Genomic DNA, 109673 nt, shown 5'->3' on the forward strand with positions numbered 1-109673 from the left:
GTGATGCCGGTGCTGGTGGTGGAGGACGCGGCCCACGCCCGTCCCCTGGCCGAAGCGCTGGTGGCGGGCGGCCTGCCTGCTTTGGAAGTCACCCTGCGCACCGGCGCGGCGCTCGACGTGATCCGCGAAATGGCGCAGGTCAAGGGCGGCGTGGTCGGGGCCGGCACGCTGATCACCCCAAGGGACGCCGAGGCCGCCAAGGCGGCCGGCGCCCGGTTCGGCGTCTCGCCGGGCGCCACGGATGCGCTGCTGGAGGCCTGCGAAGCCATCGGCCTGCCGCTCCTGCCCGGGGCCGCCACCGCCAGCGAGGCGATGCGGCTGCTGGCCCGCGGCTACGGCATGCAGAAGTTCTTCCCGGCCGAAGCCTCCGGCGGCGCCCCGGCGCTGAAAGCGATCGGCGCGCCCTTGCCGCAGATCTCCTTCTGCCCCACCGGCGGCATCACCCCGCAAAACGCCGAAAGCTACCTCAGCCTGCCCAACGTGGTCTGCGCAGGCGGCAGCTGGACCGCACCCAAGAACCTCGTCCAATCCCGAAACTGGAACGCAATCAAAAATCTGGCAAGCGAGGCAGCCAGGCTTGGCAAGACCTGAATACTTTGGCACCGGCAGCAGTTATGCGGCGCGGAGTCAGCTTGCGCCGCCGCCGTGGCCGAATCCCAGCTCGGCCTGGTAGGCAAACAACGCCGGCAGCCCGCCTGTGTGAAGTAGCAACACTTTCTGGCCTTTGCAGATAGATCCCGCGTCCAGCAAGCCCAGAAGCCCTGCTAACGTCTTAGCGGAATAAACCGGGTCCAGCAGGATCCCCTCCGTCCTTGCCATGCGCTGCAGCGCGGCGCGTGTCGTTGGTCCTGCCCGGCCGTACCCGGGGGCCAGCGCACCGTCCCAGGTATGGATATCTCCGCTGGCGAATGGGCGCGGAATGTTGATCAGATCCGCCAGATCGTCCGTTACCTGTTCGAGCCTGTCCTTTTGCAGCTGCGCATTTCTGCGGACGCAGATTCCGAAAACAGGTGCGGTGATGCCAGCACGGCGTACCCCAGTCAGGAAACCGGCATGAGTTGCTCCGCTGCCCGACGGCACCACCGCCGCATCAAAGCCGCCAATCTGTGCCGCAACCTCCGCCCCTCCCAGAACATACCCCAACGCACCCAGCGGCGGATGCCCCAGGCCAAGCGGTATGATGTAAGGCTCGCGGCCTGCCTTTCGCAATTCTTCTGCCCGCGCTTTCAGGGCTGCGTCAGCTCCGGCTTCATCCTCGCCCTCCGGGTAGCCGGCGCTTTCTGCTCCCAGAATATCCGACAGGAAGATATTGCCTGAGCTGTAATAGAGCGTGCCCATTCCCGGCACCCGCTCTTCACGCTGAAGAATGGCGTGCAGCCCAAGCTTCGAAGCAGCGGCAGCAGCGGTGCGGGTAAAATTCGACTGCACAGCACCGGTGATCAGGATGGTGTCCGCTCCTGCCGCAAGCGCAGCCCCCAGGTAGAACTCCAGCTGACGTGTTTTATTGCCGCCGAAACTGAGCCCTGTCAGATCGTCGCGCTTGATCCAAAGATCGATATCCAATTCCTGCGACAACCGGTCCAGCCGTTCCAGCGGGGTCGGCTGTGCCAGCAGGGACGCACGGGGAAATGCAGAGAGGCAATCCGCGGTCATGGTCATTCGAGAACCTCTATTTGGCTCCAAAAGTAGCTTCTTCCAACAGTGAAGCCATCACCGGCCTCGTCAATGAAAAACGTCAGGCAAACGATTGTGGCGGGCTAAGCCTGCCCTGCTTTCTTTGAAGGTTAAAGCGGTTGCTTTACCTACTTGCGGTTCCCATTTGTTTACAAAGCACTGCACCGCCAAGGACCAGCCGAATGCCAGCAACAGAACCCCATCCAGCCCTTCGGGTTGATATCATCTCAGACGTTGTCTGCCCGTGGTGTGCGGTCGGTTACAACCAGTTGGCTTTTGCCGCCCGCCGCGCCGGGGTGGCGTTGGACATCCACTGGCAGCCGTTTGAGCTGAACCCGGATATGGCGTTCGAAGGCGAGGATCTGCGCGAGCATCTGGCCGCGAAATACGGCAGCACCGAAGAGCAGTCCACCCAGGTGCGGGCGCAGCTGACAGAAATTGGTGAAGCGCTAGGGTTCTCCTTCCGCTTCTTTGAAGGCATGCGGATCTACAACACCTTTCAGGCGCATCAGCTGATCGAATGGGCAGAAGAGCACGGCAAGTGCCACGAAATGAAACAGGCACTACTGAGCGCGTATTTCACCAATGGCAAGAATGTCTCGGATCCGGAGGTGCTGGTAGAGACCGCCGAAAGCCTCGGCCTGGACGGCGCCGGCGCGCGTGCGGCCCTGGAGAGCGGCAAACACGCGGACAACGTGCGCCGGCGCGAGGCGTTCTGGATGCAGCAAGGCATCCGCGGCGTGCCTGCCATGGTGTTCAATGGCCGCCACCTGGTGACCGGCGCGCAAGGGGTTGAGAACTACGCCAGCATTCTGGAGCAGCTTAGCCTTACCGGCAGCGAATTCCGCTGAGGGCAGAGCCCGGCGTGCAGCCGGGCGGTGAGTCGTTTCTTCAAACAGCTTATGCCTGCGGCAAGCACTGGGTGATCGCGGTTTCCAGCTTGTCCACCACCTCGGTGATCTGCTCATCGGTTATGATGAAGGGCGGTGCCAGCAGGATGTGGTCGCCGTTCTGGCCGTCGCGAGTGCCCGACATCGGGTAGCAGATCAGCCCGGCCTGGAAGGCTGCCTTCTTGATCCGCCCGGCAAGCCCAAGCGCCGGATCAAACGGTTCCTTGGTGTCGCGGTCAGCCACCAGCTCCACCCCGCGGAACAGCCCGCGGCCGCGGATATCGCCCACATTGGGATGCTGGCCGAAACGGTCCTCCAGCGCCGCCTGCAGCTTCTCCCCCATCTGAGCGCAGCGCTGCACCAGGCCGCGTTCCAGCATCGCCTTGACCACGGCCAGGCCGGCAGCGGTCGCCACCGGGTGGCCGATGTAGGTGTGGCCATGCTGGAAAAAGCCGGAGCCGTGCTCGATCGCCTCATAGATCTGCCGGGTGCAGAGCATTGCGCCGATTGGCTGGTAGCCGGCGCCCAATCCCTTGGCGATGCAGAGGATATCCGGCGCGATACCGTCCGCCTCGCAGGCAAACAGATGCCCGGTGCGGCCCATGCCGCACATCACCTCGTCCAAGATCAGCAGCACACCGTATTGGTCGCAGATCTCGCGGATGCGTTTGAAATAACCCTCAACCGCCGGAACCGCGCCGGAGGTGGCGCCGACCACAGGCTCCGCCATGAAAGCCATCACGGTCTCGGGGCCGAGGCGGAGGATTTCCGCCTCCAGCTCATTTGCCACCCGCTGGCCGTAGTCATAGGTGCTCTCGCCCTCTGCCCGGCCGATGTATTCGTAGCAGGGCGAGATATGGGAGATGTCGATCAGCAACGGTGCGAACTGGGTGCGGCGCCATTCATTGCCGCCTGCCGCCAGCGCGCCAAGGGTGTTGCCGTGGTAGCTCTGCTTGCGGGCGATGATATGGCGGCGCTGCGGCTCGCCGCGCTCCAGGTGGTACTGGCGGGCGAGCTTGATCGCGGCCTCGGTGGCCTCCGACCCGCCGGAAACGAAATAGACCCGGTCAATATCCCCCGGCGCGTTGGCCACCAGCAAGTCCGCCAGTTCTTCCGCCGGTTCCGAGGTGAGGAAACCGGTATGGGCAAAGGCCAGCTTGCCGACCTGCTCCTGCACCGCCTTGATCACATCGGCGTCGGAATGGCCCAGGCAGGAGACCGCCGCACCGCCGGAGCCGTCGAAATAGCGCTTGCCGTCCGCATCGATCAAGTAGCAGCCGTCACCGGCAACAGCGGTGGGCAGGCTGGCTTTGGTGTGGCGGGGAAAGACATGACTCATGATCAGCACTCCTTGAGCGTATGGCCCTGGGCCTTTGCGGCCTGAACGAAGGCGGCAACCGAAGCTGCATTATCTGCCAGCAGCCCGCCTTCCGGTGTTTCGATGTTATTCTCAAATCCGATTCGCGCATCCCCTCCGGCGGCAACCGCCGCCAGCAGGCAGGCCTGTTCATGCCGCCCGAAAGCGCAGACGGCCCAGTTGAGGTGCAGATCCGCCGCGGCGTCCCGGAAGACGGTGAGTCCCTCGGGCCGGGCCAGAACCGGCGGATTGTACTTGCCCAGAACAATGATCGCATCGCGCATGGCGCCCGGAACGGTGCCGTCCTGATACCAGGCGCGCAGTTGGGCAATGCAGTCCGGACCGTACAGGATATGCTGCACCTGCGTGCCTGCTTCCGCGCACAGGGCATAGGCGCGCGCGGCCAGGTCCGCGTCCCGTGCCATTTCCCGCACCGAGACAGAGGCCGCCGCCGGGCGCAGCGCCTCCAGACAGGCGAACTGGGCGGCCACATCGTAGAGGCCCGCGCTTTCCGTGGTGATCTGCACTGCCATCGCCGGCGCGCTTTCCCGCACCGCATCAAGGGCTTCGCAGTAGCGGCCCGCATCCAGCGAATGCCGCCCCTCATCATCGCGCACATGCAGGTGCAGCGCATGGGCCCCTGCAGCAAAACAGGCCGCTGCGGTTTCCGCCGTCTGCCGCGACGTCACCGGCAGCTGCGGGTGATCCCCGCGCCCCCGCCGAGCCCCATTGGGTGCCACCATCAAACTGTACTCTGCCACCGGTCTCCTCCTATGCCGCTTGCGCTGCCGCGACTCGTGCTTGGAACACCTGAGCAGCTTGCCCTCACGGGACATACGCTCTCAAGCCGCCAATCTCAGAACATTTGTTTTACCTCGACCCGGCCTGGCAGCGCTCTGCCCACGGACCCGGGCATCCAGCTTCTGGACCTAAGCAAGCACATACTTTGGCCCTAACGAATTCCCCGAAACTGACGTTTCTGGTACATAATACGCCTCAGAAGCCCTGTAGGGTTCCGGGCAGCCCGATTCACTTCTAACGCCGAAAGGACATGTCATGGACGGCACGTTCAACGAAAACGATCTCTCCCGAGTGGTGGAGGCCGACAAGGCCCACATGTGGCACCACCTGTTCCAGCACAAGGCGCTGGAATCCTCCGACCCGCGCATCATTGTCGAGGGCAAGGGTATGCGCGTCTGGGATCAGAACGGCAAGGAGTTCCTGGATGCTGTTTCCGGCGGGGTCTGGACCGTCAACGTCGGCTATGGCCGCGAAAACATCTGCAAGGCCGTTTACGACCAGCTGATGAAGGTCTGCTATTTCGCCAACTCCGCGGGCTCCATTCCGGGCGCGCTGTTCGCCGAGAAGCTGATCTCCAAGATGCCGGGCATGACCCGCGTTTACTACACCAACTCCGGATCGGAGGCCAACGAGAAGGCCTTCAAGATGATCCGGCAGATCGCCCACAAGAAATACGGCGGGAAGAAAACCAAGATCCTGTACCGCGACCGCGACTACCACGGCTCCACCCTGGCAACCATGTCGGCCGGCGGCCAGGACGAACGCAACGCGCAGTACGGCCCGTTTGCGCCGGACTTTGTCCGCGTTCCGCACTGCATGGAATACCGCAAGCATGAGCTGGGCCTGGAACATCTGTCCGGCCGCGAGTTCGGCATCGCAGCCGCAGACAAGATCGAGGAAGTGATCCTGCGCGAAGGTCCGGAAACCGTGGGCGCGCTGTGCCTGGAGCCGGTGACCGCAGGCGGCGGCGTGATCGAAGCGCCGGAAGGCTACTGGGAGCGGGTGCAGGAAATCTGCAAGAAGTACGACGTGCTGCTGCACATCGACGAAGTAGTCTGCGGCGTCGGCCGCACCGGCAAGTGGTTCGGCTACCAGCAGTACGGCATCAAGCCGGACTTCGTGACCATGGCCAAAGGCGTTGCCTCCGGTTACGCGGCGATTGCCTGCATGGTCACCACCGAGGAAGTCTTTGAAATGTTCAAGGACGACACCTCCGACCCGCTGAACTACTTCCGCGACATCTCCACCTTCGGCGGCTGCACCGCTGGTCCCGCTGCGGCACTGGTCAACATGCAGATCATCGAGGACGAGAACCTGCTGGACAACTGCATTGCCATGGGTGAGCGGATGCTGAACAACCTGCGCGCGCTGCAGGAAAAGCACGCCGTGATCGGCGACGTGCGCGGCAAGGGCCTGTTCCTGGGCGCCGAGCTGGTGCAGGACCGCGAGACCAAGGAGCCAGTGGACGAGAAACTGGCGCAGCAGGTTGTCGCGGAATGCGGCGCGCAGGGCGTGATCATCGGCGTCACAAACCGCTCGCTGCCCGGCCGCAACAACACCCTGTGCTTCAGCCCGGCGCTGATCGCCACTGCGGACGACATCGACCTGATCTGCGATGCGGTCGACAAGGCCCTGACCAAGGTTTTCGGCTGACATCTCTCCCTGTTGGACGAACAAACTGCGCCCCGGAAATTCCGGGGCGTTTTTCTTTACGGACGGATCCGCCTGCCCGGACCGGAACGGAAGGGTTTGACCGGGTTGGACATGATCCTCATCCGTGTCTAACCTGAAAGCATTCACTGCGGGAAAGGGGGAACCCATGACTGACAGTAGCCTGGAAAGCCGTACCAGCGTGATTGCCTTTGCAGATGTGGCCGGTTTCAGCCGCCTCATGGGCCAGCACCAATCCGAGACAGTTCAAAGGCTGTAGGAATGCCGCTTTGCCCTGATCGATCCGCTGACAGGCCAGTTTCAGGGCCGGATGCTGAACACGCTCGGCGACGGGTATCTGATCGAGTTCGCAAGCGCTGCCAAGGCACTGGAATGGGCTGTCAGGTTGCAGGAAGGTCTGATCAAACGCAATCAAGGTTTGCCCGAAGACCAGCGCATCCAGATGCGGATCAGTCTGAACCTTGGCGAGATCCTTATTGGTGACAGCGAAGCATTCGGCGACGGGATCAATATTGCGGCCCGGATGCTTGGCGTCACGGAGCCGGGCGGCATCGCAGTCTCGCAAGTCATCAAGGATCTGTTGCCGGACCCGCCCCCTGTTTCCCTTGCCGATCTCGGCGCGCATAAGTTCAAGAACATCTCTCGCGGGGTTCATATCTGGCACACAAGTGTGCCAGGCGGATCTGCTCCCGCAAATGTCCAGTTCCGGCCGTTTGTCGACATGCCAAGCGAGCCGCGGACAGAGGCAACCGGCGGCTGCATGTGCGGCGCGGTGCGGTACCGGGTGACCGAAAAGGAGCTCGGATCCATGCTCTGCCATTGCCGGATGTGCCAGAAATTCTCGGGGGCACCGGTTCTCGGCGGCACGACCTATCCCGCAAGCGCCGTGGAATTCACCAAGGGACAACCGAAATTCTACCAGCCCTCCAAGATTGCACAGCGCGGGTTCTGCGAAAACTGCGGAACCGCGCTGCTTTATCAGGGGCTTGTCGGACAATGGACAGAATGGACGATGATTTTCACAGCCTCCCTGGACAACCCGCAGGATTTTCCACCCACCTACCACCTCGGCGTCGAAAGCAGGATGCCTTGGCTGGATATCCATGATGACCTGCCCCGAACCGAATGCAAAGATTCGCCAAGCCTCATTCAGGCCTACCATGCCGTGGGCGAGGAGGTCCCCTGAACGGTACCCCGGAATCATAATACGGGGCCGGATATGCGGCCCCGCTTGAGATGCGCTTGGCTTGCGCTTCAGATCAGCTGGAACAGGATGCCCGACAGGACCGCGCCGCTCACCCCAAGTCCCAGGTAAGCCGCAAAGACTTTTGGCTTCACCAAAGACCAGACCGCCGCCATTGCAGGAACCGAGCTGACCGCGCCAGCCACCATGAAGGCCATGGCCGCACCTGCACTCATCCCCTGCTCCATCAACCCCGCCAGCAGCGGCGGCGCGACATAGGAGTTGAGGTAAGCTGGCATCCCGACCAGCGCCGCTGTGGCAATCGGCAGCACACCCTCGCCGCCCACCAGACCGGCGATCACATCGGCCGGTACGTAATGGACCAGAAGCGATTCCAGCACATAGGCCAGTGCCAGCCATTTCAGCAGGAACAAGCCGTTGGAGACAAACTCCTCGCGGAACTTCTGGCGGCGTTCGGATTCGGTCCAGAAGCGCCAGTTCGGCTTGGCGTCCAGCTTCGGCCCGCCGCAGCCGCAGCAGCTTTTGTTTTCGTGCTTGCGCAGCGGATTGGCAAACACGCCCTGCCCCCGCAGCAGTTTGATGGCAAAGCCGCCGAACAGCCCCAGCGCCACCGCAGTCACCGCCTTCCCGATGGCAAAGGGCCAGCCCAGCGCGCCCGCGGTGATCAAAAGCGTCGGCGGGTCGATCAGCGGCGAGGACAGCCAGAAGGCCATCACCGCCGACAGCGGCGCGCCAAGCGCCAGGAGGCCGGCAATGAACGGAATCACCTCGCAGGAGCAGAACGGCGCCAGCCCGCCGAACAGCGCTGCCAGCAAAATCATCCGCGTCTCGCGCCCCTCGAAGGCACGCGCCACCATTGTCTCGGCCCCTGTCGCTTTCAGATAGGCCAGCAGCAGGACCGCAAACAATATGTAGCGCGCGGTACTGCCCAGCGCTGACAGGGTGAATTCCACGACAGCGCGGAAATTGCCCGGGTCAAGAACGGCAGCGCCCGTCAGAAGGGCAAGGCTCAGCGCCCAGGGTGTCTTCAGCCAGCTGCCAAGCGTTCTTGCCTTGCCGGGGTCTTGTGTCAATTCAGCCATCGTTTGCCGCCTTCTTGCCTGCATCCGCGCAGCATTCCTGAAGAATGAAGCCGGCCAATGCCTCCAACCGGGTGAATTCGGCGCGGCTGATCGTCGAACGCCCCACGCGTTCCTGCGCCACCACACCGGCGCCGGTGAGGAATTTCAAATGATGCGCCAGGGTCGAGGGCGCGATGCCGGTGCGCTCCTGGATGTCCCCAACCGTCAGCCCGGCCTCACCCGCCCGGATCAGGCAGCGCAGCACCTGCAGCCGTGCCTCCGATCCCATCGCGGCAAAGCCCTGTGCGGCTTCTTCCCATTGCATGATGTCAGCTCCAATTGATTCGATAAAACTAGTTTTATAGTTTTTTTAGCGTTTTTCAAGAGCGTGGCTCTCGGGACGAGGTCTAGAGCTGCAAGTGGATGTGATCGTCGTGTCGCGCTGCCCTGCAGCCTTGAAACCTCAACTTGCTCGGGCGCAGCCCCAGCCGGCTCTGCAGATGCGGCTCCAAAAAGATCTTCCCAACCCGGCTGTCTGCTTCCAGAAACTGCAGCAAATGGCGGGTACGGTCCGCATCAACTTCCAAGTCCCGCCACAAGGGCTGCAACACCTGCAAATCCCAGCGGAGTGTCAGCCAGTTGTCATGGCATACCGTCGGCCCCTGCTCAAAGGCAAAATAGCCGATGGGAGATCGGGTTGCCTTGGGGCTATAACCCTTTGCACCTGCATAGTAAAACGCAAGATCCGCCTTTCGGCCATCATGGTGAGACAGGTGAGGCAGCAGCGGGAAAGTTGCAAGGAACGGGAAATTGGCGTCGAGCACCTGCGTGACGGTGCCGGGATATGCCGTGTCCACGGCACCCGCCGTTTCCTGCAAGACATTTGCGAGTTCCGGCGTCACGTAGTTCCGGTTCAACGCGCAATAGAACCAAGATTGCATCTGCAGCGGCCCGCGTTCCCAGCAACTGAGGGCAACCCGCCCGGAATGCGGCGCAACCCAAATCGCAGCCAGGCTGAGACCCGCATAGAGAATCAGAAACGCCAGCAGCCTGCGCCAGAACATGAGCGATGCAAGCCAGGCTATGCCGCCCAGCTGCGTAAAAAGAGTCAAGAATACAACGAGGGCCAGATGACCAACGACTTTAAACATGGCGGCACGCTTGCACCACGCGCTGGCCAAAGCAAGATGCAGATTCCTCCAAACTGGCCCTAAGTCCAGATTGCACCCCATTTAAGTCCACCTTAAGGTGTCCCGCATGGCCATCTCCGTTGACACCTTCTTCCTCAACCCCGACGCTCAGGGCACCCTGCAGGCGCAAATCCAGGAAATGATCGCAGAGGGCATTCTTTCGGGCCGCTTCCGGGTCGGGGAGAAGCTACCGTCCTCTCGCAAGCTGGCCGCGCATCTGGGCATCAGCCGGATCACCGTGACGCTGGCCTACACAGAGCTGCTGGCAAACGACTATCTCACCTCGCGCGGGCGGTCGGGGTATTTTGTCTCTGACAACGCACCGGTGCCACCTTCCTATACTCCGCAGCAGAAATCCGGCGATACGGTGGACTGGGGCAAGGTTATGGCGCGCAGCTTTACCGGCGGCGACACCCCGCGCAAACCGCAGGACTGGCGCGACTACCGCTATCCGTTCATCTACGGCCAGGCCGATGCCTCGCTGTTCGACCATGCCAACTGGCGGCTGTGCGCGCTGCGTGCGCTGGGGCAGAAGGATTTCTCCGCCCTGGCCAATGACTACTTCGACCAGGACGACCCTCTCCTGATCGAATACATTGCCCGCCACACTCTGCCGCGGCGCGGTATTACGGCGCGGCCAGAAGAAATTCTTATCACGCTCGGCGCCCAGAACGCACTGTGGATCACGTGCCAGTTGCTGCTGAACCGCGGGCGAAGGGCGGCAGTGGAAGACCCGGCGTACTACACCCTGCGCGATCAGGTTGTGCAGACCCGCTGCCAAATTGACTGCATCCCTGTGGATGAGCGCGGCCTGCCGCCCGGAGATATTCCCGACGATACAAACGTCATCTTCTGCACCCCCAGCCACCAGAGCCCCACCACCTTCACAATGCCGATGGAGCGGCGCAAGGAACTGCTGCGGCGCGCCAGCGACATCGACGCCGTGATTGTCGAGGACGACTACGAGTTCGAGATGTCATTCCTTGGCGCGCCCTCGCCTTCCCTCAAGTCCCTCGATACAGAAGGGCGGGTAATCTATGCTGGAAGCTTCTCCAAGTCGCTGTTTCCAGGGCTGCGTCTTGGCTATCTGGTCGGCTCGGAACCCTTCATCCGGCAGGCCCGCGCTTTGCGCGCCAGCGTGCTTCGGCACCCCCCAGGCCATGTTCAGCGCACCGTCGCCTATTTCCTCTCGCTCGGCCATTACGATGCCCAGATCCGCCGCATCGCCAAGGTTCTGCACGACCGCCGCGCCGTGATCGAGGATGCTATCCGCAAACACGACCTGACCATTGCCGGGGTCGGCAGCTTTGGCGGTTCAGCTCTGTGGATGCAGGCGCCCGAGAACGTCGATGCAACAGCGGTGGCCGAGCAGCTGCGGGAGAAAAGCGTGATCATCGAACCAGGTGCGCCCTTCTTTGCCGCCGAACACCGGAAGCTGAATTTCTACCGGCTTGGATATTCCTCGATTCCCGCAACCCGAATCGAGCCCGGTTTGGCCTTGCTGGCCCAAGCGCTTAAACAGCGCTGACAAATTCTCCTGGTTCAAAGGCCCATCAACCGGAAAATTGATACGATTTGTATCAGCAAGCGGAACGTGATCATTTTGGGTTCCCACCCGGCATGACCGGCTGAACCCTATATGAAAAACCCGTCCGGCTATTTTCATGAGTCCAGTTTTGGACTTACCCCAGCGAAACAACTGGCCCTAACCCAGCCCCCCGCTGCCCCCTAAACCAGAGTCAATTCCCGGCATTCTGGCCCGGGCGGAATATGCGTCTCACTCAGGAGCAAACCCATGAAAATGACCACCGAAGAAGCCTTTGTGAAAGTGCTTCAGATGCACGGCATCGAGCATGCCTTTGGTATTATCGGCTCGGCGATGATGCCGATCTCCGACATCTTCGAGCCGGCGGGCATCACCTTCTGGGATTGCGCCCACGAAGGCTCCGGCGGCATGATGGCGGACGGCTACACCCGCGCAACCGGCAAGATGTCGATGATGATCGCGCAGAACGGCCCCGGCATCACCAATTTCGTTACCGCAGTGAAAACCGCCTACTGGAACCACACCCCGCTGCTGCTGGTCACCCCGCAGGCGGCAAACAAGACCATGGGTCAGGGCGGCTTCCAGGAAATGGAACAGATGCGCATGTTCGCAGACTGCGTGTGCTACCAGGAAGAAGTGCGTGACCCGTCCCGCATGGCGGAAGTGCTGAACCGCGTGATCATGCAGGCAAAGCGCAACTCCGCTCCGGCCCAGATTAACGTGCCGCGTGACTACTTCACCCAAGTGGTCGACATTGATCTGCCCGCCGTGGTTGACTTCGAGCGCCCCGCGGGCGGTACCGACGCGGTGAACGAAGCAGCAGAACTGCTGTCGAACGCCAAATTCCCGGTCATCCTGAACGGTGCAGGCGTTGTCATCGGCGGCGCGATCCCGTCCTCAATCGCTCTGGCCGAGCGGCTGGACGCTCCGGTTTGCGTTGGCTATCAGCACAACGACGCCTTCCCCGGCTCGCACCCGCTGTTTGCAGGCCCGCTGGGCTACAACGGCTCCAAGGCCGGCATGGAACTGATCTCCAAAGCAGACGTCGTTCTGGCCCTGGGCACCCGCCTGAACCCGTTCTCCACCCTGCCGGGCTACGGCATCGACTACTGGCCGACCGACGCGAAGATCATCCAAGTTGACATCAACCCGGACCGCATCGGCCTGACCAAGAAAGTCACCGTCGGCATCGTCGGCGACGCCAAGCAGGTTGCTGACACCATCCTGGAGAAACTCTCCGCCACCGCGGGCGACGAGGGCCGCGACGAGCGTAAGGCTCTGATCGCGCACACCAAGTCCTCCTGGGCGCAGGAATTGTCGTCGATGGATCACGAGCAGGACGATCCCGGCACCACCTGGAACGAACGCGCCCGCGCCGCCAAGCCTGACTGGCTCAGCCCGCGCCGCGCATGGCGTGCGATCCAGGCCGGCCTGCCGAAGGATGCGATCATCTCCTCCGACATCGGCAACAACTGCGCCATCGGCAACGCCTATCCGTCCTTCGAGGAAGGCCGCAAGTATCTGGCTCCCGGCCTGTTCGGCCCCTGCGGCTACGGCCTGCCAGCGGTTGTCGGCGCGAAAATCGGCTGCCCGGACGTTCCGGTTGTCGGCTTCTCAGGCGACGGCGCATTTGGTATTGCGGTGACCGAACTGACCGCGATCGGTCGCGAGGAATGGCCGGCGATCACCCAAGTTGTCTTCCGCAACTACCAGTGGGGCGCAGAAAAGCGGAACTCCACCCTGTGGTTCGACGACAACTTTGTCGGCACCGAGCTGGACACCCAGGTGTCTTATGCCGGCATCGCTCAGGCTTGCGGCCTGAAAGGTGTTGTGGCCCGCAACCAGGACGAGCTGACCGAGGCGCTGCGCCAGGCCTGCGAAGACCAGAAGAAAGGCATCACCACCCTGATCGAAGCCATGATCAACCAGGAACTGGGTGAGCCCTTCCGCCGCGACGCGATGAAGAAACCGGTTCAGGTTGCAGGCATCAGCAAGGACGACATGCGTCCGCAGAAAGTCTGAACCTGATGCCCCTGCCCTTTGACCTCTCTATGGGCCAGGGGCTCTATCTGGCCGCCGCGTTATTCGCGGCGGCCGTTATCCGGGGCTTTTCCGGCTTCGGGTTTTCCGCGATCTTTATCATTCTGGCAGCACTCACTACCAATCCGCTGCCGCTGATACCCGTGGTGTTTTCCTGCGAAATCGCCATGACCGCCTTTCAGGCGCGAGACATCCGCCCGCATATCGACTGGCGCCGGGCAATTGCCCTGCTGGCAGGCGCCGCCATTGCCACTGTTCCCGCCATTGCCATCATGGCGCGGCTGGGCGAACAGGAGGCGCGGCTGGCGATCTCGAGTCTGATCCTGGTTTTGAGCCTGGTTCTGCTCAGCGGCTGGCAGCTGGAACGCCCTGTCGGGCGCAACGGGAATGTGGGTGTGGGTGCCATTGCAGGCATCGCCAACAGCGCCGGTGTCGGCGGCCTGCCGGTGGCGGCCTTCCTGACTGCGCAGCCGGTGCCGCCTGCAGTGTTCCGCGCCACGATGATCGTATTCCTGACCGGCATCGACGTGATGGCGCTTCCGGTTATGGCGGCAAACGGGCTGGTCGGTCCGGAAACCCTGACCGGCATCCTGCTGGCCTTTCCCATTCTGGGCCTCGGCATCTGGGCCGGGTCCCATAGTTTCCAGGCGGTCTCGCAAGCGCTGTTCCGCCGCGCGGTGGTTCTGATGCTGACCGCGCTGTCGCTGATCAATATCGCAAGGCTGGCGCTCTGACCGCCCGGCCCTGCCCCGAAACCGCTGCTACAGGACGCACACCCGTGACCCAGACCTTGTCCCCGCTCGAACTGCTGAAGGCCGAAGCCCCGGCCGCTCGCCCCGTTGTTGCGCTGAGCGAGGGCACCGACCCCCGCGTGGTGGCAGGCGCCCTGGCCGCGCATCAAGCGGGCATCGCCGATGTGATCCTGGTCGGCCCGCAGGGTGAGGTCGAAGCCGCGCTGCAGGCCGAAGGCGCCAGCGCTGGTGACGGCGTGGCAATCCACGATCCGTCCACCTCAGAACTGACTACTTTCTTCGCCGCCGAATATTATGAACTCCGCAAGCACAAGGGCGTTGATGAAGCAAAGGCTCGCACCGCTGCCGAAACTCCGCTGGTCTATGCCGCCATGCTGGTGCGCCTGGGCCATGCCACCGGCACCGTCGGCGGCGCCGTGCATACCACAGGCGACGTGGTGCGCAGCGCCATCCAAGTGATCGGCATGGCGCCGGACGCGGGCATGGTCTCTTCCTTCTTCCTGATGTACCCGCCGGAAGGCGCGCCTGAGGGCGCCCGGGCCATGCTCTATTCCGATTGCGGGCTGGTCATCGATCCCAACCCTGCCGAGATGGTCTCGATCGCCGCCGCCTCGGCCCAATCGGCCCGTGCACTACTGCGGGTGGACCCGAGACTCGCCTTTCTCAGCTTCTCCACCGCCGGCAGCGCCAAGCATCCCGCGGTGGACAAGGTGACCGAGGCCCTGAGCCTGTTCCGTAAAGCGCATCCTGACCTGCCGGCGGACGGTGAACTGCAATTTGACGCAGCCTTTGTCCCCTCGGTCGGGGAACGCAAGTCACCCGGCTCCAGCGTCGCGGGCCAGGCCAACGTAATGATCTTCCCCAACTTGGATGCGGGCAACATCGGCTACAAGATCACCCAGCGGCTGGGCGGCTATTCCGCCATCGGACCGGTGCTGCAGGGGCTGGCAAAACCCGCCAACGATCTGTCACGCGGCTGCAGCGCCGAGGATGTGACCCAGATCATCGCCGTCACCATTCTGCAGGCCAAAGGCAGTTAAGGACCGGAAAATTGAACAATGGTTCCAAAAATCAGAACCCAACAAGAACACTATTCCCATTTTGAGGCGTTCCGTCTTACGGTCGCCGAAGCCACCCAACAGGACCCGCCAATGCACGTTAGCAGCCAATCCTAAAGAAAGCATCCAAGGTTTCCTGTCATGTCCATCTCATCCGCTGTCATATCGCTGCAATCAGGCACCCTTAAGGAGAAGCTCCGCCTGCTTCTGCCAGGAGTGGCGGTCTCGGTAATTGTGGCCATCACCGCGCAGTTCCTGGCCGAGCATTATGCAACACCCGCAATGCTGCTTGCGCTGCTCTTGGGGATTGCCGTCAGCTTCCTGGGCGAAGAGGGCAAGACCGTTCCCGGCATCGCCTTCTCAGCCCGCTCGCTGCTGCGGTTTGGAGTGGCGCTGCTGGGCGTGCGGGTTTCCATGGTGCTGATGATGGGCCTGGGCTGGGACCTGATTGCCCTGGTGGTGGGCGGCGTGATTGCCACCATCTTCTTCGGCCTCGCCGTAGCACGGTTCTTTGGCCACAAGTGGCGCTTCGCCTTTCTGACCGCCGGCTCGGTCGCCATCTGCGGTGCTTCTGCAGCGATGGCGATCAGCGCCATCCTGCCTCGTGACGAACGCTCCGAGGAGCGGCTGATCTTTACCGTGATGGGCGTCACCGTGCTGTCCACCGTGGCGATGATCGCCTATCCGATCCTGGTGAACCTGCTGGAGCTGAACTCAATCCAGGCCGGCGTTTTCCTGGGCGGCACCATTCATGACGTGGCACAGGTTGTTGGCGCGGGCTTTTCGATATCTGAGCAGACCGGCGACACCGCCACATTGGTCAAGCTGATGCGGGTGGCCATGCTGGCGCCGATCGTGCTGGTGGCCTCGCTGATGATCCGCTCCTTTGCCGAACTGCCCAAGGACGGCCAGCGCCCGCCGGTCCTGCCGGGCTTTGTCATCGCATTCCTCGTGCTGGCCGGGATCAACTCCTTCGGGGTGATCCCGCCGGCCGTCACCGAGTTCCTCAGCCAGTCGTCGCGCTGGCTGCTGCTCACTGCCATTGCGGCGGTGGGAATGAAAACAAATTTGAAACAGGTTCTGGCCGTCGGAGGCGCGGCCATTGCCCTGATCATCGTCGAAACTTTGTTCATTGCCGGGCTAATCCTGGCGGGGATCGAACTATTGACCTGATCAGGGGAACCAGAAGGGAGGCCAGATGACATTCCAGCAACCCCGGGTGGAGACTTCACCCCCCGTATCCGACGAGGTGCGGAAAACCACTTGCTACATGTGCGCCTGCCGCTGCGGCATCAATGTTCACATGAAGGACGGCAAGGTCGCCTATATCGAGGGCAACCGCGACCATCCGGTGAACAAGGGCGTGCTCTGCGCCAAGGGGTCAGCCGGGATCATGCAGGTCAACGCCCCCTCGCGGTTGAAAGCGCCTATGATGCGTACCGGGCCGCGTGGGTCGGGTCAGTTCAAGGAAATCACCTGGGACGAGGCGCTGGCAATTGCGGTAGGCTGGATGGAGCCGATCCGCCACGAGGCACCGGAGCAGCTGGCCTTCTTCACCGGCCGCGACCAAAGCCAGAGCTTCACCAGCTTCTGGGCGCAAAGCTTCGGCACCCCGAACTATGCGGCGCATGGCGGCTTCTGCTCGGTCAACATGGCAACCGCAGGCATCTACACCATGGGCGGCGCGTTTTGGGAGTTCGGCCAGCCCGACTGGGACCACACCAAGCTGTTCCTGCTGTTCGGCGTGGCGGAGGACCATGACTCCAACCCGATCAAGATGGGCATCGGTAAAATCAAGAAGCGCGGCGCGCGGGTTATCGGTGTGAACCCGATCCGCTCCGGCTACAACGCGGTTGCGGATGACTGGGTCGGCATCACCCCTGGCACCGACGGCCTGTTCATCCTGTCGCTGATCCACGTGCTGATGAAGGCTGGCAAGATCGACCTCGACTACCTCAGCCGCTATACCAACGCACCGGTGCTGATCAACGCCACCGAAGGCCCCGACAAGGGCCTGTTCCTGCGTGATGATGATGGCAAGATGCTGGTGATTGACCGCAAATCCGGCAAGCTGACCCCCTTCGACCAGCCCGGCGTCCGCCCGGACTTGACCGCCGTCCACGAGAAAGACGGCGTCACCCACCGCCCGGTCTTCCACCTGATGGCCGAACGCTATCTCTCCGCGGAATACGCGCCTGAAGCCATCGCCGAGAAATGCGGCATCCCGGCCAAGCGTATCCGCGCAATTGCCGGTGAGCTGGCCCGCGTCGCCTTTGACGAGGCGTTTGAGCTGGATGTCGAATGGACCGACTTCCGCGGCGAAAAACACACCAAGATGGTGGGCCGCCCGGTGGCCATGCACTCGATGCGCGGTGTCTCGGCGCATGCCAACGGCTTCCAGACCTGCCGGGCGCTGCATGTGCTGCAGATCCTGCTGGGCACGGTCGAGGTCCCCGGCGGCTTCCGCTTCAAACCGCCCTATCCCAAGCCGGTCGAGGCACACCCGACCCCGCACTGCAAGGCAACGCCCGACACCCCGCTTGACGGCCCGCACCTGGGCTTTGTCCGCGGACCCGAGCACCTGGCCCTGAAGGAAGACGGCAGCCCGGCCCGGATCGACAAGGCCTTCACCTGGGAAAACCCGATGTCGGCCCATGGCTTGATGCATATGGTGATTTCCAACGCGCACGCGGGCGATCCCTACAAGATCGACACGCTGTTCATGTATATGGCCAACATGTCGTGGAACTCCTCCATGAACACCAAGGGTGTGATGGAGATGCTGACCGACAAGGATGAGAACGGCGACTACAAGATCCCGCATATCATCTACTCGGATGCCTACTCGTCGGAGATGGTGGCCTTTGCGGACCTGATCCTGCCCGACACCACCTATCTGGAGCGCCACGACTGCATCTCGCTGCTGGACCGCCCGATCTGCGAGGCAGATGCGGCGGCAGATGCCATCCGCTGGCCAGTGATCGAGCCGGACCGCAACGTGCGCGGTTTCCAGACGGTCCTGATCCAACTCGCCAACCGGATGAAGCTGCCGAACTTCACCAATGAGGACCGGACGCCCAAGTGGAAGGACTACGCCGACTACATCGTCAACCACGAGCGCAAGCCAGGTATCGGCCCTCTGGCAGGTTTCCGCGGCGAGAACGGAGACAAGGAAGGCCGCGGCGAAGTAAACCCCGAACAGCTGGACAAATACATCGAAAACGGCGGCTTCTACGTCGCCCACATCCCGGACGGCGCGGACTATTACAAACCCTGGAACGCGGCCTATCAGGACTGGGCGGTGGGCATGGGCATCTACGACAGCCCGCAACCCTATTTGTTCCAGCTCTATGTGGAGCCAATGCGAAAGTTCCAACTGGCTGCCGAAGGCAACGGTGAGCGCCAGCCGCCGGAGCATTTGCGCCAGCGCGTCAAGGACGTGATGGACCCGCTGCCGATCTGGTACGAAACCGATCAGCAAGGCAACGAGGGTTTCACCGTCAACGCGCTGACCCAGCGTCCGATGGCGATGTACCACTCCTGGGGCACCCAGAATGCCTGGCTGCGGCAGCTGCACGGCCGCAATCCCCTGTATGTGCCAACCAAGCTGATGCGCGAGCACGGGCTGCAGGACGGCGACTGGGCCAAGGTCACCTCACCGCACGGGGAAATTACCGTGCCGGTGATGGAAATGGCGGCGCTCAATGACAACACCGTCTGGACCTGGAACGCCATCGGCAAGCGCAAGGGCGCCTGGGCGCTGGAAGAGGATGCGCCGGAGGCCACCAAGGGTTTCCTGCTGAACCACCTGATCCACGAGCTGCTGCCTGCCAAGGGCGACGGTATGCGGTGGGCCAACTCGGATCCGATCACCGGCCAGGCGGCCTGGTTCGACTTGAAAGTCAGAATTGAAAAGGCCGCACCGCCGGAAGATCTGCAGGAAAGCCAGCCAGCTTTCCCGGCGCAGGAATCTCCGGTTGGCACCGGCCCGAAAGAACTGAAGTGGAAAGTAGGCAAATGACCGAGCTCCCCAACTCCACAGATCGCAAGATGGGTCTGGTCATCGACCTGGACACCTGCGTCGGCTGCCATGCCTGCGTGATCTCCTGCAAGGGCTGGAACACGGAGAACTACGGCGCTCCCCTGTCAGACCAGAACCCCTATGGCGGCGACCCGTCGGGCACCTTCCTGAACCGCGTGCACTCCTACGAGGTGCAGCCCGCGAATGGCCACGCGCAACTGATCCATTTCCCCAAATCCTGTCTGCACTGCGAGGACGCCCCCTGTGTCACCGTCTGCCCCACCGGCGCCAGTTACAAGCGCGCCGAGGACGGCATTGTGCTGGTGAACGAGGACCACTGCATCGGCTGCGGCCTCTGCGCCTGGTCCTGCCCTTACGGGGCGCGGGAACTGGACCTGGCAGAAGGCGTGATGAAGAAATGCACCCTCTGCGTTGACCGGATCTACAACGAGAACTTGCCGGAAGTGGACCGCATCCCTTCCTGCGTGCGCACCTGCCCTGCCGGTGCGCGCCATTTCGGCGATCTGGGCGATCCCGGCAGCGATGTCTCCAAACTGGTGGCAGAGCGCGGCGGAATGGATCTGATGCCGGAAATGGGCACCAAACCGGTGAACAAGTACCTGCCGCCCCGTCCCAAAGACCAGATCGAGGAGCAGATCGACATCCTCGCCCCGCTGCTGGCACCGGTCGCTGAGGAGCCGCAAGGCTTCATGGGATGGCTGGACAAGGCCCTCGACAAACTTCCGGGAGGAGCAAACTGATGCATCCCGCACCATCCGTCATCATATTCACCACCCTGTCGGGGCTTGGCTTTGGCCTCTTGTTCTTCCTCGGCCTCGGTCAGCCCGCTGTGACCGGCACCGTGGCTTTCGTGTTCTATGCCATCGCCTTTGGCCTTGCCTGCGGCGGCCTTCTGGCCTCTACGTTTCACCTCGGCCACCCGGAGCGCGCCTGGCGCGCCTTCACCCAGTGGAAGACAAGCTGGCTCAGCCGAGAGGGCGTCTGTGCCGTCGGTGCTCTAATCGTGATGGGGCTCTACGCGCTTGGCGCAGTGTTCATGGACAGTTATTGGACCTTGCTGGGCTGGATTGGCGCCGCTCTCAGCCTCGCTACTGTCTTCACCACCTCGATGATCTACACCCAACTGAAGACCATCCCGCGCTGGAACATGGAACTGACACCGGCGATATTCCTCTCCTTCAGCCTTGCAGGCGGAGCGCTGTTGGCCGGTGCCGAGTCTGTGGCGCCCTGGCTGCTGGCCATCGCCGGCGCGGTGCAGCTGGCCTATTGGGCCAAGGGTGACAAGGCGCTGGAGACTTCCGGCACCAACCTGGGCACTGCCACAGGCCTTGGGGATCGCGGAGCAGTGCGCGCGTTCGAGCCTCCCCACACCGGTTCCAACTACCTCCTGCGCGAGTTCGTGCATGTGGTCGGCCGAAAGCACGCACAGAAGCTGCGGATGGTTGCCTTCATCCTTGGTTTTGCGCTGCCGCTGCTGCTGATCCTGACCCCTGTTCAGGGCTTCGTGATCAAGCATGTGTTTGCCGCTCTCGCAGTGCTTTCGCACCTTGCTGGCGTTGCCACCTCGCGCTGGCTGTTCTTTGCCCAGGCCGAACATGTCGTTGGCCTCTACTACGGCAAACGCTGATATCTACCGGGGCGCCGATGGGGCGCCCCAATTTTTTTGAAGTATTTTTTACCGTAGGTGTCACAAACGCCCTGGCTGCCTCGTCCTGTTCCTGAAGCGATTAGAAAGGAACAGAACTATGACCCAACGCCTAGACTACTTCGCCATTGCTCCCGAACTGTTCCAGCCGATGCTGGAGCAGGAGAAGCTGTTCAAGGACAGCACGCTGGAGCACAGCCTGGTGGAACTGGTGAAACTGCGGGCGTCGCAGATCAACGGCTGTGCCTTCTGCATCCACATGCACAGCCACGACCTGCGCGCTCATGGCGAAAGCGAGGACCGGATGCAGCTGCTGAACGCTTGGCGCGAGTCCTCGCTGTACTCAAACCGGGAACGCGCGGCGCTGGCCTGGACCGAGGCGCTGACGCGGGTGGAAATAACCGGTGCGCCGGATGCCGACTATGAGGCAGTCACCCGGCTGTTCTCCCCGCGCGAACAGGTGATGCTGACACTTCTGATCAGCGCCATTAACGCCTGGAACCGCATTGCAATCGGTTTCCGCACCCCGCATCCTGCCGCTGAGGAGGCCAATGCCGCGTGACAGCTCAGCAGCTCAGTGACGGAACCGACGCGTTCCTGACAGCGCGGCCGCGATTATTTGCGGCCGCCTACCGCATGCTGGGCACCGTCAGCGACGCCGAGGACATCCTGCAAGATGCGTTCCTGCGCTGGCAGGCGGCCCCTCGGGCGGAGGTACAAGACCCAACAGGCTATCTGATGCGGATCACCACCCGGCTGTGCCTGGACCAGTTGAAGTCCGCCCGCGTCCGGCGCGAAACCTACCCTGGCGAATGGCTGCCGGAGCCGCTTCTGACCGAAGACGCAACCGGGCAGTTGGACCATGACGTCTCGGTCGCCCTGCTGCTCGCTCTGGAAACCCTGTCGCCGCTGGAGCGTGCCGCCTTCCTGCTGCATGACATTTTCGACAGTTCTTACGACGACATTTCCGCAGCTCTGAACCGTTCACCCGCGGCATGCCGCCAGCTGGCTGCCCGGGCGCGGCGCAAAGTGCAAAGGCTGCGGCCCCAGCCCCCTGCCGACCCGGATCGGTGCCGGGACCTGACCGAAGCCTTCTTCCGCGCTTCCAGAACCGGCGACACCGCTGCGCTGACGCAGCTTCTGGCGCAGGATGTGCAGCTGATTTCGGACGGCGGCGGCAAAGCAATGGCGGCTCTCAACCCGATCTACGGGCGGCAAAAGGTCCTGCGGCTTCTGGAAGGCGTCGCCCGCAAGTTCGGCAACACCATTCCAACCCGGTGGCGGTTTTGCCGCCTGAACGGCCTGCCAGCAGTCATAAACCTGGCCGAGGACGGGATCCTGCAGGCAACGTCGCTGGAGATGGCAGATGGCCGGATCACGCGGATCTATGTCACACGCAATCCCGACAAGACCCGGCATCTGGCAGAGGCGCTGAAGTAAGCTGGCGCACATAATGCCTATACGACGCGACAAGGGCGGCCCCGCATTGGAGCCGCCCTCGCCGCTTTGATGCTGCGGGTATTGATTACAGCAGGCCTGCGTGGAGCATAGCTGCGTCAATCGCTGCCTTGGTGCTGTCTTCGAGTGTGGTCAGCGGAGAGCGTACCTCTTCACTGCACATGCCGAGCTTCGACAGGCCGTATTTTGCGCCTGCAAGGCCGGGCTCGATGAAGATCGCCTCATGCAGCGGCATCAGCCTGTCCTGATACTCCAGCGCCTTGGCGTAATCACCTGCCAGGGTCGCGGTCTGGAACTCGGCGCAAAGCTTCGGTGCGACGTTGGCGGTCACAGAGATGCAACCGACACCGCCGTGCGCGTTGAAGCCCAGCGCGGTTGCATCCTCTCCGGACAGCTGCAAGAAATCCTTGCCGCAGGATGCGCGCTGCTGGCTGACCCGGGCCAGATCGCCGGTGGCGTCCTTCACCCCGATAATACGTGGCAGCTTGGCCAGCTCGCCCATGGTCTCAGGTGTCATATCGACAACCGAACGGCCGGGAATGTTGTAGATGATGATCGGGATCTCGGCACAGTCATGAGCAGCCTGGAAGTGCTGCACCATGCCGCGCTGGGTCGGCTTGTTGTAATAGGGGGTCACAACCAGCGCCGCATCGGCCCCGGCTTTCTTAGCAAACTCGACGAATCGAATCATCTCGACGGTGTTGTTGGAGCCTGCGCCCGCGATCACCGGCACCCGGCCGGCTGCTGCTTTGACCGTTTCCGCGATGACCAGTTCATGTTCTTCGTGGGTCAGGGTCGGGCTTTCACCGGTGGTGCCGACCGGCACCAGACCGGTCGAGCCTTCGGCAATCTGCCATTCCACCAGACGTTTGAGCGCATCCAGATCCAGCTCGCCGTTCGAAAACGGGGTAACGAGTGCTGGCATAGAGCCTTTGAACATGGGCACGCTCCCTTCGCTGCAGGTGCAGGCGGCAATCCGCCGCCGTCAAGATACGGAATGCCGGTGATTTGAGTTGATACCGGCACGCCAATGAGTAACGTTCAAGCCTCTATCCCCGGACCGTTGGAAAATGCAAGAGATGACACGCATCCTGGCCCTTATTCTGCTGATTGCGGCGGCTCTGCCCGGGACGCCCGCCCACGCCCGTGATCTGGGCAAGGCGCTGGAACTGATGCGGGCCGAAAAGTGGGACGATGCCGCTCGCGAGGCGGGCAAGCAGCAAAGCGTGGCGCGCGATATCATTGAATGGCACCGTTTGCGGGCCGGACTGGGCTCTGCCGGTGATGTGATGACCTTTCTGCAGCGGCGCCCGGACTGGCCAGGGCTGGGCTATCTGCGCCGCCAGAACGAGGACGTCATTGCCGCCACTGGACGCGAGACAATTCTCGCGTTTTACAGCAAAGACCGTCCTCAAACGGCCGAAGGCGCGTTGAGCCTGGGCAAAGCGCTGATTGCTGACGGACGGCGCGGCGATGGCGAAGCAGAGATCGTTTTGGCCTGGCGCACCATGGCAATGGGCAGCGCCATTCAGGACGCCTACATGCGCGATTTCGCCAAACTCCTGAAACCGCACCACACCGCCCGGCTGGACCGGCTGTTGTGGGAGGACCACCTGGTCAGTTCCAAGCGGATGCTGCCGCTAGTGCCCGAAGGCGAGCGCAAGGTGGCCGAGGCGCGTATCGCCCTGCAGGAGCGCGCGCCGGGGGTGGATGCGCGTATCGAGGCGGTTCCGGACCGGCTGAAGGACTCCGCCGGCCTTGCCTATGACCGGTTTGCCTGGCGCGACCGCAAGAAGCTTCAGGACAGTGCCATCGAGATGATGATGGACCGCAGTACCAGCGCCGACAAACTGGGCGAGCCCGGAAGATGGCTGCGCCGCCGCCTCGATCTGGCCCGCCAAGTGATGCGCGACGGCGATCATGAGCGCGCTTACCAGCTGGCGGCCTATCACTTCTCCTCTCCCGAGGACGGCTACGGCTACTCCGACTGCGAATGGCTGGCAGGGTACATCGCGCTGCAGAAACTGCGCGATCCGGAACTGGCCGTAGTGCATTTCCAGCGTTTCCTGGCCTCGGTCGAAACCCCGATCTCGATCGGCCGCGGCGGTTACTGGCTGGGCCGGGCTTATGCCGCGATGGGCGAGGCAGACAAGGCGCACGAGGCCTACGCCAAGGGTGCGGAATACCAGACCTCCTTTTACGGGCTGCTGGCCGCCGAAAAACTGGGGCGACCCTTTGATCCGGCACTGGTAAAACCCGCCCCTCTGCCGGACTGGCGCGAAGCGGCCTTCATGGAGTCCTCTGTGACGGAGGCAGGGCTGATGCTGCTGGAAGCCGGCGATCTGGCGCTGGCCGAGCGTTTCCTCACCCATCTGGTGGAAACCCTGCCGCCGGTGCAGGCGCGCCAGCTCGGGCAAATGGCGGTGGAATTGGACCAGCCGCATCTGGCAGTGATGATCGCCAAACGCGCAGCCCGCGGAGGGGTGGAGCTGGAAGGCGCCTACTACCCGCTGCACGCGGTTGCCAAGCACCAGCTGCCGATGGCCGAGGAAATGACCCTGGCCATTGCCCGGCGCGAAAGCGAGTTTGATCCTGCGGTCATCAGCCACGCAGGTGCGCGCGGGTTGATGCAGGTAATGCCGGCAACAGCTAAGCTGGTGGCAACGGAACTGGGCATCCTGGCAAACCACAAGACGTCCCGCCTGACGGCGGAATGGGACTACAACGCCAAGCTGGGCGCCAATTATTTGGCTGGCCTAGCCGGCAAGTTCCGCGGCAACGTGGTAATGATGGCGGCAGGCTACAACGCCGGCCCGCACCGCCCTGCATCCTGGATGGAACGTTATGGCGACCCGCGGGATGGCAATCCAGACATCGTCGATTGGATCGAGCACATTCCGTTTAACGAGACCCGCAACTACGTAATGCGCGTCACCGAAAGCCTGCCGGTTTACCGCGCCCGGCTTGGAAAGGCGCCGCTGCCGGTCCCGTTCTCAAAGGAGCTGATGGGCTCAACGCTTCACGCGTTCGCGCCATAGTGTGAACAAGCCTGCCGCGATGATGATGCCCGCACCGATGGCGACATTGGTGCGGATCACCTCGCCGAACACCGCCATGCCCAGCATCGCTGCCCAGATCAGGTGGAAATAAGCAAAGGGCTGAACTGCGCTGGCCTCGGCCATCTCGTAGCATTTGATCAGCAGCCAGTGGCCGGTCACACCCGAGACGCACAGAAGGGCCATCCAGAACCAGTCCCGCTGGCTCATCGGCTCCCAGAACCAGATGCCGATGGCGGTCATGAAGACCATGCCGGCAACCCCGGTCCAGAAGAAGCTGGTGGCGGTGCTGTCCTTGCGCGCGGCGTAGCGCGTCACCAGCCCGTAGACGGCAAACATCAGCGCCGAGATGAACGGGATCACTGCCGCCGGATTGAACACGCCCATACCTGGCTGCAGGATAATCAGCACACCGATCAGGCCGACGCCAATCGCCGCCCAGCGCCGCCAGCCGACGCTTTCGCCCAGCACCGGGCCGCTTAGCGCTGCTACCAGCAGAGGATAGCAGATGAACACCGCCTGGCTTTCAATGAGACCCAGAATGGTAAAGCCATAGACTGCCACGCAGATTTCCCCGACCAGTAGAACACCGCGGAAAATTTGCAACCACAGCTGATCGGTACGGGCAGCCTCCCTGATCCCGCCCGGCGCCCGCGCCGCCAGGAACACCACAAAGGCGGCAAAGAACCAGTAACGCACCATCACCACCATGTAGGTGTTGTAGGTGCCTGCCAGATGGCGCGAGATACCGTCCTGCAAGGCGAAAACGACGGTCGCCCCGATCATCAGCAGGATGCCCAGCGGCACATTGTTCTGCTGCACCCGGGGCGGGGGCAGGCTTTTGGCCTGTGGAACCATGCTCATCGCAGTACCGCCTTTGTCATATGCCGCTTGCGCCCGTAACCGGGGATGCGGGTCACTTCAAATCCTGCTGTCTCCAGCCCGCGGCGCACGAAGCCCGCCGCAGTGTAGGTCGCAGCCGTTCCGCCCGGCGCTGTGTGCGCGGCCACCTGGGCCATCAGGGCCTCCTCCCACAGTTCGGGATTCTTGGCCGGCGAAAACCCGTCCAGAAACCAGGCATCCGTCTGCCCTGTCCACTCCGGCAGCGACATCCGCGCGTCGCCCTGGATCACCTCCAGTTGCAGGCTGCCCAGATCGCAAGCCCCGGTACCCTGCCATTTGGCCAGAAACCGCTCCGCCCAGGGCGCAACGGCCGGAAAGGCCTCCAGCGCCTTGGCCATGTCTGCGGGCGCCATCGGAAAGGCCTCGAAACTGGTGAAGCGCAGCGCCCCCGACTGCCCCGCCGCCTCCCAGGCGCGCCAGACGGCCAGCATATTGAGGCCGGTGCCAAAGCCCAGTTCGGCAATCCGGAACCCCGGCGCAAACCGGTCCGGCAGGCCGTTGCCCGCCAGGAACACATGCTCCGTTTCCGCCAGCCCGTCCTGGATCGAGAAATAGGGATCATCGAACTGATCCGACACCGGAACGGTGCCATCGCGCCAGCTGAGGCGGGCCTGCTGGTCTGCCATGCTATAATCCCCTAAGTGGTTGTCCGGAACGGCGCGACACTGGCGAAAGGAATACCAAATGGCAATGGCAGATGTAACGGTGCGCGGGGCGGGTATTTTTGGCCTCTCGATCGCTTGGCTCTGCGCCCGGCACGGTGCAAATGTGCAGGTGGTCGACCCGTTCGGCGCAGGTGCAGGCTCCAGCGGCGGCCTGGTCGGCGCCCTGGCCCCGCATGTGCCGGAGAACTGGAACTCCAAGAAGCAGTTCCAGCTGGATAGCCTGCTGATGGCCGAAAGCTTCTGGGAGGATGTCGAGACGACCGGCGGCGTCTCCCCCGGTTACGGCCGCACCGGACGGCTGCAGCCGATTAACGACGAGCGCACACTGCAGCTCGCCCGCCTGCGCGAGCAAACCGCCCGCGAGTTCTGGAAGGGCGAGGCCGAATGGCGCGTCTGCGAAGCTGCCTCCTTGGGTCCCTGGGTGCCACCCAGCGCCACCGGCTATGTCATCCACGACACCCTCAGCGCCCGTATGCATCCCCGCCAGGCCTGCGCGGCGCTGGTTTCCGCCCTCGCTGTGATGGGGGTCGAGGTGCAGTCAGAGGCGGCCGATCAGGGCAAGGTGGTCCACGCCAAGGGTTACGCGGGTTTGCTGGAGCTGAACGAAGCTTTCGGCAAGTCCGTAGGTGGCGGCGTCAAGGGTCAGGCTGCGCTCCTGCGCTTTCATGAGGGCGAGGTGCCGCAGCTTTACGCCGACGGCCTGCACATCATCCCGCACGCAGACGGCACCCTTGCCATCGGCTCCACCTCCGAGCGCGAGTTCGACGACGGCAAGGCCACCGACGCTCAGCTTGACGATGTGATCGAGCGCGCCCGCGCCGCGGTGCCGGTGCTGCACGGGGCTGAGGTAATCGAACGCTGGGCCGGCGTGCGCCCCCGCGCCAAGTCCCGCGCCCCGATGCTGGGCGCATGGCCCGGCCGCGACGGCCACTACATCGCAAATGGCGGCTTCAAGATCGGCTTTGGCATGGCCCCCAAAGCGGCCCATGTGATGGCGGACCTGCTTCTCGAAGACAACGATACCATCCCGCAAGGCTTCCGCGTAGAGGACAACCTCTGACCCGGCCCCCTTCCGCCCTTTGACGGGTCAAGGGGGGCGCAGCCGCCGCGCGGCACGCGCGGTATTCACTTGAGGCGTCAAAGGGCGCCTTGCAATCGAACTTGCGCTTTAAAGGGCAAACCTGCTCTTCAAACGCTTCTCAGCCGCCGCCCCGCGCAGCGGCGCCCCACCCAAGCCCCTAATCTGCCCTTTCAGGGCAGCTTGCGGCGCGGGAGCCCCTCGTTTCAGCCTTTGGAAACCGCCGCCGCGCTCATGCATTGCCGCCCGTCCGGCCCGCGAACCCATAGGTCCTGGCCCTTGCGGCACAGCGTTGCGCTTTCGAAATGCATCAGCGGCGAGGATGCCTGGAAAGAGAACTCAGCCAGCGGCCCCATCAGTTCCTCTGCCAGCAGCATCAGATGCTGCGCCAGCAGCGGGCCATGCACCACCAGCCCTTCGTACCCCTCAACATCGCGCGCGTAGTCCAGGTCATAATGGATCCGGTGCCCGTTGAAGGTCAGCGCCGAGTAGCGGAACAGCAGGGTCGAGCTGAACTGCTCCTCCCGCGCTTCCGTCTCATCGGTCCGCGCCACCGGCGGCACCGGTTTCGGTGCGGCGGGGTCAGGGTCTTCGCGGTAGACCAGGTCATGCCATTCGGTGAGGCAGAGCCTCCCCTCCTGGCGGATCTCATGGCGCAGCGTCACCAGCCCCAAGGGTCCGGTCCTGCCGGTCTTCTGCTCCGCCTTTTCCAGCACCGAAGACTTCTCTGCAGTAATCCCGGCCCGCAAGGGCGCCTCGAACCGCAGCCGCCCGCCGGCCCACATCCGGCGCGGCAGGCCCATATCCGGGATCAATCCGGCACCGCCCACCCTGGGGTGGCCATCGCGGCCCAGCCCCTCCGGCGGCAGCGGGGTCCAGAAGTAGAGCTGGTGAAAAAACGGCGGCAGCACGCTGCCCGCCTTAATGTCCGGAACCCGCCCCAGCGCCGCCTGAAAGGCAGCCGCCCTGGCCGGGTCCATCATGTCGGTCAGATGCTGTGCGGGGGCGGCGGTGTCGCTGGTCATGCCGCCACCTTAGCCGCGTCACGCCGCGAGGCAAGTTCAGCGGCCGATTTCGGCGCGCAGTTTCTGCATCAGCTTTGACAGAGTGGCCTCATAATGGTCACTGGTCAGCCGTCCGCGTTCGTCGAACTCCTTGCTGGAGCCAGCCAGATGCACTTCCGGCCCGGTGATCAGCCGCGGCTGGAACGGCACCAGGAAACCCCGAAGGATCATCTGCGCCCGCTCCCCTCCGGCGCGGCCAGCCGCGGCTGACATCACTGCCACAGGCTTGTCCGCCCAGGGGCTCCCTTCGGTACGGCTCACCCAATCAAACGCGTTCTTCAACACCCCCGACGGCCCCTTGTTGTATTCCGGGGTGGAGATCGCGATGGCATCCGCTGCCGCAATCTGATCCGCCAGCGCCTGGACAGCAGGCGGAATGCCCTCTGCCGCCTCGACATCACCATCGTAAAGCGGCAGGTTCAGATCCGCCTCAACCACCAACGCGGGCCCGAACACCCGGACCGCCTCGGCCAGAAGCTTGCGGTTGGTGGCCTCACGGCGCAGCGAGCCAGAGATTGTCAGCAGGACAGGGTCAGCCATGGGAAGTTCCTTCTGTTCGCGTCGGTTTTGCACCCATCATGTAGGAGGCTGCACCCAGCATGAAACAGCCATGCCCGCGCAGTCCATGTGCAGCGTTGCGTAAAGCTGCTGCAACCGTCATGGAAACAGCCCGCCCCCTTTAGGGACGGGCTGCACATTCTGCCGTAAGGTACCGGATCAGGCCGCCTGCGGAATCACCACTACCTCGACGCGGCGGTTGCGGGCCTTGCCCTCCGGCGTCAGGTTGGAGGCCACCGGCTGGTTCTCGCCGCGGCCAATGATGCGCATACGGTGGTAAGGCACACCGCCGGCTGCGATTTCGCTGGCTACGGCATTGGCGCGGCGCTCTGACAGGCCCTGGTTGTAACCCGCATCACCGTCGCTGTCGGTATGGCCGATCACCTGGATCGTGCTGTTGGGGTAGCGCACCAGGCTGTCCGCCACCCGGCGCAGATCGCCCTGCACTGCCGGCGAAACCGCTGCGCTGTCGGTGGCAAAGGTCAGGTCGTTCGGGAAGGACAGGATCAGCCGGTCGCCGGTGTTGACGATGGTGATATCGTCATTTGACAGGTTCTGGCGCAGCTCGCGCTCCTGCGCATCCAGCTGGTTGCCAATCACGCTGCCTGCAGTCGCACCGACCAGCGCGCCGGTCACGGCGCCCAGGCCACGGTCCGAGTCATTTGCGATTGCGCCAACACCCGCACCGATGATGCCGCCCAGAACCGCGCCCTTTTGCGTATTGCTGCCCGGTGTGCCGATGGTTGCAGGATCGGTACAGGCGCCAAGAGCCAGGGTTGCGGCGACAATACCAGCCGTGGTGAGTTTCATCTGCATCATAAAATTGCCTTCTGCTTTCTAAGCTCCGGGCGGCGCCCGGCAGTCCGCTCGAATATCGGGATGCCGCACCGCGTTCTCAAGGCAAGAGATTCCCGTTTCGGCGGAATACCGCGCAAAATCCACTCAAAGCAGGGGGTTTAGGGGGCAAAAGCAAAGTCCCAGCCTTCCTGTTCCATCCACAGCTTTCGCAAGGCCCCGGCCTCGGCGGCAAAATCCGTCTCTAACAAATCCGCCGCCAGCATCCGGTCGGTACGGAAATGGCGGAACCCGCCGCGCAGCTCGCACCAGGCAGCCAGCATGGTGCACTCGATGTGATAAATCAGGGCCAGCGGCCGCAAAGTGCGGCAGCTTTCGCCGCGCTCAGGACTGAAGTAGGTCAGATGCAGTTTCCGGCTTTCCCTCACTGCCTGGCGCAACAGCGCCTTGGACACGCAGCCCTGCTCCGGATCATCCAGCGGCGCCCCCCAAGGGGCAACCTGCAACCAATCGGCAGTGGCATGCACATCCTTGATCTTGTGGCTCACCCGCTCCGCAGCCTTCTGCAAAGCGCCGTCACCGGTGCGCATCAGCATCGCCAGGCCTACATGCAGCGCTTCCAGCTCCTCCTCGTCGAAATTCAGCGGCGGCAGGTCGTAACCCTTCCGCAGCATGTAGCCGATTCCGGCCTCACCCTCCACCGGCGTACGCATCGCCTGCAATGCAGCAATGTCCCGGTAGATGGTGCGTTTGGAAACTTCGAGTTTTTTCGCGAGATCCTCTGCCCGCACCGGAGCCGAAGCTGATCGCAGGATCTGGATGATTTCAAACAAGCGGCCGGTGCGGGGCATGAGCAGGCTCCAGTGACAGTCTGCTGACACCCTAACACATGCCACTGACAACAGCCTGTCAGCAGTGCTCTGTATTTTGTTCTCCGGAAAGAAGGAGAACACAGATGCTGAGTTATGACTGGTTTGTGCTGATCACATTGGGGCTGGACCGCTGGGAAGGCCAGCGCCGCCCCCTGGCCCCGCATGAAGTCGAGCGCGAGGAAGCGCGCAGGCGGCACGACGCGCAACAGGCGGCCAAGCCTGCCCGCCCCGGCCTGCTGCAGCGCCTGTTCAGCCAGCGGCGCGCACTTCATGCATCGCGTGGTCATCGTCCCGCGCGGCCTCATAGGCAAGCATCGCGCGTTTGACCGGCAGGCCCCAGTGGTAACCGCCCAGGGCGCCGGACTTGCGCAGGGCACGGTGGCAGGGGATCAGCCAGCTGACCGGGTTGCGCCCGACCGCTGTGCCCACCGCCCGCACGGCCTTGGGCACGCCGATCGCCTGGGCCAGCTCGGAATATGTTGTGACATGGCCCGAAGGGATGCGCAGCAGCGCCTCCCAAACCTTGATCTGCAGCGGGGCGCCGATCATGTGCAGCGCGGTTTCGCCCTTCTGAGCAAAAGCCGCCTCCGCCAAAGGACGGAGTACTTCGGCGTCTTCAACGAATTCCGCTTGCGGCCAGCGTGAACGCATGTCTTCCATGGCGGCCTCTGCACCGGTTTCGGCAGCAAAGCCAAGCCCGCATATGCCTTTCTCCGTCCCCATCACCAAGGCCAGTCCAAACGGGCTGTCGAACCAGCCCCAGAAAATCCGCAGGCCATCACCCCTGCGGGCATATTCTCCGGGGCTCATCGCCTCCCACCGAAGAAACAGGTCGTGCAGCCGGCCGGAACCGGACAGTCCCACCGCATGCGAAGCCTCCAGCGTGGTGAACCGTTCGCGCAGCAACGCTTTGGCATGGCCCAGCCGCAGATACTGCTGGTATCGCTTCGGCGACACCCCGACCCACGCCGAGAACAGCCGCTGGAAATGCGCCGGGCTCATGTCCATACGGGCGGCCAGTTGCTCCAGCGTCAGATCCTCGCCGCCATCGTCGATCAGCTCAATCGCCCGCCGCATGACGCCGTAGTGATAAGAATTTTCCCGCGCTTCGATATTCATCGTCTTGTCCTTCGAATGTCTTGATCGCCAAGCTAGCGCGCAGCGGCCGACCAATCGACCCGGAACTTGCGAAATCCTTTTTGGCGCGCAATAGCTTGGGAAACGGAGGCCAGGCCATGATCATAGCAGTGCTGGACCACGCGGGAAATCTCTTGCGGGATGATGCCTCCAAGGCCATCTTTCCCTGGTGGAGCTTTACCAAGCCGGTCATTGCTGCGCTTGTCTTACGGGCCGCTGAAAAGGGATTGCTGGATCTTGATGCCAGGCTGCCGGACTGGCCTTTCACCACACGGCAATTGCTGCAACACCGTGCGGGATTGCGGGACTACGGCCCTTTGCCTGCCTACAAAACTGCTGTTGCCCAGGGCATACCGCCCTGGCCTCCCAGCCGCATGCTGGCCGAAGCGAAAGCCAAGGAACTTGCCTATCCACCCGGCCAGGGCTGGCTCTATTCCAACATTGGCTTCCTGCTGCTTAGGCTTGAGCTGGAAAAACTGCATGGCTGCGGGCTTGGACAAATCCTGCGGCGGGATATCCTGCAACCGCTTGGCCTGAGCGCGCGGCTGGCAGAAACGCCCGAAGATTTCGACGCCTTGCATTGGGATGCAAAGGGCTATCACCCCGGCTGGGTCTATCACGGCTGCCTGATGGGAACCGCCGCTGATGCCGCCCGCCTTCTGCATGGGCTTCTGACCGGATCCATTCTCACTCACGCGGCCCGATCGTCCATGCTGTCCCAGCAGATGCAGGCAGGCCCGATACCGGGTCGGGTTTGGAAGGAAACCGGATACGGGCTTGGAATAATGAACGGAACGGCAGAGGGTGCGGGCCGGCTTATCGGCCACACCGGCTGCGGCCCGTTCTGCGCCAATCTGGTTGCCCGGTTCCCGGATCTGCCGGGGCAGCCCATTGCGGCAGCCTTCGTGCACGGCGGCAATGAAACGCCCGCCGAGTTCGCTGCTGTCCGGGCAGCGCTGGAGGCCGCTGGATCTTCTTCGGAAAACACCGGTTATCCGGGTTCTGAAATATAAAACAAATTGCGCTTTAGGGTCCGCTCTGTACATATGGCGCGCGATGGCAAAGCAACTCGATTATCATACGCTCCGCGAAATCTTCACGCGGTTCCAGGCAGCTGAGCCCGAACCCAAGGGCGAGCTGGAACATGTCAACGCCTACACGCTGGTGGTGGCGGTCGCGCTATCGGCGCAGGCAACCGATGCCGGTGTCAACAAGGCGACCCGTGAACTGTTCAAGATCGCCGACACCCCGCAGAAGATGCTGGACTTGGGCGAGGAACGCCTGATCGAGCACATCAAGACCATCGGCCTCTACCGGAACAAGGCCAAGAACGTGATCAAGCTGTCGAAGATCCTGGTCGAGGACTACGCCGGCGAGGTCCCGAATTCCCGCGCTGCGCTGCAATCCCTGCCCGGCGTCGGCCGCAAGACCGCCAACGTGGTGCTGAACATGTGGTGGAAACAACCCGCACAGGCAGTGGACACTCACATCTTCCGCGTCGGCAACCGCTCAGGCATCGCACCGGGCAAGGACGTGGACGCGGTAGAGCGCGCGATCGAGGACAACATCCCCGCGGATTTCCAGCAGCACGCCCATCACTGGCTGATCTTGCACGGGCGCTACCACTGCAAGGCGCGCAAGCCGATGTGCGGCAGCTGCCTGATCCGCGACCTCTGCATGTTCGAAGACAAGAACCTGTAAACTTTGGGCCGACATAGTCGGCAAAACTGAAATCGCTTCGGATTTCCCGAGGAGGGACAATGACCAAAACCTACCAGCTCGTCGGTATCGGCAACGCCGTCGTTGATGTGATCGCGCAATGCGAGGACAGCTTTCTGGCCGAACAGGGCATCGAAAAAGGCATCATGCAGCTGATTGAGCGCGACCGCTGCGAGGATCTCTATGCGGCGATGGGAAACCGGGTGATGACACCGGGCGGCTCGGTCGCCAACACCATCGCCGGCGCTGGTGCGCTGGGGCTGGAGGCCGCCTTCATCGGCCGGGTCCATGACGACGACTTGGGGAGGTTTTACGCGGACGCAATGAACAACGAGGGCGTCGGTTTCGTGAATCCGCCGGTTGCGGATGGCGAGTTGCCCACCTCGCGGTCGATGATCTTTGTCTCGCCGGACGGCGAACGGTCGATGAACACCTACTTGGGCATTTCCTCCGAGCTGAGCTCTGATGACGTTCCGCAAGACGTTGCAGGCAACGCGCAGATCATGTTCCTGGAAGGCTATCTGTTCGACAAGGACAAGGGCAAGACCGCTTTTCTGGAGGCCGCCCGCGACTGCCGCGAGGGCGGCGGCAAGGTCGGCATCTCGATCTCCGACCCGTTCTGCGTCGAGCGCCACCGCGCCGACTTCCTGACATTGATCGGCGAAGAGCTGGATTTCGTGATCGGCAACCAGGATGAAATCCGTGCTCTTTTCGAGACTGATGACCTGGAAGAGGCCATGGCCAAGACCGCTGCGATCTGCCCGCTGGTGGTCTGCACCCGCTCCGGCGACGGGGTCACGGTGCTGAACGACGGCGTGCGCGTCGACGTTCCGGTCGAAACGATTACTCCTGTCGACGCCACCGGGGCTGGCGACCAGTTCGCGGCCGGCTTCCTGTTCGGCCTGGCCACCGGCCGCAGCATGGAAATCTGCGCCCGCATAGGCTGCATCTGCGCAGGCGAGGTGATCCGCCACATCGGCCCGCGCCCGGAAACAAACGTGCGTCACCTGCTGGAAGAGGCCGGGCTGGTCTAAGTCAGCGGCGCTCTCCAGCCCGCCGGAGCCGCTCCTGACGGTGCGTTTCCGCCCGTTGGGAGTGGTGTGGAGCGGCTTTGCCGCCCCGCGCAATCCAGCCCCTGGCCTCAGCTGTCAGCCGCCCTCAGAGCTTTGCCTAGAAGCGCCGTAAACGTTTCCACGTCCTGCGGGCTCATGGCCTCCAGCAGCCGCGCCTGGGTCTGCACATGCGCAGTCACAGCCCGGTCGATCAGCGCAAACCCCTCCTCCGTCAGCCCCACCAGGAAACTGCGGCTGTCTTCCGGGTTCACCGTGCGCTTGACGAGCCCGTCCGCCTCCAGCCGGTCGATGCGGTTGGTCATGGTGCCGGAGGCCACCATTGTCGCCTTCAGCAGATCTCCTGGCGACAGCGTGTAAGGTGGCCCGGACCGGCGCAAGGTTGCCAGCACATCAAACTTGGCCGCATTCAGCCCGAACTCCGCAAATGTCTTATGCATTTCGCGCTGATAGGCCAGATACAGCCGTGCCACCCGGCCGATCACGCCCATAGCCGTCACATCCAGGTCCGGCCGCTCCTGCCCCCATTGCTGGGTGATAAAATCCACATGGTCCATGCAACCGGTTTAGGCATTTACATCTTGACGTCAAGATAAAATCCATTATCTCGACATCAAGATAAGGAGAAACGCATGCCGATCCGGACCCTTCTGCTGACCGCGCTGGCCCCTGCCATCTGGGGCAGCAGCTACATCGTCACGACAACTTTCCTGCCCGGCCACTCGCCGCTGGTGGTGGCCTTGCTCAGGGCACTGCCTGCAGGACTTCTGCTGCTGGTGCTGGTGCGCCAGCTGCCGCCGCTCAACTGGCTGCCGCGGTTGATGGTGCTTGGAGCGCTGAATTTCTCGCTGTTCTGGGTGCTCTTGTTCCTGTCCGCCTACCGCCTGCCGGGCGGAGTCGCCGCAACGCTGGGCGCCGTGCAGCCGCTGATCGTGGTGTTCTTGTCGGCCGTGCTGCTGCAAACCAAGATCCGCGCCGCGGCTGTTGCCGCCGCGCTTCTGAGCATGGCAGGTGTTGCCTTGCTGGTGCTGACCCCGGCCGCCAAGCTGGACACGCTGGGTGTCCTGGCGGGACTTGGCGGCGCCTTGTCGATGGCCGCGGGCGTTGTTCTGACCCGCAAATGGCAGCCGCCCGTGCCGCCCCTCACCTTCACCGCCTGGCAATTGACCGCAGGTGGGCTGCTGCTGGTTCCTGTAGCGCTGTGGATGGTGCCTGAGATGCCGGTCTTCACGACTGCCAACCTTCTGGGCCTTGCCTACATGAGCCTTATCGGCGGTGCGCTGACCTATATCCTGTGGTTCCGCGGCCTCGCCCGGATCGACCCGTCGCAAGTCTCGCTGCTCGGCGTTCTCAGCCCGTTGTCTGCCGTGATCCTCGGCTGGCTGCTGCTGGGGGAAACCCTCACGCCCAACCAGATGCTGGGCGCCACTCTGGCCCTGTTCAGCCTTTGGCTCGGCCAAGCGCGGCTGCGGCCCCGGCGCCCCGCAACTGCGGCTGAATAACCTGCATCACCGCGGCGCGGCCGGCTCACAAGCCTTGCCGCGGTGGCAATCCAGCACCTGCTGCCGCACTTTGGAGGTGTCGTCAAACGCAAACCCGCCGCAGGCGTTGGCCCGGATCACCAGCTCCTGCCCGCGCTGCTCGGCAAAGACCACATAGTCTGCACCGGACTTCATCCCGCCGCACCAGGGCCCGAGGCACTCCACCTCCAGCACAGCGGGCACAGCGACCCGGCCTGAGAAATATTTCCCGTCCAGCATCTTGCCCGACAACTGCGCCGGAATGCGGGTCAGCGGCGGAGTGTCATTGGGATTGTCCGAATGAGACTGCGGCAGCAGGCTTTCGTCAAACCGAAGCTCACCCGCGATGACGTTGTAGACGCTGTCCGAGTTCGCGGCATGCAAGTAGGCGTCCGCAGGCCCCCAAGGGACGCAGCTGAGGGCCGCGGCGGGACCGGCTGCAACAGCGAGAATACACGCAGTCAGGGCAGCACCGGTTCCGGCAGGTCGAAAACAGGCTCGCAAATTCATCTCACAAATACTCCCTGAACTCTGCCACCACCCGCGCATAAACCTCGCGCTTGAACGGCACGATCTTCTCCACCAGGCTTTCAACCGGCTGCCAGCACCAAGCCGAGAACTCCGGGTCATCCGTATCGATATTGACCTGATCATCCGTGCCGAGGAACCGCATCAGATACCACTTCTGCTCCTGCCCACGGTACTTGCCGCCCCAGAAGCTGGGAACCACGTCATGCGGCAGGTCATAAGGTAGCCAGCCGTCGCTCTCGGCAATGATCTCTACCAGATCAGGCGCCACACCGGTTTCTTCCTCCAGCTCGCGCAGCGCCGCGATCCGCGGATCCTCGCCCGCGTCAATCCCGCCCTGCGGCATCTGCCAGGCGTCCTTGTAGCGGTCCTTGCGCTGACCGACGAAGACCGCGCCCTCGGCATTGATCAGCATCACCCCGACGTTGGGGCGGTAGGGCAGCTTGGCAATCTCTTCCGGTGTCATCAGCCTCTCCTCGGCATGGGGTTTCACAAACTTAGATCGCTTGCCGCCGGGGCACGCAAGGGGGTGACGCGGCGTTTGCCCGTGACAAGCCGCCCGCGCCCCGTGATCCTAGGCGGCAACTGCCAGGGAGAGTTTTAGATGACTGCGTACCCCAACCTGCTTGCCCCGCTGGATCTGGGCTTTACCACGCTGAAGAACCGGGTGCTGATGGGTTCGATGCACACTGGCCTGGAGGAAACCGGCGACTGGAACCGGGTGGCGGAATTCTATGCCGCCCGAGCCCGCGGTGGCGTCGCGCTGATGGTGACCGGCGGGATCGGCCCTAACCTGGAAGGCTCGGTGCTGCCCGGCGCCTCGATGATGACCAAGGCCAAGGACGTGGAAAACCACCGCGTGGTGACGAATCGGGTGCATGAGGCCGGCGGCAGGATCGCCATGCAGATCCTGCATGCGGGCCGATACGCCTACGGCCCGAAATGCGTCGCCCCCAGCCCGGTGAAGTCGCCGATCTCCCCTTTCCCGCCGCATGAGCTGGACGAGGATGGCATCGAAAAGCAGATCGCCGACATCGTGAACGCCGCCCGGCTGGCGCAGGAGGCAGGCTATGACGGTGTCGAGATCATGGGATCGGAGGGCTACTTTCTCAACCAGTTCCTGGTCACCCACACCAACAAGCGCACCGACCGCTGGGGAGGCTCCTATGAAAACCGGATGCGTCTGCCGATTGAAGTCGTGCGCCGCACCCGCGAGGCCGTGGGCCGCGATTTCATCATCATCTACCGATTGTCGATGATCGACCTGGTGCCGGAGGGCTCCACCCACGAAGAGGTCGTGCAGCTGGCGCAGGAGATCGAGAGGGCCGGAGCCACCATCCTCAACACCGGCATCGGCTGGCACGAGGCCCGCATTCCGACCATCGCCACTTCGGTTCCGCGCGCGGCCTTTGCCTGGGTGACGAAAAAGCTGATGGGCAAGGTCGGCATCCCGGTGATCACCTCCAACCGCATCAATACGCCGGAAGTGGCCGAAGAGGTGCTGGCGGACGGTTGCGCCGATATGGTGTCGATGGCGCGGCCGATGCTGGCGGATGCCGATTTCGTCGCCAAGGCCGAAGCGGGTCAGGCGGACCAGATCGCCCCCTGCATCGCCTGCAACCAGGCCTGCCTTGACCACACCTTCAGCGGCAAGCTGACGTCCTGCCTGGTCAACCCGCGCGCCTGCCACGAGACCGAGCTGGTGATCGAGCCCGCGGATACATCCAAAGACGTGGCCATTGTCGGCGCTGGCCCTGCGGGCCTTGCCACCGCGCTCACCGCCGCCCAGCGCGGCCATCGGGTGACGCTGTTTGACCGTGCAGACGAGATCGGCGGCCAGCTGAACATGGCCAAGCAGGTGCCGGGCAAGGAAGAATTCTGGGGCCTTGTGGACTGGTACCGGGTGATGGTGGCCGATGCCGGCATCACACTGGAACTAGGCCGTGAGGTTTCCGCGGACGATTTGACCGGCTTCGACGAGGTGGTGATTGCCACCGGCGTGCTGCCGCGCGACCCTGAAATCCCCGGTCAGGACCGGGGCAACGTGCTGAGCTACATCGACGTGCTGCGCCACAAGAAACCAGTTGGCCGAAAGGTCGCCGTGGTCGGCGCTGGCGGTATCGGCTTTGACGTCTCTGAGTTTTTGCTGGAAGAAGGCCATAGCCCGGCCACCGACCTGCCCGTCTGGATGAAGGAATGGGGTGTGGCCGACCCGGCAGAGCACCGCGCGGGCCTGGCGCCCGAGGGGCCCCAGCCCGCAGCCCCTGCCCGCCAGGTGACTCTGCTGCAGCGCAAGGCCGAACGCCACGGCAAGCGGCTGGGCAAGACCACCGGCTGGATCCACCGGGCAACGCTCAAGATGAAGGAGGTGGAATTCGTCGGCGGCGTCAACTACGAGCGGATCGACGAAGAGGGCCTGCATGTGAGCATTGGGGAAGCCCGCGAAAACCCGCGGGTGATTCCGGCGGACACCATCGTGCTGTGCGCAGGCCAGGTTTCCGAGCGGTCCTTGGCCGACCAGCTGGCCGAGCGCGGCATCACTGCCCATGTGATCGGCGGCGCCGATGTGGCCGCAGAACTGGACGCCAAGCGCGCCATCAACCAGGGCACCCGCCTCGCCGCCAGCCTGTAACACCAAAGAAGACCTCCCACCTGCAGCCGCCCATAAGGGACGAGGCCTGTGCGGCCTCAGCCATGTATTGCCACGCTGTCCGCCGGGGCCTCCTCCCGCGCCTCCATCCCGTAATCGCGGATCACCCCCGCAACCCTCAGACGGTAGTCCGCGAAGTATCCGCCGCGCCCCTTGGCTTGCGCCGCCCGGTGCGCCGGAAGCTGGCGCCAGGCGGCCAAGGCCGCCTCACTTTGCCAGAACGACAGCGACAGCAGCTTGCCCGGCGTTGTCAGGCTTTGGAAGCGTTCGACAGAGATGAACCCTTCGATCCCCTCAAACAGCGGCCGCAGCCTGGCGGCATGTTCCAGATAGGTGTCCTTCATGCCCTCAGTAGGCTCCACTTCAAAGATGACAGCAATCATGCAGGTCTTCTCCTATCTCACACCATGCGGCGCCGAAGCCAGCTTCAGCCAGGTTCGGTCCTCGCGCAGCAAAAACCGTTCCTTTTGCGCGAACTCGTAATTCTCGCGCCCCAATGGGTCGGCCGCCAGCCGCGCCCGGTAGGCTTCGTACTCCTCCAGGCTGTTCACGTTATAGATGCCGTACGCCAGCGTAGAGGACCCCTCGTGCGGCGCAAAATAGCCGATCAGGTCCGCGCCGCAGCGCGGGATCGCCTGGCCCCAGTTGCGGGCGTATTGTTCGAACTGCGCCTTCTTGGCGGGGTCGATGCGGTAGCGGATTATGCAGGTCAGCATGGCAGGTCCTTCGAATGTTCAGGACCTCCTGCCTAGCCTGCATGATCCGGCGGATGCTTCGCCGCGCGCCGAAGTATCACTCCACGTTGATGGTGATCACCTCAGACACTACCGGTGAGTCATGCGGCACATGGCTGGCGTCGCCAAGTACCAGCTGCAGCGTGTGGCGGCCCGGCGACAGTTCGATGGTGGCCTCTGTCTGACCGCCGCCGAAATGCACATGGTGCTCATCCGCAGGCAAGCCGTACAGCAATTCGTCAGCACCGTCCTCGCCCTCCCCGATGGCCGGGCGGTCAATCAGCAGGTGGTGATGGCCGGTATGCTCTTTTTCTGTGCCCGCTGGCGCGACCCCCATGCCCGAGAGGCCGAAGATAACTGTCACTGGCGAGGTGACGGTTGCGCCATCCTTCAGGTTAACGAAATACACCTTCGCATCCGGGTGCGACGGTGTCCGCTCCTGCGCCCCAAGCGGTGCGGCCAGGCACAGGGCGGCGGTAGCAGCCAACAGAATCTTCATACCGGATCCTCCAAAAAATTGTTCAACAAACAGAATAAAGCTAGGAGCAGCGCCAGCGGCGGCAATCCCTGCGGTGACGGCACATGCACAATTTTGCGGCACCTTCACCGAAAGCCAGGACCCAGTTCCGCGTTCCGCTTGCCTGCGGCGTCATGCGGCGGCAGTGTCGCACCCGAACCGCAAGGCGAGGGCAATCGTGGTATTTGCAGTTATTCTGATGGGCCTGACTCCCAGCTTCCTGATGGTTGCTCTTGGCGGCCTGGTGCGCGGACGGCTGTCGCCGCAGGCATGGCAAGGCCTCGACAGGCTGAATTTCGAAGTGCTGTTTCCCGCGCTGCTGTTCTTTGCCGCCAGCGGCCGCCCGATCGCCATTGCCGACCTCGGCCGTATTGGCCCCGCGGTCTGGAGCATCCTGGCCCTGGCGCTTGGCCTGGGCTTTCTGGCGCGCAGGTTCGGACCAGAAAAATTCCTGGACTTCGCCGGCGCCTGGCAGACCGCCTGGCGCTTCAATACCGCCATTGCCTTTGTCGCCCTGCCCTCGACCGGCCAGGAGCTGACCGGCCAGATGGCGGTTGCCATCGGCATGGCCGTGCCGGTAGCCAATGTCATGGCCGTCACCGCGCTGTCACGCGGCGGCAGCCTTTCGCTGCGTGAAACAGCGGTGAAGATCGCACTCAATCCTTTCCTGCTGGCCTCGGTCGCAGGTGTTGCAGTGGGGCTTTCGGGCTACAAGATACCTGCGCCGATCCTGGCACCTGCCGAGATGCTGGCCCATGCAGCGATCCCAATTGCGCTTCTCTCCATCGGCGCCACCATGAACTGGCGGGCGCTGGCGCGGCTCGACCTGTTTAACGGCTATCTCTGCCTGGTCCGGCTTGTTCTGGTGCCTGCCATCATACTGGCCGCCTGCCTGCTGCTGGAAAGCGATCCCGGCTTTGCCGCGGTGCTGGTGCTGTTTGCCGCCCTGCCCACAGCCTCCGCGGCGCATGTGCTCGCCTCTGCCTTTGGCGCCGACCGCACGCTGGCTGCCACACTTATAGCGCAATCCACCCTGCTCAGCGCGGCGACCCTGCCCCTGTGGATCCTGACGATCAGGCTTGTGATTTGAGAAATCATTAACCTTCCCGCATTCGGCAGCCCTCTTCAGCTCCAGCCGTTTCCACAGCGCAAACGATCCCGGCGAAACCTCGCAATTATCTCACCTCTGCCCCGTTCTTGCCCGATTTCCCCGGCAGCTTCAGGGCAACACGGCTTTACTAGGATGGGTGAATATGGACCGACTGATGGAAATGGAGGCCTTTGCCAATGTGGTGGACCAGGGCGGCTTCACCGATGCGGCACGCAAGATGGGGATTTCCAAATCGGCCGTCTCCAAACATGTCTCCAGCCTGGAGGCCCGCCTGGGCGCAAGACTGCTGAACCGCACCACCCGCCGGGTTTCCCCGACCGAGATCGGCCTCGCCTATTACGACCGCGCCCGCCGGGTGCTGAATGACGCAGGCGAGGCGGACGCGCTGGTCACCTCGATGCAGTCAGCACCTTCGGGTCTGTTGCGGATCTCTGTCGCCACCGATTTCGGCGTGAACCACCTGTCGCCAGTGCTGTCGGATTTTCTGCGCGATTTCCCGGATATCACAGTCAACATGGTGCTGAACAACCGCTATGTGGAACTGATCTCCGAGGGCTTCGACATGGCCGTGCGGATCGGCGAGCTGGAAGACAGCTCCCTGCGCGCCCGCAAGCTGACCGAGACCACCAAACGGATGATCGCCTCACCGGAATACCTGGAGAAATACGGCCGTCCGCAGAAGATCGACGAGCTGAACAGCCACAAGCTGCTGCACTACTCCAGCCAGTCCAGCGGCAACGTCTGGAAGATCACCGCGCCGTCAGGCGAAAAACGCCAGGTGCGCACCTCCGGCTGGCTGTCGGTCAATGACGGCCAGTCTCTGCTGAATGCGGCCATCTCCGGTCTCGGCATCGCCTACCTGCCTAGCTACCTTTATGCCGAAGCCATGGAGGAAGGACTGGTCGAGGATGTGATGCCCAGCCTGCCGGTGGAAACCCAGGGCATCTATGCCGTCTACCCACCTGGCAAGTTCACACAGCCCAAGGTGCGGGCCTTCATCGATTTCCTGGTGGCGGCCTTTGCCGACCGCGACCCGTCCGAATGGAAAACCTGAACCGGTTCAACGGAAAACCGGGCCAAGACATCCCTCGAAGACCTGCCCCCGCGTCACTCGCGGGGGCTTTTTTGAAACCTGCAACGGCGGGTGCCACAAGCGGATAGGAAGGCTCCCGCCCGTCCCGAGCCAATCACAGATTGACCCGGACCCGTTGGGCTAGGCGCCGCTACGCGGCGCACGCCGTGCGCAGGCACGGCGCCGGGCCCAAGACTTTCGGCGGCATCTGTGATGCCGCGGCCAAGGCGCGGGAGCCCCCCGGACGGCTGCTAACCCCAGGTTCAGTTTTTGTAATGCGGCGCTTCGGCATCCAGACGGCGGCGGATGGCATGCCACTCCAGCTCGCCTTCATAGCCGTACCAATCACTTGCCGCCATGTCGCGCAAGTGCCGCTGCTGCTCTCTCTCCGGGATGGTACGGACCTCGACGCCCGGACAGGCTGCCGCCTTCTGCACCTCCAGCTGCACCGCGCAGGCCTGATCCAGGTAAAAGGAGCGGAAGAATGCCTCCCCCGCTGTCGCCCCGAACACAAAGGCACCATGCCATGCCTCGACCACCGCCTTCTTGCCGCGGCCTGCATCCAGCAGCCCGGTCAGGAAATCATCGGTGCATTCGAACTCATAGTCGGTGTAGCCCAGCACATCGCCGCCGCCGATCATCAGATAGGCCTGGCTGTAAGGCCCCACCCCGCCGGCCTGGGCCGACACCCCCATGATTGCCTTGGTATGGATATGCATGATGCAGTTTTTCTCCGCCTCCGCCTCGAAGAACAGCTTGCCGATCTCGGTGGCTGAGGGATTCGGCTCGCCGTTTTCCGGATTGTGGTTCACCCGGTCGAAGCCAACCTTGATCAGGTTCGACGCGGTCACTTCCTCATGCATCCAGCCATAGTGATGAGTGATCAGAGCATCCTCTCCGGGCACCCGGATCGCGTGCCACTGGTTGGTCTGATCGGTCAGCCGGTATTTCACCAGCGCGTTGTAGATCGCGGCCAGCTCGCAGCGGGCCTCCCATTCGGCGTCCGAGCAATTCGCCGGGCGGCCCTGCAGCGGGGTCGGGGTCATGACGGTCATTGGCGTTTCCTTTCCTGTGACTGGAAAAACCCTAGCTGCTGGAAACCTGCGTCATTTGCATGGAAACGCCCGATTCTTGTATATAACTTCCTGCCATGCCGAAGGTGAGCTTCATCCTGTTTCCTGAGTTCCAGATGCTGGCCTATGTGCTGGCCGCTGAAACCCTGCGCATTGCCAACAAGAATGCCGGGCGCCCGCTGTACACATGGGAGACGCTCAGCGTCACTCAGGCGCCGGTGCCTGCCTCCAGCGGACGGCTGGCCGCGCCGGACCGCAGCGGCTGGGACCTCGGCGAACCGCCCGATCTGGTGCTGCTTTGCGCCGGCTACGATCCCTTGCGACACCTGCCGCAGGGGCTACGCGCCTATCTTGCACGGGCCGGGAGCGCTGGCGCCACGCTGGGCGGCATTGACACCGGCACCGTGGTGCTGGCCCAGCTGGGCTATCTGGACGGGCATGAAGCGGTGCTGCACCACGAAGCCGAGGCGGGCTTTCGCGAGCGCTGGCCCGATATTGCCGTCAGCGACCGGATCTACTGTTTCGGCCGCCGCAGGCTGACCGCCGTGGGCGGCACCGCCACGGGCGACGCAATGCTGGCCTGGGTTTCCGCCACCGGCCCGGACGGGCTGGCGGCCGCCACCTCGGAGGACATGGCGCATGGCTCCATCCGTCCGCCGGAGGTGCACCAGCGGCTGCAGCCCTCAGCCGACCCGGTGCTGGGGAAGATGCAGCAGCTGATGCTGGACAACTTGCAAGACCCCCTGGCACTGCCAAACATTGCCAAGCGGCTCGGCCTCAGCCTGAAAGCGCTGCGCCTGCGCTGCAAACGCGGGCTGGGCATGACACCCCAGGAGACTTATCTGCAGATACGCCTTCAGCGGGCCCGCGAACTGCTTCTCAGCACCGTCATGCCGGTCACTGAGGTGGCACTGGCCACCGGATTTGCCTCGCTGCCGGGGTTCTCCCGCCAGTTCAAAGCTATGTACCAGCGCAGCCCGCGCGATATGCGCCGTGGCTGAGAGCCTGCCGGGCGAATCCTCACCGAAAGCCTCCCCCTCCTCACCCGCACAGGGAAACTCCACCACGCCCGTTAGGTCAGGAGGTTTGGCAGCACAAAGGCACCAGCAGGGGCGGGAAGGTTCGACTGTATCTTCTTGCCCGCTGTCAGTTGGCGAGCAGCACCGCCTCGACCCGCCGGTTGGCCTCACGGCCTTCCGGGTTCAGATTGCTGGCAATCGGCGCCAGAAACCCGGCACCCGCAGTATCGATGCGCGCCTCGTCGGCCGCGTAGGCCTCTACCAGCCGTTCCTTAACCGATTGCGCCCGGCGTTGGGAAATATCCGCGTTCTGCGCCTGTGACCCCACCATGTCGGTGTGCCCCACCAGCAGCAGCCGGTACTGCGGATTGGCGGCCAGATACGCTGCCAGCTCCGCCAGGCTGCCGTAACGCCCTTCACGAAGCCGGGTGGAGCCGCTGTCAAAAACCAGATCAGTCAGCACTGCATGGCCGCGCACTTCCAGCACCTTGGCCAGTTCCACCGGCCGCCCCGGGTCCGTCGTCTCCTGCACCGGGTCTGCCTGCGCCTGAACAACAGGTTTTACCACGGCCGGCGCAGTATCCGGCGGCCGAACGCTTATCACCTGTATAAAGGCCGCCCCGCCTGCCCGCGACACCAGGACAGAGACCGCCTCTCCCCCCCTGATTGCAGACAGGAAGTGATAGCGGGAGATATCCACCATCATGTCCGGCGTGGGCACCACCTCGATCCCGAACCGGAAACCGAAACCGCCGCAATCGCGCGCCGCGCAGTCCAGCCGCACCTCATAGCCCTGCTCCACCAGCTGGTCCCGCAGGGGCGCCAGGATTTGCAGCACCGTGCTCTGCCCGTCCGCCCGCCAGGTGCGGCGGGTGATCTGCCCCTCGAACCGCTCTGACGGAACCTTGTCCGCGTCTTCCGGGCCAATGGGCAGCTGATACACGCCGAGCGCTGTCGCCCGCTCGGAAATCCCAGTTGCATTGGCCGGCAGGGTGAGCTCCGCTGCACTCAGCATCCCAGACAGGAACACCGCCGCAGCCGCTGCAATCAGAGGTCTTAACGGCACTGGCTGTGATATTCCGGGTTGGGCACCATGGCGGTGGCGCTGGCCACCCGGTTCGACATGTTGAAGAAACCGGCGACATTGGCGATGTCCCAGATGTCCCGGTCGCTGAAACCTGCATCACGCAAAGCTTGCCGGTCGGCCTCCTCAATCTCCGCGCTCGCCGTGGTCATCCTGGCCGCAAAATCCAGCATCGCCCGCTGCCGCGCATCCAGCGGCGCCACCCGGTAGTTCATCACCAGCATCTCGCCCAGCTGCGGATCGCCGGACAGCTGCCGCACCGCGGCGCCATGGGCCACCAGGCAATAAAAACAACGGTTGATCGAGGAAACCACCACCGCGATCATCTCCCGCTCCAGCTTGCTGAGACCGCTGTCCGCCAGCATGAGGTCATTGTACATCGCCGTGAAGGCATTGAGCTTGTCGATGTCAAAGGCATTTGCCTTCAGCACATTCGGCACAAAGCCCAGTTTCTCGACACAGATATCGAAGTACTTCTGCGTTTCCGGCGGCAGCGGGTCCACCATCGGCAGGTCGAGGGCTGTGGGCTGGGTCTGGTCACTCATCGCGGTCAATCGCCTTGTTGCATAATCCGGTAGTGGTACTGTCCAACACAGTCCATGCCGAGGGAAGCGTAAAGCCCGTTTGCGCCCTCGTTACGTTTCGTGCAAAGCACCGCCAGTTCGCCGGCGCCGTTCTCCAGCGCCCAGAACGCCGCTTGGCGCATCATCCAGGCGCCCATGCCGGCGCGGCGCTGATGCGGCAGGATTTCCAGTGCGTGGACCATCGCCACCCCGTCGTGAATGGCCACGAAACCGGCACCGGCCGGTTTGTCCCTGTGGCGCCCCAGCAGCCCGGTCTTGGGCCCCTGCACCCGCTGCATAACAGCCAGCCGCTCCGGCCCGATGCCCCCTTGCGCCCAGATCTCGCGCTGGATTGCCAGCGGCTCCCAGACGCAGAAAGCAGTGACACGGGGCACCGGAATATCTGTCAGCCGCTCCGCCGGGCAGGTCCACAGGTTGACCGGGTCCTTCACCGCGTAACCCCGCGCCTCCAGCTGCGCGTCCAGCTCCGCCTCGCCGTCGCGGATCATGAACAGGCAGTCCTGCCCCATGGCGCGCATCGCTTCTTCCGCGGCCGTGATCTCCGCGTCTGCAACCGGGCCGGAAACCGTTGCCGCCGACACCCGGCTGCCGCCGCCTTTCCCTTCGCGCAGGGTAACGGGACCAAGCTCGCGCAGGGACGCAGGCGGCCAGGTCGCTTCGGTCACGGCGTAATAACGGGGATCGGTGGTCACTGCTCCAGCTCCTTTGCCAGCTCGGTCATCGCCGCGTCGATCCGCACGCCATCTGTGCCGCGGATCACGATATTGGCGCCGAACGCGCCGTCCTTCTGGAACGGGTAGCAGCCCACCGACAGATCGCCATAGGCCTCAGCCAAGGCGCGCAGCGGTCCGGCAATCTCACCCTCGCCGCGCAGCACCCGCAGGGTCTGCGACAGCACCGGCCTGCCGCCGGTCAGGGTCGGCATCACGCTCGCCACCATCGCCTGGAAAATCATCGGCACCCCCGCCATCACATGCACATTGCCGATGGTGAACCCCGGCGCCGCCGAGACCGGGTTGTCGATCAGCACCGCGCCATTCGGAATGCGGGCCATCCGCAGCCGCGCCTCGTTCATCACCAGCCCCTGGGTATCGTAATGCGCCTGCAGGATCGCCCGGGCGTCGTCGCGCACATCCAGATGCGCGTCAAACGCCAGGGCGATGCAATCGGCAGTGATGTCATCATGTGTCGGCCCGATGCCGCCGCTGGTGAACACATGGTCATAAGCACCCGAGAGCGCCTGCACGGCGGCGATGATCGCCGCCTCATCGTCGCTGACAACGCGGGCTTCCTTCAAATCGATGCCGTGTTTGGTCAGCTCCCCCGCCAGAAAATGCATATTGGCATCGCGGGTGCGGCCCGAAAGGATTTCATCCCCGATGACCAGCATGGCGGCAGTAGGGTTAGGCGTTGCGGACATAAGCATCTCCCTTGGCTGAGCGTGAAAATACCCTGCCGGCGGGGCGGCACAAGGGCCAAAGCGACTAGGAAAGCCTCGCAACCGCAGCGTCGAACAGCGCCGCATCCCCCATCGCGCGGGCCAGTATCATCGCGCCTTCCAGGGCCGCAATCATATGCGCGGCAGCCTTTTCGGCTTGCTCCGGCGCCATCCCCTGACGGCAATGAACCTGCCGCAGCCAGTCCAGGTTGCGCTCAAAAAAAGCCCGCGTTGCCCTGGCCACCGGTGGCGGCAAATCGGCAATCTCGGCTCCGAAGACGCCGCACAGGCACATCAGCCCGTCCTGTTTCAGAGCCGCGCCATAAGCTGCAACATAGCGCTTGAGCAATTCCGCAGGCTCCGCTCCTTGGGGATCACCCAAGACTTTGAAAAAGTTGCCAGAATACCGCTCCGCCAAAGCTTCCCCCAAGGCTTCCTTGGTCGGGAAATGGTAGTGGACAGAGGCTGATTTGATACCGATTTCCGCAGCAATTTCACGGAAGCTGAAGGCGTTGTAGCCACCTGTGCGCGCGGCCTTCTCCGCAATGTCCAGAATGCGTTCCGCGGTGTCCGGCTTTGCCATGTTCACCCCCTCATCTGTCTACCTACCTACCGATAGGTCTTGACGGCAGGCGGCACAATCCACATTTATCTACCTACTGATAGATAGGAGAATCGCTATGACGACTGAAACCGCACTGATCATCGGCGGATCCTCGGGAATGGGTCTGGAAACCGCCCGCCAGCTGGTGAAATCGGGACAACATGTCACCCTGCTGGGCTCGTCTGCCGCCAAGCTTGAGGCCGCCAAGGCTGAGCTCGGGACCCTCGCCGACGCCCGGCAGATCGACCTGATGGATTTCGCAGCTGTTGAAGCTCTGGCGGCAATACTGAAGGCAGACAGCCGCTACATCAGCAAGCTGGTCAATGCTGCCGGCGTTTTTGCTCCCAAACCTTTCCTTGAACACGGGCTCGAAGACTACGACCGTTACATGGGGCTGAACCGCGCCACGTTCTTCCTGACTCAGGCCGTTGCAACCAACATGCAGCGCAACGGCGGCGGTGCCATCGTCAACATCGGCTCCATGTGGGCCAAGCAAGCCATCAAAGCGACCCCCAGTTCAGCTTACTCCATGGCCAAGGCCGGCTTGCACGCCCTGACGCAGCACCTGGCAATGGAGTTGGCCGATCACGGCATCCGGGTGAACGCGGTTGCCCCCGCGGTGGTGGTCACCCCGATCTACGGCGCCTTCATCGATCCGGCGCAGATCGAGGATACGCTGACCAGCGGCTTCGACGCCTTCCACCCGATTGGCCGCGTCGGCCGCCCGGCTGACATTGCCGCCACCGTGCTCCACCTGCTGTCGGATCAGGCCGCCTGGGTGACCGGCGCCATTTGGGATGTAGACGGCGGTGTCATGGCCGGGCGCAACTAAGGCTTTGCCGCCGGGCTGGGCTGGGATAGTCATCTCGCCATGAACTTTGCCCAGCCCCTGATCCCCGCTACCCTGATCCGCCGCTACAAACGCTTCCTGGCCGATTGCCGGCTGGAGGACGGCCGGGAAATCACCGCCCATTGTGCCAACCCCGGCAGCATGATGGGGCTGGCCGAGCCGGGCATGAAGGTCTGGCTGGAACCCAATGACGACCCCAAGAAGAAGCTGAAATTCGGCTGGCGGCTGGTGGAGCACGCGGACGGCCATTTCACCGGCGTAGACACTTCGGTGCCGAACCGCGCCTTGCGTGCCGCGCTGGAAGCGGGGGAAGTTCCGGAACTCGCCGCCTACAAGACCGTGCGCCCCGAAGTGAAATACGGTGAGAAAAGCCGCATCGACTTCCTGCTGCAGCAGGTCGGCCTGGCCGATTGCTATGTTGAAGTGAAGAGCGTGACCCTGTCGCGCGAACCGGGGCTGGCAGAGTTTCCCGACAGTGTCACAGCCCGCGGCACCAAGCACCTGGGGGAACTGGCCAGAATGGTGGCGCAAGGCCACCGCGCAATCATGCTCTACCTGGTTCAGCGCACCGACTGCGACCGCTTCCAGCTGGCCTCCGATATCGACCCGGCCTACGCAGATGCCTTTGCCAGCGCCCAGGCCGCCGGGGTGGAGAAGCTGGTGCTGGGCACACGGATCACCCCACAGGGGGTCGAGGTCGCCGGACCGCTCAAGCCAGACTAACGGCCCGGGCCGGGCAGCGGCTCAGGCTGCCTGATCCACCTGTTTCTCCGAGGCCCCCTCCTCGTGCTCCGGCTTGGCCTGGATCAGCGTGCGGGTCGGGAACGGAATATCGACTCCAGCCTCATCCAGCGCTTCCTTCACCTTGCGCTTCATGTCGGCCTGATACTGGAAGTACTCCCCCGCATCGACCCAGACACGCACCAGGAAGTCGACAGAGCTGCTGTTCAGCTCATTGACCTGGATGAACGGCTCCGGGTCGTTGTGCGACCGGCTGTCGCCCATGATCGTATCGCGGATCACCCGCTCGGCGGTAGCCAGGTTGGCACCATAGCCGACACCAAAAGTCCACTCGGCCCGGCGCGTATCGAAGGAAGAGTAGTTTTTGATCGTATTGCCCCAGACTTCCGAATTCGGGATGATCACCTTCAGGTTCGAAAGGCTGGCAATCACCGTGTTGTTCAGGGTGATTTCATGCACCGTGCCCATCTCATCATTCACTTCGATGAAGTCGCCCAGCTTGAACGGGCGGAACAGGATGATCATCACGCCTGCCGCCACATTCGACAGCGCCCCCTGCATCGCCAGGCCGATTGCCAGGCCGGCCGCACCGATCGCTGCCACGATGGAGGTGGTCTTGACGCCAAAAGTGTTGAGCACAAACAAGGCCGCAAAGGCGAGGATGACATAGCGGGCCAGGTTGCCGAGGAAATGAAACAGGGTCACATCCAGCCTGGCATTGGTGTCACCCAGCTGCACGATCCGCCGCTTGACCCAGCCTGCAACGATGAAGCCCGCCAGCAAAATGACCACCGCGGCCAGCACACTGCCCAACGCCTGCGCCAGGAATTCCAGCGTGACCAGATCCGCCAGCGATCTTCCGTCGTAGATTTCGGTTTGCATCAGGCTGTTGAAGCTTTCCATGCCGCTGTGATCCCCTTGCTGCCAATTCAATTCTGCTGCCAGGGAAACGCACCGGAGCGGGAAAAGTTCCCGCAACCCCGCTCTGGCCCTTTTCGGCGGAACCCCTTACATAGCTACGCAAAGAACGTGATGGAGCTCTGCGTGATGAGATCGAAAGACGGCCGCACTACCAAGGACGGCATCCGCATTCATGAAGCCGGCGACTATGCCGGCATGCACAAGGCGGGTGCGCTTGCCGCGCGCATTCTGGACGATATCGCAGCCCATGTGTTCCCCGGTCAGTCCACCGGCGAAATAGACCGCATCATCACCCAAATGGTTGAGGACGCGGGCGCAAAATCCGCCACCATCGGCTACAAGGGCTATCAGCACGCCAGCTGCATCTCGGTGAACCATGTGGTCTGCCACGGCATCCCCGGCGACAAGAAGCTCAAGGACGGCGATATCCTCAATATTGACGTGACAGTGATCGTCGACGGCTGGTTCGGCGATACCTCGCGGATGTTCGTCGCAGGCAAGCTCAGCCGCAAGGCGGAGCGGCTCATTCAGGTCACCCATGATTCGCTGATGAAGGGGATCGAGGCGGTGAAGCCCGGCAACACCTTCGGCGACATCGGCCATGCCATCCAGACCTATGCCGAGGCCCAGCGGATGAGCGTCGTGCGCGACTTCTGCGGCCACGGACTGGGCACCGTGTTCCACGCGCCGCCGAACGTGCTGCACTACGGGCGCCCCGGCACCGGCCCGGTGCTGGAGGAAGGCATGTTCTTCACCATCGAGCCGATGATCAACCTGGGCCGCCCCGAGACCAAGATCCTAGCCGATGAGTGGACCGCGGTCACCCGCGACAAGTCGCTGTCAGCGCAGTTCGAGCATTCGATCGGGGTAACCGCAGACGGGGCCGACATTTTCACCCTGTCCCCGGCTGGAAAATTCCACCCAACCTACGGGTAAATCCCCAAGGCTGAAGCCGGGACAGCCCGCCGCCATCTGGGCATGAGCCTTTGGCGCCCCAGCTCACAGCCCAAGGGGTGCTTTCAGCCGGTATGATGGACCGATCCTGTCAGGAGCCGGAGCCGTCCTGCCGCTCAGCTTCCTGTATGCGCCACAAGGCCAGAAGCAGGGTGCCGCCCCCCCACGGTGTCACCGCATCCTGAATGAATAGCGGTGTCCGGGCTGGTTTCGGCTTGGGTTTTGTCCCGGCTTCGGCCTTGGTCACAGGTGGCAGGAACGGGCTGTGCATTGTCTGTTCCATGCCTTGAAAGATAGCACAGAGGCCTCAGATCGACAAAAGCGCCGGCACCTCTGCCATGTCGCTGAACACTTCCGCTCCGAGCGCGGCAAGTGCCCTGCCGCCGCCTTTCGGCGCATAACCAAGGCAGCGCATTCCGGCACGCACGGCGGCGGTGACACCGCTGCCGCTGTCCTCGATCACAAGGGAGTCGCGCGCCTGTACCCCGAAATGGCTGGCAGCGGCCAAAAACAGTCCCGGCTCCGGCTTGGCCACTCCCAGCGCATGGGCCGAGAACATTGCATGCGGGTGGAAGCGCTCCCAAAGACCGTTCTGGCCTAGGGTGATCCGCATCTTCTCTTCGCTGCCATTGGACGCCACGCAAACCGGGATGCCATGGGCATCCAGCCGCGCCAGCAACGCGGGAATGCCCTGCATCAGAGGAACCCCTTGTCTCAGCCTCGCAAAAATTTCGGCGTAGATTTCTTCGATCCAATTGTCCGGCAGATCGGCGCCCATGCTGCGGGCCTGCTGCATCACGCCGGCCATTGTGCAGCCGACAAAATGCGCCATCGACTGCTCCGCAGTCAGCGGCAGTCCGCGGAGTGTCAGGTTTTTCGCCATCGCCTGGTTCGAAACCGGCTCACTGTCCACCAGCACGCCGTCGCAGTCTAAGATCACCAGTTTCGGGGTCGGGAACGTTTTGGGCATAAATCCCTCTCCATCGCGGAAAAGACAGCGCCTGCGCCGCGCAGGCGAGCGGCTTGTCCTTGTTTAGAACAGCACTGGCAGCGCGGCAAACCGGCAACGAGAAATCCCTTGCCTGGTCTGATTCAGCTGGAAACATCCCGCCACATCAGGGCGATATGGGTATCGCCGTACTTGCGGCTGTCTTGCAGCTCAAACCCGTCCGGCGCGGCCATCGGCGCGCTTTCCTCCCAGACCACCAGGGCATCATCCGCAACCCAGCCGCCGGCCACCGCCGCCGCCAGCGCCTTCTCCCCCAGCCCCTTGCCATAAGGCGGATCGAGGAAGATCAGATCATACGGCGCATCCGGGTTCTGTCCCAGCTTCAGCGCGTCACGGCGCGCAAGGGTGCAGCGGTCTTCCGCCCGGCAGATGGCGATGTTCTTGCGGATCAGGCCGCCGGACACACGCCCGTCATCGACGAACAGAACTTCCGCCGCGCCGCGCGACAGCGCTTCCAGACCCAGCGCGCCGGTGCCTGCAAACAGGTCCAGCACCCGGGCGCCGGGAACGGCACCGGTGTGCATCAGCACATTGAACAGGCTTTCGCGCACCCTGTCGGTGGTGGGACGCAGATGGGCGCCCGCGTCCCCCTTGCCCACCGCGGCCAAGGCCCGGCCGCGGTAGTCTCCTGCAATGATCCTCACGCCTTAAGCAGCGGTTTCAGATCCGCGGCAGGATCGCCGGCAACCGCCTTGTCAGCGGTCTTGCCCGCATCGATCAGCCGCTTGGCCACCATATAGGCGCGCGGGTCGTTCATCGCGTCCACCGCCACCAGCTGGTCGCCCTTGTAGTACCAGAAAGAGACCTGGCTCCCCTCGCCCTGACGGGTGACCACATTGTCGTAACCCGTGTTCAGGCCCGCAATCTGCAGTTTGACATCGTATTGATCCGACCAGAACCAGGGCGTTGCGATATAGTCTTTGTCCGCACCCAGCATGTTCTGTGCCACGACTTCCGCCTGATCGATGGCATTGGGCACGCTTTCCAGCCGGATCCGGTTGCCCTGGAACGGGAAGGAGGCGCAATCTCCCGCCGCCCAGATAGACGGATCGGAGGTGCAGCCCTTGGCGTCCACCTTGATACCGTTTTCCAGTTCCAGACCGGCGATCTCCGCCAGCTGCGACGAGGGCGTGATGCCAACGCCAACCACGACAAAATCCACGTCCAGAACTTCACCGCCGCTCAGAATGGCGCGGGTGACCTTGCCGCCCTCGCCGTCCAGCCGCTCCAGGCCGACGCCCTCGCGGATGTCCACACCATGGCTGGAATGCAGCTTCCGGAAGAAGTCAGAGGTCTCCGGCGCCGCAACACGCTGCAGGATCCGGTCTGCCATTTCCACCAGGGTGACCTGCACGCCGCGCTTGGCGCAGACGGCTGCCGCCTCCAGGCCGATGTAACCGCCGCCGACAATCAGCGCGCGCTTGCCTTCGGTCACGCTGGGCGCCATCGCGTCCACGTCGGTCAGCCCGCGCACCACATAAACACCGTCCAGATCGCCGCCAATCGCGGCCGGCAGGCGGCGCGGGTCGGACCCGGTGGTCAGTGCCAGCTGGTCGTAGGAGACCACCTCATCGCCCAGCGACACCGTCTTGGCCGCCGGATCGATCCCGGTGACGCGCTGGCCCAGCTTCAGGGTGATGTTGTTCTCGGCATAGAAGCTCTCCGGCCGCAGGAACAGCCGTTCCACTTCCATCTCGCCTAGCAGATACGCCTTGGACAGCGGCGGCCGCTGATAGGGCAGCGCCTCCTCCGCGCCGATCAGGGTGATCTCCCCGTCAAACCCGTCCTTGCGCAGTTTTGCTACTAGCGAGGACCCCGCCTGCCCCGCTCCAATCACGACGATGTGGGACATATTCCCTTGCCTCCCGCAATAGTTCCCGTCACGCTTTCAACGGACCCTATATACGCGGGGCCCCAAAACGCAATCAGGAGAAAGAGGAACGTGCGATGATTTCTGTTGGAGACCAACTGCCGGACGCCGTGCTGACGCGGATCGGGGACAACGGGCCGGAGCAGGTTCAGCTGTCGAGCAAGCTGAAGGGGCGCAAAGTCGTGATCTTCGCGGTTCCGGGCGCCTTTACCAGCACCTGCCATTCCGCCCATGTGCCCAGCTTTATCCGCACCAAGGACCAGTTCGCCGCCAAAGGCGTCGATGAAATCATGTGCCTGGCTGGCAATGATCCTTTCGTGATGTCGATCTGGGGCGACAACACCGGTGCCACTGAAGCCGGAATCACCATGCTGTCGGATGCCGAATGCACCTTTACCGAAGCGATCGAGATGCGCCTGGACGTGCCCTCCGCCGGCCTGATCGGCCGCTCGCTTCGCTATGCAATGCTGGTGGAGGACGGCGAGGTGAAGATCCTCAACAAGGAAGAAAACCCCGGCCAGTGCGAGCTCTCGGCCGGCGAAGGCCTGCTGGAAGCCATGGGCTGAGCCTGAAATTGCAGTGGCCGCCTGTTCAAGCGGCCACCTCCACAAACCCTTAATATTTCGCGAAAAACAAGGTCAGCACTGCTGCCGGAATGTTTCGCGCGCGAAACATTTAGACAGAAAAGATGACCTATTTTCAGGCAGCCCGGATCACTCCTGCGGCTCGCCGAACAGCCCGTCCATCTTGCGCGCCAGCTTTGCGTCCTGGGCGCTGATCCCGTCCACGTCATGGGTGGTCAGCACCACCGTCACCCGGTTGTAGACATTGCTCCATTCCGGGTGATGGTTCCACTTCTCGGCCCAGATCGCGGCACGGGTCATCCAGCCGAAGGCGTCAGCGAAGTTGTTGAATTTGAAAGTCTTGGTGATGGCATCGCGGCCTTCCACCATCTCCCAGCCGGTGGCGAACAGCGGCTCCAGCAGCGGGCCGCGGGTGGCGTCGGACAGTTTTTCCGTCATTCTTGCTCCTCCACATGGGCTTTGCGGAACGGGCCGTAGTCGGTCAGGATTTCAATTTCTTCCTCGGTGGCGGCCCGCTCAGCCTCGAGGTAGCGTCCGACGGCCCCGGCAAACCCGGGATCGCCGATCCAGTGCAAGCTGTGTGTCTGGCACGGCATGTAGCCGCGCGCAAGCTTGTGTTCACCCTGTGCGCCGGCTTCTGCCCGGTCAAGGCCCAAGGCAATCGCCAGCTCAATAGCCTGATAATAGCACAGCTCGAAATGCAGGCAGGGGTGCTGTTCGACGCAGCCCCAGTAGCGGCCGTAAAGCGTTTTGCTGCCTAAGAAATTCAGCGCGCCCGCCACATAGCGCCCGTTGCGTTTGGCCAGAATCAGAGCGATATCATCCGCCATCGTGCGGTGCGCAATGTCAAAGAACTGCCGGGTCAGGTAGGGCGAGCCCCATTTGCGCGCGCCGGTGTCCTGGTAGAACTCCCAGAAGGCATCCCAGTGCTCGGGGCGCAGACCGTCACCCTGATAGACGCGGATATCGCCGCCAAAGCACTGCGCCTGCATCCGCTCCTTGCGGATGTTCTTGCGCTTGCGGGAGGACAGCGCCCGCATGAACGCCTCAAAATCGGAGTAACCATCGTTCTGCCAATGGAACTGCTGCGTGGTCCGCAGCATCAGCCCCATCTCCTCGCCCAGCCGTGCCTCGTCCTGGGTGCAGAAGGTCACATGCAGGGAGGACAGGTTGTTGTCCGCCGCCAGCTGCACCGCCCCCTGCAACAGCGCCGAATGGCCGATGCCGTCAAAACCCGGGCGCACCAGGAACCGCCGTCCGGTGGCCGGGGTAAAGGGCACCGCGATCTGCAGCTTGGGGTAATAATGGCCGCCGGCCTGCTCATAGGCATGCGCCCAGTTGTGGTCGAAGATGTATTCGCCCTGGCTGTGCCCCTTGGCATAGAGCGGCGCGCAGGCGATCAGGCGGCCCTCCTGATAGGCGGTCAGATACTGCGGCTGCCAGCCGGTGCCTGGACCGACCGAACCGCTCTCTTCCAGCGCGCTAAGGAACCTGTAGGTGGTGAAGGGGTCCAGCGGCCGCCCGCCGCCTGCCGCCTCCGGACAGGCGCAGGCGTCCCAGTCCTCTGCCGCGATCTGCGACAGCGACGCCAGCACCCGGATTTCGATCTGCGCCTGAGACATGCATTTCCTCCGCACCGTTTCAAAGATGTGGGGTGCGGCCCAGCGCGATCAAGATGTTAGCGGTGAAAGGTACTGTTCAAATGTCACATTGTCGGCAAAGGCACGCGCCGCGGCTTCCTCGGCGGGCGATCTGACGGTCCAGCACAGCACCGGTACCCCGCTGTTGCGAAGCGCCTGCACCCGCGGCCGGGCAAGGTCGCCTGCCTCGTGGCTGATGAAGCTGGACCCGCTGCGGTCAAAATCAGGAATGCCGCGCAGGTCATCGCAGACCGCCTTGGGCAGTTCCTGCCAGTCCGCCGGATCGTAGGCGCTGGTGGTGATTCCGCGGGCTGTGTCTGGTGCCAGACTGGCCAGCTCCGCCACGGAATTGGGGTTGAAGGACATCAGCGCCACGGGGCCTGCGTATCTTTGCAGAGCTTCAGCCGCGGCCTGCTCAAGCACGCCATCGGTGATCCCCATTTCGCCATGCTGGTCCTTCAGCTCGATCAGCAGCGGCACCCGGCCTGCAACCAGCTCCAGCACCTCCGCAAGATCCGGGATGCCCTCGCCATCGCCGCCCTTCAGCGGGATGGCGCGCAGCTCGTCGCGGCTGCGGGCCCTGACCGGACCGGTGCCGTCGGCCAGCCGGTCCAGATCATAGTCATGAAAGACCATGGCGCAGCCGTCGCGGGACAGCTGCAAATCGATCTCGATCCCATAGCCTGCCGCGATTGCTGCACGGATCGCAGCACGGCTGTTTTCCGGGCGCCCGTCCGCAGCATCATGCAGCGCACGGTGGGCCAGCGGGACAGTCAGGAAGGCGGCAGGCAGGGACGGCGTCATTTGATCTGGAACACGCCGTCAATTTCCACCGCAACGCCCAGCGGCAGTGAGGGGGAGCTGACGGCAGAGCGCGCGTGGCGGCCGATGTCGCCCAGCGCTTCGACCAGGAAGTCGGAGGCGCCGTTCACCACCTGCGGCTGCTGGGTGAAATCCGCCGTCGAATTGACAAATGCGCCCAGTTTCACGACGCGGACCAGACGCTCTAGGTCGCCGCCGCAGGCCGCCTTCAGCTGTGCCAGCAGCGCAATGGCGCAGCGCTTGGCCGCCGCCTGGCCTGCGTCGACATCCATGTCCGCGCCCAGGGTGCCGGTGATCAGCCCGTTTTCGTCCGCCGAAATCTGGCCGGAGATATAGACCATGTCGCCTGCAACCACATAGGGCACATAGTTGGCCGCCGGTGCCGGCGCGTCAGGCAGGGTCACACCCAGCTCTTTCAGTTTTGCTTCGATGCTCATGGCGCATTCCTTCCGAGTCTTTGCTGGCCGGGACGCTACCCGCAGCTGCGGATTTCGGAAAGGGAAAATGCGAAGCCCGGCCGAGGCTTTCCGCCGCTGAGAGCAATAGCTCGCGCCAAACTGTTTCCCTGCGAGGGAAATAGCCATGAAAAATCGATTGTCATGGCCAAAATTCGCACCGAATTCCAGCTGTGCGCTCAGCTTTCACGGAAGGCCTTATTGAAATAATCCGCCAGCGGCTTGACCAGATAGGCCAGCGGCGAGCGGTCGGCGGTGCGGATGTAGCTTTCCACCGGCATCCCCGGAATCAGCACCGTGCCCGCTGGCAGGCGGCCCTGTTCGCCGGGGTTGAGCTCAATCTCGGCCCGGTAATAGGAAATGCCGCTGCCCTGATCCTCAAACGCGTCCGCGGACACCTGGGTTACATGGCCGAACAGTTCCGGCGTCGAGCGCTGATCCAGGGCCGAGAAGCGCAGGGTCACTTCCTGCCCGGTGAACAGCTGGTCGATATCGGTCGGCGCCACCTGCGCCGCGATCACCAGCGGCCGGTCCTGCGGCACCAGGTAGAGCACCGGATCGGCCGGACGGATCACTGAGCGCGGGGTCTGCACCTGCAGCCCGTAGACAACGCCCGAGACCGGGGCGGTGATGTCCAGCCGAGCCAGCCGCTGCTGCAGCGAGCGGCGGGTCTCGGCCAGCTCCAGCTCCTGATAGCGCAGGTCGCGCAGACGGGTGATCGCTTCCTCGCGCTGGCCGCTGCCCAGTTTCAGGATTTCAATGTCGATCTCTGTTATCCGCCCCTCGGCCTGCGCCTCCGCGGCCACCAGCTCGCCCAGCTGCCCGTCCAGGCTGGCCTGGGTACGGCGCAGGTTCAGCACCGTCGCCGCCTGTGCCAGGCCGCGGTCCAACAGCGACTGCTGGTTGCCCAGTTCCTCGCCGATCAGGTCCAGCTGCACCTTCAGCGAGGTCTGCTGCGCCTTGATACCGCGGATCTGCTCCTCGATCTGCGACCGGCGCTTCTCCAGTTGCTCGATCTCGCGCGCGGTGGTGTCCCTGCGGGCCTGGAACAGACGCCGCTGGCCTTCCACCAGGTCCTCGACTTGCGGCTGGGTCTCGGCTGCCTTCAGCACTTCCGGATCAAAGGTTATCTCGTCAGCTTCATCGCGCTCCGCCTCCAGCCGGCCGCGCCGCGCCATCAGCTCGAACAGCTGGCCTTCTGTGATCACCAGCTGAGAGGTCAGCTCATTGGCGTCCAGCCGGATCAGCGTTTCGCCCTCGGCCACGGTGTCGCCCTCGTCCACCAGGATCTCGGCAACGATGCCGCCGTCCAGATGCTGCACCACCTGGCGGTTGCGGTCGACCTCGATGCGGCCGGAGGCCACCACTGCGCCGGAAATCGACGACAGCACCGACCAGGAGCCGAAACCGCCCACCAGCACCAGAAGCGCAATCAGGCCGATGATCAGCGGGCGCCGCGCGGGCCAGTTGTTCTCCACGCTCATCGAACCCCTCCCGTGCCAGTCGCCTGGCGGATGTTCTGATGGTTGGCGACCATTTCCTGCAGCACCTTGTCCTTGGGGCCAAAGGCGGTCTGGGTCCCTTTGTCGATCACCAGCAGCATATCGCATTCCTGAATCGCCGCCGGGCGGTGCGCCATGATCAGCACCGACCGCCCCTCAGCCTTGATCTGCTTGATCGCCTGGTTCAATGCAATCGAACCTTCGTTGTCGAGGTTGGAGTTCGGCTCGTCCAGGATCACGATCACCGGATCGTCGAACAGCGCGCGGGCCAGCCCGACCCGCTGCATCTGCCCGCCCGACAGCCGCCCGCCGGTGGCGTTGACGCGGGTGTCATAACCTTCGGGAAGTTTCAGGATCATCTCATGCGCGGCGGCTTTGCGGGCGGCTTCCACCACTTTCTCGGCGTCGGGCTGCTGATTGAGGCGGGCGATGTTCTGGGCGATGGTGCCGTCAAACACCTGCACCCGCTGCGGCAGGTAGCCGATATGGCCGCCCAGCACATCGGGCGCATACTGGTCCAGCGAGGCGCCGTCCAGCCGGACAGAACCGGCTGCGGGCCGCCACACACCGGTCAAGGCGCGGGCCAGTGTCGACTTCCCCGACCCCGACGGCCCGATCACCCCGATTGCCTGGCCCGGCTGCACCTGGAAATGAACGTTGCGCAGCAGCGGCGTATTGCTGCCCGGCGGCACCACTGCCAGCCCCTGCACTTCCAGCAGGGCCTTCGGCTTGGGCAGCGCAGTGCGCGCGTCTTCCTCCGGCACCTTGTCCAGCAGCTCCGCCAGATTGTGCCAGCCCTTCAGCGCCCGCTGCACCAGCACCCATTGGCCCAGCCCCAGCTCAATCGGCGCCAGCGCCCGGCCCATCAGGATGGAGCCTGCGATCATCGCGCCCGGCGTCACCTCGTTCTGCAGCACCAGATAGGCGCCCAGACCCAGCATCGCCGACTGCAGGAACAGGCGCAGAGTCTTGGTCAGCGTGGTAAAGCCGCCGCCTGTGTCATTGGCCGTCACACTGTCGGTCAGCGCCGCATCGCGGGCCTGTTTCCAGCGCTCGAACGATGCCCCGCGCATGCCCATCGACTGGATCATCTCCGCCTCGTTGCGGATCTCCTCGGACATCAGATTGGCCTTGTGGCCGGTCATGCTCGCCTTCTGCTGCGGCAGCCGGGTGAACATCTGGTTCAACAGCGCAATCACCACCAGCACCGCACCGCCCGCCAGCGCCAGCAGGCCCAGCCAGGGGTGGAACAGCGCAATGCCCGCGAGGAACACCGGCGTCCAGGGCAGGTCGAAGGCCGCGGTCAGTACAGGCGAGGCGATCAGCCGCTGCACCGCTTCCAGATCGCTGAGGCCGGTCTGCGCCACCGGGTCCTGCGCCACCGCCGAGCGGCGGATCATCGCGTCGAACACCCGCTTGTCCAGCGCCGCCTGGAACCGCGCGCCCACCCGCGCCATGATCCGGCCGCGGGCATAGTCCAGCAGCCCCATCATGCCGTAAAGGAACACCACCAGAAGCGAAAGCGCCAGCAGCGTCGCCTCCGAACGGCTGCCCAGCACCCGGTCATAAACCTGCATCATGTAAAGCGGGCCGGTCAGCATCAGAAGATTCACGAAGAAACTGAAAATCCCGGTGAACCAGTACAGGCCGCGGCTCTGCCGCCGCACCTGGCGCAGTTCATCATACCCGTTTTTGTAAAGGCTTTTATTCATACTCAGACTGCAATAGTGGTTCGTTGGCTTCAGGTCCGGACTGGAATTGTACCAGTTGTGGCACAAGCCGGTGAAAAAATGTAATCAGACTGGAAAACGGCAAGAGAACCCTTATCTGCCCCCCGACGCGCCTATTCCAGTACCAATTGGACACTTATCCGAATGCCCTTGATGTTGCGACCGATTAAATTTGTATCTGCGCTGATTTTGGCCGCTTTTGCCGCTGGCTGCGCCACTCAGGACCCGGTCGCGCGCGCCTCCGGCGAAGTGTTCGATCCCTATGAGCGGACCAACCGCACCATTCACGCCTTCAACCGCGGCGTCGACCGGCTGGCCTTCCGCCCCGCTTCCAAAGGCTATGTGAAGATCGTTCCGGCGCCGATGGTGACCAGCTTCTCGTATTTTGCCGAGAACCTGTCGATGCCGGGGCAGATGGTCAACGCGCTGCTGCAGGGCGATTTGAGGACTGCTGGCAACGCCTTCTCGCGCTTTGTCATCAACTCGACCGTCGGCTTTGCCGGCCTCGCCGACCCGGCCACCGAATTCCAGGTACCGCAGGTGGATACCGATTTCGGCGAGACCCTGCACAAATGGGGCGTTGGCGAAGGCGCCTATGTGGAGCTGCCGCTGCTCGGCCCGTCCACCAGCCGCGATGCAGTGGGGGTTGCCGTCGACTTCTTCACCAATCCGCTGGGCTACGCCGAGCAGAATACTGCCGACAATATCACCATCTACGCCGAGATCGTGCGTCGCATGGGCGATCGTGGCAACTATTCCGACACGATCGACTCGATTCTTTACGAGAGCGCCGACAGCTATGCGCAGTCACGCCTGATCTACCTGCAGAACCGCCGGTTCGAGCTGGGGGATGGCGAGGAGATCCAGGAAATCGACCCGTTCGAACTGAACACTGAAGGATTTTGAATATGGACCGCCGCAAATTCCTGACTGGCCTCGGCGCCGGCGCTACAGCCCTGGTTGCAGCTCCGCAGGCCCTGTGGGCACTGACCGAGAACAGCGCCAGCAAGCTGATCAACAGCCTTGTTACCGACATCAACCGGGTGATCGACTCCGGCAAGGGCGAAAACGCCATGTTCCGCGACTTCGAGCGGATCTTTCAGCGCTACAGCGACACCTCTTATATTGCGGCCTACGCGCTGGGAGTGGATGGGCGCCGGGCAACCTCTGCCCAGAAGAAGGCTTTCTCCAAGGCTTTCCAGGGCTACATCTCACGAAAATACGGCAAGCGCTTCCGCGAGTTCATCGGCGGCAAGCTGGAGGTGAAGGGCGTCAAGAAGGTGAAGAAATGGTATGAGGTGAGCACCATTGCCTACCTTAAAGGCCAGTCACCTTTTGAAGTGACCTTCCTGGTGTCGGACCGCTCCGGCCGCGACCTGTTCTTCAACATGTTCATCGAGGGTGTGAACCTGCTGCTGACCGAACGCACCGAGATCGGCGCGATCCTGGACAGCAAGAAGGGCGACATTGACGCGCTGATCGCCGAACTTCAGCGCCTGAGCTGAACCGGCACCATTCCGGACATTGAGACAGGCTCCCTCCGGGGGGCCTTTTCTTTTGGACAGTGTGCCTGCTGCTCCAGGTGCTGCGCGGCACTCCCGCCCTTCGCTGCGGCATTAAAGATGCCTTGCTCATGTTGGGTCCGGCACCCGGCCCGTCGGGCCGGGCGCACGCCGCACCCAGGTGCGGCGCCGGGCCCAACTGGCGATGCCCCCGCGAGGGGGCCTGAGCCAGGCGGGAGCGCCCCGAGCCGGTGACCCCGTCAGTTGCCCAGGATGTCGCGCAGGATATTGTCGACCGCGCGGCCCAGCTCCTGGCCAAGGTTCGGCCCCTGGCGGCGGCGGCGCTCGCGGCGGGTCTCCTGCGGCGGCGGTGCGATCGCGGCGGGCTCCAGCATCGGCAGCGGCTTCGGCTCCAGCCCTTCATGCACCCGCACCATGGTCTCGCGCCAGATCTCGGCCGGCAGGCCGCCGCCGGTCACCCCCGACAGCGGCGTGTTGTCGTCATAGCCCATCCAGACACCAGCCACGTAATCGGCGGTGAAGCCGATGAACCAAGCGTCCTTGGCGGCCGAAGTGGTGCCGGATTTGCCCGCAGCCTGCCAGCCCGGGATCTGCGCCCGCTGGCCGGTGCCGCCGGCAATCACCTTCTCCATCATCCAGACCAGCTGCTGCGCTGCCTCGGGGCGGATCACCCGTTCGCCAATGCCGCCGCTGGCCCCCATCAGCGCCTCATTGTCCTCGACCAGCTTCAGCTCTGTCATGCCATAAGGCGTCACCGAGGAGCCGCCGTTAAGAATGCCAGCATAGGCCCCGGTCATTTCCAAGAGCGAGCTTTCGGACGCCCCCAGCGCCAGCGACGGCCCGGCGGCCAGGTCGCTGTCGATGCCGAAGTCCTTGGCCACCCGGCTCACCTTGTCGCGGCCCACCGCCTCCGAAATCTTCACTGCCGGAACGTTCAACGAGTCGCGGAGCGCCCGCGCCAGCGTCACTTCGCCATAGAACTTGCGGGTATAGTTGTCGGGGCACCACTGGCCGGAGCCGGGAATGTTCAGGCAGTATTTTGCATCCAGCACCCGGTCATACGGCGAATAGCCAAGCTCAAGCGCGGTGGCATAGACAAAGGGCTTGAACGCCGACCCGGTCTGCCGCTTCGCCTGGGTGGCCCGGTTGAACACACCCGACACGCGGGTCTTGCGCCCGCCCACCATGGCGCGCACCGCGCCATCGGCGCTCATCACCACAATCGCCGCCTGCGCCTTGGAGCCTTCGCGGACCTTGTTCTCGAAAACGTATTTCAGCGCCTCTTCTGCAGCAGCCTGCAGACGCTGGTCCATGGTGGAGCGGATCACCACATCCTCGGTGGTCTGATCGCCCAGGAAGTCCGGAATGCTGTCCATCACCCAGTCGGCAAAATAGCCGCCTGCCCGCGCCGCCGCGGCTTCGCTCAGCTCTGCCGGATTGTCCTGGTACTTCTGCATTTCAGCGGTCGTCAGGTAGCCCTGCTCCTGCATCAGCCGCAGCACGGTGGCGGCCCTGTCCTGCGAGCGCTGCAGGTTGTTTGTCGGCGCCAGCGTCGAGGGCGCGGTCAGCAGGCCCGCTAGCATCGCGCCTTCGGCCGGGTTCAGCTGATTTGCCGATTTGCCGAAATAGCGCTGCGCGGCGGCCTCCGCCCCGTATGCGCCGCCGCCCATGTAGGCGCGGTTCATGTAGATCGAGAGGATCTCGTCCTTGGTGTATTTGGCTTCCATCGCCAGGGCAAAGATCGCCTCTGTCCCCTTGCGCCACAGCGAGCCCTTGCGGCAGTCGGCCTCATAAGCGCTTTCGCTCTTCCATTCAGCCGGATCATAGATCTTGCCGAGGCACAGGAGTTTCGCAGCCTGCTGGGTGATGGTGGAGCCGCCATGGCCCGACAGCGGCCCGCGGCCTTCGCTCAGATTGATGCGCACAGCGCCGGCAATGCCGCGCGGAGAAAGGCCGAGGTGGCGGTAGAACCGCTTGTCCTCAGTCGCGACGATCGCGTTCTTCAGATGCGGCGAGACCGTGTCCGCCGTCACCACGCCGCCGAACTGATCGCCGCGCCAGGCAAAAACCTCGCCCTCGCGGTCCAGAATGGTGACGGAACCGCGGGCGCGGCCGTCCAGATAGGCCGAAACCTCGGGCAGGCGGGCATACTGAAAGGCCACCGCCAGCCCGACCAGCCCGCAGACCACCATGCCGACACGCCAGGTAAAGCCCCAGACCAGCCGGAAGGCGAAGGCAAAGGGCGCCAGCAGCCAGCCGATTACACCGCGTTTCTTGCGCACCGGCCTCGCGCGGGTCTTCTTGCGGCCGAACAGCCGCGCCAGCAGCCCCGGCTTCTTGGCCTTGGACGCGGGCTTCCTGCGCGCAGGTTTCTTAGCGGGTGGTTTGCCCTTGCCGCCCGCGGAATAGCGTTTCTCTGCCACCAGAGGCTTGCGCCCGGATCCTTGTGCCATCGTCTGTTCCTGCCCGGTTTGCCCGTTGTCCGGCGACAATACCCTGCCTGTGCCGGATTGTAGAGGGGGCAGAATCCGGACCTTTCCCCCTTTGCCAGATGGCCGGTTTTTAAGCGAACCGGTCAAAAGGCGCAAAATTATTGTGCGCCCGCAGAAAGACGCGCGGAAATTTGCTGGCGTTCGCTTTGCACGACTCGGGGCGGCGGTTTTGCTGCAGGTGCACAATGCATCGGCATGGGGCCGGGGCAGCGCGAAACAAAGGGATGCAGAGATGAAAATGATCGTTGCCGCCATCAAGCCCTTCAAGCTGGACGAGGTCCGCGAGGCGCTGACCGGTCTTGGCGTGAGCGGGCTGATGGTCACCGAAATCAAGGGCTTTGGCGCCCAGGCGGGCCATACAGAGATTTACCGCGGCGCCGAGTACGAAGTGAATTTCGTGCCGAAACTGAAGCTGGAACTGGTTGTGCCTGCCGATCAGGCCGAACAGGCCGTCAGCGCAATTTCCGAGACCGCCCGCACCGGCAAGATCGGCGACGGTAAGATTTTTGTTCTGGATGTGGAACAGGCCCTGCGGGTGCGCACCGGCGAAACCAATCTCGAGGCGCTGTAAGCGCGCCCGGCATGGAGGAAAGACTTATGAAGACCCTGAAACTCCCCCTTGCGGCTCTGGCGCTGAGCGCGCTGCCGGGCCTGGCGCTGGCCCAGGACGGCCCGGCCCCGGGCGTGAACCCCGCAACCGACACCGTGTTCATCCTGAACTCGCTGCTGTTCCTGATCGGCGGCTGCCTGGTGTTCTGGATGGCAGCGGGTTTTGCCATGCTCGAGGCGGGCCTGGTACGCTCCAAAAACGTTACTATGCAGCTGACCAAGAACATGGCGCTGTTCTCATTGGCAGCCGTGTTCTACTGGCTGATCGGCTACAACCTGATGTATCCGCTGGGCAACTGGGCCGTCGACGGCGTCCTGTCCGGCGTCTTTGGCCCCGGCGTGCTGGAGGCGGTTGGGATCACCGCCGAAGGCGCGGATGATTATTCCTATGCCGCCACCGGCTCGGACTTCTTCTTTCAGCTGATGTTCTGCGCCGCCACCGCCTCGATCGTGTCGGGCACCCTGGCGGAACGCATCAAGCTGTGGCCGTTCCTGATCTTCACCATCATTCTAACTGCCGTGATCTACCCGTTCCAGGCCAGCTGGAAATGGGGTGGCGGCTTCCTGGAGGAGATGGGCTTCCTGGACTTCGCCGGCTCCACCGTGGTGCACTCCGTGGGCGGCTGGGCCGCACTGACCGGCGCGCTGATCCTTGGGCCCCGCATCGGCAAGTATAAGGACGGCAAGACCATTCCGATGCCCGGCTCCAACCTGGCACTGGCAACACTCGGCACTTTCATCCTGTGGATGGGCTGGTTCGGCTTCAACGGCGGCTCGCAGCTGGCGATGGGCTCGATCGGCGACGTAGCTGATATCAGCCGCATCTTCTCCAACACCAATGCTGCCGCGGCTGGCGGCGCGGTGGCAGCTCTGATCCTGACGCAGCTCCTGTTCAAGAAACCGGACCTGACCATGATCCTGAACGGCGCGCTGGCCGGCCTGGTGGCTATCACTGCCGAGCCGCTGACCCCGGGCCTGGGCCTGGCCACCCTGATCGGTGCCATAGGCGGCGTGATCGTAGTCTTCGCCGTGCCGTTCCTGGACAAGCTGCAGATCGACGACGTGGTTGGCGCCATCCCGGTGCACCTGCTCTGCGGCATCTGGGGCACTGTGGCCGTGGTGCTGTCGAACCCCGAAGCCAGCCTGCTGACTCAGCTGACCGGCATCGCCGTGGTGGGTGTGTTCACCGTTGCAGCCTCTGCCGTGGTCTGGATCATCCTGCGTGCCACCACTGGCATCCGGGTCGAGGAAGAGAATGAGGTCAACGGGCTCGACATGGCGGAACTGGGCATGGAAGCTTACCCGGAATTCTCGCCGAGCTAAGTCCAGCCCTGCTGACAAAATTACGCGGCGCCTGTTTCAGGCGCCGCGTTTGCGTTTCGGCGGAGGGCTCCCGCCAGTTGCAGGATCATCAAGAAATGACCCCTCGCTTTTGGGCCGGGCGCCGCTGGCACGGCGCGGAAAGGGGTCAGCCCTGCGGGACAACAATCACCTTGGGCGCCTTCTGGTCGCGGTAGTCGCGGCGGTCTTCGGCGCGGTCCAGATGATCCTCCACCACGTCCCAGACACCCGTGTCGACGGCTTCATCCCGGCGGTTCTCGCGGCGGTCGGCACGGTTTTCCACCCGGTCGACAACTTCGCCGTTTGCAGCAAAGGCCGGGGCGGCCAGCGGCAGGGCAACGGCCGCGGACAGGATCACGGCGAAGGCGGATTTTGCGAGGGTCATTTCGGTCTCCTAGGCTGTGTTGCGTATGACTTCCGCAAGCACAAACGCGAAGCCTTGGTGCTTCCGTCGCCCAATTGAACATGACCTAACGTCAAGCGCCGTCCTGCCTTCGCATAGCCGCCAATCACAGCCCCTGCGCGCAAAATTTTTCTGAAAAGCCTTAGGCGCCTCTCCAAGAAAAAACGCGCCCCGCAAAAGGGCGCGTTTCTTAAATTTCAAAGTGGCTCAGGCTCAGACGCCGGCGTCAACAATCGCCTTGGCCAGCACCGGCACAGTCTGCGCGTTGAGGCCCGCGATATTCAGACGGCTGTCGCCGACCATGTAAATGCCATTGTCGACCCGCATCTTCTCCACCAGCTCCGGCGTGGTGCCGAGGAGCGAGAACATGCCGCGGTGCTGGGCAATGAAGCTGAACCGGTCGGAGCCGGTCAGGCGCTGCAGCTCATCCGCGAGGCTCTGGCGCAGGCCCAGCATTCCAAGGCGCACCTCTTCCAGCTCAGCGGCCCAGTCGGCGCGCAGTGCGTCATCGTTCAGGATCATGGTCACCAGGCGCGCGCCGTGATCGGGCGGGAAGGAGTAGTTCTGCCGGTTCAGGAACGCCAGGGTGCCCTGGTTCAGCGCCTGAGCGCCCGCGTCGTTGGACACCGCCATCAGCAGGCCGGTACGCTCGCGGTAGATGCCGAAGTTCTTGGAGCAGCTGGCCGCAATCAGCACTTCGGGGCAGCTGGAAGCCACCAGGCGCACGCCCAGTGCATCCTCTTCCAGGCCGTCGCCAAAACCCTGATAGGCAATGTCGATCATCGGGATCAGGCCGCGCTCGTTCAACAGCGCGATGACCTCTTTCCACTGCACCTCGTTGAGGTTGGCACCGGTCGGGTTGTGGCAGCAGCCATGCAGCAGCACCACGTCACCTTTTTGCGCGCCTTTCAGGTCTTCCATCATGCCGTCGAAGTTCACGCCGCGGGTGTCGCGGTCGAAATAGCGGTAAACGACGGTTTCGATGCCGACATAGTTCAGGATCGACACGTGGTTCGGCCAGGTCGGATCCGACACAAAGACGCGCGCCTTGGGGTTAGCCATCTTGATCAGCTCAAACGCCTGCCGCACCGCGCCGGTGCCGCCGGGCGTGGCCGCTGCCGCAATGTTCTCACGCGAAACCGCATCGCCCAGGATCAGCTTGATCATCGCATCCGAGTAAGCCGGATCGCCGGCCAAACCGACATAGGACTTGCTGGTCTGCTCTTCCCACAGCTTGTGCTCCGCCGCCTTGATCGCGCGCATCACCGGGGTGACGCCCTCGGCGTTCTTGTAGACGCCGACGCCAAGGTCGATCTTGTCCGCGCGCGGGTCGTCGCGGTACATCTGCATCAGCGCCAGGATCTTGTCGGCGGGCTGGGGTTTCAGGGTTTCGAACATTGCTCAGTTCTCTCCGGTAGCAACGGGAAGGGTCGGGAAGGCACCCCATTCCACCCAGGACCCGTCATAGAGCGAATGATCGGTCTTGCCGATGCGCTCCAAGGCGAGGCTGAGGATGGCAGCGGTAACGCCCGATCCGCAGGAAGTAATCGCAGGTTTGCTCAGGTCGACGCCAGCGGCCTCAAAGGCAGCGCGGATGCCATCGGCGTCTTTCATGGTGCCATCGGCCTTCAGCACCTGGCCAAAGGGCACATTGCGCGAGCCGGGGATGTGTCCGGCACGCAAGCCCTCGCGCGGCTCCGGCGCATCGCCGCGATAGCGCTCGGCGGAGCGGGCGTCGATGATTTCATGATCGCCCAGCTTGGCGGCGGCAGAGACCTGAGTCACATCGCGCACCATATGGTTCTGCACCCGCACAGTCATATGGCGGTCGCGGATCACCGGCGGCAGGTCCTCGACCGGGTGGCCCTCGGCCTGCCATTTCGGAAAGCCGCCGTCCAGCACCGCAACATTGGTCTGCCCCATCAGCCGGAACAGCCACCAGACACGGGCGGCGGAGAACAGCCCGGCGCCGTCATAGACCACCACCTGGTGGCCGTCGCCGACGCCCATGGCCCGCAGCTTGGACATGAACTTCTCGACCGGCGGCACCATATGCGGCAGGTCGGAACGGTTGTCGGAAATTTCGTCGATATCGAAGAACCGCGCGCCGGGAATGTGGGCAGCATCATACTCCGCCTTGGCATCCCGGCCCTGCTGCGGCAGATACCAAGACGCGTCCAGAACCCGCAGATCCGGGTCCTTCAGATGGGCGGCAAGCCAGTCCGTGGAAACCAGCGTCTTCGGATCGTCCTGCATCAAAGCGTCTCCCTATCTGCATATAGCGCCATGGGTACATCCCGTAGCTGGGCGGTGCAAGCTATCCTGTCCCCTCACCTGCCAATGCAAGCATCTTGCGCGTGTTTTACGGAGCAGCAACAAGTTACCTGCATTATTGCTGTACGTTTCAGAAAAGGTATTCGAATGCCCGGCTTGCGCAGCTTCCTTGCATTTTTCTTGTTGTCCGCCTGGCTGTCCGCACCGTTTCCCGTGCATGCCAGCTGTACAGCATTCGGAAGCACATGCATAAAAGACAGTGATTTAAAGGCAAATGTCCGGATAGGCACAGGCACGCCAGACTTGCAGGCGCTGATACGGTTTCAGCATTTGACCGATCTGTCGCTGATGGCAGAGCCGGGATTTGAGGCCCAGGTAGATTTGTCTCCTTTAGCTCAGCTTCCCAATCTGAAGAAGCTGGCACTGGTGGGACTCACGGTATCCGACCTGGCACCTCTGACCCGGCTGCCGGAGCTCAGGCGGCTGAGCCTTGATTCTGTCCGAGCCCGCGACTTCACTCCGCTGTCGCGCATGACCGGACTCGAGCACCTGTCCGTCTGGGGCATCAGGGAGGTGACCGATCTCTCTTTCCTGCGCGGATATACGCGCCTGCAAAGCCTGAATATCGCCGATTCCGGCGTCAGGGACCTGGCACCTTTGGAAGAGGTCGAAACGCTGGAGATTCTTCTGGCTTTCAACACCGGGATTTCGGATCTGGCACCGCTCTCTGCCGCGAAACTGCGCGTGGTTTGGATCTCCGGATGCCCGGTCGAAAGCCTGGCGCCGCTGGCTGCCTCCAGCGGATTGGAAATGCTGCGTGCTGACGGAAGCCGCCTGCAAAGCCTGGAGGGGCTGCAGAACAAGCCTGCCCTTCACACCGTGACCCTGACAGGCAGCCGCGTGGACGACCTGTCCCCCCTGACAGGAGCAAGCAGCCTGGCGGAATTGGACCTGGCAGACACACAAGTCCGGGACCTTACTCCCCTGTCAGAGCTCAAATTGCTTCGCAGACTGGTATTGGACGGAAGCGCAGTCGCCAGCCTTGAGCCGCTTGCAGGGAAAAGCTTGCAGGAACTCTCAGCCGCTGACACTGCGGTGACCAATCTGGCACCGGTCCGGCACATGCAGGAACTCAAGGAACTTGGCATATCCCGGACGGGCATCCGGGACCTGGAACCGCTCAAAGGCCTGAAGAAGCTGTCCATCCTGCGCGCCATTGGCCTGCCTCAAGAGATCCTGCTTCCGCTGCTGCAGACCGAGAACCTCCGGATCCTCTATGCTGGTCCGGACAGCCGGTCTCAAAGGAGGCTTCTGGGAAAGGATCAGATTGCCAGATACATCACCAGGGCGCCCTAGGATCAGCGCGCGTCCTTCAGCAGCCGCTGCTTCTGGCGGCCCCAGTCGCGCTTGGCCTGGGTTTCACGCTTGTCGTGCAGCTTCTTGCCCTTGGCGATGCCCAGCTTGATCTTGGCGCGGCCCTTGTGGTTGAAATAGATCACCAGCGGCACCAAGGTCATGCCCTTGCGCTGGGTCAGGTTCCACAGATCCGACAGTTCCTTCTTTGACACCAGCAGCTTGCGGCGGCGGCGTTCCTCATGCTTGAACACCTTGGCTTGCGCATAGGGCGGGATATAGGAATTCACCAGCCACAGCTCGCCCTCCTCCACCGCAGCGTAAGAGTCCGCGATATTGGTGCCGTTGCCGCGCAGCGCCTTGACCTCGGACCCCTCCAGCACGATGCCGCATTCGATGTCGTCCTCGATCGCGTAATCGAAGCGCGCACGCCGGTTCTCGGCGATCACCTTGTAGTTCGGGTCTGATGTCTGCTTCTTCTTGGCCATGGGCGGCAGATGTAAGGCCGCGCCGCGGCGGGCGCAAGATGGCGCTTACGCCTTGCGGCTGCGCAGCAGCGTGAAAACACCACTGCCGACGATCACCGCGCTGCCTATCAGGGTCAGGGCATCGGGGCGTTCACCGAACACCAGCACCCCCAGCACCATGGCAAAGACCAGCCTTGTGTAGCGGAACGGCGCAATGACGGAGATCTCCCCTGCCCGCATTGCACCCGACAGCGCGTTATAGGCAATCACCCCGATCACCGTGGCGGCGGCAATGTCCAGCCAGTTGCGCGGCGCAGGCCAGACTGCACCGCCAGTCCAGCACAGCGCAATGATCCCGGCAACCACCAGCATGGCAAAGCCCAGGAACCCCAACTGGTTGTTGCTCATGTCCTTGGGCGCCGCGCGGGTGGCCAGATCGCGCCCCGCAAATCCCAGCGTGCCCGCCACCGCAAACAACGAGGCCGGTTCAAATCCGCTGAGCCCCGGCCGCAGGATCAGCAGCACCCCGGCAAAGCCCAACCCGATTGCCAGCCAGCGCCGCCAGCCAACGGTCTCGCCAAAGAACACCACCGCGCCAGCGGCCACCACCAAGGGCGTTGCCTGCAGGATGGCCGAGGCTGAGGACAAGGGTGTCAGCGCAATCGCCAGGGTGAAACAGAGCCGCCCCACGACCTCCGCCAGGGAACGCCACAGCATCGGGCGCGTGCCGAACCCCGGGTGCCAGGGGGCGTGGCCTTGCGCACGCGCCAGCGCTGCGAACACTGCCATACCGCCGAGGCCAAAGATAATCAGGATCTGCCCCACCGGCAGGCTGGCGGCGGCGGATTTGATGAACATGTCCTCCAGCGCAAAGGCCGCCATGGCCAGCACCATCAGGAGGCTTCCGCGCAGCGTGTCCATTCCGGTGCTCCTCAAATCCCTGAAACTCAATCACTTGCGCAAGTGGTAGGCAGCCTCGAAAAAATACACAAGTGAAGCACATCAATCCCGCTGCGTCAGACCCGCCTGCCGGTAATGGTGCATGTTGAGGAAGGCCGCGCCGGTTTCCAGGCTGCGGTAGCCATGCGGCTGGTCAGCGGCAAAGCGCAAGCCCTGGCCTGCTTCCAGCGGCACCCATTCCCCGTCCTTCAGCACCTCCATGGAGCCATGCAGCACAAAGACCTCCTCGGTCACCCCGGTGTCATGCGGCTGCGACTGATGGCTCTGACCCGGCTTCAGCGTGACCTGAAAGGTCTCGGCCCCCAGCAGCGGGTCGAAGGGAAACACGATCTTGACCCCGATGCTGCCGGGAAACTGCACCGTCTCATAAACCCCGGCGGCCTCCCCCACCGGCCGGGTTGCCTCCCCGATAAGGGCGGTCAGCGGCAGGTGGAACCCCTTGGCGATCTTCCACAGCGTGGCAATCGTCGGGCTTGATTCGCCGCGCTCGATCTGCCCCAGCATCGCCTTGCTGACCCCGGTCGCCTCTGCCGCCTTGGACAGGCTAAGTCCCGCCGCCGCGCGGATTTCCCGCAGGTTCAGGGTGATGCCGTCATCGCTCATTGTCTTTGCCTCTGCACTATCTGGCAAAAAAGCCTTGTGCGTTATAACGCACAGAATGTAGTGTGCGTTATAACGCACGAAACCCCTACCCTATCCGGCGCCACAGGAAAACCCGCATGCTCAAGGATCTGAAGCTCTCGCATCTTGTCTCCGGCGCGGTTGCCGTTCTGGTCGGCTACACCGGTTCGGTCGCCATCATCTTTCAGGCGATCGAGGCGGTAGGCGCGACCCAGTCCCAGGCCAACAGCTGGATGCTGGTGCTGGGTCTTGGCATGGGGCTCACCAGCCTGATCCTGTCGCTGATGTACCGGATGCCGGTCCTGACCGCCTGGTCGACGCCCGGCGCGGCGCTGCTCGCAGTCAGCCTCAACGGCGTGCCGCTGGCGGAGGCGGTGGGCGCCTTCCTGCTCTGCGCAGTGCTGCTGACCCTTACCGGCGTCACCGGGTGGTTCGCCGCCCTCTCCCGCCTGATCCCGGACAGCCTGGCCAGCGCCATGCTGGCGGGCATTCTGTTCCAGTTCGGGCTTTCGGCCTTCACATCGCTGGAGACGGACACTGCACTGGTGGCGGTGATGGGCATCACCTTCCTCGCGGGGCGCAAACTGTTCCCCCGCTACTGTATCCCCGCGGTGCTCGCTGCCGGCATCGCCTGGTGCGCAGGCACCGGAGCCTTTGGCAGCCTGGAGGCGCTGGACCTGACCCTGGCCCGGCCGGAGTTCGTGATGCCCGCCTTCTCGCTGCCGGTGCTGATCGGCATCGGCCTGCCGCTCTATATCGTCACCATGTCCTCGCAGAACATGCCCGGCGTGGTGGCGCTGAGGGCCTGCGGCTATGAACCGCCGGTGTCTGCCAGCCTGACCGTCACCGGCCTGGCCTCGCTGATCCTGGCGCCCTTCGGCGGTTTTGCCTTCAACCTCGCCGCCATCACCGCCGCGATCTGCGCTGGCCCCGAGGCGGATGAGAACCCTGACACCCGCTATCTGGCAGGCGTAATGACCGGCCTCGTCTACATCCTGGTGGGGCTCGGCGGCGCCACCGTCATCAGCCTGTTCCTGATCGCCCCCAAGGCGCTGGTCGCCGCCGTTGCAGGCCTGGCGCTGCTGGCGACCATCGGCAACAGCCTGTCCGCCGCGCTGGCGGAACCGAAGGGGCGCGAGGCGGCGCTGATCACCTTCATGACCACGGTCTCCGGCATCAGTTTCCTGGGAATCGGGGCGCCGTTCTGGGCGCTGGTGCTGGGGCTTGTGGTGAATCACTGGCTAAAAGCCCCCGAACCCGCCCCGGTACGCGCCTGAGAACCACCGCCAGAGACATTTCGCCACTTAAATCCGGCGCAATCTGCGCCAATATTACCGAAGAGAGCCCCGCCCGGTTGCCTTTATTGCGCAAATCGTGTCCCTGAGGGCAAAGACTAAGGGAACCAGCCTGATGCCAAAGTACCGATCCAGAACCTCCACCCATGGCCGCAACATGGCGGGCGCGCGCGGACTGTGGCGCGCGACCGGCATGAAGGACGATGATTTCGGCAAGCCGATCATCGCCATCGTCAACTCCTTCACCCAGTTCGTGCCCGGCCACGTCCACCTCAAGGACCTGGGCCAGATGGTCGCCCGCGAAGTCGAGGCGGCCGGCGGCGTCGCCAAGGAGTTCAACACCATCGCGGTGGATGACGGCATCGCCATGGGCCATGACGGCATGCTCTACTCGCTGCCCTCGCGCGAGGTGATCGCCGACAGCGTCGAATACATGGTCAACGCACACTGTGCGGACGCGATGGTCTGCATCTCCAACTGCGACAAGATCACTCCGGGGATGCTGATGGCCGCGATGCGGCTGAACATCCCGGCGATCTTCGTCTCCGGCGGCCCGATGGAAGCGGGCAAGATCGACATCGCCGATCTGGACATGAAGAAGATCGACCTGGTGGACGCCATGGTCGCCGCCGCGGATGACAAATTCACCGACGAGCAGGTGAAGCACATCGAGGAAAACGCCTGCCCCACCTGCGGCTCCTGTTCGGGCATGTTCACCGCCAACTCGATGAACTGCCTGGCCGAGGCGCTGGGACTGGCGCTGCCAGGCAACGGCTCGACGCTGGCGACCCACGCCGACCGCAAGGAGCTGTTCCTGGAAGCCGGCCGCAAGATCGTCGAGATCACCAAGCGCCACTACCAGGACGAGGAAAAGGGCCTGCTGCCGCGCGAGATCGCCACCTTTGAGGCGTTCGAGAACGCGATGAGCCTGGACATCGCCATGGGCGGCTCCACCAACACCGTGCTGCACCTGCTGGCGATTGCCAACGAGGGCAAGGTCGATTTCACCATGTCCGACATGGACCGGCTCAGCCGCCGGGTGCCCTGCCTCTGCAAGGTTGCGCCGAACATCCACAACGTCCACATGGAGGACGTGCACCGCGCCGGCGGCATCTTCTCGATTCTGGGCGAACTCAGCCGCGCCGGACTGCTGCACGAGGACTGCCACACCGTGCATACCGCCACCATGGGCGAGGCGATTGCCAAGTGGGACATCAAGGTCGCCAACAACCCGGAGGCCGAGCAGCTGTTCAAGGCCGCCCCCGGCGGCGTGCGCACCACCCAGGCCTTCTCCCAGGCCAACCGCTACAAGGAGCTGGACACCGACCGCGAAGGCGGCGTGATCCGCGCCAAGGAGCACGCCTTCAGCCAGGACGGCGGCCTAGCGGTGCTGTTCGGCAATATCGCGCGGGACGGCTGTATCGTGAAGACCGCGGGCGTTGATGAGCACATCCTGAAGTTCACCGGCTCCGCTTATGTCTGCGAAAGCCAGGACCAGGCGGTCAACGACATCCTGACCGGCAAGGTCAAGGAAGGCGACGTGGTGGTGATCCGCTACGAAGGCCCGCGCGGCGGCCCCGGCATGCAGGAAATGCTCTACCCGACCTCATACCTTAAGTCGAAGGGCCTCGGCAAAGCCTGCGCGCTCCTGACCGATGGCCGCTTCTCCGGCGGCACCTCCGGCCTGTCGATCGGCCATGTTTCGCCTGAGGCAGCCGAGGGCGGCACCATCGGCCTGGTGCGCCAGGGCGACAAGATTGAGATCGACATCCCCAACCGCACCATCCACTTGGCGGTCTCCGACGAGGAGCTGGCGGTGCGGCGCGAGGAGCAGGACGCCAAGGGCTGGAAACCTGCCGAGCCGCGCAAGCGCAAGGTCTCCAAGGCGCTGAAAGCCTATGCGCTGCTGGCCACCTCCGCCGCCAAGGGCGCGGTGCGCGCGCTGCCTGACGAAGACTGATACCCCTCAGTCTTGGAGCACACCAAACCCGCCGCCCCAACCGCGGCGGGTTTTCTTTTGGACCCCGCGCCTGAGGCCGGGTCAAGGGCCGCGCCAGGCGCGGCGGCGCAGCCGCTTGCCCTTGGGGCGGCCTCTGACGCCTTACACTGGCGAAGGCGCGTTCAGGACAAACCTGGTCCTGAACCGCTTCTCAGCAGTTTCTTTTTGCATCAGCAAAGCTCTCCCGCCGCCGCTATAGCCCGCTGGCTGACGCCAGCACGCCAAGCCGCGTTGGGCCAAGCGCCGTGCTGACGCACGGCGCGCCTCCGGCGGGAGTATTTGGGCAAAGGTGAAGCCGGATGGCCGATTGCGCCACAGGCGCGGGAGCTCCCCGTTGCGCCCCGGTCCGCCTACTCCCCCAGCTTGGCGTGCACCTCTTCGAGGTCGATCTCCCCCACCGGCATCTTGTTGGCCGGGTTCTCGAAATCGTATTTGAACAGCTCGAAATCGCGCTTGTAGATCTCGTAGACCAGATGCATCGACAGGTCGTCGAAATAGTCCTCGACCGGATGGGCGCGCTTGGGGCCGTGGCCCTCGCTTTCATTGAAGCGCGGGATCGCGGCCAGGTCCACCGGATGCGGCGTCTCGATCGCATCAAGCACCCCCTGCATCCCGTCGTTGAACGCCTCGGTCCAGAAGATCTGGTTGTAGCGCCCGCCGTTCAGGATGAAGGTCGACACATGCCCCGACATCGCCGACCAGTGGATGTCCGGGTCCATCGGGCGGCGCCAGCGGATGGTATCGCGCGCAAACAGCAGGAACCGGCGGAAGCTGGCGATCTGGTCGAACTCCTGCTTGCCGTCGTCGCCGCCGACCTCGATCCCGTATTCATAGGCCAGCTTGGGCACCAGGTTGCCGCGGTAGCGGCGGCCGTTGCGCTGGATGCCGCAGATCTTGTCAAAGAACGACGACAGGATACGGGTGTAGGGGTTGCGCACGCAGGTGAAGGCGTAGGACCGCTGCCCCTGCACGTTGCGGGTGATCGGCCCCTGGCTGTGCTCCAGCGCCCATTTGTGCAGGCCGTCCTTGGCGTCATGAATGTCGCCGTCGAAGAACGTCCCGTGATCGGAGTAATAGAGGATCTGCCCGATCGTCGAGCAGGCGCATTTCGGCACCACCCGGTAGACCACACTCTCACTTTCCGTCATCCAGGTGCCGGGAAACCCCATTTGCTGCCCTCTTGTCCGTCTTTGCCTGTTCCCAGCAGTAATCGCATATGTTTACCGAAACGGGAACTATCTGGTTTATTCGTGCGTACAGCGCGCTTATCAAGGTAAACAATCAGGCAGAACAAGGCAGTCCGTCCCCCCAATGGCAAAAATCGCATATATTCTGCTCTGCCATAAAGACCCCGAGGCGATCATCCAGCAGGCTGAGCGGCTGACCGCGGCTGGCGACTGCATGGCGATTCATTTCGACGGACGGGCAGCACCGGAGGATTACCAGCTGATCCGGTCAGAACTGGCCGACAACCCCAACGTCACCTTTGCCAGAAAGCGGATCAAATGCGGCTGGGGCGAGTGGTCGCTGGTGCAGGCGACGCTGCATGCGCTGTACAGCGCCGTGGAGGAGTTTCCGCGCGCCACCCATTTTTATATGCTGTCGGGCGACTGCATGGCGGTGAAGACGGCGGAATACGCCCACCGCTTCCTGGACGAGCACGACAAGGATTTCATCGAAAGCTTCGATTTCTTCGAAAGCGACTGGATCAAGACCGGCATGAAAGACGACCGGCTGATCTACCGGCATTTTTTCAATGAGCGCAAGCACAAGCAGCTGTTCTATTGGAGCCACGGCCTGCAGAAACGGCTGGGGCTCCAGCGGGAGATCCCGGCTGATATCCAGGTGCAGATCGGCAGCCAGTGGTGGTGCCTGCGCCGCCGCACCATTGAATGGATCCTTGATTTCATCCGCAAGCGCCGCGATGTGATGCGCTTTTTCCGCACCACCTGGATCCCGGATGAAACCTTCTTTCAGACCCTGGTGCGCCACCTGATCCCGGAGGCGGAGATCGAGCCCCGCACCCTCACCTTCCTGATGTTCACCGACTACGGGATGCCGGTGAATTTCTACAACGACCACTATGACCTTCTGCTCAGCCAGGACTTTCTGTTTGCCCGCAAAATCAGCGCCGAAGCCAAGGAGCTGAAATCGCGGCTGGGGCGGCTTTATGCGGCGCAGGGCGTGGAGTTCCGGATCTCCAACGAGGGCAGAAGCCTCTACAACTTCCTGGCCCGTCGCGGCCGCGACGGGCGCCGCTTTGCGCCGCGGTTCTGGGAGACCGAAAGCAGCCTGGGCCGCGAGCGCGAGCTGCTGATCGTGGTCTGCAAGAAATGGCATGTCGCCAAACGCCTGCTGGAGCAGATCCGCCAGGTCACCAACATCCCGGCAATCGAATATCTGTTCAACGAGGAAGACACGCCCCTGCCCGATCTCGGCGGCATCCAGGCGGCACTGATGAAGCGCACCCGCCACCGCCGCGCCCTGATGCGGATGCTGTTCGAGTATTACGAATCCGACAAGCTGATCATCTGCCTGGACCCCGAGGCCATCGACCTGATGAACGATTTCCACTCCGACCGCTCATCGACCCGGTTCCTGCACATCGAGTGCGATTTCAGCGACGATTACCTGATCGGCCACGCCCACCGGGTCGGGCTGGCAGGCGAGCGCACGCCGAAGCTGACGCTGGAGCGGCTGCTGCCGACGATCCGCAACGATATCCTGCATGAGGGCGACCGCATCCGCGATGCCGGCTTCAGCCAGCTCTATCAAATGCGGGAAAGCAGCAGCCTGGAGGAGAATGCAGACCAGCTCAGCGGTTTCCTGAATCTGCCCGGTGACAAGACCCGGCAGATTGCCGGGACCCATTATCTGTTTGCGGATTGATCGGGGGAAATACCCCCGAACAGTAAATCTTAATCTTCCAGCGCGTTGATCATGTCGACGCGGGTGCCGTGACGGCCGCCTTCGAACTCCGTGCCCAGGAAGGCATCGACGATTTCCAGCGCCAGCCCTTCGCCGACCACACGGGCGCCGATCGACAGCATGTTGGCGTTGTTGTGGGCGCGGATCATCTTGGCCGAGAAGGTGTCGGAGCAGACGCCGCAGCGGATGCCCTTCACCTTGTTTGCTGCCATCATGATGCCCTGGCCGGTGCCGCACAGGACAATGCCCAGCGCGCAGTCGCCGGATGCCACCAGCTGCGCCGCGGCGGCGCCGTGCTTGGGGTAGTGGGTGCTTTCCGGGGTCTGCGGGCCGATGTCCTTGACCTCCCAGCCCTGTGCTTCGATATGGGCGGCAACGGCCTTGCGCAGTTCAATGGCGGCGTGGTCGCTGGAAAGGGCAATGCGTTTGCTGGCAGTCATGGTCTCGTGGTCCTGTGTCGCAACGGGGGATAAGAGGCTTGGCCCCGTGTTGACCAAGGGACGGGGGCGGCGTCAATCACTTTGTTGCCGCACGCCAGGACCGGCAGAAAACGGAGGGCCTGAAACAGGCCCTCCATTGGATCAGATTTCCACTTCGACGCGGCCGATCGGATTGGAGCAGCAGGCCAGGATATACCCTGCCTCGATATCCTCCTCCGAGATGCCGCCGTTGTGGACCATATGCACGTCGCCCGCGGTCTTCTTGACCTTGCAGGTGCCGCAGATGCCGAAGGTGCAGCCCGACGGGATGTTGAGGCCCGACGCCTTGGCCACCGCCAGCACCGTATCGGTCTCGGTGCAGTTTGCGGTCACGCCCGACGCGGCAAAGGTGATCTCGGCGGCAGCGGTCTCTTCCGGAACCACATCGTCCAGCTCCGGCGCGTCTGCCTCGGTTTCCACCGGCGCGCCAAAGCTTTCCTGGTTGTAGTTCTCCATGTCGAAGCCGAGGCCGTTCAGCATGTCGCGCACGGCCTGCATGAACGGCTCCGGCCCGCAGCAGTAGACCTCGCGCTCCAGGTAGTCGCCGGCGATCAGACCCAGCATAATCTGGTTCAGCTGGCCGCGGTAGCCGGTCCAGACCTGATAGGGATCATCCTCTTCCACCACGAAGTTCAGCTTGATCCCCGGCACCCGCGCCGCCATGCCCTCCAGCTGGCGCCGCGCGATGATCTCGCTGGGCCGCTTGGCGCAGTTGATGAAGCTAACGTCGGGCGACTGGCCGCGGTCGAACAGATACTGGGTCATCGACAGGCTCGGCGTGATGCCGGAGCCTGCGGAGATGAACAGGAACTTGCCGTTCGGGCGCTTCGGCAGGGTGAACACGCCCGCCGGGCCGGAGGCTTTGAGGAACATGCCCGGGCGCAGATTGTCCAGCATCCAGCGGGTGCCGATGCTGTCAGACTGCGCCTTCACCGTGACCGAGATCGACAGCGGCCGCGACGGCGAGGAGCTGATGGTGTAGGTCCGCCAGACGGTCCCGCCCGGCACCGGCAGCTCCAGCGTCATAAACTGGCCCGGCTGGTATTTGAACCACGCGCCGGACGGCGCGCGGAAGCTGAAGGTGGCGGTGTTCGGCGCTTCCGGCACGACCGAGACGCATTCCAGCATCTCGTCGTCCTTCCACGCCAGGGTTTCGTCCAGCGTCTCGAAGTTGGCCTGCAGTCCCATCCGCTTACTCCGCCGCGATCAGGTGGCGGCCGGTCAGCGCACGGGTCAGGTGCTCGGCATACCAGTTGGAGAACTGGATCACGCCGCTTTCCTGCACTTCCGAATAGGGGCCGGGCTCATAAGCGGGCGAGTTGATGCCCTGCTGGTTGTCCTCCACCACGATGCGGTCCTCGTCGTTGGTCGCGACCCAGACCTCGGTCAGCCGCTTCAGGTCATAGTCCTGGCCCTCGACCGCATCCTTGTGCACCAACCACTTGGTGGTGACTTCGGTCTCGGTCGGGCTGATCGGGGTCACCCGGAACACGATGGAATGATCCGGCAGGAAATGGTTCCAGGTGGTCGGGTAGTGGAACTTCAGCAGCGTGCCCGCATCGGCAAACGGCACCCGGCCCAGCTTCTTGGCGACAGCCGCCTTGCCGTCCATGGTATAGCTCTCAGCGCCCTCATTCAGCGGCATCCGCGCCACCCGGTACTGGCCGCGCGCGTCGATCTGGAACTGCGCCGGCACGCCTGCCGCCTCGATCCGGTCGAAGTGCTTCTGCAGGTGCGCCGGGGTCTCGCCGCCCTCGATACCGGTGACGGACGGATCCTCGGGGAAGGTCCGGCACAGCGAAGGGTGGTTGCCGCCGCAGTGATAGCACTCGCGGTTGTTCTCCCAGACCAGCTTCCAGTTGCCGTTCTCGATGATCGAGCTTTCATAGGCCACCTTGGCATTACCCAGGTCATGCGGCTCCAGATAGGGGCGGGCCACTGCGGCAAAGGTGTCAAAGTCCGGCGCCTCATCCGCCAGGCAGATGTAGATCAGACCGGCCAGGTCGCGGCAGTGCACCGGTTTCAGCCCGTGCTTGGAGGCATCGAAATCCGGCCCCATGTCGCGCGCCCACAGCAGAGAGCCGTCCAGCTCGTAGGTCCACTGGTGGTAGGGGCAGACCAGCTTGGGCGAATTACCTTTCTTGGCCTTGCACACAACCGACCCGCGGTGGCGGCAGGCGTTGTGGAACGCACGCACCTCACCATCGGTACCACGCACGATGATGACGTTGTAGGCGCCGACCTGATGGGTCACAAAATTGCCCGCCTTCGGGATCTCGCAGGCGGGAATGGCAAACAGCCACTCGCGGTAGAAGATCTGGCGCATGTCCAGGTCCAGCACGCCCGGATCGGTGTAAAACGCCTGTTCCAGGGAATAGTTTTTCTGACGGGCCACCAGTTTGGCCAGAATATCGCTGTCGTGAAGCATCTGCTTCTCTCCTTTGCCGCATCCCCGCGGCAGGTTGGCTTGGCTGCGGGCATGGGGAGAGAGATTGCAGGCCACGCGCCTGCAACCGCCCCGCCGCCGCCCGCGGTTGACGTTTTCCTGGCAAGGCTGGTTTCCGGACTGTCCCGGGGCCATTCGGCGGCGGGGCCTGGCACCTTCCCGAAGGATCTCCTTCAGTGGTCATTGCCATGCCTTGCCCGGGGTCACCGTTGCGGGGGCAGTGCCGGAGTTTCACCAGCTTCCCAATTCTCCGCCCCGAAGGGCGGCACCTTGCTGAGGCGGAAACTGCCCTAATCCCGGCGCAACGGCGAAGACAAATCCGACCCGCCAAAACCGGAAAAAGACATGCAGGTTTTCTGTACTGGCAACGGAATCACACGCCGGAATCTCAAACCGGCATCCGCCGGTCTATTTGCGGCAAGCGCTTATCTTTCACGCAGTTACGCAGGTTTCACGCGCCCGAATCGATTCGCCGGTGCCGCCGGACGCCCATGAAAAAGGCCGCCCAACCGGCGGCCTTTCCTCACTTCGATTTCCAGGTATCCAGCCAGCGCCGGAACCGGCCCTTGCGTTCGGCGATGGCGTCGCCCGCCGCATAAAGGCTGTCCTCGGCGCTTTCGATCATCGGGTCGATCCGCGCCTGCCGGAACCGGCGCCAGCGCACATAGATGGCCCACAACAGCGCCCCGAGCAGCACCAGGAAGATGATCGAAAACCAGTTGGTTGGCTTGTCCTCCGGCCCCGCCACCGGCTTGATCGTCACCGCATTGGGGAAGATCGACAGGAACTCGTTGCGCCAGCCGTAATGCAGCACCGCCACCCACTCCGGGTTCGCCTTGGTCGAGATGCTGTCATTGGCGTCCGTGTAGAGGTTCGCGGTGTCGAACTTGAAATAGGGCGGCCAGTTCCAGCCGGTGTCCTCGTTGCGGTAGACCATGTTGCGGCCGTTGCCGCGCACCGCCTGGATGAACTGGACATCGCGGTTGATCAGCTCTGCCGACTGGTCGTCCGGCTTGGACCAGAAGATCCGCGTCCAATCGTTCAGCTCCTGCCGTTCCTCATAGGTGTTGACGATGCGCACCACGTCGTACTGCGGCAGCGTGTAATGCAGGAAGGCGCCGAACAGCACCCAGAATGTAATCAGGAAAGCCCATTTGATGAAACGCATGGGGAGGAGCCTCACATGAAGTTAATGACGTAGATCAGGAGCGCCAGCGCCCCCAGCGGGATGATATAGACCAGGAGGATCAGCTTGCGCCGGAACGAGTTGTCGTATTGTTTCAGCCCCCGCTGGATGAAGGCCGCGCGGTCGCCGGTCAACCCCTTCTCTTTCCAGCGCCGCTTGAGCTTCAGCCGCCGCATCTCGCGCGAGTAGAGGGACACCGCGGCGTAGACCACGGTCAGCACCACAAGAAGGATCAGGAGCAGGCGGATAAAGCCGAACATCACTGTTGCTCCTGGGTTTTCACATCCAACACAGGTTCGCGCCCCGTCCCGAGGGGGGGCGTTTCACGCCCGCCGTCGTGCTGAAAGCACGCCTCCGGCATGACGGGGGCGGGACGGGCGTGAACCGAGCCGCAAGCGGCTCTGGAAGAGTGATACTTCTTAAAGCGCTCCATACTATCGCCCCCTCACCCGGTTCACAGCCCCCCAAGGGCCGACCCGCTCAACCACCCCCTTGCGCCGGTTTCGCGGCAGCCGGGGCATCCGCCCCTCCATATCCGGCTCATGCCCGAACAGTGCCTCGCGCGCGCCGGCCTTGTCCACCGCATACTCCCGCGCCAGGAACTCCGCCGCATAGGCCTTTTTCGTCTCCGGCCACCCTTGGTACTGGCGGTAGAACTCCTCCTTGTGGCAGATGAACATCTGCCGGAAGTCATGCGGGCACAGCTCTGCCAGCAGCATGTTGACCAGATCGCGGCAGGGCGTGTCCGACGCCCTGAGACTATAGAAATAGGCCGGATGGTCCGAGGTGATCCGCGGCCACTTGCCGCCGCCCTCGGCCCAGCGCACCAGCGCCGCCAGCCCTTCGAATTCTTCTGGCAGCTCGTCGGCATGCCGCGCCGCCATCCGCCGCAGGTCCGACCGCGACAGGCCCGACAGGTCCCGTCCCTTCTCCGTCAGCACGGACACGGCAAGGAACCCCATCTTCTGCCGCAGGATTGCTGCGCCATCGACACCGCGCGCCCGGATCACCGGCTCTGCCAGCCCGTTCAGCTCCAGGAACTTGGCAATCGCATTGCGCTGGGACAGATCAAACACATGGCGCAGCGGCACGCCTTCAGGCTTTGCCCCGCTGGCAATCACCGCCGGATGCTCCACGTCCTGAAACAGGTACAGCCCGCCGAAATGCGCGGTCCAGAAATTGCCCTGCTCAAAGACCTCATGCTCCAGATGCACCGGATTGCGGGTCACATCGCCGGTCTGTTCCGCGGTCGCGATCATCTGTTCGATCAGTTCATCGTCAAACCAGGCATCCTCCCCGGTCTTGAACCGCTCCACCAGCTCCGCCAGACGGTCCGCATGGCGCAGCGTGCCGCGGGTGGTATCCGCCTCGATCCGCACCTGCCGGATTTCGAACAGGCGCGCGGGCGAGGACACCTCAAACACCGAATTCACCAGCTCGCCGGCCACCGCATCGGTCGCGGTCAGCGCAAACAGCTGGCGCTCGTTGACCTCGATGAACCGGCGCAGGATGTCCCGGCTGGTGGAGAATTTCACGTGAAGCAGCGGGCAGCGCTTCTGCTCGGTCGACAGCAGAATGAACTGCCGGTTCACGCCCGCATGGTTCAGATAGTGATCATCCCCCAGCTCATCGCCGATTTCGGGCGAAAAGCCCGAGATATCGACGTGGAAATCCGTGAGGCTCGTGGTCTTGCCGGTCAGATGCTTCAGCGCGCGATTGTACCGCTCCACCAGCGCGGGCGAGGCCACATGGAAGAGATTGCCGAACATCAGGCCATGCTGGATGAGGCGTTTCATTTCGATCTTTCCACTTCAGAATAGTCTTCAAGTTCCTTTTTTAGCCGATCCCATTCAGCCTTGAGATAAGCATTCATTAGACTTGCCAACTCAAGAACCGACCCATGCAAATGTTCGTCTTGTGCATCTTGTAGCTCGCTAATCTTGCGCGCTAGAGCCTTCGCCTCAGTTTCCTTTGGATTCAAACGAAGCATGACACTAAAAATTTTTCTGTTGATCAGATCAATATCTGATCCTGCTCTAGCTTCAGGATTGCTTGCGATAGACAAAATATCAGAAAAATTGCCTCTAACCTCGTTTATCCAAGCTTGGCGAAAATCGGCTAGCTTCAGTCTCCGTGACAATTCGAGGTGCAACCTTCGCTCTCTAGCCGCGCGTTTTTCTGCAGCACTGTCAGAAATGTATTTTATGAGAAAGGCAGCAAACGGCAGAGCGACAACCGTCAGTAGAGACTGGTGATTTGTGATCCAAGAATTTACGTCCGTTAGGAATGCAGAAAAACCTGTAGCGTCCATTTATTTCACGCTCGCTCTTTTCACAGGCCACCGTTTCGCTACTTCCCCGCCCGAGGCGCTTGCGGCTCGGGCAGCGCCCGTCCGCCCCCCTGGGCGGGCGCTCCGCTTCCGCCCGCGGACAGGCTCTGCCCTCATGTCGCGCACAACAATCACCCCTTCCCCTCCAGATACCGCCGTTTGGCCTCTTCCTGCCGCCCGAAATCGCGCACCATGTTTTCAATCGCCACCTCATCCGACTTGTCGGCATAGCGGAACTCGCTGTCGGCGTAGCGGTTGATCTCCTGCACTACCATGTCGACCGTGATGGGCACCCGCAGCTCCGCAATCATCGCGGATTTGGTCTCGTAATCCTTGAACAGGAACAGCTCCGGGTTCTCCATCCATTCATCCGGCAGCTCGAAATCCATCGCCCGGACCTTGACCGCATCGGTGATGTTCTTGATGGCGCGCCCGGTGAACCGCTCATCCGCAGCTTGGATCGCCTTCAGGTACGTCCCCAGCTTGGCCAAATCATCCAGCGCGCCGATCTGATCCTGCACCCGGCCAAAGACCTCCATCAGCCCTGGCTCCTGCGGGCGGTTGTGTGCCTCGAACGACCGCGCGACGGCCTTCTTGATCTCCTGCGCGCCGTACAGATCATGCTCGCCCAGCGGGATCGCATGGTTCTTGCCCATCAAGAGCGTCAGGATGTCGATGTAATCCTCCCGCGTCTGCGGCCCGTCCACCAGGAACCGCGCGCCGGCCCGCTGGCGCAGCGCATCGTCCACATTCTCCGGGTAGTTGGAGAACATGCCAAAGGTGCAGTTGCCGCGCACCACGGTGTTGGCGCCGGCAAAGGCCTCCATGAAGACCGCCGTCACCTCCTGCTGGCCCGCGCTGGACTGGCGGTCGCCGCGCTTGCCCGCGATCTGGTCGATGTCGTCGATGGTGCCAAAGCCGATCACGCCCGGGTCGATCACGTTCTGGATGAAAGACTTGGCGTTCTGCCCCGACTTGCCCTGATAGCTGTCGATATTGTCGATGCCGAAATTCTGGTAGCGGAAGGCATAGCCCGCATTCTGGCAATAATCATGGATCAGCCCCGCCATCATCTGGATCAGCGTCGTCTTGCCGGTCCCCGGCTTGCCGTCGCCCATGAAGGTGAAGATGAAGCCGCCCATCTCAGCAAACGGGTTCAGACGCCGGTCGAAATCATAGGCCATCAGCATCTTGGAGAGCCTTAAGGCCTGGTATTTGGCGATATGGTTGCCGACCACCTCATGCGGTTTCTTGAATGCCATCGTCAGGGTGGTGGACTTCGCCTTGGCCGCCGGTTCAAAGCCGCTGATGGTCAGGTCATCCGCCTCCACCCGCCAGGCCGCAGCAGTGAACGCCTCCAGCCGCGGCGCGTTCTGGGCGCGCAAGGCCGCCTTTTCCATCAGCTGCTCGGCATAGGCCGCCGTGGCCGCAATCAGATGCGCATCATCGGGCGCGTGCAGTGCCAGCTTCTGGTCCAGCTCCCACAGCGCCCCGTGCAGGGCCAGCGGCGCGTTATCCGTCAGCAGCTCCTCCGCCTCGCCCACCTCGGCCTGCGTCTCACTGCCATGCGGTGCCAGCAGATAGGCCGCGGCATTGGCAAACACATGCGCCGCAATCAGCGCCTCGGCGGCCAGCAGTTCGGTGAACTCCCCCTTGCGCGCCGCGTCCAACGACCCGGCCAGATTGGCCCGCTTCAAATCCGCCAGGCCTGATACATCCGCATAAGCCTCCCCCATCGCCAGGGAGACCGCCAGCGCCCGGCGCAAGGCGTGCTGCAGGGTCGCCTGAAGGGGCGAGGTCAGCGGATCATCCTCATCCGCCGCCTCGATCCGGGCAATCAGATGCACCCCATCGGGGCGCGCAGTGGAGCGCGTCACCAGCCCCGGCGTGGTCGTGCGGAAGCGCCGCGTGCGGGCGATCCCGGGCGAGCGCTCCGGCGCCTTGCCTTCAACCTGCGGCTTGGCAATGCGCGGGGTGTGGTCAAACCCCTCCAGCATCGCCGCCGCAGCCGTGTAATGCTTGCGGATGTCCTCTTCCCGCAGCTCCATCTGATTGCCTGAAATGCTCATCTCACCCTCTCAATCCGTAACCGGCGGGCAAAATCCAACCCGCTTTCATCTTTCTAAAAATACTCCTGCCGGAGGCTCCGGCCCCTACCGCACGCGCCGCCGCTCAATACCGCAGCACCTGCCCGGCATCGCTCACCACGAACTTCTGCACATCGCCGAACCCCGGCGGGTCCAGCTCTGCCAGCACCTGGAACGGGCGCTGCGGCAGGATGATCGCGCGCTGGGTCCGGGTTGCCCCGGTATCGGCGCCGCGCCCGCCAAAGGGGTCGAGCGCAAAGATCTCCCGCTCCACGGTGCCGAACCAGCCCGCGCGCTCCTCGCGCACGTCTTCGCTTTCCAGCTCCTCCAGCGTCCAGGCCAGCGCCCAGTCCTGGCCCGCGGGCGCCTCCGCCTCCTCAAGCACCCGGTGCAGCGGCCCGGACTGCTCGGTATAAGCTGAGGAATACATCGGCCCTACGTGGTAGCGGCGCAGATGCTTGGGGTGGAGGTCGTCGAAATCCTCGTCAAACCCCTTGGCAATGGTCACCAGCTTCAGCCCCGCCAAGGCCTGCGCCATCAGATGCGCCTGCACCTCCGGCCAGCGGCGTTCATCCTTGGGCAATGCCACCTTGCCGCTGTCCTCCAGCTCCATCAGGTAGATCACCGGCAGGTTCACCTGGCTGTCATAAGCCGCCCAGTGCAGCAGGAAGCGCCGACGGCGCTCGCCGATGTTTTCCAGCCATTCGCAGACCGGGTCGTTCTGTGTCCAGAACAGCTCCCCCTTCAGCAACTCCTGATAATAAAGCCGCTGCGACAGGGCGAACTGCAGCTTCGCCGGCACCGCCCGGTCCGAGATGATGGTGCGCACCATATCATCCTTCAGCTGCGCCTCACTCGCCATATTGGCCAGATGCCGCTCCGCCTGCTGGGCATCATTGGCCATGGTCATGAGTTCCGCGGCAACCGGAAAGCCGCTGTCACGCTTGTCCATCGCCAGACTGCCGAAGAAGCGGCCCGTGTCGCGCCCCGCCATCAGGTATTTCATGGAGAGCGCGCGGAAGGTGAAATTGAGCCGCATAAGGTAAGCAGTCAGAACCTTCACATCGGACTTCGACAGCCGCCCCTCCGCCTGCATCGCCGCCGCCACCCGGGTGAGGTGCCGGATGATGGTCGCGAACTTCTTGAAGTACCGGCGCGAGGCGAAGGTATCGCTGAGGCCCGTGTGATCGTGGGAGGGATTGGTCATACCACTCCCCTTCCTGGACGTGCCGCTTGCGGCGCGGACAGCGCCCGGCCGCCCCCCCGGGCGGGCGCTACGCCCCCACCCGCGGCCGGGCTCTGTCCTCTGTTTTGCTCAATCAGGCTCCAGAGCAAAACGAGAACGTTTTTTAGACCCGGATGGACAAATTTGGCGCCATTTTCAAACATTCAATTTCTGCCTTTGAAGTAGCCAGGTTTGCACTTCAGGAACACAGCCAAAGTCAGCCCAGCTATGCCCAGCACGAGTTCAAGCGGGATGCTGAGTTCAATCGCGATTTTGTCGGAAGCCCAGAGAGACGCAACTAACACAGCAACCCCAGCGCAAACCCTTAGCAAAGCGCGTAGTTTACCCCCCATACAGGTTCTTGTCGTGCTTCTCGACAATCGCCGCGAACCGGCGGGCAAAGCGTTCATCCGCCTTGGCCTTCTTCTCCAGCACGTCGCGGGCGAACACCATGTTGCCCTCATGCGCTTCCAGCATGTCGGCCATCTTCTGGTTGGTCGCGGTGCCGATCGCGGCCATCGCGGTCTGGGCTTCCTTGTCGGTCTGCACGCCGATCTCGTTGATCCTATGCGCCACATCCTGCTGCTGCGCGGTCTTCAGCGATTTGGTCAGCGCATCATACAGCACCACCCGCTGCTGGGTGTCCGTCTGCAGCTTGTTGATCAGCACCATCTGCGTCGCCGCCTGGTTCTGCAGGGAGTCGACCCAGGTCTTGCCCTTTTCGATATAGCGCTCCAGCGTCTGGGATTTCGCAAGCTTCACCTGCTCCTCCTGCACCAGCGCGTTGTACTTGGCGTTGATATCGGCCAGCTCGGTCTCCAGCTTGGTGCGCGCGGCGGCGTCCTGCTCGACCGAGATCTTGTTCTCCAGCTCGATGATCTGCGGGTCCAGCGCCACGATCTCAGCGCGCACGCCCTCCAGCTCCTGCACCGTAAACTCGCGGTCGTCCAGGGTCGCCGAGAGGTTCACCTGCACTTTCTCGCGCTGCTCTTCCAGGGTCGCCAGCTGGCCCTCCAGCAGCTTCACGATCACGTCGGACTTGGCGATCAGGTCCTGCAGCTTGTCGTCGATATTGGCGGTGCGCATCCGCTCCTGGCGCATCGAATCCGATTTGCCCTTGGAGAAGAAGCCGACAAAGCTCTCCCAGCCGGTCTTCGACCGCATCTCGTCGAAATCCTTGGAGAACGCCGCAGTCACATCATCCAGCCCCATGATCAGCTCGGCAATGTTAGCGTTCATCACCTCGGTATGCGCGTGCACGTCTTCCAGCGTCGCGTTCTCGATGTCGATGCTGGCATCCTCACCCGCCTCGATCTTGCTGCGCGCGGCCTCAATGCGCGAGGTCAGCGCCTCGATCCTGGACTGCGACTCGCGCACCTTTTCCTGGCTGTCCGACACCATTTTCTCAAATTGGGACACACTCATCGCATCCGCTCCTTCCCTGTCAAATACCTGATCCCGATATGGGGATGTAAATAGATTTTACATCCCCTGAGGCGGCGTAATTCCGCCCGTTTCAGATGCACTGTTGCAGACGGGCCGCACAAAGAAAAGCCCCGGAGGATCCCCCCGGGGCCGCATTGCGGAAACTGGCTGTTTCACATGGTCTGCTGCTTGCTCAGCACCAGAAAGGTCATCATCCCGAAGGGCGGAATGCTCTCCTGCACCTCGACCTGCAGCCGGTCCTCCTGCAGCACCGTTTCCAGCGCGAAATCGGAATGCCAGCCGATCACATTGGCCAAGGGCGCCGACAGCTTCTCGAGCGACGCCCGCACCCCCTTGCCGCTCTTGAAATGATTGGTGACCACCAGCTTGCCGCCGGGTTTCAGCACCCGCGCGATCTCATGCATCACCTTCTCCGGGTCCGGCACCACCGACAGCACATGCATCGCCGCCACCGTGTCGAAGGAATTGTCCGGGAAATCCAGCTGCCGGGCATCCATCTGCCGCAGCGCCTCGACCTGTTTCAGCCCCTGTTCCTGAACCTTGCCCCGCGCCTTCTTCAGCATGTCGTGGCTGAAGTCGATGCCGGTCACCTGCAAGTGCGGCGCGTAATGCTGCAGCGACAGCCCGGTGCCGACCCCGACCTCCAGCACCTTGCCCTCGCGGGAATTGATGTAGCGGGTCGCCCTGCGGCGGCCCGAGCGCGTCACCGCACCGAATGTCCTGTCATAAACCGGCGCCCAGCGCGCATAGGATTCTTCAACTGCTTTGATATCCAATTCGTCCCTCCCCGGACGTATTGGGCTAGCCCTTTGGCTTGGAAACCAGCCCCCAAATCACCATCGCAACGTAGCCGAGGCATAGCACAACCAGCACCGTCCATGCATAGGTCAGTAATGCCGCAGCCATGAAGGCAAAGCCCACAAGCAAGTACTTAACATTCTCACGTGAAATTTTAACTGCTTTCGGCGACCAGGTCGGGATGTGGCTGATCATTGCCAGCCCCACCAGCACCATGTTGAGACAGATCAGCAGGTCATGCAGCACCGGTTCGCGGCTGCCATAGGCAAAGGAAGCGAACATCGGCAGCAGTGCCAGCAGCGCCCCGGCAGGCGAAGGAATGCCCTCGAAAAACCCCTTGCGCAGTTTCGGCGCGTCTTCTTCCGACTTGCTGCTGACATTGAACCGCGCCAGCCGCACCACGCAGCAGACCGAGAACACCAGCACCGAGATCCAGCCGATGCCGCGCATGTCCTGCAGCGCCCACAGGTAAATCACCATCGGCGTCGCCACGCCGAAGTTCAGGAAATCGGCCAGAGAATCCAGCTCCGCCCCCATTTTGCTGACGCTGCGCAACGCCCGCGCCAGACGCCCGTCCAGCCCGTCCAGCACCGCCGCCAGCAGGATCAGCATCACCGCCAGCTTGAAGTTGCCGGAGATGGCAAAGCGGATCGCCGACAGTCCGGCGCAGATCGCGCCGATGGTCATCAGGTTCGGCATCAGCTGGATCAGCGCAAACTCGGATTTCTTCTTTTCCGGGGCGTCATACATGGCGGTGGCTCTTTCTTCCTCGCGGGGCGTGTGTGTGCCACGGCAAGAGGGTAACATCCGGGCAGGCAATGCCGTGGCGCACATATGCCCCAAGACCCGCCGCGGCGCAACGGTCGTGCCTGCCGTGCGGGATCAGCCCTCGTTCCGTCTGGTGAAAAGCCGTCCGGAAACCGCCAGCCGCTAGGGCAGCGGCACCTGCCGGACGCGATGACAGGACATTCGCATAAACCACGCCCGTCCTTCACCATTTGTTAGATGCCCATAGCGATTATGCCATTCAGCGGCATTTGCTTCAAATGAGGAAAAATAAAAGTTGCTTGAACGACAAACACCTGATCCGGCTCGAGAATCCTGCCATCATAGCTCCCGGAACGCGGAAAGACTCGTCCAGTCCGCAAAGTCCGAACCCCTGACCGATGGCGGCATCCGGACCTCACAGCTCCTCTCCGAAGCCCTCAGCATCGATCCCCGCCACCACGAAGCGCAGGTCTTGCAGGAACGGCTCCACCAGACATTTGTCCCGCGCTGGCATTTTCCGATGCTCGCGGACAAGGCGCGCAACAGCGCCTACGCCAGGGCCATCGAGGCCAAGGTGAAACCCGGTGACGTGGTTCTGGATATCGGCTGCGGCGCCGGTTTGACGGCCATGCTGGCGGCGCGCGCCGGTGCAAAGCATGTCTACACCTGCGAGCAGCAGCCGCTGATCGCCCAGGCCGCGACGCAAGTGATCGCGGACAACGGCCTGAGCGACCGCATCACGGTGATCCCGAAGTGGTCGCATGACATTGTGGTGGGCGAGGACATTCCGGTGCGGGCAGATGTGGTGATCTCGGAAATCGTTGACACCGTTCTCCTCGGCGAAGGCGCGCTTGCCACACTCACCCATGCCATGGCCGCGCTTGCCAAGCCGAACGCGCGCGCGATTCCGGAACAGGGAACGCTGTTGGCCCAGCCGGTGGAAAGCCGCCAGCTGCTGGACCTCTGGCGCCCTCAACAGGCTGAGGGCTTCGACCTCAGCGCCTTTCACCGCTTTGCGCGCGTCGCGCAGCTTACCCCAAACGATTTCGAAGCCTGCGAACTGCGCCCCCTGGGCCCGGCAACAGAATTGTTCGCGTTTGACTTCACCCGGCCGGACATCAATCCGGCGCGCATCACAGCGGAACTCGCCTGCGCCCGCGCGGGGACCGTCCATGCGGTGCTTGTCACCTTCGAAATGGATCTGGCCCCCGGCATACACGTGGCGAACGGGCTGCACTCCGGCGGCCACTGGGGGCGGACCGCCTTCCTGCTGGACAGCCCGGAACTGGCAACGGCCGGGGACCGCCTGACGGTGACCGCGCAGCATGACGCGTCCCAGCTCAGCCTGTCGGTGCACGCCCCGCTTGCCCGCTCCGAAGACGCGCCCTCCGCCGCCCTGTGGATGTCCCCGGCCTGGAATGCAAACCGCCCGGTTCGGGACACCGGCGGCGCACCTCTTCCGGCAGCATTGGCGCGCCCGTCGTCAGCAGCCGCCGGCATCGAAAGCCAGGGGCGCTCCTATCACTAGAACAGCCGGCCCGGCTCACCCGCGCCCAGCAGCGCGGCTGCGGCGCCGAGCGCAAATCGGCTTCTTGTGCACTTGCCCGGTGCACAGGGGGTGTACAGGGGGTGCACGGATGGCACCCCCTGCATTTTCAAGTTTAGTCCGCCTCAGCCGACGACGTTGAACTCCGGCCCGTAGGGGTACTTGGTGATGTTCTCGTTGCCGTCCTCGTGGATGATCAGGATGTCATGCTCGCGGTAGCCGCCGGCCCCAGGCTGGCCGTCGGCGATGGTCAGCATCGGCTCCATCGAGATCACCATGCCCGGCTCCAGCACCGTGTCGATGTCCTCGCGCAGTTCCAGGCCCGCCTCGCGGCCATAGTAGTGCGACAAGACGCCGAACGAATGGCCATAACCGAAGGTGCGGTACTGCAGCAGATCCCGCTCTTCAAAGAAGGCGTTGATCTTGTGGGTGATTTCCGCACAGCTCGCGCCCGGCTTCAGCAGCGAGATACCCAGCTCATGGGCCGCCACGTTGGCCTCCCAGATGCGCAGGGATTCAGCATCCACCTCCTTCACGAACATGGTCCGCTCCAGGGCAGTGTAATATCCTGAAATCATGGGGAAAGTATTCAGGGACAGAATGTCGCCGCGCTCCAGACGGCGGCCCGTCACCGGGTTGTGGGCGCCGTCGGTGTTGATGCCGGACTGGAACCACACCCAGGTGTCGCGGTATTCCGCATCCGGGAAACGCTTGGCGATCTCCAGCTCCATCGCATCGCGGCCGGCCATCGCCACGTCGATCTCCCGCGCGCCTTCCTTGACCGCGTCGCGGATCGCAAAGCCGCCGACGTCGGCCACCGCGGCGCCGGCCCGGATCATGTCGAGCTCGGCTGCGGATTTTCCCATCCGCTGGCGCATGGTCGGCTCATAGAGGTCCACCAGCTGCGACGGCTTCAGGAAGCCTTCCAGCTTGGCCTTTTGCAGCAGGGTCAGGTGATCGCTCTCATAGCCGACCACTGCGCCCTCACCGCTTACCGACTTGATCGCACGCCAGAAATTGTCGCGCTGCCAGTCAGTGTAGGTGATGTTGTCGCAGAACGAGCGGCGCCAGGGCTGGCCCGCATCGATGCCGGCCGAGATGGTCACGGCCTCGGAGGCAGTCACCACCAGGCCGTAGGGACGCCCGAAGGCGCAGTAGGTGAAGCCCGAGTAGTAGGAGATGTTGTGCATCGAGGTGAAGACAGCAGCGCTCACCCCGGTGTCAGCCATGATCTTGCGCAGGCCCGCGATCCGCGCCTCATACTCAGAGACGGCAAATTGCAGCGGCGCCTTCTCACCGTTGTGAAAACGGTACATTTCAGGACGTGCAGTCATATCAGACCCTTCCTTCTTACAAGAAAGGTCCCGGCGTTCAGGACAGTTTTGGAATGTGGGGGCTGGCATGTATTCCATGCGGCGACGCCATCGCCTGGCCCTTAAGCCGGAAGATGCGGCGGAATGCGGATTCTGGCAAGAAGTTTTTTACGCCCCATAGGGTGGGCGATTCCGCCCACCGCCGCCGTGCTCAATTCACAATCAGCGCCACCAGATCGCTGTCCGGATCCGCAAGAGGATCGATCACGTTGAAATGATGCTTGCCGAAGGCAATCACGTGATCCGCGCTCCAGGCTTCCACCAGCCAGACCGCCTGATCCAGGAACGCCGGGCGCTCCTCTCCGCCGACCCAGACGGTGACCTCCGCCGGAAAACGGTCCTGCATCTCCACCGGGCTTTCCGCCACGGCGGCAGCGGAATCCATTTTGAACTTCTGGTTCATCGAAGTGCGCAGAAGGGGCAGGAGATCCGCCAGCGGAGAGATCGGGATCACCGTCTTGATCCGCTCGCCGACCTCGGGCGGCAGCAGCGCCCTGTCCAGCATCCGCGCCACGAGATGGCCGCCCGCAGAATGGCCCGCCAGGGCAATCGGGCCGTCCACTTCCTCCGCAACCCGCGTCACCGCAGCTGAAATCTGCCGGGTGATATCGGCGATCCGCACGTCAGGGCACAGGTCGTAGGACGGCATCGCCACCGCCCAGCCGTGCGACATGGCGCCGCGCGCCAGGTGTGACCAGGAGCTCTTGTCGAAGGCCAGCCAATAGCCGCCATGGACAAAGACAAACAATCCCTTGGGCGTGCCCTCCGGCAGAAACAGGTCGAACCGCTGCCGCTCCCCCTCGCCATAGGGAATGTCGAGCCGGGCACGCTCATGCAGGCTGTTGCGGAAGTCCTCCGCCGAGGCCGCCCAGCGCGGCGGGTATTGGTCTGCGTTCTCGATATAGGCCCCGTTGGCATAGGCATCATCCAATTCCATGCCCAGTCTCCCCTGTTCTTATTCTTTGCGGCTACCAGACAGTCTGGCACAGCACATGTCAAATTGCTTGCCTCAAAAATCTTCGCCGGAAATTTGATCAAATTCTGGACTCATCAATCCTTCTGGACATATCAATGCGCAACTGCTTTGCATTCCAGCAACAGAACACCCGGGAGGCCCGCCATGCTTGACGCAATCACTGACCTGAAATCCCTGCTCAAAGACCCCAGCCTGCTGGAAACCCGCGCCTATACAGGCGGCCAGTTTGCCGATGGCGAAGGCACCTTTGACGTATCCAACCCTGCCCGCGGCGACGTGATCGCCCAGGTCGCCGACTCCAGCCGCGCCCAGGTGGCGGGCGCCATTGCCCAGGCCGATGCGGCGCAAAAGGACTGGGCCAAATGGACCGGTAAGGAGCGCGCCAATGTGATGCGCAAGTGGTTCGACCTGATGATGGAGAACCAGGAGGACCTGGCAGTGATCCTGACCGCCGAGATGGGCAAACCGCTGGCGGAATCCCGCGGCGAGATCGCCTATGGCGCCTCCTTCATCGAGTTCTTCGCGGAAGAGGCCAAGCGGATTTACGGCGAGACCATCCCCGGCCATCAGCGCGACAAGCGGATTACCGTGCTCAAGCAGCCGATCGGGGTTGCTGCCTCGATCACCCCCTGGAACTTCCCCAATGCGATGATCACCCGCAAGGCAGGCCCGGCACTTGCCGCGGGCTGTTCCTTTGTCGCCCGCCCGGCGGCGGAAACCCCGCTGTCGGCCATCGTGCTGGCCGTGCTGGCAGACCGCGCGGGCATCCCGGCAGGCGTGTTCAGCGTGGTGCCGTCCTCGCGCGCCTCCGACATCGGCAAGGAGTTCTGCGAGAACGACGCGGTGCGCAAACTGACCTTCACCGGCTCCACCGAGGTCGGCCGCATCCTGCTGCGCCAGGCCGCGGACACGGTGATGAAATGCTCCATGGAACTGGGCGGCAACGCGCCGTTCATCGTGTTCGATGACGCCGATCTGGATGCTGCCGTCGAAGGCGCCATCATGTGCAAGTTCCGCAACAACGGCCAGACCTGCGTCTGCGCCAACCGGATCTATGTGCAGGCCGGCGTTTACGATGCCTTTGCGGAAAAGCTGAAAGCCGCAGTCGAGAAGATGAACGTCGGCGACGGCCTCAAGGACGGCATCCACTTCGGCCCGCTGATCAACAAAGAAGCGGTCGAGAAGGTGCAGGAGCATATCGCCGATGCCACCGCCAAGGGCGGAGAAGTGATCCTGGGCGGCAACCCGTCGGAACTGGGCGGCAGCTTCTTCCAGCCGACCATCGTCAAGGGCGCGACCCAGGAGATGGCCTTTGCCACCGACGAGACCTTTGGCCCCCTCGCCCCGCTGTTCAAGTTCGAGGACGAGGATGAGGTGATCGCGATGGCCAATGACACCATCTTCGGCCTCGCGTCCTATTTCTATGCCAAGGACCTCAGCCGCGTGTACAAGGTGGCCGAGGCGCTGGAATACGGGATCGTCGGGGTCAACACCGGCATCATCTCCACCGAGGTGGCACCGTTTGGCGGCGTCAAGCAGTCCGGCCTGGGCCGCGAAGGCAGCCACCACGGCATCGAAGACTATCTGGAGATGAAATACATCTGCATGGCGGTCTGATCCGCCCCGCGGACCGGCACAGCCGGGTCAGTGCCGGGTCATCGTCCCGGCCACCCGGCTGATGGCGCTGGCCCAGGCGGACTCGGTCTCCGGGTCCAGCTCCGCCCCCAGAACATCGCGCAAAGCGGCGATCAGCGCCCGCTTTGCCGCCTCCGTCTCATGCGGGCCGAGCTCCAGATGGGCGTGCTCCTGAGCCAGCTGGGCCCCGATATCTTCCAGCGTGCGCGGATCATCCAGATTGCGCACACAGGACGCGATCATCGTTGTCAGCATCATTTTCTGCTTCACGAAGTTGCCGCGGAACATTACCCGCACCTCAGGAAGCATTGTGAACAGATGCACATAGAACCGCTCCGCCAGATCCGCCTTGCGGGCGAATATGCCGGCAAAGCTCTGCTGAACATGCTGTATCTGCTGTGGTCCCATGCAGTTCACCCGGACCGCGCATTGACAGCACCGGCGGGCGGTCAAACACCGGTGCGACGACCATTAACCGCCCCAGTGTGCCGCCAAATTCCTAACAATCGGTTGCGTCTTGCAACCCTGGCCCGTTTCTGCCTCCGCCGGAACAACCCCGCGAAACCGGAAAAAGCCCCCTGGCGGGGCCAGGGGGCTTCTTGTGCACGAACCGGGGTCCGGACGATCAGTTGACCGCTTTGGCCTCGATCTCCGGGCGGTTCGAGCGGGAGGAGGAGATTTCGATCCGGCGCGGTTTCAGCGCCTCCGGCACCTCACGGTGCAGATCGATATGCAGCATGCCGTTCTCATGGCTGGCGCCGGTCACATGGACATGATCGGCCAGGGTGAAACGGCGTTCAAATGCGCGGGTGGCAATACCGCGGTGCAGGAAGGTGCGGCCTTCGCCGTCCTCTGCCTTCTTGGCGGACACGACCAGCGCGTTTTCTTTCACTTCGACGTTCAGGTCTTCGTCGGAAAACCCGGCCACAGCAATCGAAATGCGGTAGCTGTCGGCGTCGGTCTTCTCGATGTTGTAGGGCGGGTAGCTGGACTGTGCGGCATCGGCGCTCAGGGCGCGGTCCATCAGGCTGGCGATCTGGTCAAAGCCGATAGTGGCACGATGCAGCGGTGCAAAATCAAAAGTACGCATTTTCCATCCTCATTCATGAGCGATTTCAGGATGCCTTCCCCGCGGGGACAGGCTGATTTTAACTCCGGGCCCCAATCAGCGGCTGCCCGGATAATTCTGAGATAGGAAGGGAAAATACGGCTTCAAGAGGCGGGTCAGTCGCCGACGCTGACAAATTTCGCGCCGCCCGCGGATCCGCCGCCGCCGACCCGGATCCGTTTGATCCGCCGGTCCGGCGCGGCCGCCGGATTGCGGCTCAGCTGCGCCTTCAGCTCGGCCACCCGCTCAGGCAGCTTCATGCCGAACGCGACCTGCCTGCCCGCATAATTGCCGCCGCCGGAGACCAGCGCCAGAATCCGCCCGCGCCCGCCGACCTGCGAGAACACCGGCGCCCCTGAGGAGCCGAAGGTCACGTTGCAGTCGATCATCAGCACATCCTTATGCTCCCCCATCAGGTTGCATGCGCGCTGGCGCGACAGCGCCTCGGCCCGGCCCAGGCCATAGGAGGTCACTGAGATTTCACTGCCATAATCCTGGCCCGAATGCAGCGCAAAGGCATCCGCCTGGTCGCTGAGGATCGGCGCTGCCAGACGGATCAGCGCCACGTCATGGCGGATGTTTTCCATATTCAGGCGCGAGCGCGGATTGTAGCCGGGATGCGCCGCTATCTGCAGCGCCTGGCGTTCGGCTATCGCCGCCCCGTCCCGCAGGCCTGCACGGAAACTGACTTGTTCCACCGGGCGCAATTCCCCGCTCCGGTCATAGACGCAATGGGCTGCAGTGAGGACCAGCTCCGGCGCGATCAGCGTGCCGGTGCAGAACCCCTGCCCGTTCAGCTCCAGCCGCCCGACGGCCTCCCAACCAAACAAGTCATCGCGGTCGGTCAGGCGGCGCAGGCCGGTGCCCTGGGCCATTGCGCCCCCGGCCTCCGCCAGCATGGCAACACCCAGTATCAGCGCCCGCCAGATCATTGCTTGATGAACTTCGCACCGGAGGAACTCGCCCGCTCCCCCACCTTCACCCGGCCCACGCCGGGCGGCAGCTGCCCGCCGGTGGCAACTCCGGTCAGTTGCGCCTGCAACAGGGTCAGCTCCTCGGCCAGGGCAGATCCCAGCGACACCCGCTTGCCGCTCACCTCCGCCTTGGCAGAGACCACCGAGACGATCCGCGGAGTGCCGTCCTCAAAGGAGAACACTGGCGCGCCGGATGAGCCGAAATCCACATCGCAGGACATCACCAGCACCCCCTGCTGCCGCGCCATCACCGCGCAGACCTCCTGCAAGGACGGCGCCTCGGAGCGGTCATGGGCATAGGACACCACACCGATCTTGGCCCCCTTGCGCGGGCGTTCCTCTGTCTCAAACGGTGTTACGGTGGTGTTGCGGATCGGGCGCTGCAATTGCAGCAGAGCAATATCGTTGCGCACCCGGTCCGTCGACAGCTCGCCGCCATAGACATAGGAGGGATGCTGCACCGCCCGCCGCACGCTGCGGTAGGCCGAGGCGCGCCCGTTGCGCCAGCCGGCCAGGAATTCGATGGTGGCAGGGTCGATCGGCGCCTTGGTGCGGCTGTCATAAAGGCAATGGGCAGCGGTCAGCACCAGGTCCGGGGCGATCAGGGCGCCGGTGCAGAAGCCCTTGCCATTCACGTCCAAACGCCCGACCGCTTCCCACTTGCGGCCTGCATCAAGGGTATCCATCCGCTGCAAACGGCTGTCTTGCGCCAATGCGGCGGCTGGCAGCAAGAGCGCTGCAACCGCAAGAATCCACTGCCTCACATGCGTCTCCTCTTATCCACCGCTGGGAGATTATCTGTCTGTTCAGGCAAAATTACGGCAAGCCCGCGGTGATTGCAGCCCGATTCTTTTGCGAAGAGGTCAGCGCAGGACGGGCACCTCCGGCGCGCGCTTGCCCGGTGCCGTCAGCGCCGGCGGCTGCGGGCCGCCGGTGGCCCAATCCAGCAGCTCCACCGTGTGCACGATCGGCAGTTCGGTGCCGGAGCCGATCTGCATCATGCAGCCGATATTGCCGGCGGCGATCAGGTCGGGCTGTTTTGACTCCAGCGTCTTCACCTTGCGTGCCTTCAGCTCGGCAGAGATTTCCGGCTGCATCAGGTTGTAGGTGCCCGCCGACCCGCAGCACAGGTGGCTGTCCGCAGGCTCCACCACCTTGAAACCGGCGCGTTTCAGCAGTGTCTTGGGGTGGGTCTTGATCTGCTGGCCGTGCTGCAGCGAGCAGGCGGCGTGATAGGCGACCGTCAGCCCTTTTTCTGCACCCTCCGGCAGGTCTAGCTGCATCAGCAATTCGGAGATATCCATGGCGATGCCTGACACCCGTGCCGCATCCGCCGCCAGTTCGCTGTTTCGGAACATATGCCCGTAGTCCTTGACCGTGGTGCCGCAGCCGGAGGTATTGATGACAATGGCGTCCAGCCCCTGCCCGTCCATTTCCGCCGCCCAGGCGCGGATGTTCTTCGCCGCGGTGGCGTGGCTTTCCACCTCGCGCCCCATGTGATGGGTCAGCGCGCCGCAACAGCCCACGCCCTTGGCCACCACCACTTCGCAGCCAAGCCGGGTGAGCAGGCGGATGGTGGCGTCGTTGATATCGGTGTTCAGCGCCTTTTGCGCACAGCCGGTCATCAGCGCCACGCGCTTCTTGCGTGGCGCCTTCGGCGCAAAGCTCTGCGGGTCGTCATTGCGGCTGACCGGCGGGATGGTGGTGGGCGCCATGTCCAGCATCGCGCGCAGCCGTGCATCCGGCAGCAGCCCCTTGAACGGCTTCGCCAGCTTGGCCCCCAGCAGCGCTAGCCGGAACCGGCCCGGATAGGGCAGGATCCGCGCCAGCAGCCAGCGCAAGGCGCGGTCGCTCCACGGGCGGTCATAGTGCTTTTCGATATAGGCGCGCGCATGATCCACCAGGTGCATGTAATGCACGCCCGAGGGGCAAGTGGTCATGCAGGCCAGGCAGCTGAGGCAGCGGTCGATGTGCTTGACGGTCTTGGCGTCCGGCACCCGCTCGTTCTCCAGCATGTCCTTGATCAGATAGATGCGGCCGCGCGGTGAATCGAGCTCATCGCCCAGCACCTGATAGGTCGGGCAGGTCGCGGTGCAAAAGCCGCAATGCACGCAGGTGCGCAGGATTTCATTGGCGCGTTTCGTGCCGGGGTCCTGCAGCTGCTTTTCGGTGAAAGTGGTCTGCATATCTTACCCCATCAGGCCCGGGTTGAGGATGCCGCGCGGATCGAACTGGCTCCGCAGCCCCGCGGAGATGGCCGCCAGCGGTGCGGGCTGCGGCTGGAATACGCCGAGGCGCGCGCGGGTGTCGGCACTGGCCCGCACCAGCGTGGCATGGCCGGGCACATCTGCCAGTTTCTGCCGGTAATCCTCCCCTTCAGGCACAAGGCTCCAGATCAGCCCGCCGCCCCAATCGGCAACATGCTCGAAATCCCACTGCCCTGTTACTTTGAGCATGTCAGTCGGCTTTACCGAGGTTCGCCACACGTCTCCGGCTTTGCCGCGAAACGGTTCTGCGTCGCGCAAGGACTGCCAAATATGGGTATTTTCTTCTGCGTCGATGTTCAGCTCATCAGGTTTCAAGTCAGAAAAGAGCCTCCGCAATTCTGTCAGGCGGTATTTGACGGAGTCTTCGAATCCCTCCACCCGAATGACCGTCATCGATTTTCCAGCACGCCCCTGCGGCACCCTGCCTGCACCGGTCACGTCATAGGGTGACTTCAGAGCTTCACAGAAGACTTTCAGCGCCGCAGTCCATCCAAGCCCGTGCCAAACCAACGTGCCACTGCACTCAGGCTTTGGCAGCACCTTTAGCGACACCTCCGTCAGAACCCCCAGCGTGCCATGGGCGCCGCACATCAGCTTGACCAGGTCATAGCCGGTGACGTTCTTCATCACCCGGCCGCCGTTCTTGACCACCTGGCCGGACCCATCCACGAACCGCACCCCCAGAAGATGATCCCGCGCCGCCCCCGCCTGAATGCGGCGCGGTCCGGACACATCGGCCGCGATCACCCCGCCAATGGTCGGCTCGCCGTTCGTGCCCAGCAGCCCCCGGTGGTCCATCGGCTCGAACGCCAGCCGCTGGTTTTGCGCGGCCAGCAGCGCCTCCACCTCTGCAACCGGCGTGCCCGCCTTGACCACCAGCGTCAGCGCACCAGGCTCATAAAGCTCAACCCCGGACAGTCCGCGGCTGCTCAGGACCTCGCCTTCCACCGCCAGCCCGCGGGTGCCGCCGCCCTGAATGCTGAGTGGCCCGCTTGCGCCTGCAATGGCTTCGGCCAGTTCCGCCTCGCTCCCTGGTGTCATCATCTTCTTCTTTGTCCAAATACTCTGGGGGTTTGGGGGCAAAGCCCCCATCACTCGGCAGCCAGTGCCATGGCCCGGCGGCCCTCGGTCACCGACAGCGGAAACACCTTGGCCGGATTGAGCAGCCACTTCGGGTCAAACACGTCCTTAACCTTCAACTGAGCCTCCAGATCTGCCTCAGTGTACTGATGCAGCATCAGATCGCGCTTCTCGATCCCCACGCCATGCTCGCCGGTCAGGCAGCCGCCAGCCTCGACACACAGCTTCAGGATTTCGGCGCCGAAGGCCTCGCAGGTTTCCAGGTCGCCGGGTTTGTTGGCGTCAAACAGGATCAAAGGGTGCATGTTGCCGTCGCCCGCATGAAACACATTTGCCACATCCAGACCGAACTCCTTGCTCATCTCGCCGACCCGGCGCAGCACGAAGGGCAGCGAGGACACCGGGATGGTGCCGTCCAGGCACATGTAGTCGTTGATCTGCCCCATCGCGCCAAAGGCCGACTTGCGGCCCAGCCAGATGCGGGCGGCCTCATCCGCGTCGCCGGCCTCGCGCAGCTCCACCGGGTTGTGGGAACGGGCAATCTCGATAATCAAACCCAGCTGGTGATCGATTTCCGCAGGGCTGCCCTCGACCTCGACGATCAGAAGGGCCTCGCACATCGGGTAGCCTGCCTTGGCAAAGGCTTCGCAGGCCTCGATGCAGGGGCGGTCCATGAATTCGATGGCCACCGGCAGCACGCCTGCCTTGATGATGTCGGAGACACAGGCGCCGGCCACCTCGTTGCTGTCATAGCCAATCAGCACCGGCCGGGCGCCCTCCGGCTTGCGCAGGATGCGCAGGGTGGCTTCGGTCACCACGCCCAGCTGTCCCTCGCTGCCGCAGATCACGCCCAGCAGGTCCAGCCCGCCGGCGTCCAGATGGGCGCCGCCGATCTCCACCACCGTGCCATCCATCATCACCATGGTCACGCCAAGGAGGTTGTTGGTGGTGACGCCGTATTTCAGGCAATGCGCCCCGCCGGAGTTCATCGCGATATTGCCGGCAATGGCACAGGCCAGCTGCGAGGACGGGTCGGGAGCGTAAAAGAACTCCTCCTCCTCCACCGCGCCGGAAACGCTGAGGTTGGTGCGGCCGGTCTGCACCCGGATGATGCGGTTGTCGTAATCGGTCTCCAGCACCTCGTTCATCCGCGCTACGCCCAGGATCACGCAATCCGCGGTCGGCAGCGCCCCGCCCGCGAGCGAGGTGCCCGCCCCGCGCGGCACAACCGGCACGCCTTCCTCGTGGCAGATACGCAGCACCTCCGAAACTTCCTGCGTGCTTCGCGGCAGCACTGCCATCAAAGGCGGGCACTTGTAGGCGGTCAGCGCATCGCACTCATAGGCGCGGGTTTCCGCCTCGTCCTGAATCACTGCATCCGCAGGCAGCACAGCCAAGAGCCGCTCAGCAAGTCGGCCCTTGCGGGCCAGAATGGCGGGGTTTGGGGATGGCATTTCCATTTGGGCCTCCTCTTTGGTAAGATAATATTACCAATTTTACACATCTGGCAAGGGATGGATTGCCGCGCTAGGGTCAGCCCATGATCTGGACCACCCGCCTTCAGCAGTTTTCCCTCCTTGACCTCGCCGCGCTGGCCCTGCTGATCGCAGGCTGGCTGTGGATCGGCTGGCGGATCGAGAACCCGCCCGCCGGACGGCTCTCCGTCTCCCTTCTGATGGAGGATTTCAGGCGCGACTGGATGAAGCGGATGGTGGAGCACGACCCGCGGATCTTCGACGCGCAGCTGGCGGGCAATCTGCGTCAGGCGACCGCTTTCTTTGCCTCTGCCGCGATGATTGCCATCGGCGGCGGGCTGGCACTGATCGGCAATACCGAGCAGCTGGCGGGGGTGGCCGAGGACCTGATCCAGGACAGCGCCCCCGCCTTTGTCTGGGAGGTCAAGATCCTGGTGGTGCTGCTTCTGTTGTCCAATGCGTTTCTGAAATTCGTTTGGGCGCACCGCCTGTTCGGTTATTGCGCGGTGCTGATGGCGGCAGTGCCGAATGATCCAGCTCATGACCTCGCCTATCCCCGCGCCGCGCAGGCGGCTGAGATCAGCATCACCGCCGCGCGCAGCTTCAACCGCGGCATGCGGTCGACCTATTTCGCCCTGGCCGCGGTGGCCTGGCTGGCAGGCTCCCTGCCGCTGGGTGCGGCGGCGCTGATCACCGTGGCGGTGCTGTACCGGCGGGAGTTCGTCTCGCACTCCCGCCGGATCCTGCTGCGCATCCCGCCGGAAAGCAAAGGAGACACGGTTTCGTGAAACCGTCGCTCCGCCTCAAAAGCTATGGTGCGGGCATGAGACATTTGCTTCTAATCTGCACGTTCAGTGCTGCCGCCCTGCCCGCCTTTGCCGACGAGCCGGTGATCGAGAACGCCACCGCCCGCCAATCCGGCGGCAGCTGGTCCTTCAGCGTCACCCTCTCTCATCCCGACACCGGCTGGGAGCATTACGCCGACGGCTGGCGGGTGCTGGACATGGAAGGGAATGAGTTGGGGCTGCGCGTGCTGGCACATCCGCACGAAAACGAACAGCCCTTCACCCGGTCCCTGAGCGGCGTGCAGATCCCTAACGGCACAACTCAAGTGCAAGTCCAGGCCCGCTGCATAGTGGATGGCTGGGGCGAAGAAACATACATCCTCCCCCTGCCCTGACTTTCATCTTTCCAAAAATACTCGCGCCGCAGGTATGCGCCTCAAGGCGCATTCACACCCGGTGATACGGGCTGCCCGCCAGAATCGTTGCGGCGCGGTAGATCTGCTCCGCCAGCATCACCCGCACCAGCATATGCGGCCAGACCATCTTGCCGAAAGAGATCGAGAAATCGGCCTCGGCACGCAAAGAGGGATCAATGCCGTCCGCGCCGCCGATGATCAGCGCCAGGTCCTGGCGGCCGCTGTCGCGCCAGCCTGCCAGCTTATCCGCGAAGTCCGGGGAGGAAATTATCCTGCCGCGCTCATCCAGGGTGCAGATCACCGCCCCCTTGGGCAGCGCCTTGCGCAGCAGTGCGGCCTCCGCCGCCATGCCTGCATTTTTCTTGTCCTCGATCTCCACCACCCGCGCAGGCCCAAGGCCCAGCGCGCGGCCGGTCCGGTCGAACCGGGTGAAGTAGTCGCCGATGAGTGATTTTTCCGGGCCAGCCCGCAAACGGCCGACCGCACAGATATGCAGACGCATGAATTTCCTGAAACAATCCGGCCCGCACCCTTGCGCGGGCCTGCATCAAATCAGCGTTGGATCAGCTCTCCGCCGCCGGTGCTGCCGCGTTGCCAGCGGGCATCCACATCTTTTCGAGCTGGTAGAACTCGCGCACTTCCGGGCGGAAAATATGGACAATCACATCACCGGAGTCGATCAGCACCCAGTCGCCGGCATCCTTGCCTTCGACCTTGCAGGTGATCCGGTACTCCTGCTTGAGCCGGTCGGTCAGCTTTTCCGCCATTGCAGCGACCTGACGGGTGGAGCGGCCGGAGGCCAGCACCATATAATCGCCGATCGAGGTCTTGCCGCGCAGGTCGATCTGCACAACATCTTCGGCTTTGTCATCGCTGAGTGAGGAGAGAATCCGCTCCAGCAGCTGTTCGCTGGTGGGCTGGGACTGGGCGGCCATCACGGCTGCCCCATTAACAGCGGCATCCGCCGCTTGAGGTACGGGTGACAGGACATAGTCCTCCTTGCAACGCGCCGCCTAGCCCCGGCGCCGGGCCTGTTAATAATGTAGCAACCGGATGGTGAACTTTCAATGAAACCCCGCCCCGGCGATGCAAGCCCTGTGCTTTATCCGTCATTGCCGGAAGGTGCAACCCTCACCGGCAGCGGGTCGTTCAGCATCCGCACTTCGCGCTGCGGGAACGGGATCGAAATGCCCTGTGCCTGGAACGCATCCCACAGCGCCAGATAGACATTGCCGCGAATGTTGGTGAGGCCGCCGGTGGGGTCGTCGATCCAGAACCGCAGCACGTAGTCGACGCTGCTGTCGCCGAAGCCGGTGATGTGGCAGACCGGTTTCTTGCTGCCGTACTGCAGCACCCGCTTGACACCGCAGGCCGCCTCGATCGCGATCCTGCGGACCTTGTGCGGGTCATCGTCATAGCCGGTGCCAAAGGTAAGGTCGAGTCGGACGTATTTGTCGGAATGCGACCAGTTCACCACCTGCGTGGTGATCAGGTCCTCGTTGGGGATCAGGTACTCCCGCCCGTCGCGGGTGACAACGGAGACATAGCGGGCGCCCAGCGCATTGATCCAGCCGAAGGTATCGCCTAGAGAAATCACATCGCCCGGTTTGATCGATTTGTCCAAAAGGATGATCAGCCCCGACACCAGGTTCGACACCACCTTCTGCAAGCCGAAACCAAGGCCCACGCCGATGGCACCGGACAGCACCGCCAGTCCGGTCAGGTCGATGCCGATCGCCTTCAGCCCGATGAAGAAGGCGCCGCCGAACAGCAGGATCTGCGCCAGCTTGGCCGCCAGCACCTGCATTGACGGCGAGATGTCGGAATTGGCGCGGATCCGGTTGGCCGCCACCGAGGAAATGACCCGCGCCAGCGTCAGCATCACGCCAAGGATCACCACCGCCTGCACAACCAAAAACAGCGAAATCCGGAGATCGCCGAAACTGATGGCGATGCCGTCCATCAAATGCACCGCATCTTCAGTGATGCCAAGAATACGCAGGGTGATCCAGATCCAGGCGCCGTATTTGACCAGATTGCGCAGCAGCGGATTGCCAACCAGCCTTGTTGCAAAGGAAACAATCATCCAGGCCAGCGACAGGTTGGCGATCAGCTCCAGAAGGCGCGACCGGCTGGGCCATGTCACTTCCCGCATCACCAGCACCACAGCCCAGATCAGCAGTACAAACAGGATGCCGCGGATCCGCTTGTGGACTACCAGTCCCGCCCGCATCCGCCAGCGCGGCCAGCCTTCCCGCGCCCGCAGCCAGTCGTGAAAAGCCTGGGCAACCGGCCGCGCGATCAGGGTGGCCAGCACAAAGACCACCAGCACGATCCCCGCCTGATAGGCGTTCCAGGGCCTGAGCAGCAGCTCAAGACCCTCGGCCGCCAGCGCCCACAGCTGCTGGCCAAGCTCCAGCGCCTCGGCAGTGCTTTCGGCAATTGCGTCCCTGGGTATCGCGTCCCTGGGTGATGTCTGCTCTTCCGGCTCCATTGCGCCCCCTTTTCCTCCCACTGTGCCGCCGCGCCCGCATTCGATCAAGCCAGAGAGAAAACATCGCCAGCATCCTGACAGTTTGCTAGGCTGCTGGAAAACCGGAGGGTCATATGGCAGAAACCGTCAGACAACCGCTGTGGATGCGTTTTCTGATGTTTGCGCTGCCGGGGATATTCATCCTGTTCGGCCTGCTG

110 protein-coding genes and 1 riboswitch (1 of these 111 running past the window's edge) are annotated in these 109673 nt (G+C 63.3%); of the genes, 41 read left to right on the forward strand and 69 right to left on the reverse strand.

Annotated features, from left to right (window positions below):
- On the forward strand, positions 1-591 hold a 591-nt coding region (eda, locus tag AB1A62_RS05605), incomplete at its 5' end, for a bifunctional 4-hydroxy-2-oxoglutarate aldolase/2-dehydro-3-deoxy-phosphogluconate aldolase (protein ID WP_366660542.1).
- A 36-nt stretch (positions 592-627) separates the two neighbouring features.
- Here the strand turns inward: eda and AB1A62_RS05610 are convergent.
- Entirely contained in the window at positions 628-1659 is a 1032-nt protein-coding gene (locus AB1A62_RS05610) for a D-cysteine desulfhydrase family protein (RefSeq protein WP_366660543.1), read from the reverse strand.
- A 197-nt stretch (positions 1660-1856) separates the two neighbouring features.
- Between AB1A62_RS05610 and AB1A62_RS05615 the strand changes: the two genes are divergently transcribed.
- Positions 1857-2525 (forward strand): DsbA family oxidoreductase, encoded by a 669-nt coding sequence (locus AB1A62_RS05615; RefSeq protein WP_366660544.1) that lies wholly within the window; start codon positions 1857-1859, stop codon positions 2523-2525.
- Positions 2526-2574: 49 nt separating this feature from the next.
- Here AB1A62_RS05615 and AB1A62_RS05620 read toward each other — a convergent pair whose 3' ends face one another.
- Both AB1A62_RS05620 and AB1A62_RS05625 read right to left on the reverse strand, forming a co-directional pair.
- Positions 2575-3903: an aspartate aminotransferase family protein gene (locus tag AB1A62_RS05620; protein ID WP_366660545.1), complete on the reverse strand. Its 1329-nt coding sequence runs from the start codon at positions 3901-3903 to the stop codon at positions 2575-2577.
- A gap of 2 nt (positions 3904-3905) precedes the next feature.
- The gene (locus AB1A62_RS05625; RefSeq protein WP_366660546.1) at positions 3906-4682 is read right to left on the reverse strand and encodes a 3-keto-5-aminohexanoate cleavage protein; all 777 of its coding nucleotides are present in this window, start codon (positions 4680-4682) and stop codon (positions 3906-3908) included.
- 295 nt (positions 4683-4977) lie between these two features.
- On the opposite strand from AB1A62_RS05625, the gene AB1A62_RS05630 reads away from it, so the two are divergent.
- Together AB1A62_RS05630 and AB1A62_RS05635 are read left to right on the forward strand one after the other, a co-directional pair.
- Positions 4978-6375, forward strand: coding sequence for an aminotransferase class III-fold pyridoxal phosphate-dependent enzyme (locus tag AB1A62_RS05630; RefSeq protein ID WP_366660547.1), 1398 nt, complete (start codon positions 4978-4980; stop codon positions 6373-6375).
- Between the two features lie 295 nt (positions 6376-6670).
- On the forward strand, positions 6671-7579 hold the full coding sequence (locus AB1A62_RS05635; protein WP_366660774.1) for a GFA family protein: 909 nt from the start codon (positions 6671-6673) through the stop codon (positions 7577-7579).
- Between the two features lie 68 nt (positions 7580-7647).
- Here the strand turns inward: AB1A62_RS05635 and AB1A62_RS05640 are convergent, their stop codons facing one another.
- The 3 genes from AB1A62_RS05640 to AB1A62_RS05650 form a co-directional block, all read right to left on the reverse strand.
- Entirely contained in the window at positions 7648-8679 is a 1032-nt protein-coding gene (locus AB1A62_RS05640) for a permease (protein ID WP_366660548.1), read from the reverse strand.
- Positions 8672-8983 (reverse strand): metalloregulator ArsR/SmtB family transcription factor, encoded by a 312-nt coding sequence (locus AB1A62_RS05645; RefSeq protein ID WP_366660549.1) that lies wholly within the window; start codon positions 8981-8983, stop codon positions 8672-8674. Before AB1A62_RS05645 ends, AB1A62_RS05640 begins: the two co-directional genes overlap by 8 nt.
- 82 nt (positions 8984-9065) lie before the next feature.
- The gene (locus tag AB1A62_RS05650; RefSeq protein ID WP_366660550.1) at positions 9066-9809 is read right to left on the reverse strand and encodes a hypothetical protein; all 744 of its coding nucleotides are present in this window, start codon (positions 9807-9809) and stop codon (positions 9066-9068) included.
- Positions 9810-9915: 106 nt separating this feature from the next.
- Here AB1A62_RS05650 and AB1A62_RS05655 point away from each other — a divergent pair, with 106 nt between their 5' ends.
- From AB1A62_RS05655 to AB1A62_RS05700, 10 genes are all read left to right on the forward strand, one after another.
- Positions 9916-11376, forward strand: a complete 1461-nt coding sequence (locus AB1A62_RS05655) for a PLP-dependent aminotransferase family protein (RefSeq protein ID WP_366660551.1) — start codon at positions 9916-9918, stop codon at positions 11374-11376.
- Positions 11377-11643: 267 nt separating this feature from the next.
- The gene (gene xsc, locus AB1A62_RS05660) at positions 11644-13416 is read left to right on the forward strand and encodes a sulfoacetaldehyde acetyltransferase (RefSeq protein WP_366660552.1); all 1773 of its coding nucleotides are present in this window, start codon (positions 11644-11646) and stop codon (positions 13414-13416) included.
- Positions 13417-13421: 5 nt separating this feature from the next.
- On the forward strand, positions 13422-14168 hold the full coding sequence (locus AB1A62_RS05665; protein ID WP_366660553.1) for a TSUP family transporter: 747 nt from the start codon (positions 13422-13424) through the stop codon (positions 14166-14168).
- 44 nt (positions 14169-14212) lie between these two features.
- Positions 14213-15226 (forward strand): phosphate acetyltransferase, encoded by a 1014-nt coding sequence (gene pta, locus AB1A62_RS05670; RefSeq protein ID WP_366660554.1) that lies wholly within the window; start codon positions 14213-14215, stop codon positions 15224-15226.
- Between the two features lie 159 nt (positions 15227-15385).
- Positions 15386-16417 (forward strand): putative sulfate exporter family transporter, encoded by a 1032-nt coding sequence (locus tag AB1A62_RS05675; protein WP_366660555.1) that lies wholly within the window; start codon positions 15386-15388, stop codon positions 16415-16417.
- A gap of 25 nt (positions 16418-16442) precedes the next feature.
- Positions 16443-19265 (forward strand): molybdopterin oxidoreductase family protein, encoded by a 2823-nt coding sequence (locus AB1A62_RS05680; RefSeq protein ID WP_366660556.1) that lies wholly within the window; start codon positions 16443-16445, stop codon positions 19263-19265.
- On the forward strand, positions 19262-20026 hold the full coding sequence (locus tag AB1A62_RS05685) for a 4Fe-4S dicluster domain-containing protein (RefSeq protein WP_366660557.1): 765 nt from the start codon (positions 19262-19264) through the stop codon (positions 20024-20026). The genes AB1A62_RS05680 and AB1A62_RS05685 overlap by 4 nt, the downstream gene beginning before the upstream one ends.
- Positions 20026-20913, forward strand: coding sequence for a DmsC/YnfH family molybdoenzyme membrane anchor subunit (locus AB1A62_RS05690; protein WP_366660558.1), 888 nt, complete (start codon positions 20026-20028; stop codon positions 20911-20913). Before AB1A62_RS05685 ends, AB1A62_RS05690 begins: the two co-directional genes overlap by 1 nt.
- A gap of 118 nt (positions 20914-21031) precedes the next feature.
- Positions 21032-21493: a carboxymuconolactone decarboxylase family protein gene (locus AB1A62_RS05695; RefSeq protein ID WP_366660559.1), complete on the forward strand. Its 462-nt coding sequence runs from the start codon at positions 21032-21034 to the stop codon at positions 21491-21493.
- The gene (locus AB1A62_RS05700; RefSeq protein WP_366660560.1) at positions 21490-22371 is read left to right on the forward strand and encodes a sigma-70 family RNA polymerase sigma factor; all 882 of its coding nucleotides are present in this window, start codon (positions 21490-21492) and stop codon (positions 22369-22371) included. Before AB1A62_RS05695 ends, AB1A62_RS05700 begins: the two co-directional genes overlap by 4 nt.
- 85 nt (positions 22372-22456) lie before the next feature.
- On the opposite strand, the gene dapA is transcribed toward AB1A62_RS05700, so the two are convergent.
- Positions 22457-23329: a 4-hydroxy-tetrahydrodipicolinate synthase gene (gene dapA / locus AB1A62_RS05705; RefSeq protein ID WP_366660561.1), complete on the reverse strand. Its 873-nt coding sequence runs from the start codon at positions 23327-23329 to the stop codon at positions 22457-22459.
- A 139-nt stretch (positions 23330-23468) separates the two neighbouring features.
- On the opposite strand from dapA, the gene AB1A62_RS05710 reads away from it, so the two are divergent.
- The gene (locus AB1A62_RS05710; protein ID WP_366660562.1) at positions 23469-25427 is read left to right on the forward strand and encodes a lytic transglycosylase domain-containing protein; all 1959 of its coding nucleotides are present in this window, start codon (positions 23469-23471) and stop codon (positions 25425-25427) included.
- Here the strand turns inward: AB1A62_RS05710 and AB1A62_RS05715 are convergent.
- Both AB1A62_RS05715 and mnmD read right to left on the reverse strand, forming a co-directional pair.
- Complete coding sequence (locus AB1A62_RS05715) at positions 25401-26309, reverse strand: DMT family transporter (RefSeq protein ID WP_366660563.1); 909 nt, start codon at positions 26307-26309, stop codon at positions 25401-25403. The genes AB1A62_RS05710 and AB1A62_RS05715 overlap by 27 nt on opposite strands.
- Complete coding sequence (gene mnmD, locus AB1A62_RS05720; RefSeq protein ID WP_366660564.1) at positions 26306-26974, reverse strand: tRNA (5-methylaminomethyl-2-thiouridine)(34)-methyltransferase MnmD; 669 nt, start codon at positions 26972-26974, stop codon at positions 26306-26308. Before mnmD ends, AB1A62_RS05715 begins: the two co-directional genes overlap by 4 nt.
- Before the next feature lie 58 nt (positions 26975-27032).
- On the opposite strand from mnmD, the gene AB1A62_RS05725 reads away from it, so the two are divergent.
- Positions 27033-28073 carry an FAD-binding oxidoreductase gene (locus AB1A62_RS05725; RefSeq protein WP_366660565.1) on the forward strand — a complete coding sequence of 347 codons (1041 nt, stop codon included), beginning with the start codon at positions 27033-27035 and terminating at the stop codon, positions 28071-28073.
- A 224-nt stretch (positions 28074-28297) separates the two neighbouring features.
- On the opposite strand, the gene AB1A62_RS05730 is transcribed toward AB1A62_RS05725, so the two are convergent.
- The 5 genes from AB1A62_RS05730 to AB1A62_RS05750 form a co-directional block, all read right to left on the reverse strand.
- The gene (locus AB1A62_RS05730; protein ID WP_366660566.1) at positions 28298-29116 is read right to left on the reverse strand and encodes an acyl dehydratase; all 819 of its coding nucleotides are present in this window, start codon (positions 29114-29116) and stop codon (positions 28298-28300) included.
- A 36-nt stretch (positions 29117-29152) separates the two neighbouring features.
- A complete protein-coding gene (locus tag AB1A62_RS05735) occupies positions 29153-29695 on the reverse strand; it encodes an NAD(P)H-dependent oxidoreductase (RefSeq protein WP_366660567.1) in 543 nt (180 codons plus the stop codon).
- A 177-nt stretch (positions 29696-29872) separates the two neighbouring features.
- Positions 29873-30532, reverse strand: coding sequence for an OmpA family protein (locus AB1A62_RS05740; RefSeq protein WP_366660568.1), 660 nt, complete (start codon positions 30530-30532; stop codon positions 29873-29875).
- 137 nt (positions 30533-30669) lie between these two features.
- Positions 30670-31359: a YafY family protein gene (locus tag AB1A62_RS05745; protein ID WP_366660569.1), complete on the reverse strand. Its 690-nt coding sequence runs from the start codon at positions 31357-31359 to the stop codon at positions 30670-30672.
- A gap of 270 nt (positions 31360-31629) precedes the next feature.
- Positions 31630-32499, reverse strand: coding sequence for a bifunctional helix-turn-helix domain-containing protein/methylated-DNA--[protein]-cysteine S-methyltransferase (locus tag AB1A62_RS05750; RefSeq protein WP_366660570.1), 870 nt, complete (start codon positions 32497-32499; stop codon positions 31630-31632).
- 116 nt (positions 32500-32615) lie between these two features.
- Here AB1A62_RS05750 and AB1A62_RS05755 point away from each other — a divergent pair, with 116 nt between their 5' ends.
- From AB1A62_RS05755 to AB1A62_RS05765, 3 genes are read left to right on the forward strand one after another with little or no spacing between them, the layout of a single operon-like run.
- A complete protein-coding gene (locus AB1A62_RS05755; protein ID WP_366660571.1) occupies positions 32616-33530 on the forward strand; it encodes a serine hydrolase domain-containing protein in 915 nt (304 codons plus the stop codon).
- 43 nt (positions 33531-33573) lie between these two features.
- Entirely contained in the window at positions 33574-34218 is a 645-nt protein-coding gene (gene nth, locus AB1A62_RS05760) for an endonuclease III (protein WP_366660572.1), read from the forward strand.
- A 59-nt stretch (positions 34219-34277) separates the two neighbouring features.
- The gene (locus AB1A62_RS05765; RefSeq protein ID WP_366660573.1) at positions 34278-35270 is read left to right on the forward strand and encodes an adenosine kinase; all 993 of its coding nucleotides are present in this window, start codon (positions 34278-34280) and stop codon (positions 35268-35270) included.
- A gap of 107 nt (positions 35271-35377) precedes the next feature.
- On the opposite strand, the gene AB1A62_RS05770 is transcribed toward AB1A62_RS05765, so the two are convergent.
- Entirely contained in the window at positions 35378-35863 is a 486-nt protein-coding gene (locus AB1A62_RS05770) for a MarR family transcriptional regulator (protein ID WP_366660574.1), read from the reverse strand.
- A 75-nt stretch (positions 35864-35938) separates the two neighbouring features.
- On the opposite strand from AB1A62_RS05770, the gene AB1A62_RS05775 reads away from it, so the two are divergent.
- The gene (locus AB1A62_RS05775; RefSeq protein ID WP_366660575.1) at positions 35939-36808 is read left to right on the forward strand and encodes an EamA family transporter; all 870 of its coding nucleotides are present in this window, start codon (positions 35939-35941) and stop codon (positions 36806-36808) included.
- Positions 36809-36814: 6 nt separating this feature from the next.
- On the opposite strand, the gene AB1A62_RS05780 is transcribed toward AB1A62_RS05775, so the two are convergent.
- Positions 36815-37210, reverse strand: a complete 396-nt coding sequence (locus tag AB1A62_RS05780) for a hypothetical protein (protein ID WP_366660576.1) — start codon at positions 37208-37210, stop codon at positions 36815-36817.
- A 127-nt stretch (positions 37211-37337) separates the two neighbouring features.
- Complete coding sequence (locus AB1A62_RS05785; protein ID WP_366660577.1) at positions 37338-37820, reverse strand: RNA pyrophosphohydrolase; 483 nt, start codon at positions 37818-37820, stop codon at positions 37338-37340.
- Positions 37821-37958: 138 nt separating this feature from the next.
- Between AB1A62_RS05785 and AB1A62_RS05790 the strand changes: the two genes are divergently transcribed.
- Positions 37959-39986 (forward strand): NADPH-dependent 2,4-dienoyl-CoA reductase, encoded by a 2028-nt coding sequence (locus tag AB1A62_RS05790; RefSeq protein WP_366660578.1) that lies wholly within the window; start codon positions 37959-37961, stop codon positions 39984-39986.
- Between the two features lie 56 nt (positions 39987-40042).
- Here AB1A62_RS05790 and AB1A62_RS05795 read toward each other — a convergent pair whose 3' ends face one another.
- The 3 genes from AB1A62_RS05795 to AB1A62_RS05805 form a co-directional block, all read right to left on the reverse strand.
- Positions 40043-40387, reverse strand: coding sequence for an antibiotic biosynthesis monooxygenase (locus AB1A62_RS05795; protein ID WP_366660579.1), 345 nt, complete (start codon positions 40385-40387; stop codon positions 40043-40045).
- A 12-nt stretch (positions 40388-40399) separates the two neighbouring features.
- A complete protein-coding gene (locus AB1A62_RS05800) occupies positions 40400-40720 on the reverse strand; it encodes an NIPSNAP family protein (protein ID WP_366660580.1) in 321 nt (106 codons plus the stop codon).
- A 76-nt stretch (positions 40721-40796) separates the two neighbouring features.
- Positions 40797-41237: a DUF4399 domain-containing protein gene (locus AB1A62_RS05805; RefSeq protein ID WP_366660581.1), complete on the reverse strand. Its 441-nt coding sequence runs from the start codon at positions 41235-41237 to the stop codon at positions 40797-40799.
- 196 nt (positions 41238-41433) lie between these two features.
- Between AB1A62_RS05805 and AB1A62_RS05810 the strand changes: the two genes are divergently transcribed.
- Together AB1A62_RS05810 and AB1A62_RS05815 are read left to right on the forward strand one after the other, a co-directional pair.
- Positions 41434-42345: an AEC family transporter gene (locus AB1A62_RS05810; protein ID WP_366660582.1), complete on the forward strand. Its 912-nt coding sequence runs from the start codon at positions 41434-41436 to the stop codon at positions 42343-42345.
- Between the two features lie 163 nt (positions 42346-42508).
- Complete coding sequence (locus AB1A62_RS05815) at positions 42509-43420, forward strand: LysR family transcriptional regulator (RefSeq protein ID WP_366660583.1); 912 nt, start codon at positions 42509-42511, stop codon at positions 43418-43420.
- 281 nt (positions 43421-43701) lie between these two features.
- On the opposite strand, the gene AB1A62_RS05820 is transcribed toward AB1A62_RS05815, so the two are convergent.
- Positions 43702-44493, reverse strand: coding sequence for a class II aldolase/adducin family protein (locus AB1A62_RS05820; protein WP_366660584.1), 792 nt, complete (start codon positions 44491-44493; stop codon positions 43702-43704).
- A gap of 95 nt (positions 44494-44588) precedes the next feature.
- On the opposite strand from AB1A62_RS05820, the gene AB1A62_RS05825 reads away from it, so the two are divergent.
- Complete coding sequence (locus AB1A62_RS05825; protein ID WP_366660585.1) at positions 44589-45512, forward strand: helix-turn-helix domain-containing protein; 924 nt, start codon at positions 44589-44591, stop codon at positions 45510-45512.
- Positions 45513-45657: 145 nt separating this feature from the next.
- On the opposite strand, the gene AB1A62_RS05830 is transcribed toward AB1A62_RS05825, so the two are convergent.
- The 5 genes from AB1A62_RS05830 to AB1A62_RS05850 form a co-directional block, all read right to left on the reverse strand.
- Entirely contained in the window at positions 45658-46545 is an 888-nt protein-coding gene (locus tag AB1A62_RS05830) for an OmpA family protein (RefSeq protein ID WP_366660586.1), read from the reverse strand.
- 41 nt (positions 46546-46586) lie between these two features.
- Positions 46587-47159 (reverse strand): peroxidase-related enzyme, encoded by a 573-nt coding sequence (locus AB1A62_RS05835; protein WP_366660587.1) that lies wholly within the window; start codon positions 47157-47159, stop codon positions 46587-46589.
- Between the two features lie 5 nt (positions 47160-47164).
- The gene (locus tag AB1A62_RS05840; protein ID WP_366660588.1) at positions 47165-47890 is read right to left on the reverse strand and encodes a GNAT family N-acetyltransferase; all 726 of its coding nucleotides are present in this window, start codon (positions 47888-47890) and stop codon (positions 47165-47167) included.
- Entirely contained in the window at positions 47887-48618 is a 732-nt protein-coding gene (locus AB1A62_RS05845) for a molybdopterin-binding protein (RefSeq protein WP_366660589.1), read from the reverse strand. The genes AB1A62_RS05840 and AB1A62_RS05845 overlap by 4 nt, the downstream gene beginning before the upstream one ends.
- 64 nt (positions 48619-48682) lie before the next feature.
- Positions 48683-49219 (reverse strand): TetR/AcrR family transcriptional regulator, encoded by a 537-nt coding sequence (locus tag AB1A62_RS05850; RefSeq protein WP_366660590.1) that lies wholly within the window; start codon positions 49217-49219, stop codon positions 48683-48685.
- Positions 49220-49316: 97 nt separating this feature from the next.
- Between AB1A62_RS05850 and AB1A62_RS05855 the strand changes: the two genes are divergently transcribed.
- Both AB1A62_RS05855 and sfsA read left to right on the forward strand, forming a co-directional pair.
- On the forward strand, positions 49317-50072 hold the full coding sequence (locus AB1A62_RS05855) for an SDR family oxidoreductase (protein WP_366660591.1): 756 nt from the start codon (positions 49317-49319) through the stop codon (positions 50070-50072).
- A 39-nt stretch (positions 50073-50111) separates the two neighbouring features.
- Positions 50112-50813: a DNA/RNA nuclease SfsA gene (gene sfsA / locus AB1A62_RS05860; RefSeq protein ID WP_366660592.1), complete on the forward strand. Its 702-nt coding sequence runs from the start codon at positions 50112-50114 to the stop codon at positions 50811-50813.
- Between the two features lie 21 nt (positions 50814-50834).
- Here the strand turns inward: sfsA and AB1A62_RS05865 are convergent, their stop codons facing one another.
- On the reverse strand, positions 50835-51734 hold the full coding sequence (locus AB1A62_RS05865; protein ID WP_366660593.1) for a mechanosensitive ion channel family protein: 900 nt from the start codon (positions 51732-51734) through the stop codon (positions 50835-50837).
- Between the two features lie 144 nt (positions 51735-51878).
- On the opposite strand from AB1A62_RS05865, the gene map reads away from it, so the two are divergent.
- Positions 51879-52688, forward strand: coding sequence for a type I methionyl aminopeptidase (gene map / locus AB1A62_RS05870; protein WP_366660594.1), 810 nt, complete (start codon positions 51879-51881; stop codon positions 52686-52688).
- A 109-nt stretch (positions 52689-52797) separates the two neighbouring features.
- Here the strand turns inward: map and AB1A62_RS05875 are convergent, their stop codons facing one another.
- The 4 genes from AB1A62_RS05875 to AB1A62_RS05890 all read right to left on the reverse strand — a co-directional run bounded on the left by AB1A62_RS05875 (position 52798) and on the right by AB1A62_RS05890 (position 55567).
- The gene (locus AB1A62_RS05875; protein ID WP_366660595.1) at positions 52798-52989 is read right to left on the reverse strand and encodes a hypothetical protein; all 192 of its coding nucleotides are present in this window, start codon (positions 52987-52989) and stop codon (positions 52798-52800) included.
- Between the two features lie 24 nt (positions 52990-53013).
- Positions 53014-53676 carry an HAD family phosphatase gene (locus tag AB1A62_RS05880; protein ID WP_366660596.1) on the reverse strand — a complete coding sequence of 221 codons (663 nt, stop codon included), beginning with the start codon at positions 53674-53676 and terminating at the stop codon, positions 53014-53016.
- A gap of 122 nt (positions 53677-53798) precedes the next feature.
- On the reverse strand, positions 53799-54359 hold the full coding sequence (gene rsmD / locus AB1A62_RS05885) for a 16S rRNA (guanine(966)-N(2))-methyltransferase RsmD (protein ID WP_366660597.1): 561 nt from the start codon (positions 54357-54359) through the stop codon (positions 53799-53801).
- Positions 54356-55567, reverse strand: a complete 1212-nt coding sequence (locus AB1A62_RS05890; RefSeq protein WP_366660598.1) for an FAD-dependent oxidoreductase — start codon at positions 55565-55567, stop codon at positions 54356-54358. The genes rsmD and AB1A62_RS05890 overlap by 4 nt, the downstream gene beginning before the upstream one ends.
- Positions 55568-55662: 95 nt before the next feature.
- Here AB1A62_RS05890 and AB1A62_RS05895 point away from each other — a divergent pair, with 95 nt between their 5' ends.
- Positions 55663-56151 carry a peroxiredoxin gene (locus AB1A62_RS05895; RefSeq protein ID WP_366660599.1) on the forward strand — a complete coding sequence of 163 codons (489 nt, stop codon included), beginning with the start codon at positions 55663-55665 and terminating at the stop codon, positions 56149-56151.
- A 147-nt stretch (positions 56152-56298) separates the two neighbouring features.
- On the opposite strand, the gene AB1A62_RS05900 is transcribed toward AB1A62_RS05895, so the two are convergent.
- The 6 genes from AB1A62_RS05900 to AB1A62_RS05925 all read right to left on the reverse strand — a co-directional run bounded on the left by AB1A62_RS05900 (position 56299) and on the right by AB1A62_RS05925 (position 62300).
- The gene (locus AB1A62_RS05900; protein WP_366660600.1) at positions 56299-56607 is read right to left on the reverse strand and encodes a 4a-hydroxytetrahydrobiopterin dehydratase; all 309 of its coding nucleotides are present in this window, start codon (positions 56605-56607) and stop codon (positions 56299-56301) included.
- Positions 56604-57791, reverse strand: coding sequence for a GNAT family N-acetyltransferase (locus tag AB1A62_RS05905; protein ID WP_366660601.1), 1188 nt, complete (start codon positions 57789-57791; stop codon positions 56604-56606). The genes AB1A62_RS05900 and AB1A62_RS05905 overlap by 4 nt, the downstream gene beginning before the upstream one ends.
- A 48-nt stretch (positions 57792-57839) precedes the next feature.
- Positions 57840-58613, reverse strand: coding sequence for a glycerophosphodiester phosphodiesterase family protein (locus AB1A62_RS05910; protein ID WP_366660602.1), 774 nt, complete (start codon positions 58611-58613; stop codon positions 57840-57842).
- The gene (locus tag AB1A62_RS05915; protein WP_019297302.1) at positions 58610-59068 is read right to left on the reverse strand and encodes a RidA family protein; all 459 of its coding nucleotides are present in this window, start codon (positions 59066-59068) and stop codon (positions 58610-58612) included. The genes AB1A62_RS05910 and AB1A62_RS05915 overlap by 4 nt, the downstream gene beginning before the upstream one ends.
- Before the next feature lie 197 nt (positions 59069-59265).
- Positions 59266-60570: an HlyD family type I secretion periplasmic adaptor subunit gene (locus AB1A62_RS05920; protein WP_366660603.1), complete on the reverse strand. Its 1305-nt coding sequence runs from the start codon at positions 60568-60570 to the stop codon at positions 59266-59268.
- Positions 60567-62300: a type I secretion system permease/ATPase gene (locus tag AB1A62_RS05925; RefSeq protein WP_366660604.1), complete on the reverse strand. Its 1734-nt coding sequence runs from the start codon at positions 62298-62300 to the stop codon at positions 60567-60569. Before AB1A62_RS05925 ends, AB1A62_RS05920 begins: the two co-directional genes overlap by 4 nt.
- A gap of 171 nt (positions 62301-62471) precedes the next feature.
- On the opposite strand from AB1A62_RS05925, the gene AB1A62_RS05930 reads away from it, so the two are divergent.
- Together AB1A62_RS05930 and AB1A62_RS05935 are read left to right on the forward strand one after the other, a co-directional pair.
- Positions 62472-63224, forward strand: a complete 753-nt coding sequence (locus AB1A62_RS05930) for a VacJ family lipoprotein (RefSeq protein ID WP_366660605.1) — start codon at positions 62472-62474, stop codon at positions 63222-63224.
- 2 nt (positions 63225-63226) lie between these two features.
- Entirely contained in the window at positions 63227-63823 is a 597-nt protein-coding gene (locus AB1A62_RS05935) for an ABC transporter substrate-binding protein (protein WP_366660606.1), read from the forward strand.
- Between the two features lie 257 nt (positions 63824-64080).
- Here AB1A62_RS05935 and AB1A62_RS05940 read toward each other — a convergent pair whose 3' ends face one another.
- Positions 64081-66294 (reverse strand): PBP1A family penicillin-binding protein, encoded by a 2214-nt coding sequence (locus AB1A62_RS05940; RefSeq protein ID WP_366660607.1) that lies wholly within the window; start codon positions 66292-66294, stop codon positions 64081-64083.
- A 271-nt stretch (positions 66295-66565) separates the two neighbouring features.
- Here AB1A62_RS05940 and AB1A62_RS05945 point away from each other — a divergent pair, with 271 nt between their 5' ends.
- Positions 66566-66904 carry a P-II family nitrogen regulator gene (locus AB1A62_RS05945; protein ID WP_029204925.1) on the forward strand — a complete coding sequence of 113 codons (339 nt, stop codon included), beginning with the start codon at positions 66566-66568 and terminating at the stop codon, positions 66902-66904.
- A gap of 26 nt (positions 66905-66930) precedes the next feature.
- Positions 66931-68265 (forward strand): ammonium transporter, encoded by a 1335-nt coding sequence (locus tag AB1A62_RS05950; protein WP_366660608.1) that lies wholly within the window; start codon positions 66931-66933, stop codon positions 68263-68265.
- Positions 68266-68410: 145 nt separating this feature from the next.
- Here the strand turns inward: AB1A62_RS05950 and AB1A62_RS05955 are convergent, their stop codons facing one another.
- The 3 genes from AB1A62_RS05955 to sseA form a co-directional block, all read right to left on the reverse strand.
- Positions 68411-68668, reverse strand: coding sequence for a hypothetical protein (locus tag AB1A62_RS05955; protein WP_366660609.1), 258 nt, complete (start codon positions 68666-68668; stop codon positions 68411-68413).
- A 231-nt stretch (positions 68669-68899) separates the two neighbouring features.
- Positions 68900-70084 (reverse strand): amino acid aminotransferase, encoded by a 1185-nt coding sequence (locus AB1A62_RS05960; RefSeq protein ID WP_366660610.1) that lies wholly within the window; start codon positions 70082-70084, stop codon positions 68900-68902.
- Positions 70085-70087: 3 nt separating this feature from the next.
- Positions 70088-70942 (reverse strand): 3-mercaptopyruvate sulfurtransferase, encoded by an 855-nt coding sequence (gene sseA / locus AB1A62_RS05965; protein ID WP_366660611.1) that lies wholly within the window; start codon positions 70940-70942, stop codon positions 70088-70090.
- 165 nt (positions 70943-71107) lie between these two features.
- On the opposite strand from sseA, the gene AB1A62_RS05970 reads away from it, so the two are divergent.
- A complete protein-coding gene (locus tag AB1A62_RS05970) occupies positions 71108-72316 on the forward strand; it encodes a leucine-rich repeat domain-containing protein (RefSeq protein WP_366660612.1) in 1209 nt (402 codons plus the stop codon).
- A gap of 2 nt (positions 72317-72318) precedes the next feature.
- Here AB1A62_RS05970 and smpB read toward each other — a convergent pair whose 3' ends face one another.
- The 3 genes from smpB to AB1A62_RS05985 form a co-directional block, all read right to left on the reverse strand.
- A complete protein-coding gene (gene smpB / locus AB1A62_RS05975) occupies positions 72319-72801 on the reverse strand; it encodes an SsrA-binding protein SmpB (protein WP_366660613.1) in 483 nt (160 codons plus the stop codon).
- 45 nt (positions 72802-72846) lie between these two features.
- Complete coding sequence (locus tag AB1A62_RS05980; protein WP_366660614.1) at positions 72847-73701, reverse strand: DMT family transporter; 855 nt, start codon at positions 73699-73701, stop codon at positions 72847-72849.
- Positions 73702-73782: 81 nt separating this feature from the next.
- Entirely contained in the window at positions 73783-74343 is a 561-nt protein-coding gene (locus AB1A62_RS05985) for an XRE family transcriptional regulator (protein WP_366660615.1), read from the reverse strand.
- A gap of 116 nt (positions 74344-74459) precedes the next feature.
- Between AB1A62_RS05985 and AB1A62_RS05990 the strand changes: the two genes are divergently transcribed.
- Positions 74460-75638: a benzoate/H(+) symporter BenE family transporter gene (locus tag AB1A62_RS05990; RefSeq protein WP_366660616.1), complete on the forward strand. Its 1179-nt coding sequence runs from the start codon at positions 74460-74462 to the stop codon at positions 75636-75638.
- 133 nt (positions 75639-75771) lie between these two features.
- A complete protein-coding gene (ilvD, locus tag AB1A62_RS05995) occupies positions 75772-77616 on the forward strand; it encodes a dihydroxy-acid dehydratase (protein ID WP_366660617.1) in 1845 nt (614 codons plus the stop codon).
- Positions 77617-78005: 389 nt separating this feature from the next.
- Here ilvD and AB1A62_RS06000 read toward each other — a convergent pair whose 3' ends face one another.
- Entirely contained in the window at positions 78006-78824 is an 819-nt protein-coding gene (locus tag AB1A62_RS06000) for a sulfotransferase family protein (protein WP_366660618.1), read from the reverse strand.
- Positions 78825-78966: 142 nt separating this feature from the next.
- Between AB1A62_RS06000 and AB1A62_RS06005 the strand changes: the two genes are divergently transcribed.
- Positions 78967-80544, forward strand: coding sequence for a DUF5928 domain-containing protein (locus AB1A62_RS06005; protein ID WP_366660619.1), 1578 nt, complete (start codon positions 78967-78969; stop codon positions 80542-80544).
- Between the two features lie 29 nt (positions 80545-80573).
- On the opposite strand, the gene rpiB is transcribed toward AB1A62_RS06005, so the two are convergent.
- From rpiB to pssA, 12 genes are all read right to left on the reverse strand, one after another.
- Positions 80574-81023: a ribose 5-phosphate isomerase B gene (gene rpiB, locus AB1A62_RS06010; protein ID WP_366660620.1), complete on the reverse strand. Its 450-nt coding sequence runs from the start codon at positions 81021-81023 to the stop codon at positions 80574-80576.
- A 141-nt stretch (positions 81024-81164) separates the two neighbouring features.
- On the reverse strand, positions 81165-82250 hold the full coding sequence (locus tag AB1A62_RS06015; protein ID WP_366660621.1) for a hybrid-cluster NAD(P)-dependent oxidoreductase: 1086 nt from the start codon (positions 82248-82250) through the stop codon (positions 81165-81167).
- Positions 82251-82254: 4 nt separating this feature from the next.
- Entirely contained in the window at positions 82255-83490 is a 1236-nt protein-coding gene (locus AB1A62_RS06020) for an aromatic ring-hydroxylating dioxygenase subunit alpha (RefSeq protein ID WP_366660622.1), read from the reverse strand.
- Positions 83491-83596: 106 nt separating this feature from the next.
- Positions 83597-83796, reverse strand: a riboswitch (cobalamin riboswitch).
- Between the two features lie 235 nt (positions 83797-84031).
- Positions 84032-84676, reverse strand: a complete 645-nt coding sequence (locus AB1A62_RS06025) for a DUF1523 family protein (RefSeq protein WP_366660623.1) — start codon at positions 84674-84676, stop codon at positions 84032-84034.
- Between the two features lie 11 nt (positions 84677-84687).
- Entirely contained in the window at positions 84688-84954 is a 267-nt protein-coding gene (locus AB1A62_RS06030; protein WP_366660624.1) for a hypothetical protein, read from the reverse strand.
- A 174-nt stretch (positions 84955-85128) separates the two neighbouring features.
- The gene (locus tag AB1A62_RS06035) at positions 85129-86490 is read right to left on the reverse strand and encodes a DUF6638 family protein (RefSeq protein ID WP_366660625.1); all 1362 of its coding nucleotides are present in this window, start codon (positions 86488-86490) and stop codon (positions 85129-85131) included.
- Positions 86487-87005, reverse strand: a complete 519-nt coding sequence (locus tag AB1A62_RS06040) for a hypothetical protein (protein WP_366660626.1) — start codon at positions 87003-87005, stop codon at positions 86487-86489. Before AB1A62_RS06040 ends, AB1A62_RS06035 begins: the two co-directional genes overlap by 4 nt.
- A gap of 149 nt (positions 87006-87154) precedes the next feature.
- Positions 87155-89092, reverse strand: coding sequence for an ATP-binding protein (locus tag AB1A62_RS06045; RefSeq protein WP_366660627.1), 1938 nt, complete (start codon positions 89090-89092; stop codon positions 87155-87157).
- A gap of 103 nt (positions 89093-89195) precedes the next feature.
- On the reverse strand, positions 89196-90317 hold the full coding sequence (locus tag AB1A62_RS06050; RefSeq protein ID WP_366660628.1) for a hypothetical protein: 1122 nt from the start codon (positions 90315-90317) through the stop codon (positions 89196-89198).
- A 360-nt stretch (positions 90318-90677) separates the two neighbouring features.
- Positions 90678-91760 carry a hypothetical protein gene (locus AB1A62_RS06055; RefSeq protein WP_366660629.1) on the reverse strand — a complete coding sequence of 361 codons (1083 nt, stop codon included), beginning with the start codon at positions 91758-91760 and terminating at the stop codon, positions 90678-90680.
- 173 nt (positions 91761-91933) lie between these two features.
- On the reverse strand, positions 91934-92557 hold the full coding sequence (locus AB1A62_RS06060) for a methyltransferase domain-containing protein (RefSeq protein ID WP_366660630.1): 624 nt from the start codon (positions 92555-92557) through the stop codon (positions 91934-91936).
- A gap of 25 nt (positions 92558-92582) precedes the next feature.
- Positions 92583-93329 (reverse strand): CDP-diacylglycerol--serine O-phosphatidyltransferase, encoded by a 747-nt coding sequence (gene pssA, locus AB1A62_RS06065; RefSeq protein WP_366660631.1) that lies wholly within the window; start codon positions 93327-93329, stop codon positions 92583-92585.
- Positions 93330-93642: 313 nt separating this feature from the next.
- On the opposite strand from pssA, the gene AB1A62_RS06070 reads away from it, so the two are divergent.
- A complete protein-coding gene (locus AB1A62_RS06070) occupies positions 93643-94875 on the forward strand; it encodes a 50S ribosomal protein L11 methyltransferase (RefSeq protein WP_366660632.1) in 1233 nt (410 codons plus the stop codon).
- A gap of 143 nt (positions 94876-95018) precedes the next feature.
- Here AB1A62_RS06070 and AB1A62_RS06075 read toward each other — a convergent pair whose 3' ends face one another.
- Both AB1A62_RS06075 and AB1A62_RS06080 read right to left on the reverse strand, forming a co-directional pair.
- Positions 95019-96227, reverse strand: coding sequence for an aminopeptidase P family protein (locus AB1A62_RS06075; RefSeq protein WP_366660633.1), 1209 nt, complete (start codon positions 96225-96227; stop codon positions 95019-95021).
- Between the two features lie 190 nt (positions 96228-96417).
- On the reverse strand, positions 96418-97203 hold the full coding sequence (locus AB1A62_RS06080; protein WP_366660634.1) for an alpha/beta hydrolase: 786 nt from the start codon (positions 97201-97203) through the stop codon (positions 96418-96420).
- A 183-nt stretch (positions 97204-97386) separates the two neighbouring features.
- Between AB1A62_RS06080 and AB1A62_RS06085 the strand changes: the two genes are divergently transcribed.
- On the forward strand, positions 97387-98859 hold the full coding sequence (locus AB1A62_RS06085; protein WP_366660635.1) for an NAD-dependent succinate-semialdehyde dehydrogenase: 1473 nt from the start codon (positions 97387-97389) through the stop codon (positions 98857-98859).
- A 27-nt stretch (positions 98860-98886) separates the two neighbouring features.
- Here the strand turns inward: AB1A62_RS06085 and AB1A62_RS06090 are convergent, their stop codons facing one another.
- The 7 genes from AB1A62_RS06090 to AB1A62_RS06120 all read right to left on the reverse strand — a co-directional run bounded on the left by AB1A62_RS06090 (position 98887) and on the right by AB1A62_RS06120 (position 105766).
- Positions 98887-99285 carry a globin domain-containing protein gene (locus AB1A62_RS06090; RefSeq protein WP_366660636.1) on the reverse strand — a complete coding sequence of 133 codons (399 nt, stop codon included), beginning with the start codon at positions 99283-99285 and terminating at the stop codon, positions 98887-98889.
- A gap of 217 nt (positions 99286-99502) precedes the next feature.
- Positions 99503-99967, reverse strand: a complete 465-nt coding sequence (locus tag AB1A62_RS06095; protein ID WP_366660637.1) for an Hsp20 family protein — start codon at positions 99965-99967, stop codon at positions 99503-99505.
- 134 nt (positions 99968-100101) lie between these two features.
- On the reverse strand, positions 100102-100917 hold the full coding sequence (locus AB1A62_RS06100) for a trypsin-like serine protease (RefSeq protein WP_366660638.1): 816 nt from the start codon (positions 100915-100917) through the stop codon (positions 100102-100104).
- The gene (locus AB1A62_RS06105) at positions 100914-101645 is read right to left on the reverse strand and encodes a trypsin-like serine protease (RefSeq protein ID WP_366660775.1); all 732 of its coding nucleotides are present in this window, start codon (positions 101643-101645) and stop codon (positions 100914-100916) included. Before AB1A62_RS06105 ends, AB1A62_RS06100 begins: the two co-directional genes overlap by 4 nt.
- 177 nt (positions 101646-101822) lie before the next feature.
- Entirely contained in the window at positions 101823-103145 is a 1323-nt protein-coding gene (gene glcF / locus AB1A62_RS06110) for a glycolate oxidase subunit GlcF (protein ID WP_366660639.1), read from the reverse strand.
- A gap of 3 nt (positions 103146-103148) precedes the next feature.
- Complete coding sequence (locus AB1A62_RS06115; RefSeq protein WP_366660776.1) at positions 103149-104267, reverse strand: FAD-binding protein; 1119 nt, start codon at positions 104265-104267, stop codon at positions 103149-103151.
- A 50-nt stretch (positions 104268-104317) separates the two neighbouring features.
- Complete coding sequence (locus tag AB1A62_RS06120; RefSeq protein WP_366660640.1) at positions 104318-105766, reverse strand: FAD-linked oxidase C-terminal domain-containing protein; 1449 nt, start codon at positions 105764-105766, stop codon at positions 104318-104320.
- Positions 105767-105846: 80 nt separating this feature from the next.
- On the opposite strand from AB1A62_RS06120, the gene AB1A62_RS06125 reads away from it, so the two are divergent.
- Both AB1A62_RS06125 and AB1A62_RS06130 read left to right on the forward strand, forming a co-directional pair.
- Positions 105847-106569 (forward strand): DUF599 domain-containing protein, encoded by a 723-nt coding sequence (locus tag AB1A62_RS06125; RefSeq protein WP_366660641.1) that lies wholly within the window; start codon positions 105847-105849, stop codon positions 106567-106569.
- 35 nt (positions 106570-106604) lie between these two features.
- Positions 106605-106961, forward strand: coding sequence for a hypothetical protein (locus tag AB1A62_RS06130; RefSeq protein WP_366660642.1), 357 nt, complete (start codon positions 106605-106607; stop codon positions 106959-106961).
- Positions 106962-107013: 52 nt separating this feature from the next.
- Here AB1A62_RS06130 and rlmH read toward each other — a convergent pair whose 3' ends face one another.
- From rlmH to AB1A62_RS06145, 3 genes are all read right to left on the reverse strand, one after another.
- Entirely contained in the window at positions 107014-107484 is a 471-nt protein-coding gene (gene rlmH / locus AB1A62_RS06135; RefSeq protein ID WP_366660643.1) for a 23S rRNA (pseudouridine(1915)-N(3))-methyltransferase RlmH, read from the reverse strand.
- A 61-nt stretch (positions 107485-107545) separates the two neighbouring features.
- Positions 107546-107917 carry a ribosome silencing factor gene (rsfS, locus tag AB1A62_RS06140; protein WP_366660644.1) on the reverse strand — a complete coding sequence of 124 codons (372 nt, stop codon included), beginning with the start codon at positions 107915-107917 and terminating at the stop codon, positions 107546-107548.
- A 167-nt stretch (positions 107918-108084) separates the two neighbouring features.
- Positions 108085-109476: a mechanosensitive ion channel domain-containing protein gene (locus AB1A62_RS06145; protein ID WP_366660645.1), complete on the reverse strand. Its 1392-nt coding sequence runs from the start codon at positions 109474-109476 to the stop codon at positions 108085-108087.
- Positions 109477-109589: 113 nt separating this feature from the next.
- On the opposite strand from AB1A62_RS06145, the gene AB1A62_RS06150 reads away from it, so the two are divergent.
- Positions 109590-109673, forward strand: partial view of a DUF3592 domain-containing protein gene (locus AB1A62_RS06150; protein ID WP_366660646.1) — the beginning only. 411 nt of this gene lie beyond the right edge of the window; 84 of the gene's 495 nt are visible here — the first part of the coding sequence; it begins with the start codon at positions 109590-109592; its stop codon lies off the right edge, out of view.

The organism is Leisingera sp. JC11 (assembly GCF_040704725.1).
In the GTDB taxonomy this organism is placed as follows: Bacteria; Pseudomonadota; Alphaproteobacteria; order Rhodobacterales; family Rhodobacteraceae; genus Leisingera.

Excerpts from the sequence above, each read along its gene's own strand:
- AB1A62_RS05610 (WP_366660543.1), bottom strand. The coding sequence starts at position 1,659 with ATGACCATGACCGCGGATTGCCTCTCTGCATTTCCCCGTGCGTCCCTG.
- AB1A62_RS05615 (WP_366660544.1), top strand. The coding sequence starts at position 1,857 with ATGCCAGCAACAGAACCCCATCCAGCCCTTCGGGTTGATATCATCTCA.
- AB1A62_RS05620 (WP_366660545.1), bottom strand. The coding sequence starts at position 3,903 with ATGAGTCATGTCTTTCCCCGCCACACCAAAGCCAGCCTGCCCACCGCT.
- AB1A62_RS05630 (WP_366660547.1), top strand. The coding sequence starts at position 4,978 with ATGGACGGCACGTTCAACGAAAACGATCTCTCCCGAGTGGTGGAGGCC.
- AB1A62_RS05640 (WP_366660548.1), bottom strand. The coding sequence starts at position 8,679 with ATGGCTGAATTGACACAAGACCCCGGCAAGGCAAGAACGCTTGGCAGC.
- AB1A62_RS05645 (WP_366660549.1), bottom strand. The coding sequence starts at position 8,983 with ATGCAATGGGAAGAAGCCGCACAGGGCTTTGCCGCGATGGGATCGGAG.
- AB1A62_RS05650 (WP_366660550.1), bottom strand. The coding sequence starts at position 9,809 with ATGTTTAAAGTCGTTGGTCATCTGGCCCTCGTTGTATTCTTGACTCTT.
- AB1A62_RS05655 (WP_366660551.1), top strand. The coding sequence starts at position 9,916 with ATGGCCATCTCCGTTGACACCTTCTTCCTCAACCCCGACGCTCAGGGC.
- xsc (WP_366660552.1), top strand. The coding sequence starts at position 11,644 with ATGAAAATGACCACCGAAGAAGCCTTTGTGAAAGTGCTTCAGATGCAC.
- AB1A62_RS05665 (WP_366660553.1), top strand. The coding sequence starts at position 13,422 with ATGCCCCTGCCCTTTGACCTCTCTATGGGCCAGGGGCTCTATCTGGCC.
- AB1A62_RS05675 (WP_366660555.1), top strand. The coding sequence starts at position 15,386 with ATGTCCATCTCATCCGCTGTCATATCGCTGCAATCAGGCACCCTTAAG.
- AB1A62_RS05680 (WP_366660556.1), top strand. The coding sequence starts at position 16,443 with ATGACATTCCAGCAACCCCGGGTGGAGACTTCACCCCCCGTATCCGAC.
- AB1A62_RS05685 (WP_366660557.1), top strand. The coding sequence starts at position 19,262 with ATGACCGAGCTCCCCAACTCCACAGATCGCAAGATGGGTCTGGTCATC.
- AB1A62_RS05690 (WP_366660558.1), top strand. The coding sequence starts at position 20,026 with ATGCATCCCGCACCATCCGTCATCATATTCACCACCCTGTCGGGGCTT.
- AB1A62_RS05695 (WP_366660559.1), top strand. The coding sequence starts at position 21,032 with ATGACCCAACGCCTAGACTACTTCGCCATTGCTCCCGAACTGTTCCAG.
- dapA (WP_366660561.1), bottom strand. The coding sequence starts at position 23,329 with ATGTTCAAAGGCTCTATGCCAGCACTCGTTACCCCGTTTTCGAACGGC.
- AB1A62_RS05710 (WP_366660562.1), top strand. The coding sequence starts at position 23,469 with ATGACACGCATCCTGGCCCTTATTCTGCTGATTGCGGCGGCTCTGCCC.
- AB1A62_RS05715 (WP_366660563.1), bottom strand. The coding sequence starts at position 26,309 with ATGAGCATGGTTCCACAGGCCAAAAGCCTGCCCCCGCCCCGGGTGCAG.
- mnmD (WP_366660564.1), bottom strand. The coding sequence starts at position 26,974 with ATGGCAGACCAGCAGGCCCGCCTCAGCTGGCGCGATGGCACCGTTCCG.
- AB1A62_RS05725 (WP_366660565.1), top strand. The coding sequence starts at position 27,033 with ATGGCAATGGCAGATGTAACGGTGCGCGGGGCGGGTATTTTTGGCCTC.
- AB1A62_RS05730 (WP_366660566.1), bottom strand. The coding sequence starts at position 29,116 with ATGACCAGCGACACCGCCGCCCCCGCACAGCATCTGACCGACATGATG.
- AB1A62_RS05735 (WP_366660567.1), bottom strand. The coding sequence starts at position 29,695 with ATGGCTGACCCTGTCCTGCTGACAATCTCTGGCTCGCTGCGCCGTGAG.
- AB1A62_RS05740 (WP_366660568.1), bottom strand. The coding sequence starts at position 30,532 with ATGATGCAGATGAAACTCACCACGGCTGGTATTGTCGCCGCAACCCTG.
- AB1A62_RS05745 (WP_366660569.1), bottom strand. The coding sequence starts at position 31,359 with ATGCCCCGCACCGGCCGCTTGTTTGAAATCATCCAGATCCTGCGATCA.
- AB1A62_RS05750 (WP_366660570.1), bottom strand. The coding sequence starts at position 32,499 with ATGAATATCGAAGCGCGGGAAAATTCTTATCACTACGGCGTCATGCGG.
- AB1A62_RS05755 (WP_366660571.1), top strand. The coding sequence starts at position 32,616 with ATGATCATAGCAGTGCTGGACCACGCGGGAAATCTCTTGCGGGATGAT.
- nth (WP_366660572.1), top strand. The coding sequence starts at position 33,574 with ATGGCAAAGCAACTCGATTATCATACGCTCCGCGAAATCTTCACGCGG.
- AB1A62_RS05765 (WP_366660573.1), top strand. The coding sequence starts at position 34,278 with ATGACCAAAACCTACCAGCTCGTCGGTATCGGCAACGCCGTCGTTGAT.
- AB1A62_RS05770 (WP_366660574.1), bottom strand. The coding sequence starts at position 35,863 with ATGGACCATGTGGATTTTATCACCCAGCAATGGGGGCAGGAGCGGCCG.
- AB1A62_RS05775 (WP_366660575.1), top strand. The coding sequence starts at position 35,939 with ATGCCGATCCGGACCCTTCTGCTGACCGCGCTGGCCCCTGCCATCTGG.
- AB1A62_RS05785 (WP_366660577.1), bottom strand. The coding sequence starts at position 37,820 with ATGACACCGGAAGAGATTGCCAAGCTGCCCTACCGCCCCAACGTCGGG.
- AB1A62_RS05790 (WP_366660578.1), top strand. The coding sequence starts at position 37,959 with ATGACTGCGTACCCCAACCTGCTTGCCCCGCTGGATCTGGGCTTTACC.
- AB1A62_RS05795 (WP_366660579.1), bottom strand. The coding sequence starts at position 40,387 with ATGATTGCTGTCATCTTTGAAGTGGAGCCTACTGAGGGCATGAAGGAC.
- AB1A62_RS05800 (WP_366660580.1), bottom strand. The coding sequence starts at position 40,720 with ATGCTGACCTGCATAATCCGCTACCGCATCGACCCCGCCAAGAAGGCG.
- AB1A62_RS05805 (WP_366660581.1), bottom strand. The coding sequence starts at position 41,237 with ATGAAGATTCTGTTGGCTGCTACCGCCGCCCTGTGCCTGGCCGCACCG.
- AB1A62_RS05815 (WP_366660583.1), top strand. The coding sequence starts at position 42,509 with ATGGACCGACTGATGGAAATGGAGGCCTTTGCCAATGTGGTGGACCAG.
- AB1A62_RS05820 (WP_366660584.1), bottom strand. The coding sequence starts at position 44,493 with ATGACCGTCATGACCCCGACCCCGCTGCAGGGCCGCCCGGCGAATTGC.
- AB1A62_RS05825 (WP_366660585.1), top strand. The coding sequence starts at position 44,589 with ATGCCGAAGGTGAGCTTCATCCTGTTTCCTGAGTTCCAGATGCTGGCC.
- AB1A62_RS05830 (WP_366660586.1), bottom strand. The coding sequence starts at position 46,545 with ATGCTGAGTGCAGCGGAGCTCACCCTGCCGGCCAATGCAACTGGGATT.
- AB1A62_RS05835 (WP_366660587.1), bottom strand. The coding sequence starts at position 47,159 with ATGAGTGACCAGACCCAGCCCACAGCCCTCGACCTGCCGATGGTGGAC.
- AB1A62_RS05845 (WP_366660589.1), bottom strand. The coding sequence starts at position 48,618 with ATGTCCGCAACGCCTAACCCTACTGCCGCCATGCTGGTCATCGGGGAT.
- AB1A62_RS05850 (WP_366660590.1), bottom strand. The coding sequence starts at position 49,219 with ATGGCAAAGCCGGACACCGCGGAACGCATTCTGGACATTGCGGAGAAG.
- AB1A62_RS05855 (WP_366660591.1), top strand. The coding sequence starts at position 49,317 with ATGACGACTGAAACCGCACTGATCATCGGCGGATCCTCGGGAATGGGT.
- sfsA (WP_366660592.1), top strand. The coding sequence starts at position 50,112 with ATGAACTTTGCCCAGCCCCTGATCCCCGCTACCCTGATCCGCCGCTAC.
- AB1A62_RS05865 (WP_366660593.1), bottom strand. The coding sequence starts at position 51,734 with ATGGAAAGCTTCAACAGCCTGATGCAAACCGAAATCTACGACGGAAGA.
- map (WP_366660594.1), top strand. The coding sequence starts at position 51,879 with ATGAGATCGAAAGACGGCCGCACTACCAAGGACGGCATCCGCATTCAT.
- AB1A62_RS05875 (WP_366660595.1), bottom strand. The coding sequence starts at position 52,989 with ATGGAACAGACAATGCACAGCCCGTTCCTGCCACCTGTGACCAAGGCC.
- AB1A62_RS05880 (WP_366660596.1), bottom strand. The coding sequence starts at position 53,676 with ATGCCCAAAACGTTCCCGACCCCGAAACTGGTGATCTTAGACTGCGAC.
- AB1A62_RS05890 (WP_366660598.1), bottom strand. The coding sequence starts at position 55,567 with ATGTCCCACATCGTCGTGATTGGAGCGGGGCAGGCGGGGTCCTCGCTA.
- AB1A62_RS05895 (WP_366660599.1), top strand. The coding sequence starts at position 55,663 with ATGATTTCTGTTGGAGACCAACTGCCGGACGCCGTGCTGACGCGGATC.
- AB1A62_RS05900 (WP_366660600.1), bottom strand. The coding sequence starts at position 56,607 with ATGACGGAAAAACTGTCCGACGCCACCCGCGGCCCGCTGCTGGAGCCG.
- AB1A62_RS05905 (WP_366660601.1), bottom strand. The coding sequence starts at position 57,791 with ATGTCTCAGGCGCAGATCGAAATCCGGGTGCTGGCGTCGCTGTCGCAG.
- AB1A62_RS05910 (WP_366660602.1), bottom strand. The coding sequence starts at position 58,613 with ATGACGCCGTCCCTGCCTGCCGCCTTCCTGACTGTCCCGCTGGCCCAC.
- AB1A62_RS05915 (WP_019297302.1), bottom strand. The coding sequence starts at position 59,068 with ATGAGCATCGAAGCAAAACTGAAAGAGCTGGGTGTGACCCTGCCTGAC.
- AB1A62_RS05920 (WP_366660603.1), bottom strand. The coding sequence starts at position 60,570 with ATGAGCGTGGAGAACAACTGGCCCGCGCGGCGCCCGCTGATCATCGGC.
- AB1A62_RS05925 (WP_366660604.1), bottom strand. The coding sequence starts at position 62,300 with ATGAATAAAAGCCTTTACAAAAACGGGTATGATGAACTGCGCCAGGTG.
- AB1A62_RS05930 (WP_366660605.1), top strand. The coding sequence starts at position 62,472 with ATGTTGCGACCGATTAAATTTGTATCTGCGCTGATTTTGGCCGCTTTT.
- AB1A62_RS05935 (WP_366660606.1), top strand. The coding sequence starts at position 63,227 with ATGGACCGCCGCAAATTCCTGACTGGCCTCGGCGCCGGCGCTACAGCC.
- AB1A62_RS05940 (WP_366660607.1), bottom strand. The coding sequence starts at position 66,294 with ATGGCACAAGGATCCGGGCGCAAGCCTCTGGTGGCAGAGAAACGCTAT.
- AB1A62_RS05945 (WP_029204925.1), top strand. The coding sequence starts at position 66,566 with ATGAAAATGATCGTTGCCGCCATCAAGCCCTTCAAGCTGGACGAGGTC.
- AB1A62_RS05950 (WP_366660608.1), top strand. The coding sequence starts at position 66,931 with ATGAAGACCCTGAAACTCCCCCTTGCGGCTCTGGCGCTGAGCGCGCTG.
- AB1A62_RS05955 (WP_366660609.1), bottom strand. The coding sequence starts at position 68,668 with ATGACCCTCGCAAAATCCGCCTTCGCCGTGATCCTGTCCGCGGCCGTT.
- AB1A62_RS05960 (WP_366660610.1), bottom strand. The coding sequence starts at position 70,084 with ATGTTCGAAACCCTGAAACCCCAGCCCGCCGACAAGATCCTGGCGCTG.
- sseA (WP_366660611.1), bottom strand. The coding sequence starts at position 70,942 with ATGCAGGACGATCCGAAGACGCTGGTTTCCACGGACTGGCTTGCCGCC.
- AB1A62_RS05970 (WP_366660612.1), top strand. The coding sequence starts at position 71,108 with ATGCCCGGCTTGCGCAGCTTCCTTGCATTTTTCTTGTTGTCCGCCTGG.
- smpB (WP_366660613.1), bottom strand. The coding sequence starts at position 72,801 with ATGGCCAAGAAGAAGCAGACATCAGACCCGAACTACAAGGTGATCGCC.
- AB1A62_RS05980 (WP_366660614.1), bottom strand. The coding sequence starts at position 73,701 with ATGGACACGCTGCGCGGAAGCCTCCTGATGGTGCTGGCCATGGCGGCC.
- AB1A62_RS05985 (WP_366660615.1), bottom strand. The coding sequence starts at position 74,343 with ATGAGCGATGACGGCATCACCCTGAACCTGCGGGAAATCCGCGCGGCG.
- AB1A62_RS05990 (WP_366660616.1), top strand. The coding sequence starts at position 74,460 with ATGCTCAAGGATCTGAAGCTCTCGCATCTTGTCTCCGGCGCGGTTGCC.
- ilvD (WP_366660617.1), top strand. The coding sequence starts at position 75,772 with ATGCCAAAGTACCGATCCAGAACCTCCACCCATGGCCGCAACATGGCG.
- AB1A62_RS06000 (WP_366660618.1), bottom strand. The coding sequence starts at position 78,824 with ATGGGGTTTCCCGGCACCTGGATGACGGAAAGTGAGAGTGTGGTCTAC.
- AB1A62_RS06005 (WP_366660619.1), top strand. The coding sequence starts at position 78,967 with ATGGCAAAAATCGCATATATTCTGCTCTGCCATAAAGACCCCGAGGCG.
- rpiB (WP_366660620.1), bottom strand. The coding sequence starts at position 81,023 with ATGACTGCCAGCAAACGCATTGCCCTTTCCAGCGACCACGCCGCCATT.
- AB1A62_RS06015 (WP_366660621.1), bottom strand. The coding sequence starts at position 82,250 with ATGGGACTGCAGGCCAACTTCGAGACGCTGGACGAAACCCTGGCGTGG.
- AB1A62_RS06020 (WP_366660622.1), bottom strand. The coding sequence starts at position 83,490 with ATGCTTCACGACAGCGATATTCTGGCCAAACTGGTGGCCCGTCAGAAA.
- AB1A62_RS06025 (WP_366660623.1), bottom strand. The coding sequence starts at position 84,676 with ATGCGTTTCATCAAATGGGCTTTCCTGATTACATTCTGGGTGCTGTTC.
- AB1A62_RS06030 (WP_366660624.1), bottom strand. The coding sequence starts at position 84,954 with ATGTTCGGCTTTATCCGCCTGCTCCTGATCCTTCTTGTGGTGCTGACC.
- AB1A62_RS06035 (WP_366660625.1), bottom strand. The coding sequence starts at position 86,490 with ATGAAACGCCTCATCCAGCATGGCCTGATGTTCGGCAATCTCTTCCAT.
- AB1A62_RS06040 (WP_366660626.1), bottom strand. The coding sequence starts at position 87,005 with ATGGACGCTACAGGTTTTTCTGCATTCCTAACGGACGTAAATTCTTGG.
- AB1A62_RS06045 (WP_366660627.1), bottom strand. The coding sequence starts at position 89,092 with ATGAGCATTTCAGGCAATCAGATGGAGCTGCGGGAAGAGGACATCCGC.
- AB1A62_RS06050 (WP_366660628.1), bottom strand. The coding sequence starts at position 90,317 with ATGACCAATCCCTCCCACGATCACACGGGCCTCAGCGATACCTTCGCC.
- AB1A62_RS06055 (WP_366660629.1), bottom strand. The coding sequence starts at position 91,760 with ATGAGTGTGTCCCAATTTGAGAAAATGGTGTCGGACAGCCAGGAAAAG.
- pssA (WP_366660631.1), bottom strand. The coding sequence starts at position 93,329 with ATGTATGACGCCCCGGAAAAGAAGAAATCCGAGTTTGCGCTGATCCAG.
- AB1A62_RS06075 (WP_366660633.1), bottom strand. The coding sequence starts at position 96,227 with ATGACTGCACGTCCTGAAATGTACCGTTTTCACAACGGTGAGAAGGCG.
- AB1A62_RS06080 (WP_366660634.1), bottom strand. The coding sequence starts at position 97,203 with ATGGAATTGGATGATGCCTATGCCAACGGGGCCTATATCGAGAACGCA.
- AB1A62_RS06085 (WP_366660635.1), top strand. The coding sequence starts at position 97,387 with ATGCTTGACGCAATCACTGACCTGAAATCCCTGCTCAAAGACCCCAGC.
- AB1A62_RS06090 (WP_366660636.1), bottom strand. The coding sequence starts at position 99,285 with ATGGGACCACAGCAGATACAGCATGTTCAGCAGAGCTTTGCCGGCATA.
- AB1A62_RS06095 (WP_366660637.1), bottom strand. The coding sequence starts at position 99,967 with ATGCGTACTTTTGATTTTGCACCGCTGCATCGTGCCACTATCGGCTTT.
- AB1A62_RS06100 (WP_366660638.1), bottom strand. The coding sequence starts at position 100,917 with ATGATCTGGCGGGCGCTGATACTGGGTGTTGCCATGCTGGCGGAGGCC.
- AB1A62_RS06105 (WP_366660775.1), bottom strand. The coding sequence starts at position 101,645 with ATGGATACCCTTGATGCAGGCCGCAAGTGGGAAGCGGTCGGGCGTTTG.
- glcF (WP_366660639.1), bottom strand. The coding sequence starts at position 103,145 with ATGCAGACCACTTTCACCGAAAAGCAGCTGCAGGACCCCGGCACGAAA.
- AB1A62_RS06115 (WP_366660776.1), bottom strand. The coding sequence starts at position 104,267 with ATGACACCAGGGAGCGAGGCGGAACTGGCCGAAGCCATTGCAGGCGCA.
- AB1A62_RS06120 (WP_366660640.1), bottom strand. The coding sequence starts at position 105,766 with ATGGAAATGCCATCCCCAAACCCCGCCATTCTGGCCCGCAAGGGCCGA.
- AB1A62_RS06125 (WP_366660641.1), top strand. The coding sequence starts at position 105,847 with ATGATCTGGACCACCCGCCTTCAGCAGTTTTCCCTCCTTGACCTCGCC.
- AB1A62_RS06130 (WP_366660642.1), top strand. The coding sequence starts at position 106,605 with ATGAGACATTTGCTTCTAATCTGCACGTTCAGTGCTGCCGCCCTGCCC.
- rlmH (WP_366660643.1), bottom strand. The coding sequence starts at position 107,484 with ATGCGTCTGCATATCTGTGCGGTCGGCCGTTTGCGGGCTGGCCCGGAA.
- rsfS (WP_366660644.1), bottom strand. The coding sequence starts at position 107,917 with ATGGCCGCCCAGTCCCAGCCCACCAGCGAACAGCTGCTGGAGCGGATT.
- AB1A62_RS06145 (WP_366660645.1), bottom strand. The coding sequence starts at position 109,476 with ATGGAGCCGGAAGAGCAGACATCACCCAGGGACGCGATACCCAGGGAC.